The sequence below is a fragment of the Nostoc sp. DedQUE07 genome (assembly GCF_034530975.2).
GTDB lineage: Bacteria > Cyanobacteriota > Cyanobacteriia > Cyanobacteriales > Nostocaceae > Nostoc.
Genome location: NZ_JAVRCC020000016.1, coordinates 1 through 115,343 on the forward strand (window position 1 = coordinate 1; position 115,343 = coordinate 115,343).

At 41.4% G+C, this 115,343-nt stretch carries 96 protein-coding genes, 2 tRNA genes and 2 pseudogenes (1 of these 100 running past the window's edge); 44 read left to right on the forward strand and 56 right to left on the reverse strand.

Annotated elements, in window-relative coordinates; all coding sequences use genetic code 11:
- The first annotated feature begins 372 nt into the window (after positions 1–372).
- Both RMZ95_RS14635 and RMZ95_RS14640 read left to right on the forward strand, forming a co-directional pair.
- Entirely contained in the window at positions 373–4,563 is a 4,191-nt protein-coding gene (locus RMZ95_RS14635; RefSeq protein ID WP_322682606.1) for a filamentous hemagglutinin N-terminal domain-containing protein, read from the forward strand.
- A gap of 93 nt (positions 4,564–4,656) precedes the next feature.
- Positions 4,657–5,466: a prohibitin family protein gene (locus RMZ95_RS14640; RefSeq protein ID WP_322682605.1), complete on the forward strand. Its 810-nt coding sequence runs from the start codon at positions 4,657–4,659 to the stop codon at positions 5,464–5,466.
- A gap of 123 nt (positions 5,467–5,589) precedes the next feature.
- Here the strand turns inward: RMZ95_RS14640 and RMZ95_RS14645 are convergent, their stop codons facing one another.
- Positions 5,590–6,051, reverse strand: a complete 462-nt coding sequence (locus RMZ95_RS14645; protein ID WP_322682604.1) for a hypothetical protein — start codon at positions 6,049–6,051, stop codon at positions 5,590–5,592.
- Between the two features lie 484 nt (positions 6,052–6,535).
- Here RMZ95_RS14645 and RMZ95_RS14650 point away from each other — a divergent pair, with 484 nt between their 5' ends.
- Positions 6,536–6,808 (forward strand): hypothetical protein, encoded by a 273-nt coding sequence (locus RMZ95_RS14650; RefSeq protein WP_322675575.1) that lies wholly within the window; start codon positions 6,536–6,538, stop codon positions 6,806–6,808.
- Between the two features lie 21 nt (positions 6,809–6,829).
- Here RMZ95_RS14650 and RMZ95_RS14655 read toward each other — a convergent pair whose 3' ends face one another.
- The 3 genes from RMZ95_RS14655 to RMZ95_RS14665 all read right to left on the reverse strand — a co-directional run bounded on the left by RMZ95_RS14655 (position 6,830) and on the right by RMZ95_RS14665 (position 9,438).
- Positions 6,830–7,246, reverse strand: coding sequence for a DUF2358 domain-containing protein (locus tag RMZ95_RS14655; RefSeq protein ID WP_322675576.1), 417 nt, complete (start codon positions 7,244–7,246; stop codon positions 6,830–6,832).
- A gap of 12 nt (positions 7,247–7,258) precedes the next feature.
- On the reverse strand, positions 7,259–8,413 hold the full coding sequence (locus RMZ95_RS14660; protein WP_322682609.1) for a glycoside hydrolase family 10 protein: 1,155 nt from the start codon (positions 8,411–8,413) through the stop codon (positions 7,259–7,261).
- A gap of 206 nt (positions 8,414–8,619) precedes the next feature.
- A complete protein-coding gene (locus RMZ95_RS14665) occupies positions 8,620–9,438 on the reverse strand; it encodes a DUF1206 domain-containing protein (protein ID WP_322675577.1) in 819 nt (272 codons plus the stop codon).
- Between the two features lie 205 nt (positions 9,439–9,643).
- Between RMZ95_RS14665 and RMZ95_RS14670 the strand changes: the two genes are divergently transcribed.
- From RMZ95_RS14670 to RMZ95_RS14685, 4 genes are all read left to right on the forward strand, one after another.
- A complete protein-coding gene (locus RMZ95_RS14670; protein WP_322682603.1) occupies positions 9,644–10,507 on the forward strand; it encodes an alpha/beta hydrolase in 864 nt (287 codons plus the stop codon).
- 310 nt (positions 10,508–10,817) lie between these two features.
- The gene (locus RMZ95_RS14675; RefSeq protein WP_322682602.1) at positions 10,818–11,273 is read left to right on the forward strand and encodes a pentapeptide repeat-containing protein; all 456 of its coding nucleotides are present in this window, start codon (positions 10,818–10,820) and stop codon (positions 11,271–11,273) included.
- 492 nt (positions 11,274–11,765) lie between these two features.
- A complete protein-coding gene (locus RMZ95_RS14680; RefSeq protein WP_322682601.1) occupies positions 11,766–13,022 on the forward strand; it encodes an MFS transporter in 1,257 nt (418 codons plus the stop codon).
- Between the two features lie 245 nt (positions 13,023–13,267).
- A complete protein-coding gene (locus RMZ95_RS14685; protein ID WP_322682600.1) occupies positions 13,268–14,452 on the forward strand; it encodes an anion transporter in 1,185 nt (394 codons plus the stop codon).
- A gap of 34 nt (positions 14,453–14,486) precedes the next feature.
- Here RMZ95_RS14685 and RMZ95_RS14690 read toward each other — a convergent pair whose 3' ends face one another.
- From RMZ95_RS14690 to RMZ95_RS14705, 4 genes are all read right to left on the reverse strand, one after another.
- Positions 14,487–14,714 carry a hypothetical protein gene (locus RMZ95_RS14690; RefSeq protein WP_409882682.1) on the reverse strand — a complete coding sequence of 76 codons (228 nt, stop codon included), beginning with the start codon at positions 14,712–14,714 and terminating at the stop codon, positions 14,487–14,489.
- Positions 14,715–14,739: 25 nt separating this feature from the next.
- Positions 14,740–16,134: an RNA polymerase subunit sigma-54 gene (locus RMZ95_RS14695; RefSeq protein ID WP_322682598.1), complete on the reverse strand. Its 1,395-nt coding sequence runs from the start codon at positions 16,132–16,134 to the stop codon at positions 14,740–14,742.
- A gap of 171 nt (positions 16,135–16,305) precedes the next feature.
- Positions 16,306–17,631 carry a sigma-54 dependent transcriptional regulator gene (locus RMZ95_RS14700; protein WP_322682597.1) on the reverse strand — a complete coding sequence of 442 codons (1,326 nt, stop codon included), beginning with the start codon at positions 17,629–17,631 and terminating at the stop codon, positions 16,306–16,308.
- Positions 17,624–19,069 carry a sensor histidine kinase gene (locus tag RMZ95_RS14705; protein ID WP_322682596.1) on the reverse strand — a complete coding sequence of 482 codons (1,446 nt, stop codon included), beginning with the start codon at positions 19,067–19,069 and terminating at the stop codon, positions 17,624–17,626. The genes RMZ95_RS14700 and RMZ95_RS14705 overlap by 8 nt, the downstream gene beginning before the upstream one ends.
- Positions 19,070–19,356: 287 nt before the next feature.
- On the opposite strand from RMZ95_RS14705, the gene RMZ95_RS14710 reads away from it, so the two are divergent.
- Positions 19,357–20,319, forward strand: a complete 963-nt coding sequence (locus RMZ95_RS14710) for a hypothetical protein (protein ID WP_322682595.1) — start codon at positions 19,357–19,359, stop codon at positions 20,317–20,319.
- 426 nt (positions 20,320–20,745) lie between these two features.
- Here the strand turns inward: RMZ95_RS14710 and metK are convergent, their stop codons facing one another.
- Both metK and RMZ95_RS14720 read right to left on the reverse strand, forming a co-directional pair.
- Complete coding sequence (metK, locus tag RMZ95_RS14715; protein ID WP_322682594.1) at positions 20,746–22,020, reverse strand: methionine adenosyltransferase; 1,275 nt, start codon at positions 22,018–22,020, stop codon at positions 20,746–20,748.
- 259 nt (positions 22,021–22,279) lie between these two features.
- A complete protein-coding gene (locus RMZ95_RS14720; RefSeq protein WP_322675356.1) occupies positions 22,280–23,284 on the reverse strand; it encodes a phosphoribulokinase in 1,005 nt (334 codons plus the stop codon).
- 1,220 nt (positions 23,285–24,504) lie between these two features.
- Here RMZ95_RS14720 and petH point away from each other — a divergent pair.
- From petH to RMZ95_RS14745, 5 genes are all read left to right on the forward strand, one after another.
- The gene (gene petH, locus RMZ95_RS14725) at positions 24,505–25,851 is read left to right on the forward strand and encodes a ferredoxin--NADP reductase (protein ID WP_322682608.1); all 1,347 of its coding nucleotides are present in this window, start codon (positions 24,505–24,507) and stop codon (positions 25,849–25,851) included.
- A 128-nt stretch (positions 25,852–25,979) separates the two neighbouring features.
- A complete protein-coding gene (locus RMZ95_RS14730) occupies positions 25,980–27,266 on the forward strand; it encodes a homoserine dehydrogenase (protein ID WP_322682593.1) in 1,287 nt (428 codons plus the stop codon).
- Between the two features lie 297 nt (positions 27,267–27,563).
- A complete protein-coding gene (locus RMZ95_RS14735; RefSeq protein ID WP_322682592.1) occupies positions 27,564–28,706 on the forward strand; it encodes a DUF262 domain-containing protein in 1,143 nt (380 codons plus the stop codon).
- Positions 28,703–29,818, forward strand: coding sequence for an AAA family ATPase (locus RMZ95_RS14740; protein WP_322682591.1), 1,116 nt, complete (start codon positions 28,703–28,705; stop codon positions 29,816–29,818). Before RMZ95_RS14735 ends, RMZ95_RS14740 begins: the two co-directional genes overlap by 4 nt.
- A gap of 3 nt (positions 29,819–29,821) precedes the next feature.
- On the forward strand, positions 29,822–30,775 hold the full coding sequence (locus RMZ95_RS14745) for a hypothetical protein (protein WP_322682590.1): 954 nt from the start codon (positions 29,822–29,824) through the stop codon (positions 30,773–30,775).
- Between the two features lie 220 nt (positions 30,776–30,995).
- On the opposite strand, the gene RMZ95_RS14750 is transcribed toward RMZ95_RS14745, so the two are convergent.
- The 5 genes from RMZ95_RS14750 to glcD all read right to left on the reverse strand — a co-directional run bounded on the left by RMZ95_RS14750 (position 30,996) and on the right by glcD (position 37,233).
- Positions 30,996–31,067 (reverse strand) — tRNA-Lys (locus tag RMZ95_RS14750).
- Between the two features lie 62 nt (positions 31,068–31,129).
- Positions 31,130–33,379 (reverse strand): GAF domain-containing protein, encoded by a 2,250-nt coding sequence (locus RMZ95_RS14755; protein WP_322682589.1) that lies wholly within the window; start codon positions 33,377–33,379, stop codon positions 31,130–31,132.
- A gap of 347 nt (positions 33,380–33,726) precedes the next feature.
- A complete protein-coding gene (locus RMZ95_RS14760; RefSeq protein ID WP_322682588.1) occupies positions 33,727–34,293 on the reverse strand; it encodes a hypothetical protein in 567 nt (188 codons plus the stop codon).
- Positions 34,293–35,531 (reverse strand): glycoside hydrolase family 10 protein, encoded by a 1,239-nt coding sequence (locus RMZ95_RS14765; RefSeq protein WP_322682587.1) that lies wholly within the window; start codon positions 35,529–35,531, stop codon positions 34,293–34,295. The genes RMZ95_RS14760 and RMZ95_RS14765 overlap by 1 nt, the downstream gene beginning before the upstream one ends.
- A 229-nt stretch (positions 35,532–35,760) precedes the next feature.
- Complete coding sequence (gene glcD, locus RMZ95_RS14770) at positions 35,761–37,233, reverse strand: glycolate oxidase subunit GlcD (RefSeq protein ID WP_322682586.1); 1,473 nt, start codon at positions 37,231–37,233, stop codon at positions 35,761–35,763.
- A 224-nt stretch (positions 37,234–37,457) separates the two neighbouring features.
- On the opposite strand from glcD, the gene RMZ95_RS14775 reads away from it, so the two are divergent.
- From RMZ95_RS14775 to RMZ95_RS14785, 3 genes and pseudogenes are all read left to right on the forward strand, one after another.
- Complete coding sequence (locus tag RMZ95_RS14775; protein WP_322682585.1) at positions 37,458–37,694, forward strand: DUF2281 domain-containing protein; 237 nt, start codon at positions 37,458–37,460, stop codon at positions 37,692–37,694.
- The gene (locus RMZ95_RS14780) at positions 37,691–38,080 is read left to right on the forward strand and encodes a type II toxin-antitoxin system VapC family toxin (RefSeq protein ID WP_322682584.1); all 390 of its coding nucleotides are present in this window, start codon (positions 37,691–37,693) and stop codon (positions 38,078–38,080) included. The genes RMZ95_RS14775 and RMZ95_RS14780 overlap by 4 nt, the downstream gene beginning before the upstream one ends.
- 337 nt (positions 38,081–38,417) lie before the next feature.
- Positions 38,418–39,143 (forward strand): annotated as a pseudogene (locus RMZ95_RS14785) (Uma2 family endonuclease).
- A gap of 59 nt (positions 39,144–39,202) precedes the next feature.
- Here RMZ95_RS14785 and miaA read toward each other — a convergent pair.
- Positions 39,203–40,105: a tRNA (adenosine(37)-N6)-dimethylallyltransferase MiaA gene (miaA, locus tag RMZ95_RS14790; protein WP_322682583.1), complete on the reverse strand. Its 903-nt coding sequence runs from the start codon at positions 40,103–40,105 to the stop codon at positions 39,203–39,205.
- Between the two features lie 282 nt (positions 40,106–40,387).
- Here miaA and gyrB point away from each other — a divergent pair, with 282 nt between their 5' ends.
- Both gyrB and RMZ95_RS14800 read left to right on the forward strand, forming a co-directional pair.
- The gene (gene gyrB / locus RMZ95_RS14795; RefSeq protein WP_322682582.1) at positions 40,388–42,325 is read left to right on the forward strand and encodes a DNA topoisomerase (ATP-hydrolyzing) subunit B; all 1,938 of its coding nucleotides are present in this window, start codon (positions 40,388–40,390) and stop codon (positions 42,323–42,325) included.
- Between the two features lie 358 nt (positions 42,326–42,683).
- Complete coding sequence (locus tag RMZ95_RS14800; RefSeq protein WP_322669474.1) at positions 42,684–43,310, forward strand: fasciclin domain-containing protein; 627 nt, start codon at positions 42,684–42,686, stop codon at positions 43,308–43,310.
- 448 nt (positions 43,311–43,758) lie between these two features.
- On the opposite strand, the gene RMZ95_RS14805 is transcribed toward RMZ95_RS14800, so the two are convergent.
- On the reverse strand, positions 43,759–43,941 hold the full coding sequence (locus tag RMZ95_RS14805) for a hypothetical protein (protein ID WP_322682581.1): 183 nt from the start codon (positions 43,939–43,941) through the stop codon (positions 43,759–43,761).
- Between the two features lie 889 nt (positions 43,942–44,830).
- Between RMZ95_RS14805 and rpoD the strand changes: the two genes are divergently transcribed.
- Entirely contained in the window at positions 44,831–46,000 is a 1,170-nt protein-coding gene (gene rpoD / locus RMZ95_RS14810; RefSeq protein ID WP_322669476.1) for an RNA polymerase sigma factor RpoD, read from the forward strand.
- Between the two features lie 151 nt (positions 46,001–46,151).
- Here rpoD and RMZ95_RS14815 read toward each other — a convergent pair whose 3' ends face one another.
- From RMZ95_RS14815 to gyrA, 3 genes are all read right to left on the reverse strand, one after another.
- Positions 46,152–46,337 carry a chlorophyll a/b-binding protein gene (locus tag RMZ95_RS14815; RefSeq protein WP_322669477.1) on the reverse strand — a complete coding sequence of 62 codons (186 nt, stop codon included), beginning with the start codon at positions 46,335–46,337 and terminating at the stop codon, positions 46,152–46,154.
- Between the two features lie 314 nt (positions 46,338–46,651).
- Positions 46,652–47,110, reverse strand: a complete 459-nt coding sequence (locus RMZ95_RS14820) for a GNAT family N-acetyltransferase (RefSeq protein ID WP_322682580.1) — start codon at positions 47,108–47,110, stop codon at positions 46,652–46,654.
- A 9-nt stretch (positions 47,111–47,119) separates the two neighbouring features.
- On the reverse strand, positions 47,120–49,606 hold the full coding sequence (gene gyrA / locus RMZ95_RS14825; RefSeq protein ID WP_322682579.1) for a DNA gyrase subunit A: 2,487 nt from the start codon (positions 49,604–49,606) through the stop codon (positions 47,120–47,122).
- Positions 49,607–49,891: 285 nt separating this feature from the next.
- Between gyrA and RMZ95_RS14830 the strand changes: the two genes are divergently transcribed.
- Complete coding sequence (locus RMZ95_RS14830; protein ID WP_069073372.1) at positions 49,892–50,290, forward strand: response regulator; 399 nt, start codon at positions 49,892–49,894, stop codon at positions 50,288–50,290.
- A gap of 212 nt (positions 50,291–50,502) precedes the next feature.
- Here the strand turns inward: RMZ95_RS14830 and RMZ95_RS14835 are convergent, their stop codons facing one another.
- Positions 50,503–51,396, reverse strand: a complete 894-nt coding sequence (locus RMZ95_RS14835) for a tetratricopeptide repeat protein (RefSeq protein WP_322669480.1) — start codon at positions 51,394–51,396, stop codon at positions 50,503–50,505.
- A gap of 504 nt (positions 51,397–51,900) precedes the next feature.
- Between RMZ95_RS14835 and RMZ95_RS14840 the strand changes: the two genes are divergently transcribed.
- The 5 genes from RMZ95_RS14840 to RMZ95_RS14860 all read left to right on the forward strand — a co-directional run bounded on the left by RMZ95_RS14840 (position 51,901) and on the right by RMZ95_RS14860 (position 57,679).
- Positions 51,901–52,434, forward strand: a complete 534-nt coding sequence (locus RMZ95_RS14840) for a hypothetical protein (RefSeq protein ID WP_322682578.1) — start codon at positions 51,901–51,903, stop codon at positions 52,432–52,434.
- A 101-nt stretch (positions 52,435–52,535) separates the two neighbouring features.
- On the forward strand, positions 52,536–54,152 hold the full coding sequence (locus tag RMZ95_RS14845; protein ID WP_322669482.1) for an efflux RND transporter periplasmic adaptor subunit: 1,617 nt from the start codon (positions 52,536–52,538) through the stop codon (positions 54,150–54,152).
- A gap of 23 nt (positions 54,153–54,175) precedes the next feature.
- Positions 54,176–55,456 carry an ABC transporter permease gene (locus RMZ95_RS14850; protein WP_409882694.1) on the forward strand — a complete coding sequence of 427 codons (1,281 nt, stop codon included), beginning with the start codon at positions 54,176–54,178 and terminating at the stop codon, positions 55,454–55,456.
- Between the two features lie 23 nt (positions 55,457–55,479).
- Positions 55,480–56,151 (forward strand): ABC transporter ATP-binding protein, encoded by a 672-nt coding sequence (locus RMZ95_RS14855; RefSeq protein ID WP_322682577.1) that lies wholly within the window; start codon positions 55,480–55,482, stop codon positions 56,149–56,151.
- Positions 56,152–56,266: 115 nt separating this feature from the next.
- Complete coding sequence (locus tag RMZ95_RS14860) at positions 56,267–57,679, forward strand: TolC family protein (RefSeq protein WP_322682576.1); 1,413 nt, start codon at positions 56,267–56,269, stop codon at positions 57,677–57,679.
- A gap of 322 nt (positions 57,680–58,001) precedes the next feature.
- Here the strand turns inward: RMZ95_RS14860 and RMZ95_RS14865 are convergent, their stop codons facing one another.
- Both RMZ95_RS14865 and RMZ95_RS14870 read right to left on the reverse strand, forming a co-directional pair.
- Positions 58,002–60,266, reverse strand: coding sequence for a cation:proton antiporter (locus RMZ95_RS14865; RefSeq protein WP_322669484.1), 2,265 nt, complete (start codon positions 60,264–60,266; stop codon positions 58,002–58,004).
- Between the two features lie 172 nt (positions 60,267–60,438).
- Positions 60,439–61,248 (reverse strand): class I SAM-dependent methyltransferase, encoded by an 810-nt coding sequence (locus RMZ95_RS14870; protein WP_322682575.1) that lies wholly within the window; start codon positions 61,246–61,248, stop codon positions 60,439–60,441.
- 15 nt (positions 61,249–61,263) lie between these two features.
- Here RMZ95_RS14870 and RMZ95_RS14875 point away from each other — a divergent pair, with 15 nt between their 5' ends.
- The gene (locus tag RMZ95_RS14875; RefSeq protein ID WP_322682574.1) at positions 61,264–62,013 is read left to right on the forward strand and encodes a class I SAM-dependent methyltransferase; all 750 of its coding nucleotides are present in this window, start codon (positions 61,264–61,266) and stop codon (positions 62,011–62,013) included.
- A 184-nt stretch (positions 62,014–62,197) separates the two neighbouring features.
- Here RMZ95_RS14875 and RMZ95_RS14880 read toward each other — a convergent pair whose 3' ends face one another.
- On the reverse strand, positions 62,198–62,494 hold the full coding sequence (locus tag RMZ95_RS14880) for a hypothetical protein (protein ID WP_292820573.1): 297 nt from the start codon (positions 62,492–62,494) through the stop codon (positions 62,198–62,200).
- 28 nt (positions 62,495–62,522) lie between these two features.
- Complete coding sequence (locus tag RMZ95_RS14885) at positions 62,523–62,990, reverse strand: VOC family protein (protein WP_322682573.1); 468 nt, start codon at positions 62,988–62,990, stop codon at positions 62,523–62,525.
- Positions 62,991–63,065: 75 nt separating this feature from the next.
- On the opposite strand from RMZ95_RS14885, the gene RMZ95_RS14890 reads away from it, so the two are divergent.
- Positions 63,066–63,539, forward strand: a complete 474-nt coding sequence (locus RMZ95_RS14890; protein ID WP_322682572.1) for a DUF4385 domain-containing protein — start codon at positions 63,066–63,068, stop codon at positions 63,537–63,539.
- A gap of 562 nt (positions 63,540–64,101) precedes the next feature.
- On the opposite strand, the gene RMZ95_RS14895 is transcribed toward RMZ95_RS14890, so the two are convergent.
- Positions 64,102–64,500 (reverse strand): type II toxin-antitoxin system VapC family toxin, encoded by a 399-nt coding sequence (locus tag RMZ95_RS14895; RefSeq protein ID WP_322682571.1) that lies wholly within the window; start codon positions 64,498–64,500, stop codon positions 64,102–64,104.
- Entirely contained in the window at positions 64,497–64,769 is a 273-nt protein-coding gene (locus tag RMZ95_RS14900; RefSeq protein WP_322682570.1) for a hypothetical protein, read from the reverse strand. Before RMZ95_RS14900 ends, RMZ95_RS14895 begins: the two co-directional genes overlap by 4 nt.
- Before the next feature lie 118 nt (positions 64,770–64,887).
- Here RMZ95_RS14900 and RMZ95_RS14905 point away from each other — a divergent pair, with 118 nt between their 5' ends.
- The gene (locus RMZ95_RS14905) at positions 64,888–65,082 is read left to right on the forward strand and encodes a DUF433 domain-containing protein (protein WP_322682569.1); all 195 of its coding nucleotides are present in this window, start codon (positions 64,888–64,890) and stop codon (positions 65,080–65,082) included.
- Here the strand turns inward: RMZ95_RS14905 and RMZ95_RS14910 are convergent.
- From RMZ95_RS14910 to RMZ95_RS14930, 5 genes are all read right to left on the reverse strand, one after another.
- Positions 65,050–65,259, reverse strand: a complete 210-nt coding sequence (locus RMZ95_RS14910; protein ID WP_322682568.1) for a DUF433 domain-containing protein — start codon at positions 65,257–65,259, stop codon at positions 65,050–65,052. The genes RMZ95_RS14905 and RMZ95_RS14910 overlap by 33 nt on opposite strands.
- Positions 65,260–65,351: 92 nt before the next feature.
- Complete coding sequence (locus RMZ95_RS14915; RefSeq protein WP_322682567.1) at positions 65,352–65,645, reverse strand: hypothetical protein; 294 nt, start codon at positions 65,643–65,645, stop codon at positions 65,352–65,354.
- Between the two features lie 15 nt (positions 65,646–65,660).
- Entirely contained in the window at positions 65,661–66,692 is a 1,032-nt protein-coding gene (locus RMZ95_RS14920) for an aldo/keto reductase (protein ID WP_322682566.1), read from the reverse strand.
- A 111-nt stretch (positions 66,693–66,803) separates the two neighbouring features.
- Complete coding sequence (petJ, locus tag RMZ95_RS14925; RefSeq protein ID WP_322682565.1) at positions 66,804–67,139, reverse strand: cytochrome c6 PetJ; 336 nt, start codon at positions 67,137–67,139, stop codon at positions 66,804–66,806.
- A gap of 55 nt (positions 67,140–67,194) precedes the next feature.
- Positions 67,195–67,419 (reverse strand): hypothetical protein, encoded by a 225-nt coding sequence (locus RMZ95_RS14930; RefSeq protein WP_322669496.1) that lies wholly within the window; start codon positions 67,417–67,419, stop codon positions 67,195–67,197.
- 191 nt (positions 67,420–67,610) lie between these two features.
- On the opposite strand from RMZ95_RS14930, the gene RMZ95_RS14935 reads away from it, so the two are divergent.
- Positions 67,611–68,411, forward strand: coding sequence for a histidine kinase (locus RMZ95_RS14935; protein ID WP_322682564.1), 801 nt, complete (start codon positions 67,611–67,613; stop codon positions 68,409–68,411).
- A gap of 202 nt (positions 68,412–68,613) precedes the next feature.
- Here RMZ95_RS14935 and RMZ95_RS14940 read toward each other — a convergent pair whose 3' ends face one another.
- From RMZ95_RS14940 to RMZ95_RS14955, 4 genes are all read right to left on the reverse strand, one after another.
- Complete coding sequence (locus RMZ95_RS14940; protein WP_322669498.1) at positions 68,614–68,805, reverse strand: YqaE/Pmp3 family membrane protein; 192 nt, start codon at positions 68,803–68,805, stop codon at positions 68,614–68,616.
- A gap of 126 nt (positions 68,806–68,931) precedes the next feature.
- On the reverse strand, positions 68,932–69,333 hold the full coding sequence (locus RMZ95_RS14945; RefSeq protein ID WP_322669499.1) for a phage holin family protein: 402 nt from the start codon (positions 69,331–69,333) through the stop codon (positions 68,932–68,934).
- A 352-nt stretch (positions 69,334–69,685) separates the two neighbouring features.
- Entirely contained in the window at positions 69,686–70,027 is a 342-nt protein-coding gene (locus RMZ95_RS14950; RefSeq protein WP_322669500.1) for a 2Fe-2S iron-sulfur cluster-binding protein, read from the reverse strand.
- Between the two features lie 13 nt (positions 70,028–70,040).
- Entirely contained in the window at positions 70,041–72,200 is a 2,160-nt protein-coding gene (locus RMZ95_RS14955) for a Tex family protein (RefSeq protein WP_322682563.1), read from the reverse strand.
- Between the two features lie 533 nt (positions 72,201–72,733).
- Between RMZ95_RS14955 and RMZ95_RS14960 the strand changes: the two genes are divergently transcribed.
- The gene (locus RMZ95_RS14960) at positions 72,734–72,952 is read left to right on the forward strand and encodes a hypothetical protein (protein WP_322682562.1); all 219 of its coding nucleotides are present in this window, start codon (positions 72,734–72,736) and stop codon (positions 72,950–72,952) included.
- Positions 72,953–74,499: 1,547 nt separating this feature from the next.
- Here RMZ95_RS14960 and RMZ95_RS14965 read toward each other — a convergent pair.
- Positions 74,500–74,766: a hypothetical protein gene (locus RMZ95_RS14965; protein WP_322682561.1), complete on the reverse strand. Its 267-nt coding sequence runs from the start codon at positions 74,764–74,766 to the stop codon at positions 74,500–74,502.
- On the opposite strand from RMZ95_RS14965, the gene RMZ95_RS14970 reads away from it, so the two are divergent.
- The 6 genes from RMZ95_RS14970 (at position 74,765) to RMZ95_RS14995 (ending at position 81,131) form a co-directional block, all read left to right on the forward strand.
- Positions 74,765–75,145, forward strand: coding sequence for an EamA family transporter (locus RMZ95_RS14970; RefSeq protein ID WP_322669850.1), 381 nt, complete (start codon positions 74,765–74,767; stop codon positions 75,143–75,145). The genes RMZ95_RS14965 and RMZ95_RS14970 overlap by 2 nt on opposite strands.
- Before the next feature lie 18 nt (positions 75,146–75,163).
- Positions 75,164–75,520: an EamA family transporter gene (locus RMZ95_RS14975; RefSeq protein WP_322682559.1), complete on the forward strand. Its 357-nt coding sequence runs from the start codon at positions 75,164–75,166 to the stop codon at positions 75,518–75,520.
- 82 nt (positions 75,521–75,602) lie between these two features.
- Complete coding sequence (locus RMZ95_RS14980) at positions 75,603–76,907, forward strand: NAD(P)/FAD-dependent oxidoreductase (protein WP_322682558.1); 1,305 nt, start codon at positions 75,603–75,605, stop codon at positions 76,905–76,907.
- Positions 76,908–76,952: 45 nt separating this feature from the next.
- Complete coding sequence (locus tag RMZ95_RS14985; protein ID WP_322682557.1) at positions 76,953–77,777, forward strand: glycosyltransferase family 2 protein; 825 nt, start codon at positions 76,953–76,955, stop codon at positions 77,775–77,777.
- A 309-nt stretch (positions 77,778–78,086) separates the two neighbouring features.
- On the forward strand, positions 78,087–79,559 hold the full coding sequence (locus RMZ95_RS14990) for a TldD/PmbA family protein (RefSeq protein WP_322682556.1): 1,473 nt from the start codon (positions 78,087–78,089) through the stop codon (positions 79,557–79,559).
- A 231-nt stretch (positions 79,560–79,790) separates the two neighbouring features.
- Positions 79,791–81,131: a TldD/PmbA family protein gene (locus RMZ95_RS14995; protein ID WP_322682555.1), complete on the forward strand. Its 1,341-nt coding sequence runs from the start codon at positions 79,791–79,793 to the stop codon at positions 81,129–81,131.
- 65 nt (positions 81,132–81,196) lie between these two features.
- Here RMZ95_RS14995 and RMZ95_RS15000 read toward each other — a convergent pair whose 3' ends face one another.
- From RMZ95_RS15000 to RMZ95_RS15015, 4 genes are all read right to left on the reverse strand, one after another.
- Positions 81,197–81,637, reverse strand: a complete 441-nt coding sequence (locus RMZ95_RS15000) for a pentapeptide repeat-containing protein (protein ID WP_322682554.1) — start codon at positions 81,635–81,637, stop codon at positions 81,197–81,199.
- Between the two features lie 172 nt (positions 81,638–81,809).
- Positions 81,810–82,823: an aspartate carbamoyltransferase catalytic subunit gene (locus RMZ95_RS15005; RefSeq protein ID WP_322682553.1), complete on the reverse strand. Its 1,014-nt coding sequence runs from the start codon at positions 82,821–82,823 to the stop codon at positions 81,810–81,812.
- 206 nt (positions 82,824–83,029) lie between these two features.
- A complete protein-coding gene (gene mgtE, locus RMZ95_RS15010; protein WP_322669510.1) occupies positions 83,030–84,382 on the reverse strand; it encodes a magnesium transporter in 1,353 nt (450 codons plus the stop codon).
- Between the two features lie 435 nt (positions 84,383–84,817).
- Positions 84,818–85,939 carry a glycosyltransferase gene (locus RMZ95_RS15015; RefSeq protein WP_322669511.1) on the reverse strand — a complete coding sequence of 374 codons (1,122 nt, stop codon included), beginning with the start codon at positions 85,937–85,939 and terminating at the stop codon, positions 84,818–84,820.
- A gap of 975 nt (positions 85,940–86,914) precedes the next feature.
- On the opposite strand from RMZ95_RS15015, the gene RMZ95_RS15020 reads away from it, so the two are divergent.
- Complete coding sequence (locus RMZ95_RS15020) at positions 86,915–90,121, forward strand: glycoside hydrolase family 15 protein (protein WP_322682552.1); 3,207 nt, start codon at positions 86,915–86,917, stop codon at positions 90,119–90,121.
- Between the two features lie 41 nt (positions 90,122–90,162).
- A complete protein-coding gene (locus RMZ95_RS15025; protein WP_322682551.1) occupies positions 90,163–90,540 on the forward strand; it encodes a GxxExxY protein in 378 nt (125 codons plus the stop codon).
- 116 nt (positions 90,541–90,656) lie between these two features.
- Here RMZ95_RS15025 and RMZ95_RS15030 read toward each other — a convergent pair whose 3' ends face one another.
- The 3 genes from RMZ95_RS15030 to RMZ95_RS15040 all read right to left on the reverse strand — a co-directional run bounded on the left by RMZ95_RS15030 (position 90,657) and on the right by RMZ95_RS15040 (position 93,953).
- Positions 90,657–90,971, reverse strand: coding sequence for a YkvA family protein (locus tag RMZ95_RS15030; protein ID WP_322682550.1), 315 nt, complete (start codon positions 90,969–90,971; stop codon positions 90,657–90,659).
- A 193-nt stretch (positions 90,972–91,164) separates the two neighbouring features.
- The gene (locus RMZ95_RS15035) at positions 91,165–92,883 is read right to left on the reverse strand and encodes a serine/threonine-protein kinase (protein ID WP_322682549.1); all 1,719 of its coding nucleotides are present in this window, start codon (positions 92,881–92,883) and stop codon (positions 91,165–91,167) included.
- Positions 92,884–93,116: 233 nt separating this feature from the next.
- Positions 93,117–93,953: an alpha/beta hydrolase gene (locus tag RMZ95_RS15040; protein WP_322682607.1), complete on the reverse strand. Its 837-nt coding sequence runs from the start codon at positions 93,951–93,953 to the stop codon at positions 93,117–93,119.
- Between the two features lie 358 nt (positions 93,954–94,311).
- On the opposite strand from RMZ95_RS15040, the gene RMZ95_RS15045 reads away from it, so the two are divergent.
- The gene (locus RMZ95_RS15045; protein WP_322669852.1) at positions 94,312–95,844 is read left to right on the forward strand and encodes a SagB/ThcOx family dehydrogenase; all 1,533 of its coding nucleotides are present in this window, start codon (positions 94,312–94,314) and stop codon (positions 95,842–95,844) included.
- A gap of 66 nt (positions 95,845–95,910) precedes the next feature.
- Here RMZ95_RS15045 and RMZ95_RS15050 read toward each other — a convergent pair.
- The 8 genes and pseudogenes from RMZ95_RS15050 to RMZ95_RS15085 form a co-directional block, all read right to left on the reverse strand.
- Positions 95,911–96,143, reverse strand: a pseudogene (locus tag RMZ95_RS15050) (IS4 family transposase); the annotation flags it as partial.
- A 668-nt stretch (positions 96,144–96,811) separates the two neighbouring features.
- Positions 96,812–97,540, reverse strand: a complete 729-nt coding sequence (locus RMZ95_RS15055; protein ID WP_322669515.1) for an ABC transporter ATP-binding protein — start codon at positions 97,538–97,540, stop codon at positions 96,812–96,814.
- Between the two features lie 74 nt (positions 97,541–97,614).
- Positions 97,615–97,842: a ferredoxin family protein gene (locus RMZ95_RS15060; RefSeq protein ID WP_322660386.1), complete on the reverse strand. Its 228-nt coding sequence runs from the start codon at positions 97,840–97,842 to the stop codon at positions 97,615–97,617.
- Positions 97,843–98,068: 226 nt separating this feature from the next.
- Positions 98,069–99,283 (reverse strand): ATP phosphoribosyltransferase regulatory subunit, encoded by a 1,215-nt coding sequence (locus tag RMZ95_RS15065; protein ID WP_322682548.1) that lies wholly within the window; start codon positions 99,281–99,283, stop codon positions 98,069–98,071.
- Positions 99,283–100,236, reverse strand: a complete 954-nt coding sequence (locus RMZ95_RS15070) for a J domain-containing protein (RefSeq protein WP_322682547.1) — start codon at positions 100,234–100,236, stop codon at positions 99,283–99,285. The genes RMZ95_RS15065 and RMZ95_RS15070 overlap by 1 nt, the downstream gene beginning before the upstream one ends.
- Positions 100,237–100,310: 74 nt before the next feature.
- Positions 100,311–101,123, reverse strand: a complete 813-nt coding sequence (locus tag RMZ95_RS15075; protein ID WP_322682546.1) for an inositol monophosphatase family protein — start codon at positions 101,121–101,123, stop codon at positions 100,311–100,313.
- A gap of 112 nt (positions 101,124–101,235) precedes the next feature.
- A complete protein-coding gene (locus RMZ95_RS15080; RefSeq protein WP_322682545.1) occupies positions 101,236–101,781 on the reverse strand; it encodes a thermonuclease family protein in 546 nt (181 codons plus the stop codon).
- An 81-nt stretch (positions 101,782–101,862) separates the two neighbouring features.
- Positions 101,863–102,231: a 2Fe-2S iron-sulfur cluster-binding protein gene (locus tag RMZ95_RS15085; protein WP_322682544.1), complete on the reverse strand. Its 369-nt coding sequence runs from the start codon at positions 102,229–102,231 to the stop codon at positions 101,863–101,865.
- A gap of 105 nt (positions 102,232–102,336) precedes the next feature.
- Here RMZ95_RS15085 and RMZ95_RS15090 point away from each other — a divergent pair.
- A tRNA-Ser gene (locus tag RMZ95_RS15090) sits at positions 102,337–102,421 on the forward strand.
- A gap of 177 nt (positions 102,422–102,598) precedes the next feature.
- Here the strand turns inward: RMZ95_RS15090 and RMZ95_RS15095 are convergent.
- The 4 genes from RMZ95_RS15095 to RMZ95_RS15110 all read right to left on the reverse strand — a co-directional run bounded on the left by RMZ95_RS15095 (position 102,599) and on the right by RMZ95_RS15110 (position 107,787).
- Positions 102,599–104,833, reverse strand: coding sequence for a glycoside hydrolase (locus tag RMZ95_RS15095; protein WP_322682543.1), 2,235 nt, complete (start codon positions 104,831–104,833; stop codon positions 102,599–102,601).
- A 77-nt stretch (positions 104,834–104,910) separates the two neighbouring features.
- A complete protein-coding gene (locus RMZ95_RS15100; RefSeq protein ID WP_012408256.1) occupies positions 104,911–105,141 on the reverse strand; it encodes a NifU family protein in 231 nt (76 codons plus the stop codon).
- Positions 105,142–105,595: 454 nt separating this feature from the next.
- On the reverse strand, positions 105,596–107,371 hold the full coding sequence (locus RMZ95_RS15105; protein ID WP_322682542.1) for a sensor histidine kinase: 1,776 nt from the start codon (positions 107,369–107,371) through the stop codon (positions 105,596–105,598).
- A gap of 179 nt (positions 107,372–107,550) precedes the next feature.
- Entirely contained in the window at positions 107,551–107,787 is a 237-nt protein-coding gene (locus RMZ95_RS15110; RefSeq protein ID WP_094353260.1) for a hypothetical protein, read from the reverse strand.
- A 627-nt stretch (positions 107,788–108,414) separates the two neighbouring features.
- Here RMZ95_RS15110 and lepA point away from each other — a divergent pair.
- The 4 genes from lepA to RMZ95_RS15130 all read left to right on the forward strand — a co-directional run.
- Positions 108,415–110,226 (forward strand): translation elongation factor 4, encoded by a 1,812-nt coding sequence (gene lepA / locus RMZ95_RS15115; RefSeq protein WP_322669522.1) that lies wholly within the window; start codon positions 108,415–108,417, stop codon positions 110,224–110,226.
- Between the two features lie 343 nt (positions 110,227–110,569).
- Complete coding sequence (locus RMZ95_RS15120) at positions 110,570–113,245, forward strand: PAS domain S-box protein (protein ID WP_322682541.1); 2,676 nt, start codon at positions 110,570–110,572, stop codon at positions 113,243–113,245.
- 377 nt (positions 113,246–113,622) lie between these two features.
- Positions 113,623–114,810 (forward strand): glycosyltransferase family 4 protein, encoded by a 1,188-nt coding sequence (locus tag RMZ95_RS15125; RefSeq protein ID WP_322682540.1) that lies wholly within the window; start codon positions 113,623–113,625, stop codon positions 114,808–114,810.
- A 425-nt stretch (positions 114,811–115,235) separates the two neighbouring features.
- A protein-coding gene (locus tag RMZ95_RS15130; protein ID WP_322682539.1) for an alpha-amylase family glycosyl hydrolase crosses the window boundary here: on the forward strand, positions 115,236–115,343 show its start. 1,758 nt of this gene lie beyond the right edge of the window; the window shows 108 of its 1,866 coding nt (coding positions 1–108); it begins with the start codon at positions 115,236–115,238; its stop codon lies beyond the right edge, outside the window.

The window sequence follows — 115,343 nt, forward strand, 5'->3', positions numbered from 1 at the left end:
GCGGCAACGATAGTTTAGGGGTTGCCCTACGCAAAAATAGCTCGATGCCAGGTTTTATTTTTATAATAAAAGCCCTAGCTCCACAGCCTGGGGCTTTTTGTTATTTATGGTTCTGTGACAGCAATTAATAACTATATTCAGATTGATTATTGTAGTACTTGCAATCTCCATTTGTAGAGCGATCGCACTAACAATTTATCGTAATTTTGGCGAACTATAAAAACACTAAGCTTAGGACATATTTATTTTATCGCCGTCCAGTCTTTGTCATATCAGACATCGCCCCATTATTGCAGAAAACTGCATACTTAACGAGTATTCGCTTGTTTATAGTCCAAAGGTACAGCTTTATTAGATACTGGAATAATCTATATGAAAGCGCGTCTTATGACGAGAAAATACGGATTACACAAGTGTTTGCAATTGGGATTGGCAGGGTTGCTGGGCTGCTTAAGTGTAAGTCTCCTCACTAACAAAACCCAGGCACAACAAAGTAATATCGTACCTGATAGTACACTTGGTACTGAGTCATCTCAAGTTATAGGCAACTTTCAGGGACAACCAATTGAAGTAATTACAGGTGGTGCAATTCGCCAAATAAATCTGTTTCACAGCTTTGGAGAATTTAATATCAGCGAGGGACGGGCAGCTTATTTCTTCAGTCCTAGCGCAGACATCCAAAATATTTTGGCACGGGTGACAGGTAATAATCCTTCAGAAATTTTGGGAAGACTCGGCACATTTGGTAGTTCTAATCCTAATGTATTTTTGATAAATCCTAATGGGATTGTGTTTGGAAAAGATGCCAGTCTAGATGTGCAGGGTTCCTTTGTGGGGACGACGGCGAACGGAGTACAATTTGGTAATCAGGGTGTTTTTAGTGCCACAAATCCCCAAGCCGCGCCATTATTGACTATTAATCCTTCGGTTTTATTTTTTAATCAGATTAATCAGAATGCAGCAATTCAAAATAACTCAATTGTACCAGCAGGAATATCTCCTTCAGGCATGAATACATCTGGTTTACGAGTGCCAGATAGGAAGAGTTTACTGCTTGTAGGTAGCGACATTAATATGGATGGTGGCAGATTGCGAGCCTATGGTGGTCGAGTTGAGTTAGGAGGATTATCTGCTCCTGGAAATATCAATCTTCAGCTAGATGATAATAATTTCAGTCTAACGTTTCCAGAGAATGTCACGCGGGCAGATGTGTCTCTCAAAAATGCTGCAAATATAAATGTAAGTGCTAGTGATGGTGGAGACATCATAGTCAACGCTCGTAATATAGATATTTTAGAAGAAAGTGTACTGATTGCTGGCATTGGGCAAGGTTTGGGTACACCTGAGACTGTTGCAGGTGATATTACACTTAATGCTACCGGAGAAATCAAAGTTGCTGGAGTTGGGAGCGGAATTTACAATTTTGTGAATTTGGGAGCAAAAGGCAATGGAGGTAATATTACCATAAATTCTAGTTCCCTCACATTAGAGGATAGTGCTCTACTTGCTGCCTCAAATTTAGGACAAGGGAATGCGGGAAATATCATTATAGATGCTCGTGAAAATGTTTTATTTGATGGGGCTAATGCTTATAGCGGAATTGGAAATGAAGCAGTCGGGAATGCTGGCAATATTTCCATTAAAGCTGGGTTAGTATCTTTGAGCAATAATACATACATGTCTGCTAGTACTAGTGGACGAGGAAATGCAGGGATTATTAATATCAATGCACGCGATAGTGTCTCTTTTGATCAAAAGAGCTACGCTTATAGCCTAACGACAACTGAAGGAGTAGGAAAAAGTGGCAATGTCAACATTAATGCCAGGTCGCTGTCTGTGAAAAATGGTTCCGAACTGAGTGCTAGCAGTTTTGGACGGGGAGATGCTGGTAATGTAACCATTAATGCTAGCGATACAGTAAATTTTGATGGAGCAGACAGTGGGGCTTTGAGCATATTAGGAGAGGGAGCGGTAGGTAAAGCTGGTGGCATCAATATCACCACTAAGTCACTTTTTGTCACTAATAACGCAGGATTATCAGCCAGTACTAGTGGACGAGGAGATGCAGGCAATGTGAATATCAACGCCAGTGATATAGCCTTCTTTGATGTGGGAAGCCAAGCCTTTGCTCTTGTAGATGCTAGAGGAGTGGGGAAAGCAGGTACGATAAACATCAACACTAGAAAGCTCTCTGTGAACAACGGGTCACAATTGAGTGCCAGCAGTTTTGGTCAGGGAGATGCTGGTAATGTAACCATTAATGCTAGCGATACAGTAAATTTTGATGGAGCAGCCAGTGCGGCTTTCAGCATATCAGGAGCAGGAGCGGTAGGCAAAGGAGGTGGTGTTAACATCACCACAGGATTGCTGTCTGTTACAAATGGTGCTTTTTTGACTACTAGCACCCTTGGACGAGGAGATGCAGGTAATGTGAGCATCGATGCTCGTGATACAGTTGTTTTTGATGGTATAGGCAGTAATGGATTAAATAGCGCGGCTCGCAGTTTAGTACTAGCAGGAGCGGTAGGTAACGGTGGTAAAATCCTCATTAATACTGGATCAGTATTCATTACTAATGGTGCTGGCTTAGAAGTAAGTACTGCTGGAAAGGGAAATGCAGGTAATGTGATAATTAATGCCAGTGATACAGTCTCTATTGACAGAAGTGATGGCATTTTCAGCATTGTCAAAGCAACAGGTGCGGGTACAGGAGGGGATATTAATATCACTACTGGCTCATTTTTCTTGAACAACGGCGCTCAATTAGCTTCTAGTACTTTTGGACGAGGGGATGCAGGAAATGTGTTTATTAGTGCTTCTGGTTCTGTTTCAATTTCAGGAAATAATACTGGCATCCTCAGTGACGTGGAGTCAAAAAGTGAGGGTAATGGTGCCAATATCAACATTAAGGCCGCTTCACTCTCCATTAGTGATGGCGCTCAACTAGTAACCTCTGTTAAAAATAATGATGACAATTCTGTCGGACAGCCATTCAACCAGGGAAATGCAGGCAATGTTAATATCGATGTCACGGGTGCAGTTGCGATCGCTGGAATCAGAGAAGGAAAGGCAAGTGGAATTAGAAGCAACTTAGGAAGAAGAACAGTTGGTAAAGGAGGAAACATTACTATATCCTCTGGCTCGTTATCTGTAACGGATGATGCCAGAATTTCGACTAGTACCTTTGGAGAAGGAAATGCAGGTAATATCTTCATACAAGCCAAGGATTCTGCGTCTTTTTCAAATGGTTTTATATTTAGTTCTGTAGAAGAAGAGGGATTGGGTAAGGGGGGAGAAATTAATGTTACATCTCACTCTCTCTCCTTAACGAATGGCGCTCAATTTGTTGCCACTAGCCGTGGAGCTTTTGCTGGTGTAGAAATTACTTCTCCTGGAAATCCTTCCATAGATTTTTTTAAATTTAGTACCAATTCTATTAAAGCTGGAAATATCCAAATTAACGCAACTGATGGTGTTAATATTTCTGGTTTTAATCCAATCACTGGCAATTCCAGTGGATTATTTACATATACTGTAACTATAGGTAACAGTGGCAATATCACTGTAAATACTGATGTTTTTCGAATATCTGATAGTGCTTTATTAGACGCAAGAACTTATAATTTTGGTGATGGTGGAAATATTACAGTCAATGCACGAATAGTGGAGGCTAGTAATGGGGGGCAACTTATTACAACTACTACAGGAGGTGGTAATGCAGGTAAGATTATAGTCAATGCTAAAGACCAAGTAATTGTTTCAGATACCTACATAAATCCTGAGAATACAGAAGCTCAACTTCTTAAAAGGTTTCCCGAAGATGATGCTAATAGTGGTTTCTTTGTTCGTTCTTCAGGCTTTGGTGTTGCAGGTGATATTGAAGTTAACTCGCCCAAAGTTACTTTAGATAAACAGGGAAGATTCATCGCTGAATCAGCATCAGGCAATGGGGGTAATATTAAGCTGGGAATTAGGGATTTACTTCTCATGCGACGTGGTGGTCAAATCTCCACCAACGCAGGTACGGCACAAGCTGGTGGCAATGGCGGTAACATCAATATCAATTCAAAATTTATCATCGCCATTCCCAAAGAAAACAGCGACATTAGCGCCAATGCTTTTGAAGGGCGTGGTGGAAATGTCGAAATTAACTCGCAAGGTATCTTCGGTATCGAAGCGCGTCCAAAGCCAACTGAAAAAAGCGATATTACTGCCAGTTCCGAATTAGGTGTTTCAGGTGCGATCAACATTAACGTACCTGATACCAGTTCCATCCAAAACAGCTTCACCGAATTACCTCCAGTCATCGACGCTAACGCACTCATTGCCAATAGTTGCATTTCACGCGGCACAAAGCGACAAGAAAACTCTTTTACCATCACAGGTTCTGGTGCCTTGACTACTAATCGTCCTGGGGTTTTGGTTTCTAACTACATAACTGGTGAAGTGAGAGGTGTCGAAACTACATACCGTCCCTGGAAGAAAGGCGATCCGATTATCGAACCGCAAGGTCTATATCGGCTGAATAATGGGCAGTTGCTATTGAGTCGAGAATGTTCTTAGTTTTGGATCAAGTCGAGCTAAAATCATGACGGGAAGAAGCCCATAACTCCTAAATATGTGTCTCTATGCAAGATGCATACATGGTTCACACAGATGATAAAAATTACAAGTTTTAACAGTGCCGGTAAACTGACCGCTCTTTTGTGTTTGATAACTCTCTTACTCACGCCTTGTGTGATTATAAATGCAGGAGAACGTGGTGTATTAATGAAATTTGGCGAAGTACAAAACCAGATATTAGGAGAAGGACTTCACTTAATTATTCCTGTAGTCAATACTGTGAAAAAGTTGAGTATTAGAGTCCAAAAACAGGAAATTTCTGCTGAGGCTTCTTCCAAAGATTTACAAAATGTTTTTGCCGATGTAGCTCTCAATTGGCATATTATTCCCCAGGAAACAAATGTCATTTTTCAGGAAATTGGAGATGAACAAAATGTAGTTATTCGGATTATTAGCCCAGCCGTTGAAGAAGTACTAAAAGCGGTAATAGCAAAGTATACTGCTGAAGAAATTATTACTAAACGAGGAGAAGTGAAGAGTGGAGTAGATGATGCCTTGTCCACAAGATTGGGTAGCTATCACGTTGCAGTTGATGATATTTCTCTAGTTCATGTCCATTTTTCAGAACGATTTGATGAGGCGGTGGAGGCGAAGCAGATTGCTGAACAAGAAGCAAAACGAGCAGAATTTATCGCATTGAAAGCAACAAAAGAGGCTGAAGCAAAAGTGAATTTAGCCAAAGGAGAGGCTGAGACGCACAGATTATTACGTGATGGTTTAACTCCAGAAATTCTGCAAAGGCAAGCACTAGAAAAATGGAATGGTAAGTTGCCATTAATTGTAAGTAAGGAGGCTCCAAAATTATTGAATTTAAGTGAATTTTTAAAATTTGATGAGAATTGATCTTCTTGTTCGCTGATTTACTCTCCATTAACAGACTCAAAACCCCGATGTTTTGAAATAGTATGGACGTATAGAGGTGCGCCCATACTATCGATTCCTTTGGAGAAAGGATGATCAACTAAATTAACTGTTGGAGAATAAAATGGGAGAATCGAGAATCTTCAACTGGATCAATAGCATAATCAACAGTGTATAAACTGTTGAAGAAATTAGACCTGTGAATAATTCTTTTTTGAGGTTATGCTCTTGAGGTTCTTTTTGAAAAATGTCCTTAGAACCGAATTGCATCAAGAGAATTCCCACAATATTAGAGAGCCAATATCCGATAATTGAACAAGGTAGAAGCAATTTTGGGGAAAGTAAACTACATGCATACCCAAAACCATAAGCTATTGGCAGATTGAATAGTAGGTCATTCCACCAACATAGTGGTGATAGTAAATATCCTAGTACCAGAAAAAATCCACCTCTGAGTTTTTTGAAAATGTCTTTTTTGAATTTTACTGGAGTAGACTGTTGTAATTGCTCTAGTGCTGTGTCTCTTGTTACATTCAACTCTTGACTAACGTTTTGGACGCTTTCCATAAAAACCCACTATTCCTATCGTCTTAGTGCAGTTTAATATATAAACTAAATTAACGTCTAGTACACGAGTGATAACATTTTGGCTTTTTGATGCTGAAGGTTTTACCACAGAATAGTTTCAGCAAAATTGAGGTTTAAATCAGCTGCCACTTAAAAACATCTGATTTATATCTAGAGACATATCAGTTAGGTCGCTGCTTACAAAATATGGGTTTTTGTTTCGGTATCTGAGCAAAACAGAAACAATTTATACACAATTTAGACAATTAAGGCTATTTGTCGCTCAACAAGTCTTAAAGTCTAAATATCCCTTTCTAAATCATAGCATACTATGAATTCCAAGACCGATACTGTAATAGCCAGAGCCTTATTAGTTTGGGGTGGATGTTGAGTTGTAAAATTTTTATGTTTTTGCATTTAGCAGAAGCAGAAATTTTAACTAATAATAGCTACAATAAAAGTGCTGAGGCATCTTAATCGAAAAATGACAGATTTAACTCCAAATAGCACCTTTCTAATAGCAGGAATTGTTTTTATAACGATTGCTGTAATTGGACAATCTAAATTAGCTTTTATTGAAATCAATCCTGGTTGTTTTGGGAGAATTTTGGCTTTATTTATTGGTGTTTCTAGCCTATTATATGCTTTAGGAATACTAAACTTTTCAGCCGAAAATCTGGACTTATTAAGAAATTCTCTGACAGAACAAATAAAACAGAGAATCAGTCAAATTAATGAGATTTTACAAGGCTCGTAAAAAATCCAATTAGCTATTGCTTTACCTTTGCCAAAACTGTCGTAGAATCTCCCCTGGCTTTCTATCCCAGGTGTCGATATGCTTGTATATAAAATTATCTTGATTGAGTTTATATGTCGAATAGCCATTGAAAAGTAACCCTGCTTTCCAGGGAACGCGCAACACCCCCCTCACTGTCCATTTTGCTAAAATCGTATCTTCATCTGACTGATAAATCTCATGTACATCAAAGAAAATTCGGGTAAAAAAGAGCCGAGCGTGAAATCGTAAAGTCCAAAATATAATGCGATAGTTAAATTTGTATTTGAATGTATTCACGGGGTCTTTAAAATAGATATCCTGTGTATAAATGTCATAAGAAATATCTTTTTCAAAAAGTGTCGGTAAATCTTCTTTTAAAGTATTAATTACCTTTTCCACTGACAATTTATATTCCACGCGCCTTTTTCCTTAAAAAATCTTTTTTAACAAATTTTCCATTCCTGACCAAATAGAAGATGTCGTCTTGTGACTCACACCACCTGCACTCAAATCTGACAATGTGGGAAATGATGCAAACTTAGCATAAGGCCCATTTCGCAAAACTTTAGCAAGGGCATTGTTATTCTCGCGCAAACCTTCGTAAAAAAAGAATACCTCTCCTTGAATGCCAAGTTGACGATTGTATTCAATTACCTGCACCAGATATTCTGGACTAATACAGTAAGAGCCAAGCTTCATCAATATTCCTGGTGCTAACTTGGGCAGTGTTGTATCTGTAAACTGTTGGTTTACTAGTTTATCAACGATCGCCTGATAACTCCTAAAGTCACGGCGATAAATCTGCGGCTGAATCATATCAACGATTCCCCGCTTCAGCCATGCGGGTGAGTCTTGCAGATATTCCTGGAATGCCCAATCATAAATATTAGGTGCGATCGCTACTAATAAATTAGGATTCACCGCTTTCACCTTCCAGTAGAGATGCGCCAAAAACTCACTGAGAATATCTGCACGCCACTGTAACCATTGCTTATCCTTGTGGTTCTGTGGTGGATTGCGATCGAATTCCTGGCGATAACGGTTGACAGTTACCCGATCGTAGCCACCTTCAGAGGGTAATGCAGGGAAGCGATCATCTCCTTGAATACCATCCACATCATAATTATTCGCAACTTCCAGCACTAAGTTTAAGAAGAATTCCTGCACCTGTGGATCGAGTGCATTCAACCACTCAAAGCCGTTTTTCTTCAGTAAGTTACCCTTATAATCACGCGCAGCCCATTCCGGTTTTTTTTGTAAAAGTACACTACCATTCAAATTGTAGGAACTGGCAAAACCGTATTCAAACCAAGGAATGACTTTCAATCCGACTCGCCGCGCCTCAACTATCACCTCTTCTAAAGGGTCGCGGTCTACAGACATCGGGTCAATTTCGACTCCAAATGTCTGCTGCATTGTTTGACTGGGATACAGAGTTACTGCTTTGTTCCAAACAACGGGAAACACCACATTAAATCCCGTTTCGGCCAGGAAATCCATCGCCTCAGCAATGCGTTCCTTCGATCTAAGAACTTGACTATCAGTAGTAGTCAACCAAATACCACGAGTTTCTATTATTGCCATTTCTTTGAAGAAGAATTCAGGAGTCACAATGGGCTAAACGCCCCGCTACCGCTAACAGGAGTCAGAAGCAATTAGTGGGTCAAATTTTCTTGTTTTGTAGGGGTTTTAAACCCGATTATTCGTCCGCCAATCGTACAGAATTAATTTTGAATTCTGACTCCTAATTCCTGAATTCTGTTTGATTGAAATTCTCGACACTGCACCATCTAAACACTGACTAGTCGACGATACCGCGCTTGTATTATTGTGTAAATCCCATAGGCAACTAAACCTAGTGCCACAATACCCAAAAGCCATGCTCCGTTAGGCTGTTGTGCTAGCGTCTGTAATACTTCATCCAAACCTTCTGCGGTAGCGGCGTTCGATTGCCTTGCAGCTTCAATTAAAAACCAACCGATAATGCAAAATACGATACCCCGTGCCGCTAAACCAAATCTGGAAATTCTCATTACCCATTGGGCTTGTGTGTTGCTTAATTCAGTTAAATTGAGTTCTTTACGAAATTTGCCACTAAAAGCTTGATAAAACTGATAGAAACCTAGAGCAATTACAAACACCCCCACAGTTCCAACTAACCATTGGCCAAAGGGTTGAGAAAGCAAACGTGCTGTCGAATCTTCAGTAGAATCACTACTATTTTTACCACTGCCTGTACCCATAACGATTTGCACAGCACTTAAGGCTAAACTTGCATAAATCAAGCCATTAACTGCGTAACCAATTCGTATTGCTAAACCTTTGGCATCATTACCTTTATTTTCTGGGTCTTTAATTGCCTGTACAAAACGCCAGATTACGTATCCAATCAAGCCAATTGCAACTAGAGTCAGCAAAAATTGACCAAATGGCTGGTTGACGATTGTTTGGAGAGCGCCTTGCGTATCAGTTGTTTTACCACCCCTGCCAAAAGCTGTCTGTGCTGCCAGTAGTCCAACTATACCGTAAACTACTCCCTTAGAAATATAGCCAAATCGTCCCAGTCGCTCAACCCACAATGAAGGATGGTTTGTCAACTGTTGTGTCATGGTAGTTGGGAAGAATTATATCTACCTTTTACCAAAATTTGCCCACGATTCACATCTACCTCAAGACAAATTGTCTAATATTTGTGCAAAAAATCACTATCGGAATACTGTCTTTCAATAGATGTGAGACCGATCAAAATAATATTAAACTTGCTAAGTACAGTATTAGTATTTAGTATTTTTTAATGCTGAATTTGGATTAATTATGTCTCTAATAGAAAGTTCTTGGAAACACGAATATATAATTACCAATCGGGTAAAACTACACTACGTTACCCAAGGTGAAGGCCCTTTAATGTTGATGTTGCATGGGTTTCCTGAGTTTTGGTATTCTTGGCGGCATCAAATACCAGAATTTGCCCAAAATTTTAAAGTCGTTGCCCTTGACTTGCGTGGCTACAACGATAGTGATAAACCAAATGAGCAATCAGCTTATGTCATGGATGATTTTATCAAAGATGTTGAGGGAGTAATTAAAGGATTAGGATCTCAAAAATGTGTATTAGTTGGACATGATTGGGGTGGTGCGATCGCTTGGAATTTCGCATACACTCACCCCGAAATGTTAGAACAATTAATTATTCTTAACCTGCCTCATCCTGCTAAATTTGCCCAAGGGTTACGCACTCCTCAACAGTTGCTACGTAGCAACTACGTATTTTTCTTTCAACTACCGTGGATACCAGAATTACTTTTACAGTCTTCAGACTATCAAGCTATTGAAACAACTTTTAAAAATTTGGCAGTTAACAAGAGTGCTTTCAGTAAAGCGGATATTGACGCTTATAAAAATGCTGCTGCAAAACGCGGTGCCCTCACAGCAATGTTGAACTACTACCGCAATATTTTTCAACAAAGAATGCTAAATCCAAATTGGGGCGTTCTGGAAGTGCCAACACTGATGATTTGGGGAGAAAATGACCCTGCACTTGGCAAGGAACTAACCTACGACACCGCAGCTTATGTCAGGGATTTTCAAATCAAGTACATTCCTAATTGTGGCCATTGGGTGCAGCAAGAACAGCCGGAATTAGTTAATCAGTATATGCGAGAATTTCTGAGGACTTAAGCTAAACTATCAATTGATAAATAAAGTATAAATACTCATAAAATTAGCTATAGCGGATAGCGCCAGCTTTTAATTTTTAAAGATTTAATAGTAATTTAAGAGGGGACGTTTTTGAGGAATTATTCGGTAAAAATTGCCAAAAAGTCAGAATTAATGGCATTTTTGACATCACTTTTATCTGAGTTTCAGATCGCAACTACCTTGTCAGGAGATAGATTGTCACAAGAGAGATTGACCTCACGAAGTTTAGTGAGATAATAGAGTTGTGAGGGACAGAACGGACGCAAACTTGATTATTAAGGGGGAAATTATGAAACTCCAGCTATTAGCGGCCATGGCCTTAGCAACACCCCTATTTTTCGCTAGCTCGGTTAGAGCCGAGAATCCACAGGATTTACAAAAGCTGCTTTCAACTGGGGAATGTGTTAGGTGCGAACTATCAGGAGCTAACCTCAGTGGCGCTCATTTAATTGGTGCTGACTTGAGAGGCTCGAAGCTCCAAGGAGCTAACCTTGTAGGAGCTAACCTCGAAGGTGCTGACTTAACTGGTGCAAACTTGGCAGGTGCTAACCTAACATCTGCTTATGTAACCAATGTGAATTTAAAGCAAGTCAATCTCAACGGAGTAAATTTTACTGGCGCTACTATTCACGATTCTAATGTGTATCAAGCATCAATGAACAATCTAAATCTTACTGATGCGGAAATATTTAACACTGGAATCGGGATTGGTGGTGAAGACGCTGAAATTCCCGATTGGAAATAGCCCAACTGACTACACAGCTAAAAATCAATACAACATAGGTTTTGGTGGGTTTTAAATCAAATAAACGACTTTTTTGCCAGAATTGTCCTTAAAACCTGCCTCTACAGAAATATTAATAAAAATGAAATTCCCTTTGCGTTGTAATTACTTTACTATGGCAAAAGCAGAGGGGATTTCTTTTTGCGATCGCACTGATATCCACACAAAAAAGTGCAATTAAAATCTAAAAATCTTCACTATTTCCCATTAAAGAAAGGACTTTACTCCTCCCTCTCCTTACGGAGACGCAACGCGTTCGCCTTTTAGGGGAGGGAGAGGTCTGTCGAACTCACGTTAATTGAAAATCAGGGTTTCGGCTATTACTTGTGTAAGTTGTATCTGGCACAAAGAAGGTTTTTTCGCTAGATGCAGCCGGACACTATTGATTTGGCACGATTTTTGCACAAAAGGATTGTGACCGCTCCATAGCTGACAAAATATCACTAAAGACTTATGCAACAACAGCGAAGACCGAGTAAGAAGAGTTTGCGATCGCTTGATTACTTGAATGTGTTTCTCGCAGATGTGCGCGATGGTGTTGGGCCATATCTGAGCATTTACCTGAAAGCCTCAGCAAATTGGAACCCGGCTCAAATTGGATTGGCGATGTCAGCTTCGGCAATTGCCACAGTTATTGCCCAAACACCAGCTGGTGCATTGGTTGACAGGCTACGTCAAAAACGAATGTTGATTGTACTGGCGGCTGTGTTTGTTTCTATCGGCTGTATTGCTATGGGCTTGTTCCCCAATTTGCCTGTTGTCATTGGCTCTCAGATTATGATTGGGATTGCAGCAGCAATTTTCCCACCTGCGATTACTGCTATTACTCTGGGACTCGTAGGACATGAGAGATTAGATAGGCGCGTAGGTCGTAATGAAACATTTAACCATACAGGAAATCTGCTAGCTGCTATTCTCGCTGGTTTAGTAGGTTACTTTATTGCCCGCAAGGCAATATTTTTCTTGGTTGCAGCTATGGCTGTGGGCAGTATTATTTCAGTGAGGATGATTCGCGAAAGAGAGATTGACCACGAACTAGCGCGTGGAGATGGTGAAGAGAGAGAGGAGGAAGATAATCAAAAACATCAGCAGGGCTATGAAGGCATATTGCAATTATTGAGCGATCGCCAAATCTTATTCTTTACTATTGCAGTAGTTCTGTTTCACTTTGCCAATGCTGCTATGTTACCGCTAGTTGGTCAAGAATTAGCACAGGGTAAAGGCACAAGTGACACAGTTTATATGTCTGCTTGTATCATTGTCGCTCAGTTAGTGATGATTCCAGTGTCTAACTTGGCTGGGCGTTTTGCACATACAGCCCGAAAACCCATATTTTTGCTGGGTTTTGCCGTCTTACCGATTCGAGGAGTGCTGTATACGTTTTCGGGCAATCCCTATTTTCTCGTTTCTGTGCAAATTCTGGATGGTATTGCAGGCGGGATTTTTGGTGTGCTTTCCGTGTTAATGGTAGCTGATTTGACTAAAGGCACGGGACGCTTTAATGTTACCCAAGGAATGCTCAATACTGCTATTGGCATTGGTGCGGGTTTGAGCAACGTGCTGGCTGGATTTGTGGTTAAAAGTGCTGGTTACAATGTTGGTTTTTTGATTTTAGCAGCGATCGCAGTTGTGGCTTTAGCAGTTTTTTGGTTCTGTGTACCTGAAACAAAAACAGGAGTTAATAGAAAAGCATCACCTCAAACCGCTTAGGGCAGTCATTAATTATTAATCATTAGTCATTAGTCATTAGTCACTTGTACTGAGCGTAGTCGAAGTATTAGTCGTTAGTTATTAGTCCAAAATAAACCCGTTCACTCCTTAACATGGTTTGAATTAGTCCCATAAAAGACAAAGTTTTTCCACCCACAAGAGGCGAGGTATGCACTAAAATCCAATGACCAATGACAAATGACAAATGACCAATGACTACTTAATCAAAAGCATCTAGCAAAATCATGATTGTTTTCAGATACATCATCATTGGACTGACTTATATCGGTTTGGGTTTAGGATATCTCCCTGGTTTGCGGATGAACCGAGCCAGTATTGCTTTAGTTGGTGCATCTTTGCTGATGGCATTCGGGGTATTAGACCTCAAAGAAGCATGGCAAGCAATAGACTATAAAACGCTGATTTTCCTGTTTGGCATGATGGTAATCAGCACAAACTTAGCTTACGCTGGTTTTTTCCAATTAACCCTTGATACAGTTACACACTTCACCCGCAGCCCTTTAGGTTTGCTAATTGTTTTAACTTTCGGCAGTGGGATTCTCTCCGCTTTTTTTCTGAATGATACCATCGCTCTAATTTTGACTCCTTTGGTTCTCGGTTTAACTCAAACTTTGAACCTCAATCCAATTCCTTACTTACTTGCTTTGGCGGGAGCAACTAATCTAGGCTCAGTAGCTACCTTAAGTGGCAATCCACAAAATATTTTGATTGGTTCCTTCTCTGGGATCAGCTATCTTGATTTTGCGAAAGCATTGACTCCCATCGCATTAGTAAGTTTGTTAATCCAAATTGGGTTATTGTGGTGGCTTTATCCTGATGTTCGTTCTACTAAATCTTGTTTGAGTGTAACCCCCGTGCGTTACCGCATATTTAAACCGTTGCTTACTAAAAGCCTATTGATAACCGGAGGATTATTAATTGCATTTTTAATTGGGATACCTCCAGCCCAAGCAACACTTGTAGCTGCTGGTTTACTGTTCATTACTAGGCGAATCAAACCGCAACGAGTTTTAAATAAAGTTGATTGGGATTTACTGGTGATGTTTTCTGGGCTATTTGTTGTGACTGCTGGAGTAGAAAAATTAGGAATATTGAATTTGTTTAGTGGTTTAGTTTATACTCCCCTGAATATATTAGGAATTACTGCTCTCCTGTCAAATTTAGTTTCTAATGTTCCAGCAGTATTATTACTACAACATTTAATTCCCCATCCAGACACAAGAACCTGGTTATTATTAGCAGCAGGATCTACCTTAGCTGGTAATTTAACTTTGTTAGGTTCAGTTGCTAATTTAATTGTTGCTGAGGCTGTTGCAAAACTTGGTTATCAGTTGTCATTCTGGGAACATCTGCGTTTTGGTCTACCGCTAACTGTCGTGACTCTCATCCTGGCTTATTTTTGGATTTAGTTATTTGTCATTGGTCATTTGTCAACAATCAAACTTAAAATTTCAGGCTCAAAGGTGCAACGTTCAGGTTCAAAGGTGCAACTTCGAGGCTCAAAGGTTCAATGTTCAGGTTCAAAGACGCAACTTCCAGGCTCAAAGGTGCAACGTTCAGGTTCAAAGGTGCAACTTCCAGGCTCAAAGGCTCAATGTTCGCCTTCAAAGGCGCAACTTTCAGGTTCAAAGGCGCAACGTTCAGGCTCAAAGGCGCAACGTTCAGGCTCAAAGGCGCAACGTTCAGGTTCCAAGGCTCAACTTTGATATTTCAAGAGACTTCCTTGCTTCCTGCTCTTGCTTCCCATCTTTTTATCAGTCAACTTGCGCTGATGTGATGACTTTATTCCGGCAATTTTACGGTATTTTGTGACTGTTCTGCGAGTAATTGGCAGAGAAAATTGGATTTTCAAAAGCTGGGCTAATTGCTCATCAGTATAAGGATTGGGGGGTGATTCTTCTGCAATTAACTGTAATAGCATCTGTTGGATTTGTTGAGGAGTACGTCCGCCTACTCCGACAGGAACACATAGTGAATGCAACGGAATTATCCGACTGTGTTGATTGCAAACTAATATATACCGTCCCCGCACAATCCGGCTGACTGTAGAGTTACTAAGTCCCACCGATTGAGCTACTAATTGCTGAGGAGTAGATACTAAGTCTAATTTATCCCGACTCTGCAAAAAAGCTTGCTGTCGCTCAACTAAAAATTTCCCAACTTTGAGCAGATTTTCTTGCCATTGTTGCAAAGCTGTGAGTAAATTTCTAGCTTTTTGTAATAATGCTTCTAGTTGTTGGGTATCTCGCCTTGCTTTTGGTGATTCCTGCAAAAGCTTAATGGCTTCGGAATTCAGACAAAAACGTTGTTTGACTTCATAAGCTAAAGAAATTTGCCAACTTCCAGCTATTAGCTCAACTTTTAAATCGGGGGTGACGATGGGAGCATTACTACCACCGAAGTTTCTGGCAGGACGGGGTTCTAACTCTTGAATCTCATGAATAGCATCAGTTATTTTATCAATGTCAACATTAATATTTTGGTTCAGTTTTTGTAATAGTACTTGATAATTTTGCTTTGACTCGGAAGTATTGCCAATACAATTTGCTATGTCTTCTAAATAATTTTTAACTAGTAAAAAAGCTAGACTTTCAGGCTGGTTTGTGAGTTGTATTAACAGACATTCTTGCAGGGTTCGCGTACCAATTCCAGGTGGATCTAAACTTTGGAGGAGAGGAATAACAGCCTCTAGTTCTTTTGTACTCCAGATACTACCATTTGCCCAAACTTCTGGAGTTTCTTCTAAGTAACCTGAGTTTGATAACCACTGAGTTAGATAGGTTAAGGCTTTACGTTGTCTTGACGGGATTGACAAAACTGATATTTGTCCAAGAAGATGCTCGCTTAAACTTAATTCCTGGGCGATGGGACTATACCAATTAGGTAGAATATCATCTAAAAGTGCTTCGTTGGTATGGAAATCAGAATTTTCTATTATAAATGGATTGTGTTTACATTCTTCTCGAAGATGGTCGAATATTCGTTTACCATCCCACGGCAAAAAGCGAACTAAATACTGTAGAGTTGGGTAAATAACAGTTTGAGTTTCTAGATGTGTTTCTAATGTAGATGCTGAGTTTAAGGAATTCATTAGTTAGGAGTTAAGAGTTAGGAGTTAGAAGTTAGGAGTTAAGAGTTAAGAGTTTGATCTCGTTCCCATGCTCTGCATGGGAATGCTCATCTATAGGCTCTGCCTATAGTCCAAGGAGGCGCTTGGCAGAGCCAAGGAACGAGAAGTTAAACGAGAAGTTGAAAGTTTTTGCTATAAATTCCATTGTTTCTTTTTTTGTTCAAAGCTTTCGACAGAAATTCCTAATGCTTTGTGGGGTTCTTGGGGATAAAGTGCTAAAGCATGGCGGATAAAGTTTATTTCTAATTGAGCGATCGCTTGTTCTAAATTTAAATTCATCTGATATTCTCGATTAAAAATGAGATGCTCTGGAAGAATGGTTCTTCCTCCAGAAAAAACTGCTGCTCTCTCTAAAGTATTTTGTAGTTCTCGCACATTTCCGGGCCAAGCGTAATCTCTAAGTTTTTCTAGGGCGGTAGAGGTAATTGCTAAATTTTTAATTCCGTTTCTGAGAGCAATAGAACTTAAAAAATGTTGAGTAAGTTGTTCTAAATCTTCGGGGCGATCGCGCAAAGGTGGCAGTTCAATTCGTACTACATTAAAACGATAGTAAAGGTCTTCTCGAAACTGATTCAGGCGTACCAATTGTTCTAAATTCCGATTGGTGGCAGCTAAAATGCGGACATCTACAGTTTTGGTTTGGTTACTACCCAAGCGCTCGAAGGATTTATCTTGTAATACTCGCAACAATTTCCCTTGAATGATTTGGCTCAATTCTCCAACTTCATCCAGAAAAATTGTACCGCCATTAGCTTGTTCAAAGCGACCTATTCGCAAGTGATTCGCTCCAGTGAAGGCTCCTTTTTCGTGACCAAATAATTCTGCTTCTAATAAATGTTCTGGGAGGGCTGCACAGTTAACTTTTACTAAAGGGCCGCGACTGCGAGGGCTAGCATTATGTAGTGTGGAAGCGACCAACTCTTTGCCTGTACCTGATTCGCCGACAATCAAAACTGTGGTGTTTCCTTGTGCAAGTCTACCAATGAGTTTAAAAACTTCTGCCATTTTAGGCGATCGCCCCAACAGTTCTTCTGGTTGTCCGAGATTTTGAATATTTGCTTCACCAATTTGCTCGGTGGATGCTTGGGAATGAGCTAAAGCTTTTTGCGCTAAGTTGACTAAATCTTCTAAATCGAAGGGTTTAGTTAAATAATCATAAGCTCCCAACTGCATAGCTTCAATGGCTGTACGACTTGTTCCATAAGCTGTCATCACAATTACTGGCACTTCAAACAACGTTTTGCTACCTAAAGCTTTTAAAACAGCATTACCCTGAGTTTTGGGCATTTTTAAATCTAGAAATACCAAGTCAGGACGAGATGTGATATCTTGTTGAATCATCTTCAGTCCTTGTTCTCCGTCTCCTGCTTCTACTACGTCGTGGCCTTCATCTTTTAAAATCTGCGCCATCGCTTGACGCAAAGCTTTTTCATCATCAATAATCAAAATTTTAGCCATCGTTGTGATTCTTCGGTAAGTAAACGCTAAAAACGGTGCAACCCGGTTGAGATTTGAAATCAATATGCCCTCCGTGGCGGGTGACAATCTCGTGGCTAATCGCTAAACCTAAACCTGTTCCTTGGGGTTTTGTAGAATAAAAAGGATCGAAAATGCGATCGCGTTCTTCTGGTGCTAAACCTGCACCATTATCTTTTACCCAAGTCACTAAGTAGTCTTGCTCTTGGCTGACACCAACCTCAACTTCGCTTTCTGGTGGACTTGCTTGGATGGCATTTAAGATTAAGTTAACCATCACCTGTCCTAACTCTCGGCGGCGTAGTGGTACTTGGGGCAAAGGTTCAGCAGAGCGATAAAAAAGTGTTACTCCCTGTTCTTCGGCTTTGAGACGTAATAGAGAAACTGATTCAAAAGCGATCGCTTCTAGGGAAGTTGTTACCATTTCTTCTTGCTGATTTTGGTCAAAATACAATAGCCGTCGCACCAACATCTCTAAACGGTCTACTTGTTCTAGTAAACTAGCGATCGGTAAAGTCGTAATTCCCTGCTTTTTTAATTGCCGTTCTGTATATTGCAAATTTAGACGCATACTAGCTAAGGGATTGCGGACTTCATGAGCTACCCCCGCTACCAGTTGTCCCAGAGAAGCCAAGCGCTCAACTCGGTGCAAGCGCTGCTCTAACTCTTGGCGATGGTATTGCATACTATTAATTGCAGTTCCCAACAGTCCCATTTCTGCGGGTAGCGGCGGAATTAGCGAAGCTTTATCCTCTTCCATTGCCTTAATACTTTGCTGGAGTCGCTGCACTCCCCACTGAAGTTGTAAGGCAATATAAAAAGTCCAAACTCCTACAACTAAAATTCCTAAAACTACGAAAACACTTAAAACGTTTTGATTCCTATCTTCTAGATGAGGCATACGTTTCATCGTCCACACTGCTCCCCACAGAGGTAGAGGATCAGCACGCAATACCAAAATATCAAGACCAGGGTGCAGTACTAGTTCTTGGGGTAAACCTTGGCTTGTCGCTCTCCGAGTCAATTGCAAAATTGTGTCTCGTTCAGCAGGAGGAATATCTTTTTTGGGGACAGGGCCCCCGTGGGTAGGATAGGCATAGCCTAAAAGCTGGTCTTGTTGCAGCAGATAAAATCCGCCTTCTACCCTTGGGAAAACAGTTAGGGCATCGTTTGAAAGTTCCGCCAACGGCTTACCTGGCTTTGGTGTTTGCCCAATATTTGATTCCCAAAACAGCTTAATTAATCTGGTGTTGGCAAAAGCTAATTCTCTCTGATTTCTGGCAACAACAGCACCTTCTAAACTTTCAAATAGTTGTACCACTAACCATAAAGCAGCTCCACTTAAACCTAAAAAAAGGATGCTGAGGATTGTTAGCTGTCGCCGGAGTGTCCAACGTTGAGATAACACAATAGGTTGCATGGAATAAGGGTTAGAACTTCTAGAAGTGCAAGAACTATAGCGGTTCTCGTTTGGATGCAGTACCCGTTGACCCCACCCCCAACGCCTCCCTGCAAGCGGGGAGGGGAGACAAAGCGTAGCTTTGGCGGGGTGGGGTTCCGAGTGCATTACAACGAAGTGCAAAAACTATGCCAAATTTCAGTTGCTCATTTTTCATCCTGCCTTACTAGCTAACGAGTGTCTTGTATCTATGGCACGAGTTTTGCACTCTTACAGTTCTAGTTAGCAATTAAATTGAATTAAAGCAGATGAATAACTCTAAAGTTCGCATTCCAAAAGAAATTGCTGCCGATGTTTTCGCTCAAGCAGCTCAGTTGTATGCCCAAGAAAATCAGGATTATTCTTTAGAAGAAATTATGCAGGCTGGAGCAGAAGTACAAATTCCTCCAGAGATGATTCAACAAGCAATACAGCAGATTCAAGCCAAGCAAATCCGAGAGCGCGATCGCCAACGCAAGTTAAAGTTAATTTTAACTAGTGGCGGCATTGGAGCCGCGATCGCACTTTTCGGTTTTTGGACGTACAATACTGTTGCTAGTAATGCTACACCAAGCGGGCGATCGCTAGAAGCTAATCTCCCAAGTGCCAATTTAGCCAATGCTAATCCTCTAGATATTCCCCCAGCACCCCCACCAGAATTACCCTCCACAGCCGGAACCACTTTCAATGGAGAGGTAAAACAGTATCTTCTCAACCCTGAAGGTAAGGTGGATGGGCTATTACTTAATAACGGGCTACAGGTGAAATTTCCTCCCCAGATGGCGGACAGTTTGGTGCGGATAATTACCCCAAACACGAAAGTGAGCATTTTTGGCGATCCTGGCTTTTCCACTCGCTTTGGACAGGAAGTAAGAGCCAAAAGCATTACCAATTCTCAAACTGGACAGACTTTAGTCGAACAACCTCCCACAATCGCCCCCCAACCACCCAGCTTGAGCAACTACAGTACCTTATCTGCACAGGGAACTGCTCAGAATTGGTTGGTGGGACATCGAGGAGAAATTAACGGCGTTATTATTTCTAATGGCACTATTGTCAAGTTCCCGCCCCATGTAGGCGAACAGCTAACCAGTATGGCAAACATCAAAAACACAATTCAAGCCAAAGGATTCGGCACTCGCAATCGTTACGGTCAGATTTTAGAAGCTACAGCATTGTCAGTTAATGGGCAATCTGTATCTTTGCAACCAAAAGCCATCATCGATCCGTAATACCATTAACGAAAATCTTTGCAACAGATGAATCTGCTGTCGGGGCATTTAGCTTAACAAAGTAGTAGTTTTATATCATGTCCGCCTAATTAGTTTTGCTTCCCGAATATATGCAGAAAGCCCAAAAGCCCCTCTTTTCTGCACCTGAACCTCCTCTGCTCCCTGCTCCCTGCCCCCTTGCAGTCTTAATGATAAGTCTTTTACCAGACACGATATTATAGCAACAGTCAAGGTGGTTAGGACATCAACAGACGATAAAACTTAGACACAAAAAGGCTTTTCACCCAGTCCCCAGTCCCCAGTCCCCAGTCCCTTGCTATATTTGTGGATATTCAAGTGGCTAGCAAAAAATGAGGGTATTGCTAACTTGTTAAGTTGCCAATACCCTCACGTAGATAAACTAAGTTTTTGTAGTAGCCTATAAGTCTAAGTTACTGCCTGAGCAACTACTGCCGAAAGTGACTCATTTGCTGCTTGCTTCAACAATTCGGCTTTATCGGTCTGTTCCCAAGGCAAGTCTAAATCAGCCCGCCCAAAATGACCGTAAGCCGCGACGTCCTGATAAAAACGTCCGCCTCGTTCACTTGGTAAGTTCCGTAAGTTGAAGGTATGGATAATCCCTGCTGGACGGAGTTCAAAGTGCTTGTTGATTAATTCCAGTAAGGTTTCTTCATCCACTTTGCCAGTACCAAAAGTATCCACTAGAATGCTTGTAGGCCGCGCTACACCTATAGCATAAGATAGCTGGATTTCAACTTTTTCTGCTAACCCAGCAGCGACAATATTTTTCGCTACATAACGAGCCGCATAAGCAGCAGAACGGTCTACCTTCGTGGGGTCTTTGCCAGAAAAAGCGCCACCACCATGTCGTGAATAGCCACCGTAGGTATCAACGATTATTTTTCGTCCTGTCAGACCAGAGTCTCCTTGAGGACCACCAACGACAAATTTGCCAGTGGGGTTGACTAAAAAACGTGTTTCCTGATTGGGTTTAACGTCAATGTCGCCAAAAACAGGTTCAACCACTGCTGACCAGAGGTCTTGTTTAATTTTGGCTTGTACCGCCGCCTCATCCGTAATTTCCCCAATACTAGCTGTATGCTGAGTGGAAATTAGAATCGTATCAATACCTACTGGGCGTCCATCTTCGTAGACTACAGTTACTTGGGTTTTGCCATCAGGACGCAGGTATGACAGTTCACCTGTTTTACGGACTGCTGCCAATCGGCGAGCAATGCGGTGGGCGAGACTGATGGGTAAAGGTGTCAGTTCTGGTGTTTCGTTGCTGGCAAAACCAAACATTATACCTTGATCGCCCGCACCAATTTTATCGAATTGTTCATCACTATCTTGTTCGCGGGTTTCTTGGGCGGTGTTAACGCCTTGGGCAATATCGGGTGATTGTTCGTCTAAAGCCAGCAGAACGCTGGTACTGTTAGCAGAAAAACCATTGTCAGCATTGGTATAACCAATTTCAGCAATTTTTTTTCGGGCGAGATTGACGAAATTTACATTAGCTTTGGTGGTTATTTCACCAGTGATTAGCACCAAACCAGTATTAACTACGACTTCAGCGGCGACACGACTGCTCGGATCTTGTGTCAATAGGGCATCCAGAATAGTATCAGAAATCTGATCGCAGATTTTATCTGGATGACCTTCGGTGACTGACTCAGAGGTAAATAAATATCGACGAGACAAAAGAAATTCCTCCATCAAGAGTTTTTTCGTTGACTAAATGTGAGTATTTAGTTCAACTACTAATTTCTGAAATCATAACAATATTTATACTTCAGTCGTTAGTATCTTCTTGATATTGATAAAAACCAGTAACTATAAGGTAAATATCCGTAAGTAAGATAAATGTATGCTAATTATTTTGTAGCTAAAATGTATTTAATAACACAAAAAAAGGAGCACTCGAAAGCGCCCCACAAGCTTTGACACAAACACTGCTGCTTTAAACCTGAATCGCTAACTTTGCTTCTGTAGCTGTCAACCGCTCATAAGCAGCACGCATCTTCAAACCTGTAAGCACTTGGAAGAAACCAGTTCCATTATTGGAACCTGGATACTCGCGGTGCTGGAGTAACAAGTGAGTCAATTCACCCTGATATTTTGTGGATGTATTGCTGAGATGGGTTTCGATATAAATGACTTCTTCCAAATTGTCAAATTGACCATCCACCTCTAGTACTGAGACATAGCGACCGTAGTAAACATCTGAACCGTAGTACAGTTGCATACCAGGATAAGAACAGGTCAGCTTGCGTCCACAGGGAGTCCAATTGATTGTTGATCCTTCATCAAATAAGTAAGTTGGATCGAAGCCTTCCTTACCTTCCCGCTGGAGCATACGTACCCGTAAGACTCTACGTTCGGTATCATTTTTGATCAAGTTTGTGGGCAATACCTGAAGAACCACATCAGCAAATTCTCTTTGTGGTTCGATAAATTTATCAAAGTCAGGTTTGCGAGAATTAATTTGTGCTAACACATCTTCGTAGCGATGACCGCGTTCAGCCATATCTCGCTGGATTTTCCAGGCAATTTTGACCTCATCGCTAATGTCAAAATAAACACTGAAGTCGATTAGCGATCGCACCCGCTCATCATATAAAGGATGCAGCCCTTCAACAACTATAATATGATTCGGCTCTATCCGCTCTGGCGGATCGATCAAGCCGGTTTCGTGGTTGTAAATCGGCTTATCAATCGCTTGACCACTTTTGAGCGCTTTAATTTGCTCATACATCAGGTCAAAATTGTTTGCTCTGGGGTCTAGTGCCGTTATCCCCGTTTCTTTACGCTGTTTGCGATCTAGGGAATGATAGTCATCCAAGCAGATAACTGTCATTAACTCTTCACCAAACAAATCGATCAAACGACGCAAAAACGTAGATTTACCGCAACCAGAGTCTCCGGCTACTCCAATCAGTACCACGCGTTCCGGCTTACTTGTCATAAATCTCCTCTAAAATACTAAAGTTGTGTCAATAATTTTTCACACAGCAGATTCTGAAGCCAGGAGTTTACCCCTTTGGTTTATCCTGCGTTCTTGCTACCTAGCACATCTATAAGACACCAAGCAAGTAGACAACAAAGTAATTAAGTTGCTACTTGTCGGACTAGCCTGAATGTTGGTGCCGGTAAGTATTTAATCCTAGTGATATATTTGATTTTAACAGAAGGGGGTATCCCATACAAGATTGCTGTCAAGAAGAATTAATGTGGTTCCTCAATCATTTTTTTGTTAATTTAGTTGTTAATTTAAAAATGGGGATCGTTACTGCCCATCAGTGTTGCACCTTTATCTATCTGCTACTTGTGACTCTATAGAATCAAGCGTATAAGGTATAATTTATTATTGCAGCAAAATTGCTGCAAATTTTCTAATCTTCCTAAATTGTAATTTCTGCTCGACAATACTTAATATATTCAAAGCAAAAATCTATCCAACGAATGAGGAAATAACTTGCATTACCCAAATTATTGGCTGTAAATTTATGAATATGCTCGTATAGAAGCGTTGAGGTTATGGCAAAGTACTGATGCAAGGTTGACAGATTTTTCACATCAAGTGAAACTAATTACAGTTGCTGAAATTATGATTGTCTATCTCGTGATATTTGTGGCTGGAGTTGTCCTAGTTATGTAATTGTCCATAGATAGGTAATGAAGATAGCTAATAACATTCCAGAAGAGTAGTAGATTTGGAGAAGTAAAACCAATTGGAAGAAAACCTTCTTTTCTTGACATTCTCCGATTTAAACCCCTGGAGTAAGCAAGCACAAAGGAAGCTTGTGGAGGATAACTTCGAGCGGTAGCTTCCACCGATTGAAGTAACTCTCCGAGAATATCTACTATTGTGAGTCGATCGTAGGGTACTAAGGTAAAAAGCTATCTCCCTGATGGGGGTGGTAGTTAACGAAAAAAAGATTAAATTGATTCATTATTAACATTCTCCACAAGACTTATCCTTTACCTTAGAAGGTAAACAGGTGTGTTTTTGCTATGCCTGCATGTCTTTGGTGAGTGTACTTAGCAAGGCATTAATTTAATGATGCCGTTTTTCCTTCAGGGCCAGTTTTGTGAAACGAAAATCCGGTAAACTAAAGCTGGCAAGGTAGGGGAATAGTTTTTTTTTGAAAAACGGTTAAGTAAATTATCGGAGTGGTAGAACGAATGTACAATCAAGGTGCTGTTGAGGGTGCTGCCAACACAGAATTAGGTAGCCGCATCTTCCTTTATGAAGTAGTGGGTTTGCGTCAGAGTGAAGAAACCGATCAAACTAACTACCCAATTCGGAAAAGTGGCAGTGTGTTCATCAGAGTGCCTTACAACCGCATGAATCAAGAAATGCGACGTATCACTCGTCTAGGCGGCACAATTGTTAGCATCCAACCCGTAACTGCTCTAGAGCCAGTTAATGGTAAAGCCTCACTTGGGAATGCTAATAGCGTTGTCAGCGAGTTAGCGACATCTGGGGAAAATGCTGACAGTGAAGGGAATGGTAAAGCCACACCTGTAAAAGCTGATAGTGAAACCAAAGGTTTTGCTAAACCACCAGCTGAAGAACAGCTCAAGAACAAGGACAAGAAAGGCAACACCATGACTCAAGCGAAAGCCAAAAAAGACCACGGTGACGTTCCTGTTAACACTTACCGTCCCAATGCTCCGTTCATTGGCAAGGTAGTATCTAATGAACCACTAGTCAAAGAAGGTGGTATTGGTATTGTTCAACACCTGAAATTTGACATTTCCGCCGGGGATTTGAAGTATATAGAAGGTCAAAGTATTGGGATTATTCCACCAGGATTAGACAAGAACGGCAAGCCAGAAAAACTTAGACTCTATTCCATCGCCTCAACTCGTCATGGCGATGATGTGGATGATAAGACAGTATCACTGTGCGTCCGCCAATTAGAATATAAGCACCCGGAAACTAGCGAAACAGTCTACGGTGTTTGCTCCACACACCTGTGTTTCCTCAAGCCAGGGGAAGAGGTAAAAATTACAGGGCCCGTGGGTAAGGAAATGTTGTTACCCGACGATCCTGATGCTAATGTCATCATGATGGCAACCGGAACAGGTATTGCCCCCATGCGAGCTTATCTGTGGCGTCAGTTTAAAGATGCGGAAAGAGCAGCTAACCCAGAATACCAATTTAAAGGATTCTCTTGGCTAATATTTGGTGTGCCGACAACTCCAAACCTTTTATATAAGGAAGAACTGGAAGAAATCGAACAAAAATATCCTGATAACTTCCGCCTCACTCCTGCCATTAGCCGCGAACAAAAAAATCCTCAAGGCGGTAGAATGTACATCCAAGACCGCGTAGCAGAACATGCTGATGAATTGTGGCAGTTGATTAAAAACGAAAAAACCCACACCTACATCTGCGGTTTGCGAGGTATGGAAGAAGGTATTGATGCAGCCTTAACTACTGCTGCTGCCAAGGAAGGCGTAACCTGGAGTGATTACCAGAAGCAACTTAAGAAAGCTCATCGCTGGCACGTAGAAACATACTAAATTAGTCATTAGTCATTAGTCATTTGTCATTAGCAAAGGACGAAGGACAAATGACAAAGGAAGCAGGATAATCAGTAGGTAGGGCAAACGCTCTACCTACAATTGTTATTGGTTAAATTGGGTGCAAAATGGGTGTGAAACTAGGAATACTGGGATTAGGCACCGTGGGAACGGGAACAGTGCAGTTGTTGCAAGATAGTGCTGGGCGTCACCCATTGTTGCAAGAGATAGAAATTTATCGGGTGGGAGTCCGATCGCTAGATAAACCCCGTGCGGTAGAATTGTCTACGGAAGTAATAACAACAGATTTAGAATCTATTGTCAACGATCCAGCGGTAGATATAGTTGTCGAGGTGATGGGTGGATTGGAACCGGCGCGATCGCTCATTCTCAAAGCTTTAAGTAATGGTAAGCATGTAGTCACAGCCAATAAAGCAGCGATCGCCCGCTTCGGAGCAGAAATTTTCACAACTGCCAATCAAGCAGGCGTATACGTGATGTTAGAAGCCGCCGTGGGTGGTGGTATTCCAGTGATTCAACCTTTAAAGCAATCTTTAAGTGTTAACCGAATTCATACTGTAACAGGCATCGTTAACGGTACAACAAACTACATCCTGACGCGGATGCAAACAGAAGGCAGCAACTTTAATGATGTCTTAGCTGATGCCCAGCGCTTAGGTTATGCTGAGGCTGATCCCACTGCTGATGTAGATGGCTTAGACGCAGCTGATAAAATTGCCATCCTGGCATCATTAGGCTTTAGTGGACGCATCAACTTACAAGATGTTTATACTGAGGGCATTCGGCAAGTAAGTAAAACAGATATTGCCTACGCCGAAAAATTGGGATTTGTGATTAAATTGTTAGCGATCGCTAAACGTGATACTCCCTCATCTTCCCTCTCTGTCAGAGTTCATCCTACCTTAGTGCCTCAAGCCCACCCTTTGGCTAGCATCAACGGCGTTTACAATGCCATTCTTGTGGAAGGAGAACCTATAGGGCAAGTAATGTTTTTTGGCCCCGGTGCTGGTGCTGGTGCAACTGCTAGTGCTGTCACTTCGGATATTTTGAATTTAGTTGCTGTTCTCAAAACTAATACAGCAGTTACAAATCCATTATTAACTTGTGGGCATCAAGAATACTGCCAAATTGCGCCGATGGCAGAATTGATAACTCGATTTTACGCCCGTTTCCTCACCAATGACCAACCCGGAGTTATCGGTAAATTGGGTACTTGCTTTGGCAACTATGGCGTTAGCTTAGAGTCAGTTGTCCAAACAGGCTTTCAAGGGGAATTAGCAGAGATTGTGGTTGTCACCCATGATGTGCCAGAAGGCAATTTTAGGCAAGCTTTGGCAGAAATTCGGGAGCTGTCAGCGATCGAAAGCATTCCCAGCTTACTGCGCGTACTTTGAGATTAATGTTTTAGCGATCGCTCGGTGTTAAACCAGAAGCATAGGTTTTTAGCTTTAAGGTGCGATCGCTGTGACTTTACCGGAGGCGATCGCGCCAATTTTTGATTTAGCTGGGGAAGGTAAACAAGTAATAGACTAGTTACCTAAAGGCGCGAAATCTTTTTGTCTATCTGTCATTTGGCAAGATAGTAGGATTGAAATACGCCAGTTAAAAAGCCCCATTTGCTCATGTAGTAACACCAAGCATCACTAATAACTGAGTGAACAAACAATTGTTAATACTAAGGAGTAAGCGCTGTGACAGATTTGAGTAACTACAATGCAGAATTAGCTGATGAAGAAACTTTAGAAGAAGAAAATAATGATGAGGAACAATATGATAAAGTTACTTTTCAATATGATCCTGATAAAATTAATATTACTACAAGACAACCAACTATTGAGCAATTATTAAGACGAATTGATGAAGCAGCACTTGATTTAGCACCTGATTTCCAACGTCAAGCAAATATATGGAATCTAGATGCTAAAAGTAAACTAATTGAGTCTCTTCTGATTCGGATTCCATTACCAGCTTTTTATATAGATGCTACTAATGATGATAAATGGGTAGTTGTTGATGGTTTACAACGTCTATCTGCTTTAAAGCACTTTGTTAGTGATAAAAGTAAAGATAGACTTAAGCTAAGTGGACTAGAATACCTCACAAATCTTAATGGTAAAACTTATGATGAACTAGAACTAAGATATCAACGGCGAATCCTAGAAACTCAACCTACAGTCTATTTAATTGAAAAAGGGACTCCTACAGAAGTCAAATATAATATCTTCAAAAGGATTAATACTGGAGGTGTAGGGCTTTCAAATCAAGAACTGCGTCATGCTCTAAACCCAGGTAAAGCCAATAAATTCTTGCGAGAACTTGCAAATTCTTCAGAATTTATAAAAGTAATTACACTTAGTGAATCTAAAAAAAAGCGTATGGATGACCGAGAGTTTATAGTTGGTTATCTTGCATTTATGCTTACTTCATATAAAGATTATAAAGAAAACACTAGGGATGTATTTTTAAGTGAAGCTTTATCTAAAATAAATAATTTAACTGATTCTGAATTAATAAATATCAAGGAAAAATTTAAAAAAGCAATGCTGGCTGCTTATGATATTTTTGAAGAAAAGGCTTTTCGGAAAATCTCTTATAAAAATAATAGGAAGTTTCCATTAAATAAATCTTTATTTGAAACTTGGTCAATATATTTTAGTCAACTAAACGATAAAGAAATACAAATTTTAAAGCAATACAAACAGAAAATAATTGAGATTTTTATTCAATATATAGATAATGATAAAGAATTTCTTGCATCTATATCCCAAGCTGCTAAAAAAGTTGAGTATAGATTTGAGATTATTGGTAAAATAATTCAGGAAGTACTTTTATGATTCGTTATCTTCGTCTAATTAACTTCAAAAAATTTGAAGATCAGTTGCTTGAATTTAGACCTTTAACACTAATCTCTGGACTTAACAGCACTGGAAAATCTTCTGTGCTTCAATCACTACTATTACTACGCCAATCTTATCAACAGGATTTATTGCCAAAAACTGGCTTGGCGCTAAATGGTGAATTAGTCAGTATTGGTACAGCACAAGATGCCCTTTATGAGGGTGCAAAAGATAACCATATAAGCTTTGAGATTATCTGGGAAAAGTATGAAGGTATATGGGATTTTAATTACAACCCAGATAAGAAAGAAGAAGATGTTTTAAATGTAATTTCAGAACCAAATGAATCTGAAATCCGTCAATCATATATTTTTAGCAAATATTTTCACTACCTTCAAGCGGAACGAATAGGCCCACGTTCATTTAATGAAATATCTGATTATCAAGTCCGAAGACTTAGACAAATTGGTACTAGAGGAGAATATACAGCGCATTTCCTCTATATTTATGGACGTGAAGCAATACCCATACCAAATCTCAGCTATCCACAAGCAAAGTCAATGAATCTGATAGATCAAGTGGAAGCATGGATGAGAGAGGTAAGTCCTGGTATACGTATCGAAATAGAAGCTAACTCAGCGATGGGTTTGGTAACTATTAAATATTTTTATGGAGATAGTAATCGTTACCGTGCAACCAACGTTGGTTTTGGAATTACCTACACTTTATCAATTATTGTAGCTATACTTTCATCTCCTCAGAATACACTAATCCTAGTTGAAAACCCAGAGGCTCATCTTCACCCTAGAGGACAAGCCAAAATGGGAGAACTATTAGCACTAGCAGCTAGTTGTGATATTCAGGTTGTGATAGAAACTCATAGCGATCATGTTTTAAACGGGATTCGTCTTGCGGTTCATGGTGGCATTATTCCCCCGCATTATGTCCAGTTGCATTACTTTCAGCAACAAGAAAAACAAGGACAATCTTTGACAAAAGTAGTTTCACCACGCATTGATCGGAATGGCAGAATTGATCGATGGCCTGATGGATTCTTTGATGAGTGGGAAAAAAGTTTGGATGTTTTGTTAGAACCTGCTGGAGAGTAGATCGTGGAGATTGACCTAGTATTAAATGAACTTTCTCTGCAAAATCCTACCTCTGATAAGCAAACAGCGCGACAATGGATGTCGAACTTCATTAACACTATAAAGGCTGTCAAAGCTCAGGGTGTGAAAGTCTATCTTCGCACTAAAGATAACTTTCATACAACTATACTTGCACCTGACTATCCTTTACGTCGTTGGCTTAATGATCCGGAAGTAGATCAAGTTGAACGAGGTTTTATTAGAACTCTAGCAACAGGAAGTCCTTTCTCAACTAATATTGCAAATTCAGATATTCAAGAGATTGAAAATAATGCTGGCTTGTCTGAATTTTGGCATCAGGGAGAAACTGCAATTGGACTTGGTATTGCTTATATGCTTGATGCGATCGCAGTTAGCTTGCTTTTTGAAGAATGCTGGGATTTAAGCCACCTAGAACTCGCAGCCAGACGAATTGATGAAGATGGAGAGGTAATTGATTACATTGTAGAGATTATTCATGTTAGTCGTAGCAACCATGTGCAGGAACACGCGCAGTGGATACAAAAACGTATTCGTACCGGAGTTATTGACGGTGAGGATCTTTGGAATCGGAGAAAGGAATTATTTCCCAATCTGGAGTTTTGCGAAAATGTCAGCAAACAGATCCAAAACCTTTATTGTAGAACTCCAATGCTCAGGCAGGTTGTAAACAAGTTGTTTGAACTAGAAAACTACTGTAAAACTTGGACAGATGGAGCTTGTGATTTAGACCTGATTCCTAGCAAAGCAACTCCAGAAAGTGACTCTAGACTTCAAAAATTAAAGCTGAAACTAACATTTAAGTGTCCTGATGATGTACATCGTATCTTCAGTTTGCACTTAAGAATGACTGGTGCAGGGGCTTGGCGGCTTCATTTTTCTGAAGAATTAGGGCCAGATAAAATTATCATTGGGTACATCGGGCCAAAAATCCAATAATCTTAAAGCCTAATTATAAAAAGCGATCGCCTACGCGTGCTAAACTCTCACATTTTAAGCGTCCAGTAGGCAAAGTGAGCGTGTCCACTGGAATGCTAGGAGGCAAGAGGGTTTTTATTTAAATTAGTCAAAGCCTTAATTTATCCTCAAAAATAGGGGATTTCAGAGATTGACGCAAGATTCATTTAGGCAAGGGTAAATTTTCAAAGGCTGAAGAGAGTGGGTGACGAGGGATTTGAACCCGCAACCAATAGATTAAGAGTCTACTGCTCTACCGTTGAGCTAGTCACCCGCACGAAAAACCATGATAGCAAACTTCTAACAGATTTGCCAGTGCTATGTCCAAAAAACGAATTAAAGGGGAAATTTGACGGTGAAGGTGGTTTGACCTGCTGCACTCTCTACATAAATTGAGCCGCCTAAATGTCTGACCATTTTCTGCACTAATGCCAATTCCAGCCCCGTGCCGCTATGTTTCCAAGGATCGTGTTTGGAAAGGTGATAAAAAGGTTCAAAAATCCGCGAGAGTTCGTTGCTGGTAAGCTCTATTCCCGAATTGGTAATATTAAGCTCGACTGCATCCCCGATCAACTGAGCAGAGACTGCGATCGCTTCCCCGGCAGGGGTGTATTTGCAGGCATGGTTGAGCAGTTCGGTGACAATCCGCTCCAAATCAGTGATATCTGTCTCTAAAGGCGGCAGCGCCCGATCGACAGTCAGGTTTAACTGCTGTCGCTGGCAGTTGGTGAGGTCTCGAAAAGACTCGATAATGGGATGAAGCCAGCTTTGAAAGTCAATGGCAATCAAGGTTGGGGGATCGGGTTCGGCTTCGAGATATGTGAGTGTGAGTAAGTCGTTAATTAACTTGCTTTCTCGCCCACACTCGTTATGCAGAATCTGCAAGAGTTGCGGCACTATTTCTATCTCTGATATTTCTGCTGGTGTGAGGACACTTTCGAGAGTTTGGACTGCAAGGCTGATGCTGGTTATTGGTGTGCGCAGTTCTTGGGATAAGGTTCTGAGAAATTGGTTTTTGAGCCGATCGCATTTTTCTAGTTCTTTTACCTGTGCCTGGTTTTGTTGGTAAAGCTGGGCTTGACGAATGGCGATCGCACATTCATTTGCTACCTGTTGCATTAGCTCAATTTCAAATTCGTCAAAAGCCTCTTGCGATCGTCTTGTCAGCCAAATATTTCCTAAAATCCCTTGAGTATCGAAAATTGGGCAAGCCATCTGGGACATAACTAGCAACTTTGGTTGCCATTCCGACACAATTTCCAAAAATTGCAATGGTTGTTTTTGCAACAGCGGCTGATAAACTTCAAGATAATCTGCAATCTGTTTAGTTAATCCTTGACATTGGGGCAAATTAATACTGTATTCGTAAGCAATAGTAACTAGAGTTTGACAGGTACTGTAGAGTTCAATTTGGCAACGCTCAAGGTTTAGTAACTTTGCTAATTCCTGGGTAAGTGTCTGCAATACCTGAGTTTGATCCAGACTGTCGCGGATTTGTTCTGTCATCCGTCGCACCAAGGCTTCAAAGTTTCGCACCTGCTGCAACTGACTGATGTGCTTTTGCTTTTGTAACTCCATCTTGGCTTTGAGATCCTGGAGTTGCTGATGAAGTTGTGCCTGTTGGACTGCAACGCCGATTTGAGTTGCCAACTGAAGAGTCAAGTCAGTTTCCGTTTGCTGCCATTGACGCGATTGGTGGCAATGCTGGGCAATCAATAGCCCCCACATATCTTGCTCTTGGAAAATTGGCACGACGAGATTGGCTCTGATCTGCAAAGATGTCAGGAAATCTATATGGCAAGGATGCAAGCCGGCTGCATAAATATCTTCGACAACTTGAATGCAACCTTGTCTGTAGTGTTCTGGATGTTTGCCACTGAAGCAGGGATCGGTGATGTTTTTGCCCAATAGGGGATCGCTGGTAGCTACAGTTGATTCGGCAATGATTACTCCACTACCATCAGTCTCGAAGCAATAAATCAACACGCGATCGCAATTCAAAAATTGCCGCAGTTCAATTGTAGTCTGATGCAGAATTGTCTCTAATTCTACAGATTGGTGAATCCGTCCAGCGATCGCTTCTAGCAGTTGCTCTCGTTCACCCTGAAGTCCAACTGCTTGTTCTGCTTGCTTTACAGAAGTAATATTGCTACTAGTACCAATCAATCGATAAACCTTGGAGTTAGCATCTTTTAGTGGCGTGAGAGTCGTACTCCACCAAGTGGGAACTCCCTGAAATTGCAAACATTGTTCGTAAGAAATAGTTGTGCCGAATTGCACGCAGTCAGCATAATGTTGACGCACCTTTGCAGCATCAATAGCAGAGAGAATATCCTCTGGTTTTTTGCCGCGAAGATCGTCTGAGCGAATCCCTATCCACCGTTCATGAGTGGGATTAAGTGCCACATATCGGAAATCTCCATCCTCCAAAACATCAACTACAAATATTGATGCCTGTACAGAATCGTACATGCTTAGTAGAAACTGCTCGCTACTACTTTTTTCATCTACTTCTGTGCCGAAAAGAATTTGAGGTGGTGATAATTTTGTCAACTCCATAGTTGATTCCACTGGATTTATATTCATGCGAGAGTCCCACTCTTGTATTACTGACTCTTCTAGGCGCTCTCTTGTCGTTAAGCTTGCAGTAGATGCACTTTAGCGCCTATAGCAAAGTATTGTCAGCCGTTGCTCATCGAAATTTTGATCTTTCTCTACTTCTTATCAGAAATCTAGGAAAGCTAATAGGAGTCAGCTTAACAAAATCCTGCTTTTTGAAGGTGAAAATACATTTGCAGGTGAGGGCAAATTTACTGCAATTTATTTTTAACAGTTTTTTAAGATTGTTGCATATATCTAAGTGCAAACCTAAATATATATCAATTAAGTTTATAATTCTTAATAAAAATGCGATCGCTCGCGTCTGTGGCAACTTATAATAATCGCAATTTGTGAGCATTGATTCCTGTGAGGATACCAACTAGCAGCCAAGTAATGCCTAATCCGATGACTTCACCTAAAAATAACTGGGTTAAGTGACGCCAGATCGTCCCGACAGCAGAACCCACGGGGACAGCAACCGCCCAACTTGCCGCAGAGACGAATATCCATCGCCAAGCTAAAGGCTGGGGAATTGCTAACCATTGTGCTAATCCAATCCCCAAGCCGCCAAATGCCCCATAAACCGCCCCTGACAAAATTCTCAGGGGAAGAATCTGAGTGCTAGGTACAATCCAACCCACAGCACCAATACCGATCGCAGTAATAATACTCCAACCCAAAAGACTTGACAAAATCCACCTGACACAATAGACAGGTTCTTTGAGAAGACAACCTTGAGGAAGTGCGATCGCAAATCCGCCAATAGCCGCCTCTACCACCCCAATATCTGGCTTTTCGCCGACTTCAATAAAGAGTAAACTCAATAAAAATCCGCCAAAAGTAGCTAAAGTCCACAGCAACGTAAAGCCAAATCTAGTATTATTAGGCGCGAATGGCATCAAAGTTTCTTTGTTTGTAATAGTCTGACAGTTTTTGCATTAAACATCTCAAAAAAACCTTTGCGTCGCTGTTGGGGTGATTCCGGTACGATGTAACCCCACAGACTCTCCCAGTAGAAAAAGGAGATACCATCAAAATTGCGATCGCGCACTACCTGAACCTGTTCTCTAACTTGTGCCATTTTCACCGGATTACCTACCGTTCCTGTTGATATCCCAATACCTACAGGAATTAGACTTTGAGCCAATTTTATAGATGGAAGTTCTAGTTGAGCGATAAAAGACTTTTTATCATTTCGATACACCTGCAAAATCAACTCATGAACTAAACCTTTTTTTATCCAATTTTCCCAATCTTGCAAATAGTATTTATAAGCAAAAGCTTGATAGTTGGGAGACAGAGATATTTTGATTTTGGGCTTAACTGCTTTGACAGCTTGATAGATTTCTGCCATGAAATCGGTAATTTTGTCTGCCCGCCACCGCATCCATTCTGGGTTAAAAGGGTCGGTAGGGGGACTTTTACCTTGATGTTCTTGCTGGTAGAGTTCAATAGTGAAGCGATCGTAACCGAACTGTACAGGCATCCCAAAATGGTCGTCAAGCTGAATACCATCCACATCATAATCCCTGACTACTTCTAAAATTAACCCTTGGATAAACTCTTGTACTTGTGGATGTAAGGGATTCAACCAAGCTTGTTTAGTTATTAAAAGATTATCGATTTCTTCTGGTGGGGCATCTCGAATAGAATTTATACCTTCTTGCCCAATTGTCAACCAGTCAGGATAACGCCTTGCTAATTGTGAATAATGCGGCGTCATGAACCCGTATTCAAACCAGGGAATGACTCTCAAATCTTTATTTTTGGCAAGTGTAACTATCTTTGCTAAAACATCCTGTCCACCGTGCATGAAGTTAAGCAAAGGTTGAGTTTCTGAACCTGTAGTTATTTTGGCTACAGTACTCTTATAAAAAGTATGTCCTCGGTTCCAAACTACAGGATAAATCGTATTAAAGTTGAGAGTCGATAATTGATTTATGGCACGGTTAATACCCCAAGGGACAAATAGTACACCACTAGCAACATTAGTCAGCCAAACGCCGCGAATTTCTGTAGTTAAAGGACTGGTTTTTTGGGAATAAACTGGCAGTGAAGAGGGTAAAAAACCTGTTAAAGCGACTACTAATCCCAAACACAGCAAGTAAGCAACACAACGGCGAACAACCCGATTCATTTGTAAGCGTGACCTAGTGCGATCGGAATATATATAACTACAAAATAAAGTTGTAATCCTCCGGATGATGTAAAGAAATGATGATTCAGAATTCAGAAGTAAGGAGTCACAATAGTTGAAATAATACGGAACCAGTTTTGGTTATGAATATACTTAACGATACCCAAACCTAATAACTTATGACTCCAAACTCCAAACTCCTGAATTCTGACTCCTGAATTCTTTCTTCTTAAAATCTTTCCACACCTTCAAATTGCTTGAGTGCCGATGCATTTGCTGCTTCTCCACAAGTTCGTGGTGTGGGGAATATCTTTTCAGGATTTGCTAAACCTTTAGGATTAAAAACTTGTCGCACCCATTGCATAGTTTCTAAATCAACTTGGCTAAACATCTTTGGCATATAGCACCTTTTCTCTGCACCGATGCCATGTTCACCAGAAATACTACCACCGACTTGAACACAAAGGGTAAGAATTTTCCCACCCATTTCTTCTACTTGCTCTAATGCACCAGACACAGAATTATCATAAAGAATTAGCGGATGAAGATTGCCATCCCCAGCATGAAATACATTAGCAACCCGATAACCATATTGTTTACTTAATGCCTCAATTTCATGCAAAACATAAGGCAACTGAGTCCTGGGAATTACACCATCTTGTACATAATAATCTGGACTTAAATGCCCCGCCGCAGCAAAAGCTGCTTTACGTCCTTTCCATAATTTCAATCGGGTTTCTGGGTCAGTAGCAGAAGTGACATTCCGTGCCCCATTTTTTTTACAAATTTCGGTAACTCGCTGCTTATTCCCTGCGACTTCCACTTCTAAACCGTCAATTTCTATTAGCAAAATAGCAGTAGCATCGCGGGGATAACAATTAGTTGCGACAACATCTTCAACTGCATTGATGCTGAAGTTATCCATCATTTCCATACCACCAGGAATAATCCCGGCACTGATGATGTCAGAAACAGTTGCCCCGGCAGCTTCAATACTGGTAAAATCTGCCAAAAGCACACAAATTGATTCTGCACTTTTAAGAATTCGCAAAGTAATTTCTGTAGCAATTCCTAAAGTGCCTTCGGAACCAACAAACACACCTGTTAAATCATAACCAGGCATTTCTGGAATTTGTCCGCCTAAATCGATAATTTCCCCTTCTGGTGTGACAATTTTTAATCCTAAAACGTGGTTAGTAGTAACACCGTATTTGAGACAATGTACGCCACCAGAATTTTCGGCAATATTGCCCCCAATAGAGCAGATAATTTGACTAGAAGGGTCAGGAGCGTAGTAAAATCCAGCACCACTAACAGCTTGTGTTACCCAACTATTAATCACTCCTGGTTGTACAACTGTCCGTTGATTTTCTAAATCAATGCTGAGGATTTGCCGCATTAATGAGGTAACAATTAAAATAGAATCTTCTACTGGTAAAGCGCCGCCAGATAGACCAGTGCCAGAACCGCGTGCGATGAAGGGTATAGAATATTGGTTGCATATCTTCACCACTTGGGCAACTTGTTCTGTAGTTCTGGGTAAAACCACCACAGCCGGACGTTGGCGATAACCAGTTAAACCATCGCATTCATAGGTAATGAGTTCTTCGCGGCGTTGCACCACACCATTTTTGCCAAGGACAGCCTCAAATGCTTTGAGAATGGGTTTCCAGTTGCGTTGTTTTTTATCTTGGGTAAGCATAGTTTTTTAAAGTTCAAGGTAGATGTTGCAGGCTGGTTAGTATAGCTGTAATTACTATTGTTGCAAGAATAGCAGTCAAAAGTGCGTAAGTGCGATCGCATAATTTGAGTACGGAAGGTGCCATGTCTCTTAAGGAATGCATTGAATGATGGTAGAATTTAGATATTCTGTTAATTGTGGAGCTACAGTAACATAGAGTCAGACATTTAACAGGAAAGTGTGAAATGACTTACCAAGTTTTAGATTCCACCTCAAAATTAATTGCAAAGGTGCAAACCCTAGCACCCGAACAGCAACAACAGGTGTTAGATTTTGTTGACTTTTTAGCACAAAAATATGCTCAACCCCAACAACCACCACAGAAACGGGTACTAGGTTTAAACCAAGGTAAGATTTGGATAAGTGATGATTTTAATGATCCTTTACCTGATGAATTTTGGTTAGGTGAAAGTAAGGGATGAAACTGTTATTAGACACTCATGTAATTATTTGGTCAGCAGGAAATCCAGAAAAACTATCTGAAAGAGTTAAAAACTTATTAATAGATACTAACAATTTTTGGGTAGTTAGCATAGCTACTGTTTGGGAATTACAAATAAAATCTCAGCTTGGTAAGCTAAATTTAAGCTCGTCGCTTCCTAATTTTATCGAAACTCAACAGCGAGTGAATAATTTACAAATATTACCTATTGAATTGACTCATATCTATGCTTTAAAAGCTTTACTAAGCCATCACCGCGACCCTTTCGACCGAATTTTAATTGCTCAGGCAATAGCTCAAAAGATGCCTTTGTTAAGTATAGATACAGTCTTTGATGCATATCCAGTTCAAAGGTTATGGGAGTAAAAACACAGATTCTATAGGCTGAGATTGCGATTGCATTTGATTAAAAGTAAGTGCGGTCGCATGATTGAACTATAGATACAATATGGGTTCTCCATTTTATTCAGGAACACCAATTTGTCTGTCTTATTTATCTCTCCAATATCCTTTTACTTCAGTCCCATCCTTACGACGATAACCTTCGACATATATTTTGCCATGAAAGTTATTTAATGTCTTACTAAACAAACAAGTACGGCAAGGAAACCTCTATATTGCCACAACCTCTATCTTTCATTAATCAACTAACCTAAAAAATCAATTAACCTAGAAATAACGCTCTCAAATACTGGATAAAATCATGGTTCAGCAAGTTTTAATCAATGATGATGATTACTATGTGCCAGATGCCAACCAGCTAGTCACTGAAGATGAAACTTTAGATAATTTTGCTACTTCCAAACAGAAACGCCTTTTAATTAGTTCTCTTTACAGTTCTTTACAGCAGTAAAGTTTTTTAGCAGCAGCTAATGTCGGTATTTACCATACAGATGAACAACCCGCAATTGTCCCCGATGTTTTTCTTAGCTTTGATGTGCAATTATATCAAGATTGGTGGGAAAAACAAAATCGCTGTTATATGGTTTGGCGTTTTGGCAAACCTCCAGAAGTCGTGATTGAAATTGTCTCTAATAAAGAAGGTGATGAACTTGGGAAAAAGCTGAAAATTTATGAACAAATGCGGGCTAGCTACTACATCGTATATGACCAAAATCAGCAATTAGGAGAAAAAATCCTGCGTGTTTATGAACTTAGAGGAAGGCGCTACTTTGAAACTTCAGAAAATTGGTTAGAACAAGTTGGTTTAGGTGTAACTTTGTGGGAAGGTAAATTTGAAGATAGACAAGATACTTGGTTACGCTGGTGCTACCAAGATGGTAATGTTTTATCGACTGGAGATGAACGGGCCGAACAGGAACAACAACGTGCCGAACAAGAACGACAACGCGCCGAACAAGCAGAACAACGCACCCAATTGCTAGCAGATAGGCTACGGGCTATGGGCGTAGATCCCGACAATCTGTAGAACACTCACTGTAAAGACGCAAATATTTTTGCGTCTTTGCATGGGCCAAAAAATTCTCACTAACTTGTGCGAATTATAAACTCATTAATACGATGCCAAACGTTCTCTAATAAATCAGGAGCATTTGAATCAAACCATTGAATTTGTGGATAAGCTCGAAACCAAGTGCGTTGTCGCTTGGCAAATTGTCGTGTATGCAAAATTGTTAATTCTTTCGCTTCATCTAAAGAAATATCCCCAGCCAAATATTGCTTGATTTCTTGATAGCCCAAAGTATTCAACAAAGACAAATCAGCGCCATATTTTTGACAAAGATACTCCACCTCAGCAACCAAACCATTTGCTATCATTTGCTCAGTACGCTGTTGAATACGAGCAAGCAACTTTTCAACATCGCAATCTAAACCAATTTGCAAAATCGGATAATTGGGCGGATTCTCCCCTTGCTGTTCTGAAATTGGATATCCAGTAACATAATATACCTCTAATGCTCTTAAAGTTCGCACTAAATCATTACCATGAATCTTTTGTGCTGCAACGGGGTCAACTTGTTGTAACATGGCGTAGAGTTGTGGTTGACCGAGAGATTCAAGCTGCGATCGCAATTCCATTTGTGGTGCAACTCTCGGAATTTTCATCCCTTGGACAATCGAACGTATATATAAACCAGTGCCACCAACTAGGAACAGTGGTGTAACACCAACAGAAGCAATTAAAGCTTGTGCTTGCTGCTGATAGTCTGATACTGTCATCATACCTGCTGGATTGCAGATATCTATTAAATAGTGCGGCACCAATTTTTGTTCAGCTACAGTTGGTTTAGCTGTCCCAATATCAAACTCACGGTAAACTTGACGAGAATCAGCACTCAGAATTACAGAACCCAAACGCATCGCCAAAGCCAAGGCTAAACTCGATTTACCTGTTGCCGTCGCTCCACAAATCACAATTAATTTAGTCATTTGTCATTTGTCATTTGTCATTTTTTATGGGGCATTGGGCATTGGGCATTGGGCATTGGGCATTGGGCATTGGGCATTAGACAATAATTAATAGTTCTTCTCCCCCTGCTCCCCCAGCCCCTCTGCCTCCCTTGCCCTATTGCACGGTACTGCAACCCCAGTATAAACTTCTCTTGAAAATGCCCTACAGACGCCAGCAAGGCTTTTGTGTTACAATTTTGGAGTGTTTTTACTTTTATTTGCCTTTCGGCGATTTTAAACCCACGCATCAGGAGAGTTTACATGACGAGCAGTTACAGTGCCGATCAGATTCAAGTTCTGGAAGGTCTGGAAGCCGTCCGCAAAAGACCAGGAATGTACATCGGTACCACTGGGCCGCGAGGACTCCACCATTTAGTTTACGAGGTGGTGGACAATTCAATCGATGAGGCTTTGGCGGGTCATTGCACTCATATAGAAGTGGATATCAACGCTGATGGTTCGGTGACTGTAACAGATGATGGTCGCGGTATTCCCGTAGATACTCACTCGCGTACCGGGAAATCGGCTTTGGAAACCGTAATGACGGTACTGCACGCTGGTGGTAAGTTTGGCGGTGGTGGTTACAAAGTTTCGGGAGGATTGCACGGGGTTGGTATTTCTGTTGTTAATGCCTTATCTGAAGTTGTAGAAGTTACGGTTTGGCGAGATAAAAAGGTTCATCTTCAGCGCTATGAACGTGGTGTCCCAGTTAGTGAACTGCAAGTCAAGCCTTACAAAGAAGCTAGAACTGGAACTTCTGTTACTTTTAAGCCGGATGTCCAAATATTCACTACTAGCATTGAGTTTGATTACATCACTTTATCAGGTCGCCTACGGGAATTGGCGTATCTGAATGCAGGTGTCAAAATTACTTTTACTGACCACCGTTTAGAACTACTAAAAAGCGATACAGCCAAGGTAGAAACCTACGAGTACAAGGGTGGGATCAAAGAGTATATTGCGTACATGAACCGCGAGAAGCAACCGCTGCATGAAGAAATTATCTATGTGCAGGGAGAACGCAACAACGTACAAGTAGAAGTTTCTTTGCAATGGTGTACTGATGCTTACACAGATAATGTACTAGGTTTTGCTAACAATATTCGCACGGTGGATGGTGGTACGCACTTAGAAGGGTTAAAAGCAGTTCTGACTCGGACATTAAATGCGATCGCCCGCAAGCGCAATAAAATTAAAGAGAATGAACCTAACCTCAGTGGCGAACACGTCCGCGAAGGTTTGACTGCGGTAATTTCCGTGAAAGTCCCCGATCCCGAATTTGAAGGACAAACCAAGACTAAACTCGGTAACACCGAAGTACGGGGAATTGTCGATTCTTTGGTAGGAGAAGTCCTTACCGAGTATCTAGAATTTCATCCCAGCATTGCTGATGCTATTTTAGATAAAGCTATCCAAGCTTTCAAAGCCGCAGAAGCCGCGCGTCATGCACGGGAATTAGTTCGGCGCAAATCGGTGCTGGAATCTTCACCATTACCTGGTAAATTGGCAGATTGTAGTTCTCGCGACCCTAGCGAATCTGAGATATTCATCGTGGAAGGGGACTCAGCCGGTGGGAGTGCAAAACAAGGACGCGATCGCCGTACTCAAGCTATCTTGCCTCTACGTGGTAAAATTCTCAACATTGAAAAAACCGACGACGCTAAAATTTATAAAAATAACGAAGTTCAAGCGTTAATTACAGCCCTCGGTTTAGGTGTCAAAGGTGATGAATTCGATTCCACCCAACTGCGCTATCACCGGATAGTCATCATGACTGATGCTGACGTAGATGGAGCGCACATTCGGACTTTGTTGTTAACATTCTTCTATCGATATCAACGATCGCTGATCGAACAAGGCTTTATTTATATTGCTTGTCCCCCATTGTATAAAGTAGAACGGGGACGTAATCATGAGTACTGCTATAGCGATCGCGAAAAAAATCAAGCGATCGCCAAATTTCCGGCTAACGCCAACTATACCATCCAACGCTTCAAAGGTTTGGGTGAAATGATGCCACAACAACTCTGGGACACCACCATGAACCCAGAAACTCGTAAAATGAAGCAAGTCGAAATTGAAGATGCCGCCGAAGCCGATCGCATCTTCACAATTTTAATGGGCGATCGGGTCGCACCCAGACGAGAATTTATCGAAACCTATGGCTCTAAACTCAACTTCACCGATCTAGATATCTAAATACCAGCAGTCCGAAATCATTCGTAAAAAACAAGATCCCCGATTTCTCAAAGAAATCGGGGATTTTTAGCTTTCAAGTATTGCTTGACATTGCTGCAACACAGCGCAAGGGACGTAGGAGAGGGACTGGGGGAGAGATCAAAATAGCACTCGTCGAACTCACGTATTTTAGTAAAGACTTTATATCCAAAATCTTATAAAAACTACCTCTTTTGGTTGATGACAAATTATGTATTTTAGAGAAAATTCGGATTAATATTTTTCCCACTACAAATTATGTCGTTAGATGAGTGACTATATTTACAAATTCATTAACTATTGTTAATAATTCCTTATTAACTGGATTCTACACAAAGCTATGAAAGTGAGCAAAAGCATAGTAGGAACATTGTTCAATATTATTGGCATCGGTAGCTTAGTTGCTCTGTCTGCCTGCGCTCAACCTGTTGTAGAAACTCCTACAGCAACTGTCCCTTCAACAACTGTCTTGCCCGTCACGCCAACTCCTACTCCTACTATTGCCACCCAAAATTTAGCAGAATTGGCAAAGTCAGCAGCTAGTCAAGGACAGTTTAAAACTCTTATCCAAGCAGTGCAAGCTGCCGGATTAACTGAACAATTGGCGACACCAGGCCCTTATACAGTATTTGCACCTACTGACGCTGCTTTCTCTGCTTTACCAAAAGCTACTCTAGACCAACTCTTACAACCAGCAAACAAACAACAATTAGTCAAGCTTCTGTCCTACCACCTCATACCTGGAGGAATTACCTCGCAGCAATTGACATCTGGAGAAGTTAAAACAGTTGAGGGTAGTCCAGTTAAAATCGCAGTCGATCGTGCCAGCAACTCAATCACAGTCAACAACGCTAAGGTGACTCAGCCAGACATCCCAGCTAGCAACGGCATCGTTCATGTAGTCGATCGGGTACTTGTGCCACCTAATTTTCCTGCAAGTCTAAACACCACCCCAACACCACGCTAATTCTGCAAAGTTCATAGTCTCCAGTTTTCAACTTTGAAAGCCATTGTGATTTTGAATTAATCTCTAATAATCAATAAAAAAAATTAAGTTGACTTGTCATACAAGTGATAGGGTTTACTACAAAAACTACATAAGTTTCATTTTTTTGCTTGCGAAATCATATAATTTACCAATTGTCAATATTGTCAAAACAATCAATGCTCGATTGTTAGCAAAACTACCAACTTTATTGAAAAGTTAGTCCAGATAATACTCTTTGCTCTGACTCGCTGATTAATTTGAACCACTAGCTAGAAACACATTTGTTATGCTTTAAGGAAATAACTAAATATCATCTATCCAACAGCAATTGATAAGTATTTTGAGGATTTCTCATCATCAGATGACAGAAAATTACTGAAATAAAAGTATTTAAATTTACAATCATTTACGTAAAAATTTTTTGTAACTAAATCATCAGGTAATCTGCTGGGTTCTCTGTGTTCGAGGTAATAGCTGTTGGAAGTACACAACATAAGGCTGAAAACTTGTTAATATCTTCATGTAGTGCTGTGGCGATCGCGATCGTCTTGTATGTATCTAATGTACTTTTGCCTAAGAGTAAGACAAGATTGGCAAGTTCGCAGGACAAATTGTTTTTGAATTGATTAAAATATCCTTGTATACAATAAAAAAAGTTTGTCAAGTTTCATAGGGCTGAAATCACCACAGTGCGCTAACGTGTGAATAAGACCAAATTAGTAAACCTAAATCGATCTGCGATCGCATCGATTCTGCCACCGCCTCAACTCCTCAGTTAAGGTAGTTAGTACGCAAAAGGTTAACTGCTTTCAGGCAAACACCACCGTTGTTGTATTTACCCAAGGACAATACCCGTTTTAGTCTAAGGGATGCTTAATTTATGAAGGAAATGTAAAAATGGTTAGGTTAAGAGGAATAGTCTGAGTTAACATATAATTCACTCTTTCTCAGTAATTAATGTTGTGTAAAATACATGAAATTCGGCATAAGCAAGCGTACTTACTTCGTAATGTAATAAGAGCGTCACTGCAATTCCGAAAAGTAGAGAAAAAATTTCCGGGTATAAATCCCGTTTTCAATGTCTTTTTGGTGAAAGTAGCTAAAAGTTGCTTAATGAATTCATGATTAATACACAAAAAGAGTGCAATTTCTGTGAAACAGGCTACAATCGGAAGAGTCTTTATACAAAAATCTGCCAACAGTATGAACTCATTTGTATAGAGTGGTAAATTTTTTGATAAAGGCGAGTCTTTCTTTTGACCAGTTAGTTTAAAGCAATATGTGATAGCAACACATATAACATTTACTAAAGTGAGCAAGTCACCTTTAGTAGTTGCTTAAACTAAAGTAAAAACCCTCCTACCGGAGGTCTAAAACTTCCGAAAATATCTCTGGCAAATCTGCCAAAAAGCTTATTTTCGGTTGGCAATTGGCTCGTTTAAAAGAGCAGTAAACACATCTTGAGTAATTGATTCTGCAAGGAGCATGAGGAACGCGGCATGAACCAGGCTAACAACGTACTCGAAAGCATATATCAGCCTGACCTAGAAATAATGAATCAGCCTGAGCTCGAGTTAGAAGAACTCTTAATAGACGATGAAGAGGACTTGCTGATCGTAGATGAAGGTGACGAGGAATTTTTAGAGCCTCAGTCTGATGAGGACGACGCAAAGTCTGGAAAAGCCGCTAAATCGCGTCGTCGGACACAAAGCAAGAAAAAGCACTATACAGAAGATTCAATTCGGCTTTACTTGCAAGAAATTGGTAGAATTCGTCTGTTGCGGGCAGACGAAGAAATTGAATTGGCGCGGAAAATAGCCGATTTGCTGGAATTAGAGAGAGTACGCGAAAGACTCTCGGAGCAATTAGATCGCGATCCTCGAGATAGTGAATGGGCAGAAGCAGTACAACTGCCACTACCAGCCTTTCGTTATCGCCTCCATGTTGGTCGTCGGGCGAAAGACAAGATGGTGCAATCTAACCTCCGTCTTGTAGTTTCAATTGCTAAGAAATACATGAATCGTGGTTTGTCGTTCCAGGACTTAATTCAGGAAGGCAGTCTCGGTTTGATTCGTGCCGCTGAAAAGTTTGACCACGAAAAAGGTTATAAGTTTTCTACATACGCTACATGGTGGATTCGTCAAGCAATTACCCGCGCGATCGCAGATCAATCCCGCACAATTCGGCTTCCAGTTCACCTTTACGAAACCATTTCTCGGATTAAGAAAACTACCAAGTTACTATCTCAAGAAATGGGTCGCAAACCCACCGAAGAAGAAATCGCCACTCGTATGGAAATGACCATTGAGAAGTTGCGGTTTATTGCGAAATCTGCCCAGTTACCAATTTCATTAGAAACGCCAATTGGTAAAGAAGAAGATTCTCGGTTGGGCGATTTTATTGAATCCGATGGTGAGACACCAGAAGACCAAGTTTCCAAAAATCTTCTGCGCGAAGACCTTGAAAAAGTCCTCGACAGTCTCAGCCCACGCGAACGCGACGTTCTCAGACTGCGTTACGGTTTGGATGATGGTCGGATGAAGACCCTTGAGGAAATCGGACAGATTTTCAACGTCACCCGCGAACGGATTCGTCAAATTGAGGCGAAAGCACTCCGCAAGTTACGCCATCCAAATCGTAACAGCGTTCTCAAAGAGTATATTCGGTAGTAATTAGTCATTAGTCATTGGTCATTGGTCATTAGTGAATAAACAAATGACAAATGACAACTAACAAATGACAAAACAAATAAAAAACCTGGTAGTGAATTAAGCACTCCAGGTTTTTTTATTTATAGGTCATCTTAAATATTAAAACTTATTATAGGATGCCCCAAAAATGTAGAAATCCTTGACCAGAAAAAAGCTCAACCAAAACGGCTGCTAAAAAGCCAATCATTGCCAAGCGACCGTTCCAAATTTCTGCTTGTGGGGTAAAGCCCCAACGCCAAGCGTTGCGATCTTCAATTATGGGAGTAGTGACTTTTGTTGTAGTTGCATTTGTCATGGTTAGAACTCCAAATCCAATTTTTAAGCTTTATTGCCTTATGTAAACTAATATAACAAATATTTTCATAAAGGCAACATTTTTTATATTTTTGTTTCCAGTACTTGACATAAATATAAATAGCTATTTGTACGTATTAAAACATCAGCCTTCAGTGAGATTTACTGATGTAAAAGATATGTCATTTAAACTTTTGGCTCGATCGACAATATCATCTATTGACAATAATTATCAACTATTTTAGTTAAATTGCTTATTTTTTTAACATATTTTGCCTTTTAAAATAAAAAAATTCTTGATAATTTAAGTTAGTATCAGACAATTTCCATTTCTTTTGCAGTCGAGACAAAACCAAGCTTCTCGTAGATATGTTTACCATCCTCAGTGGCGTGAAGCCAGAGGCGTTTTGCCTCAGTTGCTCTCACAAAGCTGATAATTTCCTTTAATAATGCTGTTGCAATTCCCTGTCCTCGCCACATCGGAATTGTATAAACGTTCATAATGTAGCCTTCTAAGCCTGAGAAATTGCCGTTGTAAGGGGGTCGTTGAAAAAAAACCAAGCCGCTAGTGGCAACAATTTGGTTATTCACTTCAGCTACCCAAGCTAAAAACTCACCCGTCGGTATTTTTTCGCCAAGATATTTTCGAGTTGCTTCTGCTAGGTTTGTGGTGTCAGAGTCACCTTTAATATCGCCAGCTTCCCGCAGGAGTTCGAGACGCAGTTGGATTAGCGCCTCTAAATCCTGCAAGTTGGCTTGTCGCAAGTTGAACATCACCTTAATTTACGATCGCACTTCCGCCACGGTGATGATTTTTTCATCGCGGTTGAGTTGGAGGATGCTTTCACCTTTGACATCCCTACCTAAAAGCGGCACTGTTTCCACAGGTATGCGTACTACCCGCTCCTTATTCGTTACTAAAGCTATCTCGCCAGATGCGATTGCCATCACCATACCAGCTAAGTTGTCAGTTTTGCTAGCAAATTTCAGCGCTTGCGTGCCTAAATCACCGCGATTAGCCGCTCTTAACTGACTCGCAGCCATCCGCTTGGCATATCCTTCTTGAGTAACTAGCAGCAGTTGGTCGTCTTTACCGACAGTGACACAGCCAACCATTTGCTGATTTCTCAATAGTCGAAATGCTTGTAAACCCATTGCTGTGCGTCCCATGACCGGCAATTGTTCATCATTAACTGCAAAGCGCAACATTCGCCCACCGGAACTAGCTAAAATCAGATGCTCCCCTGGAGCGGTGAACTGGGTGAATGACAATTCATCATCATCTTTGAGCTTCAAAATTGTGATTCCGCGCCGAGTCAGGTTAGTGAATTCTCCCAAAGACAGACGCTTAATTCTTCCCTGTTTTGTTAGGAGAATCATCTGCCTAGTTTCGAGGTTTTCCGGCAGTAAAAAGCGGCTGACCACAGCTTCTTGAGTGCCTTGAGCAGTACTACTGAGCATAGCGATCAAAGGTTTTCCCCGTGGAGAACGCCCAGTCGTTGGGGGAATTTCTCCCACATTCACCGGATACACTTTGCCACCACCAGTTAGTATTAGCAAGTCTTTCCCTGTGTCGGTCAACACAGTTTGGATAATGAAGTCATGATCGTGTAGACCATTTTCAGCTTTTGACTTTCTCCCAGATGGCTGGGTGCGGCGAACATAACCTCGTTGAGTAAATTCTAAAATAGCTTCCTCTACTGGTTCAGAAGATTTAAGTTCCTCCTCCTCTGCGCCTCTGCCCCTCTGCTCCTCTGCCCTAGACTTTTGCTCCTCTGCAATTTTCGTGCGTCGGGGATCGCTGTACTTGCGCTTGAGCGATCGCAAATCTTTTTTCAGCGCCTTCAATAATTCGCGGCGATCGTTGAGTAATTGCTCCAATAAACTAATTTGTTCGCTGATCTGCTCAAATTCCTGCTGCAAATTTTGCTGTTCTAAACTAGTGAGGCGACGCAACGGCATAGCTAGAATTGCATCTCCTTGTACCTCACTCAAATCCAGTCGGCTACAAAGGTTAATTTTTGCCGTACTCCCATCGGGAGCTTGGCGCAAAATTTGAATTACCTCATCCAAATTAGACAGCGCTTTCAGCAAACCTTCTACCAAATGCACGCGACTTTGGGCCTTACCCAACTCGTAATTGTAGCGACGGTTCAGCGTTTCTTCTCGGAATCTCAAAAACTCCTGCAACAGTTGACGCAAACTTAACTGGCGGGGTTGTCCATCCACTATTGCCAGCAGAATCGCCCCAAAAGTCATTTGTAAAGCAGTTTGGTGATATAAATTCTGGAGAACTTCTTGGGGATTGGTATCGCGTTTGAGTTCAATTACCACCCGCATACCTTCGCGATCGCTCTCATCTCGAAGATCGGAAATTCCTTGCAAGCGTCCTTGATTTACTAAGTCCGCTACCTTCTCAATCCAGGCAGCCTTATTCACTTGATAAGGCAATTCTGTAATGATAATTGCCGTCCGGCGCTTGTTTCCCCTAGCGGCTGGAATTTCTTCTAGAGTTGCGACTCCCCGTAGCAGAATTCCACCTTTACCAGTGGTATACGCTTCCCGAATTCCCGCTTCACCAACTATTTCCCCACCAGTGGGAAAATCTGGCCCTGGAATTAGCTCAAATAATTTTTCATCTGGCAAATCTGGGTTGTCGATTAAAGCAATTAACCCATCGACAACTTCCCCCAAATTGTGGGGTGGTACATTTGTCGCCATTCCCACGGCAATACCAGAACAGCCATTGAGTAACAGAAACGGCAACTGAGCAGGTAACACCGTTGGTTCTTGCTGGGAATTATCGAAGTTACCGACAAATTCCACAGTTTCTTCACCAATTTCTGTGAGCATTCCCTCATGGCTGATGGGTGCGAGGCGCGTTTCTGTGTAACGCATCGCCGCTGGCGGGTCATTATCGACGCTGCCAAAGTTACCGTGTCCTGCCAGCAAGGGATAGCGGCTAGAAAAATCCTGCACCAGCCTAACTAAAGCATCGTAAACTGATTGGTCGCCGTGGGGATGGTATTTACCCAACACATCACCCACTACACGGGCACATTTTCGATAGGGTCTATCTGGTACTAAACCGAGTTCGTGCATTGCATACAAAATGCGCCGATGCACTGGTTTTAAGCCATCACGCACGTCTGGTAGCGCTCGCCCGACAATCACGCTCATGGCATATTCTAGATAAGACCGTTGCATCTCGGTGTGCAGGGCTGTTGGAATTACCTGTCCCGTTGAGAGAAGGTTTAACTGTTTTGCCATGAGTTTTTTCCCTGAAATTTAACTACACAAAAGCCGATGGAACTCAACACTGCGGCAACCACAGCATAACGGATGAAATGAGATTCATAACAAAATTTTGATAGTCACAGAAGAAAAAGCAGTAGTATCATCCTTGATGACGAAGATGCACATTGACTATTAAAAAGGATGCACACGAGTATAATCTACATAAACTTAGTAGCCATGATACTTACCATGATTGCAAATCTTTAATTTTGTATTCTGGAATTCTTGAATCTCCTCACCTCTATAACTAAAATTCTCATGAAAACTGTTTTAATTGTCGAAGACGATCTAATTAATGCTCGTGTTTTTTCCAAAATTTTGTCCAAGCGTGGTGGCTTGGGTGTAAAACACACTGAAAATGTCGAAGAAGTCATCAAAATTGCCCAATCAGGAGAAGCCGACCTGATTTTGATGGATGTTTCTTTGTCCAGAAGTGTTTACCAAGGCAAGTCTGTTGATGGAATTAAGATTACACAAATGTTAAAATCCGATCCAAAAACAGCAAACTTACCTGTGATTCTGGTGACAGCCCATGCTATGGAAGGCGATCGCGAGAACTTTCTCAAGCAAAGCGGTGCTGATGGCTACATTTCTAAGCCAGTTGTTGACCATCAACAGTTCGTTGACCAAATCATCGCACTTCTACCCACAGACTAACACTGAAAATTAACGACTTATTTTCAGGAATACTTGCCCGCAAATGTTTTTAGGCAACTAATTCCTGTATTTATCTAGTATAGATGTACTACGAAAAGGTACTATTAGGCAAGTGGCAATAGGACAGTTAGGAGTTATGAGTGAGGAGTTGAAATATTTAACTTTTAACTCCTAACTTTTAACTTCTAACTCCTAACTCCTAACTTAGACTTTTATTGAGTCGGCTGTTTTCTAGGCGTAGGCGCTGATGATGAGTTTTCTCGTTGCTGTATGGCTGCTTGAATACGTGGTAATTCTAGGAATTTTTTCGTATCAGACAGTAGACGATCGCCCCAGAGATTTTCTTTGAGGAAATTTAAATTAGCATAGCGCGAATCGATACGGAGTGCAGTTTCTCCCAAGGTTAGTCCTTGTTGGCGATCGCCTTTAGTATAGAGTGCCACGGCTAAGGCCAATAAAGGTTCTGCCGCTTGTTTTTCAAGGGTTACAGCAGATTGCCATCGCTTAATTGCTTCAGGGATATTACCCTGTTCGTAGTTGATTAAGCCAATGTTGTTGAGTGCGGGCCAGAACTTTTTATCTTGAGAGACAGCTTTATCGTACTGTGCGATCGCATCTGGCAATTTACCCAGCAAATAATAAGCATTACCCAAATCAAATAATCCCTCTGGATCGTTGGGTTTTAACTTCAAACCATCTTGATAATTGACAACAGCAGCCTGGTAATTTTTCTGCTGAAAATTTGCTGAACCCAAAGCAAACAAAATATCACCATTTTTGGGGTTAAGAGATTGCGCTTTTTTCAGACTAGCGATCGCGCCATCAAACTCTTTGGATTGCAACTGCAATCCACCCAACAGCAACCACACTTTATCATTCCCAGGAGCCAGTTGACTAGCCAGCCGCGCTCGTGGCAAAGCTAAGTCAACCTGTTGAAACTGAGCTAGTTGAGCCGCCTCTTGTGCCAAGCTCAACCCCTGCTTTTCTAACTTTGTCGCATCTAGTTGCAATGTATGGGGTATTAATGCCTGCGCGTTAGCGGCTTTTGGCATACTCCATAAACTACAGACCATTAAAAGAGAAATCAAACGAATATGTTTAGGCACACTACCGCCTTTAAGCCACTAATCAAAGAATCTTTCAGCTAGCTTAAACGATCTGCGCTGTTGGCGGTAGCAAAATCTTATAAAGAAAGGCAGGAGGCAGGAGCAGGAAGCAGGGGGAGCAGGGGAGCAGGGGGAGCAGGGGGAGCAGGGAGATGAGGGAGTGAGCGAGTGAGCAAGTGAGGGAGTTAGGGGACAAGGGGACAAGGAGATAAACAAAACTCCTAACTCCTAACTCCTAACTCCTAACTCAGCACTCAGCACTCCTAACGCCCAATGCCCCATACCCATTAGACAATTGATGACTTTGGTCATACATCAGTCTGGAATTACTAGTGACTTTGGTCATACATCAGTTTGGATGTTTTGAATGATAATTATTATGTATGAATTTATACGATGAGGTAAATATTAAACACTTTGATATCAAAAAAAAGCAACTGTCTAAAATTGCTTAATCCATACATCAGCAGAATAGAACTTTAATGTAAATAAGGAGTTGATTTCATGTTGAAACCAAACCGTATATCGATTGTATTAGCTGCTGCTACCCTGATTCTTGTTCCCACTCTCTTGACTGCGCCTGCAAGTGCCCAGACGAAAGTCTACGTTGGTGGCGATCGCGATCGAGATTGGGATCGTGACGGCAGATCCAATTCTAGAGCCAGAGATAATTGGGATCGCGACGGCAGATCCAATTCTAGAGAAGTCAGAAACTCTAGAGACAGGGATAATTGGAACCGCGATGGTAGACCCTATCCTGTAGAAGTCAGAAACCCTAGAGATCGGGATAATTGGAATCGTGACAACCAATTTAATAGCAGAGTAGTCAGACTTGGTAATGGTGATATCAGATATCCCAATGGGCAAATTATTCCTGCTAGATCCGTAGTCAGACTGCGCGATCGAGGTTATTTCAGACTTCCTAACGGGGATATTCTTCTTCCCAATCAGGAAATTGTTCCTGCTGGGAGATTGGTGAGAGTGCATGATGATTACTTCAGACTTCCTAGTGGATTAGTACTGCAAATCAACCTTTAAAATACTAAAAACTCAAAATCATTGTCAGTATTAGGCTACCAGGCTATAGTTTTAGCCGTGAATAAATAGCTCGGTAGCCGTTCCTTATAGACAAAATGGATATGAAAATTGATACACCAAATACCGTAGATTCCCCAGTTTTGGTTCCAGAGGTAAAGAAAAAAAAGAGCAGACGTAATTGGCTCTCTTGGCTAATAGCTCTTTGCCTTTTGGGTGGAATTGGCTATGCCGTTTATTACCAAGTAACGGTTGCTCCTCGTCAAGAAGCCAGACGCAGAGTGCTGACAAGGCCTGTAGAAAGGCAGAGTTTAACAATTACAGTTTCAGCGAACGGAACGGTGAAACCTGAGCGGTCAATCAACCTCAGCCCGAAAAATTCTGGCATCTTGAAAACACTGCTGGTGAAGGAAGGAGATATCGTCAAACAAGGACAGATTGTCGCTTACATGGATGATTCCAACCTCCGAGGGCAACTTACCTCCGCTCAAGGGCAATTGGCACAAGCCGAGGCGAATTTGCAAAAAGCGATCGCAGGTAATCGTCCTCAAGATATTGCCCAATCACAAGGAGCATTAGACGAAGCCGAAGCGAATTTGCAAAAAGCGATCGCAGGTAATCGTTCTCAAGATGTTGCCCAAGCACAGGCACGCTTGCAAAGCGCTCAAGCCGCCCTTCGCCAAGCAGAAGATGATTTTGCTCGCAATCAGCAACTTTACAATGCAGGTGGTATTTCCCTTCAGACTCTCAACCAAAACCGTTCTAATCGTGACAGCGCCCAAGCGAATGTAAATGAAGCACAGCAAGCACTGGCTCTGCAAAAAGCCGGGTCACGTCCAGAAGATATCGAGCAAGCACGAGCTGTGGTGAAGCAGAGACAGCAAGCTTTGGCACTCCTGAAAGCCGGAACGCGCCAAGAAGATATTAATGCCGCTCGTGCCCAAGTAACATCAGCTCGTGGTTCGCTGCAAAACATCCAAGCTGAAATCAACGACACGATCATTCGCGCACCCTTTGATGGTGTGGTGACAAAGAAGTTTGCCGATCCAGGCGCTTTCGTGACACCGACAACTGCTAGTAGTGAAGTAGCTTCTTCTTCTTCTTCTTCAATCTTGTCTTTAGCTTCCACAAATGAAGTTGTCGCCAATTTAGCGGAAACAAATATTTCCAAAATCAGCCTTGGTCAAAAAGTCTCGATTAAAGCAGATGCCTACCCAGGAAAAACCTTTGAAGGTAAAGTCAGCCAAATTGCTGCCCAAGCAATAGTAGAGCAAAACGTCACCAGTTTTGAAGTAAGAGTATCACTTTTAGACCCTCAAAGACTATTGCGGTCTGGGATGAATGCAGAAGTGGATTTTCAAGTCGGTCAAGTTCAAAATGTTTTAGTAGTGCCAACAGCTTCCGTGGTTCGTCAAGAAAATGCCACAGGCGTGTTTGTGCAAGGAAAAAATAACAGACCTGTATTCACTCGCATCGAGACTGGTGTCACCGCGAATAACTTTACTGAAGTTAAGTCTGGATTGACAGGAGACGAAAGAGTATTACTCAGTTTCCCACCAGGATCGCGTCCGCAATCAACACCAAGAGGAGGAGTTTTCCCTGGTTTAGGTGGAGGCGGAGGAGCCGGCGGAGGCGGAGGAAGAGGAGCAGGTGGGGGCGGAGGTCGTTCCGGCGGCAGTTCTGGCGGTGGTGGTCGTTCTCAAGGCAGTGGTTCCCCTTAAAGTTAGTTTTAAATAGAAACATTATGTTTAAGATATTTAAGGGCTTTTACAAAGCGAAGAATACCCGCACAGTACCATTGCTGGAAATCTTGACAATGGCGGCGGAAACTCTGTGGAGTAACAAATTACGCACAGGTCTAACTATGTTAGGCGTGATTATTGGGATTTCTTCAGTTATTGCCATTACTTCTGTCGGTCAAGGAGTACAAAAAGGGGTTGAGCAACAGATCCAAGCATTGGGTACAGATGTCATCCAAATTTTAGCTGGTGCGGCAAGAAGCGGAAATGTCCGTCAAGGAGTAGGTTCTAGCAGTACCTTGACCTGGGAAGATGCGAAAGCGATCGCTACACAAGCGCCATCAGCACAGCTGGTTTCTGCTTATCTCCAACGGACTGCCCAAGTTGTCTATGCAGGACAGAACACCTCAACAACCATTTATGGCACTGATTTGAACTACCCAGAAGTCAGAAATACTCACCCCCAACAAGGGAGATATTTTACTCAGGAAGAACTAGATACTGCTGCACAGCTTGCCATTCTTGGCCCCACAGTTCAAAAAACACTCTTTGCACAAGGTGTAAATCCGATCGGTGAGAGAATTCGGATTCAAGGAGAGGCTTATGAAGTAATTGGGGTGATGGAACCTAAAGGCGCTCAGGGGCCAATGGATCGAGATGACCAGATTTTTATTCCTCTAACTAGTATGTCGAAGAGACTAGTTGGAAATAATGCCCTGGTAGGCGTTTCTGTAAGTGGAATTTTAGTCAAAGGCGCGAATCAGGAGCAGTTAGAAGCCGCTCAGTTTCAAGTTACCAATCTCTTACGGCTGCGTCATAACATTTATCCGCCACAAGCTGATGATTTTCGGCTGACTAATCAAGCTGATATTGTTAGTACCTTTACTAGTATTGTGGGTTTATTTACAGTCATGGTGGTAGCGATCGCTGGAATTTCTCTGGTTGTTGGTGGCATTGGTATTGCTAACATTATGCTAGTTTCTGTGGTCGAGCGGACGCGGGAAATCGGGATTCGCAAAGCCGTAGGAGCTACTAATTCTGCCATACTTAATCAATTTTTAGCGGAAGCGATCGTCATTTCCATTGTCGGCGGAGGTATTGGGATGGTGACTGGCGTTTTATTAGCCTTTGTGGCTGCAAACGTTTTCAAATTCCCGTTTGTAATTTCTTTGTTGTCGATCGTTGCTGGCTTTGTACTCTCGTTAACCGTTGGCTTAATCGCTGGGGTAATTCCAGCACGGAACGCATCTAAATTAGATCCGATCAACGCTTTAAGAAGCGACTAAATAATTCGTAATTCGTAATTCTTATGCCAACAATGATTTGGATGGAATCTATTACTAAAACATACCACTTGGGAGAAGTTAGTGTTCCCATACTCAAGGGAATTGAACTCTCTATTGAGGAAGGGGAATATGTCTCAATCATGGGTGCGTCAGGTTCGGGTAAATCCACGCTGATGAATATTTTGGGATGCCTGGATCGTCCCACAACTGGAGACTATATTTTTGAAGGCAGAAACCTGACGACTTTTGATGATGATGAATTAGCCTATATCCGCAACCAAAGGATCGGTTTTGTTTTCCAACAATTTAACCTATTGGCGCGGGCAACAGCGTTGGAAAACGTGATGTTGCCAATGGTTTACGCCAATTTACCCAAGCCAAAACGTCGGGAAAGGGCATTAGAAGCCTTAGAAAAAGTAGGACTAGGGGGACGCATCGCTAACCGTCCTAGTCAACTCTCTGGCGGACAACAGCAACGAGTAGCGATCGCTCGTGCTTTGGTTAACCGACCTGCATTAGTTTTGGCAGATGAGCCAACAGGAGCTTTAGATACTGAAACTTCCCATGAGGTGATGAATTTACTGACTGAACTTAATGACCAAGGGATCACAATTGTGATTGTCACTCATGAACCTGATATCGCTGCTCAAACCCAAAGGATTATTCGAGTTCAAGATGGTTTGATTGTCGGCTAATTTGTTAAGATTAACCTTCTAAGGAGGAATTTAAGATTTAAACCTCTTAGGTCAATCAGGATGAAAACTTTTAATTATATCCTCAAAAAACCTAATTAATGACTATATCTAGATTATGAATTTCAGCTTATTCTTCGTGCATTCTGCCTGGGTTACTGTCGCGTTGGCGATTCTTCTTCCAAATGCAGTAAGTGCAGCAACTCCACCAAAAGCACAGAATTCTTCAAGCTCTGTACAAGTTCCCGATCGCCTCAACCCCAATCCCAACCCTCTGCAATTTCCAACTAAACCGGAGGAAGTAAGGATTCAGGGAACTGTGCCAATCAGTTTGGCACAAGCTTTGGAACTAGCAAAACGCAACAATCGAGACTTACAGGTAGCTATATTACAGCTAGAACGCAGTCGCTCGGCACTACGCGAGTCTCAAGCTGCCTTATTTCCGACTCTGGGAATAAACAGTAGTGTGACTAATAGTGGTAATGGTTTTAGTAACAATTCATCTCAAGCCAGCACCTCTTTTAATGGTTCAGCGCAACTAAATTATAATCTTTATAGTTCTGGGAACACACTAGCGGCTATCCGAGCCGCAGAAGAACAGCTACGGGTAGATGAGTTAAATGTTGAAAGTCAGTCTTTGACAATTAGCTTGAATGCGACCACTCAATACTACAATTTGCAACAAGCAGATCAACTAGTAAGAATTAATCAGTCTGCTGTGATTAATGCCCAGGCTAGTTTACGGGATACTCAAGCAAGAGAACAGGCTGGAGTGGGTACGCGGTTCGATGTGCTGCAAGCTCAGGTGAATTTAGCAAACTCCCAACAACAACTGACTAATGCGATCTCACAGCAGCAAATTGCCCGTCGTCAGCTTGCTACGTTGTTAAGTTTGTCGCAGTCAGTTGATATCGCTGCCTCAGATCCCGTACAATTAGCGGGTCTTTGGTCGCAGACGGTAGAACAAAGTATTGTCCAAGCGTTTCAAAATCGTCCAGAGTTGCAACAGCAATTAGCACAACGTAATATTTCTGAGCAACAGCGACGACAGGCACTTTCACAGCTAGGGCCGCAAGTTAGTTTGGTAGGCAACTACAATCTGCTAGATCGGTATAATGATGGCGCGAGCATTACTGATGGCTATTCAGTAGGACTTCAAGGCAATCTAACTTTATTTGAAGGAGGAGCAGCAAGAGCAAGAGCGGCTCAATCGAGAGCTAATATTGCGATCGCAGAGACTCAATTTGCTAGCCAGCGCGACCAAATTCGCTTTGATGTAGAACAGTATTATGCTCAATTGCAATCCAATTTAAATAACGTGCAGACTTCTAGTGTGGCTTTAAATCAAGCCAGGGAAGCTCTGAATTTAGCAAGGTTGAGGTTCCAAGCTGGTGTGGGTACTCAAACAGAGGTAATTGATGCTGAAAATGACCTGACAAGAGCAGAAGGTAATCGAGTCGCAGCTATTTTGGATTACAATCGCGCTCTAGCTAATTTACAAAGATCGGTAACATCCAGAGCTTCGCGCTAAGATCAAATTATTAGACATCTGGTGAAATTAAATATGCGTTATCCAGAACCCTTGTAGAGACATAGCACTGCTACGTCTCTACATTCTTTTTTGCAATGTTTATGAAATAAATGTATAGCTGTAGTCAGATATGCTATACCAATTCAATTAATGATTGGAACATATTCTGGGATAAAGACGCGATAAATCGCGTCTCTACAAATGGTTTATTTGTCGCATTCTTTTTTCCAATTGGTATTAGGACAGTGTTGATTGCTCAAAGCTTTAGAGCAACTGGGTTTATACTTAGTACTCAGCACTCAGCACTCAGCACTCAGCACTCTTAAGGTACAGTAATTACTGCTACTGGGCAATGGGCTTTACTCAGAATTGCATCGACTCTATGACCAAAGAAAACGCGACCCGTAACCATTCGGATACTACTCCCTAGAAGAATTAAGTCAACTTCCTGAGTTTTGGCAAACTTGAGGATTTCCTTTTCTGGGCTGGTTCCTTGAAGAATATAGGTTTTGACATCAGCACCCAGATTGCGGGCAATTTCTGCTTGCTGTTCGAGCATATCGTGAGCAATTTCCTTGACTGGAGCTAGCGATCGCTGTTCGTAAAGAATATACTCAACCTGTGGCAAATTAATTACGTTAACGATCGTAACTAATGCCCCGGTTTGAGCTGCGATCGTACTTGCCATCTCTACAGCATTTTTACTATATTCTGTCCCCACCGTTGGCACCAAAATCTTGTTGATCTGTTGTTGAGGAATTTTGCATATCTCGCCTTTCGGTTGGGGTAGATGCGACTTTACCACCATCGTTGCACAAGGTGCTTCTTGGACAACCCGATCGACAAGCAAATTGAACAATGCTTTCTGGGGGCGGATCTGTTCTGAAGCTCCCAATACAATCAAGTCATAGTTTTTGTTTGCTTCATTCAAAATTACCTCCGCTTTATTACGCCCCGACTCCGTTTTTGTTTGCAGGGTGGTATCAGCAGGTAGCTGCATTTCCTCAGTTACAGCAGCTAAAGCAAGGTCTGCGGCAGTATCTTTAACCTGGGTTGCCTCCATCCGGCGGGCTTTGCTTTGAGGTTGCTTATCACTCAGAGCATATAGAGATGTAACTTCTATCGAGTTTTGGTGAGCCATGTAACCGACTAGTTGCGCCGCCAGTTGGATGTTGGGCCCACCACTAGTGGGTATTAAGACACGCTGGATTTGCTTGATAAAACTGCGGCTATCCTGTTCTTCTTGTTCCAAACGTCGAGCTTCCTCTTCACCCATAACCACCTTCGACAAACACCAGCGCAGCAGGGGTGGAGCCATTAGGGAAGTGACGATCGCTACCATGACAATAATCGAGTACATCTGGGGATTTAGCACTCCCAAAGATAAACCAATGGTGGCAACGACAATTTCCATCGCCCCGCGAGCATTCATCCCGGAACCCATCGCCAAACCTTCCCAATGACTCAAGCCGCCCGCACGAGAACCAAGGTAAGCACCTGTAAATTTGCCAACACAGGCGACAGCCAGAACAATCAAGCCAAATATCAATGTTTGAGGGACTAACAGAGCGAGTAAATTAACTTTCAAGCCTGCTGAAGCAAAGAAAATTGGCGCTAGAAAGCTTGCTGTAAAAACTTCTAACATGTGCCCAGCTTCATTGCTAAAGCGGCGGGATTGGCCTGCTAGAATCCCCAGCACGAAAGCACCTAATGCTGCTTCTAGACCTAATGCGTGGGTGAGTGCTGCTGCCGAGAGCGAAAGAATTAGCACAACCGACATACTCGCGGCGATTCCACCAACATAGTCATCAACCCACCGTAATATCTGGTCTACGATGGTACGCCCAATTGTAAAGGCGATCGCTAAAAATAATATCGCCGCGCTCACAGAATGGAAAATTGTCCCAAAGTCAAATTTGCCGCTACTAGCTAAACCTGAAACCACAGAAAGTAAAATCCAGCCGATGGTGTCGTCAGTCATCCCAGCAGCTAAGGTAACTTGACCAATGTCACGGCGAATCAGGTTTAAGTCCATCAGCACTTTCGCAATCACTGGGACTGCCGAAATACTCATTGCTGTGGCGATAAATAGACTAAATACCAATCGCTTTTCTGGGTCGGCTAAGAAACTATCTGGTAATAGCCAGCCCAGTCCAAATCCGGTGATAAACGGGATAATAATTCCGCCCAGTGAAATCAAAAGAGCTGTTTTACCTTTACGAAGAATCAGCTTTAGATCCGTCTCCAACCCAGTCACAATCAGCAAAAATAACACGCCTAACCAAGAAATCACCGAAAGTAAATTAGACTGTTCTTGACTTTTGGGAAAGATGTGCGCCTGTAAATCTGGAAGAAGCAAACCAAATAAAGAAGGGCCAAGCAGCACACCCGCCAGTAATTCTCCAACAACAGGCGGTAGGTTAATTCGGCGCATCAACTCACCTAATCCCCGCGCTACCAAAAGCAATAGTGACAGTTGCACTAGCACCAACAGCAGCTCGTGATGACCAAGAGGTTTAATTAAACCGTCACCTGCTGCTTTCTGCGCAGCGAGTACAGGCACTAACATTAGGGACAGGTTTTGCATATAAGCGTCCACAGGTTGGATTACAAATTTTTCAAGGGGCTGTTCAAGTAAATCCTGAAAATGTTTACTTCCACATCGGTCTAGGAGATTAAACTGTGATTGTGATTATTAACGGCAAGATTATCATGTGCGATCGCCCAAAGCTGTCAGTTCAGGAACAAAGCTCATCAACTTATTTTCGAGCGCGAACAAAGAACTTTGTAGTGTCTATCCAAAGACCTCGATCGGTTGCTAATTTCTCAATTTCTGCTTTGTACTCAACTTGCAATTGATTTAATTGTTCTGGTGATAATTTTGACAACAGAGGATTGCTTTTAAAATTTATATTAATTACTGTCATCGATAATCTGTTATCACTAAGAGAGTGATAACGTCCTGATGGTTCAATCTTAATTTCGATATCTCTAAAACCTGCCCGCTCAAGCAATTTACGACATTTTTCTGGAGTTCCCAGTGGTTCAAGAATGTGTGGTAGCGATACACCCAAAACTCTAGCGCAGACCCTCTGCTGAAGAGATGCCATAATAGCAGTTTCGGGAGGACAGGTAAATGCCACATACCCTCCTATTTTCAAGTAGACGTACCACTTTTGCAAAGTAGCAAGGATATCAGGAAAAAGTACAATTGCCTCACAGCAAAAGACGACATCAAAACTACTGTCACTAAAGTTGAAATATTCTGCATCTGCCTCAATCAACTCGATATTTTGTAATTTTGCTGCGGCAATCTTAAGTCTTGCTTGCTGCAACATTCCAGGGGTCATGTCAATTCCAATCACATGGCCCTCTGAACCAACTTTTTCAGCTGCGGGTATCGCAACTAAACCTGTTCCAGTCGCCACATCAAGGATTTTCTGCCCCGAATGTAGCCCAACAAATTCAACTAAAAGCTTGGCTTCTAAAGGATGGCGAGTATCTTTTTCATAGTCATAAGTCGTTCTACTACCATAAAATTCTTTTAGTTGCTGCTTATAAATATCCATATCGGTGATAACCAAATGTCAAATTTTCTCCACTTTATAGTACCTCTTGTTGCGATCTTGAGTTGTTCGTTGCTGAACCCAACCCTAACAGTACAAGCCGCGTCTTCATCCACCACTGTTTACGAACAACGGATAATCCACAGTCCAGATGGTATCGGCAAATACTACATGGGGCGCGAAATTGCCAAAGTTATGGGGTACACTGGCGCTGGCTGGCTAGAACGTCCAAGTCGAGAGGGGGAAGAACAGCCAAGTAAGGTAGTCAGCCTCCTCTATCTGAAACCTAACGATGTAGTAGCGGATATCGGCGCTGGTACAGGTTACTTAAGCTTTCGCATCGCGCCGTTATTAACAACAGGTAAAGTGTTAGCTGTAGATGTTCAGCCAGAAATGTTGGAAATTATTGAGTTATTCAAAAAAGAGAAAAATATCACTAATGTTGAGCCTGTTTTGGCAACTCTTAGTAACCCCAACTTACCACCTGAAAGTATCGATTTGGCATTGATGGTGGATGCTTATCATGAACTTGAGTATCCTCAAGAAGTGATGCAAGGAATTGTGAAAGCGCTGAAACCTGGTGGCCGGGTAGTGCTGGTTGAGTATCGGGGTGAAAATCCTTTTATTATGATTAAACGTCTGCACAAAATGACTCAAAAACAAGTCCGCAAAGAAATGCAAGCTGTTGGTTTGGTTTGGCGGGAAACTAAAAATTTGTTACCTCAACAGCATTTAATGGTGTTTGAGAAACCCAACACTAATTCGTAATTCGTAATTCGTAATTCGTAATTAAAATGTCAAGTCATAATAAAGTAAAACTTCTTGCTATCTAGGAAAATCATGGTTAACCTCAAATATTTGTGCAGCAGTTGTCTAGTCATAATTCAGGAGTCATAATTCAGGAATCAGAATAGTTAAAAAATCAGAGAAATATTTGATGACTATTTTGGTATCAGTCTATTTTTTGGGGAATGAGACTAGCGCTTTTGGTGACACTATCCCAAACAATCCAGTTAAAAGAATTATCTAAATCATCGGGGCTGTTTGAAACTTTGAAATATAGCTTTTCTTCACGTTTTCTTTCAATGGCAAAGTCGGCATTTTGAGCATAAGCGACTATAAAACCTTTGTCTCGCAAACAATACATCGCCCAGGCTTTCAATGATTGCTTGTATGGTTCGTGGGGTATTGGTGGTTTTGTGATTGTGTCTTCAATGACTTTAAATAGTTGCGTGAGTTTCGCGGTCATAGTAGATACTTTTGTTATTACCCTTAAGTTAACTAGCTTCTGGATCGCAACGAATTTCAATCATAAAGCCATCTGGATCGTAAAAATATACTCCTCTACCAGTAGGACGAGTGACTGGGCCATGTGCGATCGCTATTTTATTTTCCCCGATTACTGTCACCGCGCGATCGAATAACTGCGGATCGATGTCAAAGGCTAGATGGTAAGCTCTAGTGAAGGTCTTTTCTGGATTGGCATCTGGTGGTGATAATTCTGGTTCCCCAAATAAATCTAGAATTGTACCATCGGGAGTGATGAAGTTGGCTACTTTCCCAGATGCGACTAGTTCCACCAGGGTTGCGGGTACTTCGTCGCCTGTGAGTTCGTGTAAACCCAGGATTGTGCCATAAAAATAGCGCGAGGCTTGCATATCCTTGACGTTGAGGGCAATGTGATGTACTCTACGCAGACTTCCTGGCGCAATCACACTGTTCAGAGATTGGGTGCTAGATAGCATAATCAACAAAATCTCAATATTTAGATAGAAGTTGAACTTTTTTTTAAAGTTTACTATTGCTAATAAAAATTTATCATGGGTTTTGATTATTCTTTAGACTTTAAAAAGATTGATTTTCGCCAACATCCTGAACTCTATCGTGTTGGGAAGGGTGAGCAGGGTGTACTTTTAGTAGAACCATACAAATCAGAAATTCTTCCTTACTGGCGGTTCAAAACTCCTGAGATTGCTAGAGAGTCGAGTGAGAAAATTTACGAGCTTTTTCTTGATTATTTAGAGAAAGATGATTTTGTCGGCGCAGATATGGCACGGAAATTTATCCAAATGGGCTATACTCGCTCTCGCCGTTATGCTAATCATAAAAGCGGCAGGAAGTATAAACAGAATTCGGAAGATTCAGGTTCCAAAAAAGAGATTCTTCCTTATGAAGTAGACCCAGTTAAAGCGGAATCAGCAGCAATATTTAAAGCTAAGTGGGTAGAAGCAAAGACAAACGAGAAATATCAAGAGCTTTTAGCCAAACATAAACAGATGTATGAAGTAGATTAGTAACTTTCGTAGGGTGCGTTACCTTGCTAACGCACCCTCCAAGATATTTTTGGTACGTTAGCAACAGCTAACGCACCTTACCAAACAGCTAATGAGTCTTTTATACTCGTGAACGAGTCTTTTATACTCGCTGACGAGTCTTTTATGCTCGTGAATGAGTATTTTATACTCGCCGACGAGTCTTTGATACTCGCTGACGAGTCTTTTATACTCGTGAATGAGTCTTTGATACTCGCTGACGAGTCTTTTATACTCGTGAATGAGTATTTTATACTCGCCGACGAGTCTTTTATACTCGTGAACGAGTCTTTGATACTCGCTGACGAGTCTTTTATACTCGTGAACGAATCTAGAGGACTGATTTCAGAAACTTTTTACATTGTCGGTGATTAATTAAGAGTAATGCGATCGCATTTCCCCACTCAGCAATCCGACAATAATCATAGTTGCCTTAGCGATCGCATCTGGCAAAGTGATATTGAAGGACTGCATAAGCTGGTTAGATTGTGAGCGATTAATTTAAGATTAACGCGATCGCATCCTTTCTCTGGGCAATAATTGTTTATCGCCATACCTGAATCAGCATTAAATCGAAATGATAGTCATACGTCCACACGGGTAACTTCATTTCCTCTGACAAAATGGCAGTGACAGCATCGCAGAGGGTAATTCGTTGATCTGGAAAATTTGCAGCCTTTTCTACTGCTGCTGTATATTGCTCCTCTGAAGGATTAACGAAATGAACTGCTTCTCTACACTGTCTAGCAAAGCTAATCGCTTGCTCAGTTCCGAGACGATATAGCAAAAGATTATATGTTTCCAGGTAAACAGGAAAGGGAACTAGGATTGTTAAATTCTCTGTATTGATCCGTTTTAGTTCAGCTTGTGAACGCTCATGATATTGGTCGTCTACATCTACAGCAGCGTACAAAGGCCCAGTGTCAGCAAATACGGCTCTCAAGGTGTGTTTGGTGGGAATGACTGTAAAAATGCTTGTTCAGCTAGAATTTTATCGTGATTTACCGATGCATCTTTAAATCCGCTTCCCTTTGGTGCAGGAGTAAGAGATAGACCTTGCTTTCGTGAAACCAAATAGCCGCGTTGACAAAGAAAATCTTCTAAAGCAATTTCTGCAACGACATTCGCGGGTATGGAAACTTCCTGATCTTTGATATAGGCATTGAGAGCATTAGCGATCGCATCTGGCAGGGTAATATTGAAGGACTGCATAAGCTAGTTATCATTGTGAGCGATTAATTTAAGATTAACGCGATCGCATTTCCCCCTCACCAAGCCAACAAAAATCATACTGTGCAACAATAGCTGTAGCTAAGTCGGAGTAAAAACTATGGACTGGCGACAGTACATTCATTCAGACCCCAAAATTCTGCTGGGTAAGCCGACTGTGAAAGGAACTCGTTTATCTGTAGAGTTCTTGTTGGGTTTGTTTGCGGCGGGATGGACAGAACAACAAGTGCTAGAAAACTATCCTACTCTTACCTCAGAAGCACTAAAGGCAGTATTCGTTTTTACGGCAGAGTGATTTGAGAAACGCTGTTGCCTGTGCGCGGCTCACAGTGGGAAAATCTTCTAGAAAGTCATCAAGGCGATCGCCTGCTTCGAGATAATCAATCAATGTTTGTACTGGTACGCGAGTTCTATAGAAAACGGGTGTACCAGAAAGGATGTCGGGAGAAGTTTGTATTAGTTCAGATTCCATATCGCATCTGGCAGTGTGATATTGAAGGATTGCATAAGCTGGTTACATTGTCGCCAATTAATTTCAGAGTAACGCGGCGATCGCATTTCCCCTTATTCCTCCACCTCAAATTGACTACAGTCAAACAACCACCCATCGCCGACAATCTCCTCTAGGCGTTGATTGAGTCGCGGGAGGAAATATTCTGGATCGTTGAGCCGTTGCTGGACATACCAATTATCAAATGCTTCCTGCGTCTCAATTCCTTGGGCATTTGCCGCACCTAATATAATTTTGAAACTATCCTCCTGAAGTTCCTCTAACTGGGGATGACTTTCACCTCGGTAGCTGCAAAAGAACATTGCCGTTGCTCCTAACACAGCTTCTAGTTCATCTCCTTGAGGCAAACCTTCACCGTATTATCACCTTTTTCCCGAAATTCGATATTCGTCGCCGCAATCGCCGATAAGCTGGTATAAATCGCGTGATTGGCGAGATACTGCATTGATGCGATCGCGATCGTCTTCATCTAAACTAAAACTAAATACTTTGGCGTTATCTTCTATATGTTCAGATACTCCAAGTCTGGCACCAACTATCACACCGCCCACAGTTGGCCGATCTAAAATGTAACGTACTGCCACATTTGAAATGCTGACGCCATGCTTATTAGCAATTTCCTTCAGGATAGCCAGCAACTCTTGAAATAATCGCCAACCACCCCAAGCATCGATCATATTTTTATATTTTTTCAAACTAGCAGTGGACAAATCAAATCCTCGCGGTTCTGGTTTACCCAAATAGTTTTCTGATAACAAACCGCCGCACAGCGTACCATAAGTAAAAAGCTTTATGTCATGCTGTTGACAAAACTCTACCATATTAACTTCGGGGCGGCGGTCAACCAGGGAAAATTGCACTTGGTTAGAAACAATTTTGATACCTGCTTCAGTAATAATCTTCAAGTTTTCCGTGTCAAAATTAGTTAAACCTAGATGCTTAATTTTACCCTCAGTCTGAAGTTCTGCCATATATTTTAGGGCATCTAGGTAATTTTTATCTTGATATTCCCACCAGTGGAATTGCATCAAATCTAACGATTGCACATTCATCCTTCTCAAGGAAATATCAATATTTTCCTCAACAAGTTTCTTGGTCATTTTGCCTGGACGAGGCACCCATTTTGTAAAAGCTTGCACCTGAGATAAAGCATCTTTCCCACGAGTATCAATTAGTTGACAGCGAAACTCACCAATAAAATCTTCTGCGGGGCCATAATGATCAGCTAAATCCCAAGTGGTAAAACCTGCATCTAAATATTTGAACATAGTCTCAATAGCGGCTTGGGGATTGATCTGCCCGTGTGCGCCGGAGACTTGCCACATCCCATTTAATATGCGGCAGATGTTCAAATCGGGGGTAAATTGGAGACGACTAGCTGCGGGTAAGTTCATTTTCAATTTATGAGTGAAAAGTTAGGAATGGGAATACTTAACAATTACTAATAAATAAATCATAACTGATAATTCTTAATTCCTAACTCCCCACTCCCAACTCCTAACTTTCTAATGCCAATCTTTTTCAGCTTGTTCGAGAACGTAAGCAGCAACGTCTTGAATTTGCTGTTCGCTAAGACGCTCTTTGTAGGCTGACATATTATTTTTACCATTGGTAACTATAGATGTAATTGCCTCTATTGAATCCATACCATACTTTTTCAGGGCTGACTTTTTGAGATTTTTACCTCGCCTGATGATATTGCTACCGTTGATATGACAACCAGCACAATGAACGCTAAATATTTGTTCGCCGTTAACTGTGTCTGCTGCACTAACAGGCAAAGTAAAAGTACTGATTAATAACAAAAACGTTACTAATACTAATGTAAGTAGTTTCTTCAATTAATTTCTCCAGATTTGAACATACTAGTTGTAGGCATAAGTATTAAAACCAATATTAGAGGGATTCAAAGTCAGTTGTAAATCCAGCAAAATTTGCACAATCTTCTTGAAAGGCTTCTGCATCGCTCACATCTTCAATTTTATAAGACATGATGCGCGTACCATTTGGCATTTTTTTGGAACTAATTAATTCACCTTGATATTTCGCTGCGATCGCTTTAAAATCAACACCATAGATTTTCCAGGCATCATCCGAACAAGTAATATTTACTTGCCACATATTTCACTTCCAATTACTACCACTAAATATTCATCATCTCACAAAGGGGCAACATCTTACACATCACCTCTTTGGGACTGCAATTTTATATCTAAAGGAAGTACCAAGTCAGTTTGGGCTACGCCATAATATGGATGTAGGAACATTAAGAGAAAATATTATCCCAATTAGTTAAATTCTCCGAGTTGAAAATGCCTAACAATATCAAACAACAAATTCAAGCAGACCTGCAACAAGCTAAAGAAACCGGACAATTAAGAACTGAGCGAATTCGAGAAATTGTGAAATCCGCAGTTTCTCAAGTAGCTTCTGAGTTTAAACAAGGTTCAAGTGAAGTTCGTGGCATTGTGAAAGATGCTGTTTCTGCTGTAATTGAAAACTTCCAAGAAAAAGGTAGCGAACTCAAAGATGAAGTGACAGCTTCCATTGAAGGAGCGCTGGAAGGGATTAATAGCAAAAGACACGAAAGTATTGCTCAAACTCAGACAGATATCAAGCGCCTACAGGCTCAACTTGACGGTGAAGAAGAACAACTCCAACAAGAGGTTGATGTAATTCTGGCAGAAATTGAAGAGACGGGTAAGGAAAAACCTGCAAGTACCAAAACTGCGATTGATTCTGCTGTCAATGCTATTAAAGATAGTGAAGAAGTCGGATTGTTAAAGAAACGTTACGCGCAACTGCAAGCGCAGCTAGCCATTGTCCGAGCTAATATGGCTGCACGCTATGGTGGGCGGAATATGGAAGTTCAAGATTATCTAGACGAGGCGAAACACTGGTATGATAAAGCTCGTCCCCAAGCAGAATCAATGGCTGTACAGGTAGAACAGAAGCGATCGCAGTTAGAAGAGCAATTAGGTGAAGCTGGTACATCTTTAGCAAGAAAAGAGCGCCAAATAAAACAAACGTTGAGGCAGTTACTCTTAACGGCGGCTGACTTGTTCAAAGATAAGCAACCTGCTGATAAAGAACGCGAGACTATTCATAAATAGATTGCTTTGGTATTTAATTGACTTAGAAAAAATAGGGTGGTAAATTCTCACCCTATTTTTTTGTTGAAATAGCATTTTTTATTAGACTTATCACATGAATTAAAGTCCCTCTCCCAAGCTTGGAAGAGGGACTTTAAAATTGACTCCCCCTTCTCCCAATTTGGGAGAAGGTGTTAGGGGATGCTCCCTTTAATATTGCGTATTAGTAAATACGCCCTTCTTGATTAAGTTGTTCGTCATGCTTGGCTATAACCCAAATTGCATGAATACTACCAGGAAGCCAACCTAAAACTGTGAGCAAAATATTAATAATCAGCGTCGGGCCAACTCCAACTGTCAAGAAAACACCTAAAGGAGGAACTAACAAACCTAGAAGAAAACGAACTAATTTCATGATTTTACAACTTTGTGATTTTGTTTAATTACATTCATTTGAGGATGCCGAATTAGGAAATCCACCTTCGGAGATTTTATGTAGGTGAGAAACGTGATTTAACTGGCGTTTCTATTCGTTCTAAACTTATCTAGAAGAAGGTAATTCAGCTTGATTCTTTACATCACCACTGCTGGTTAAAAGGTTTCTTTCAACAAAGTAGTTGTTAATAAAGGTGTTCGCAAAAGTTAAAATTACTGGCCCAAGCAGGAAACCAATAATTCCGCGAACTGCGAATCCAGGAACTAGCACTGCTGCTAACCAAAAACATAAACCGTTGACGACGAGCGAAAATGCTCCAAATGAGAGAAAGTTAAGTGGTAGAGAAAGAGCAGACAGAACTGGTTTAACCGAACCGTTAATTAGACCAATTACTAAAGCAGCAATTATAGCGGCGGGGAAATTAGCAATATTAACGCCTGGAACAACGATATCAACAATCAACAAGCTCAAAGCTGTAGCTAGCGCAGTTAAAAATGGAGTCAACATTGTTTTTACCTAATAACTAGAGATTTTTTTTGCGACTTCTTATATCATCTTTAACTATTTGCTAGGGTTTCACCTCCCTTGCAAGATAGAATTTCTTTCTACCATTAGGCCTATCGTTGAGAAAAATATAGCGGTTTTAAATATATTTAATGGGTTTTAATGGGCGCATCTGTACGCCTATACATTAGACATAGGAGTAAAGACATAGCAGTACTACCTCTCTATAAGGATTGTGGATAACCCATATTAATTTCTGAAGATGTCTAACATATTGCAATGTTTTGAAGGGTGCGTTAAACAAACTTAACACACCCTAGAAATTTAAGATTAATTTAATGTCACAAGGCAAAAATCACTCAGGTTTTCCCGACTCAGGCTTATAGTAAAGGGCTGATTTATATAAGACTTGTTCTTGATGGGTTTCTAAAGTGCAATCAGACAAAGGGTAAGTTACACAAGTAACAACATAACCAGCCTGTATTTCACTTGGACGCAGAAATTTTTGCTCGCTTTGATCGATTTCACCACTAATAAGTTTAGCAATACACGCAGAACATTCGCCTTGTTTACACCCAGATGGTAAGCGGATACCAGCTTCTTCCGCCATATCTAGAATATATTGATCGTCTGGTACTGGAATGGTGCGATCTAATCCAAGTGTAGGATTGATAAATCGAACTTGATAAACTGCCATCTGCTGTTTCTAATTATTGTTTAACTGCTTTCATCGACAAACTAATCCGTTTGAGTTTCTCGTTGATTTCTAACACCTGCACTTTCACTACTTGTCCAACTTTGACAACTTTGTTGGGATCGTCTACAAATCTATCAGCAAGTTGGGATATATGCACCAAGCCATCTTGATGTACGCCGATATCGACAAAAGCACCGAAATTGGCGACGTTCGTCACGATTCCCTCTAGTTCCATTCCCACCTTTAAGTCCCTGATTTCGTTAATTCCTTCTTTGAAGGTGGCATACTTAAACTCAGCCCGAGGATCTCTACCTGGTTTTTCGAGTTCGTTGAGAATGTCGCGCAGTGTGGGTTCGCCGACGCTATCGGTAACGTATTTCTTCAAATTGGTCTTTTTAAGTTTTTCGGCAATTTGTGTTACCTGATTTAATGGCACATTTAGATCGGATGCGATCGCTTCTACTACAGAATAACTCTCTGGATGCACTGCTGTATTATCCAAAGGGTTGTCACCGCCGCGAATCCGCAGAAAACCTGCTGCTTGTTCATAGGCTTTTGGCCCCAACTTGGGAACTTTCAACAATTGTCGGCGATTTTTAAAGGCTCCATTCTGGTTGCGATGAGCGACAATATTATTAGCAACTGTTGCCGTAATCCCAGAGACGGAAGTTAAAAGTTCTTTGGATGCGGTGTTTAAGTCTACGCCGACGTAGTTAACGCAGCTTTCTACAGTGTCATCCAATTTCTTTTTCAACAATTTCTGATCGACATCGTGCTGATATTGTCCCACACCAATAGATTTGGGATCGATTTTCACCAGTTCTGCTAAGGGGTCTTGCAAACGGCGGCCAATACTAATTGCACCGCGCACGGTAACATCTAAATCGGGAAACTCTTCTAGCGCTACAGTACTTGCAGAATATATAGATGCGCCAGATTCATTCACCATCACCTTAACTGGTTTGCGTTCTATATTTTGCAATACTTGCGTGACAAACTCCTCTGTCTCGCGGGACGCTGTACCGTTACCAATGGCGATTAACTCAATCTTGTATTTTTCAATTAAATTTTTGACAGTTTGTGCAGCTTTGAGTCGCTGTTCAGCCGCTTGATGGGGAAAAACCGCTTGGTATTCCAAAAATTTTCCCGTTTGGTCGAGGACAGCAACTTTACACCCAGTTCTAAATCCGGGGTCTATCGCCAGGGTTGGTTTCATCCCTGCTGGTGCAGATAGCAGTAACTCCCGCAGATTAGTTTCAAATGTCTTAATTGATTCTATGTCTGCATAAACTTTTTTCTCAGCAATAACCTCTCCCATAAGAGAGACTTTCATCAAACGATTGAATGCATCCTTCAGCATCGCCTGATAAAAATCTCGAATTGTCCGTACTTTGGTTTTGATTTCTTTCGACTCAAGATAGTAAAGTACCGTATCTTCATCGAAAGCAATTTCAAAGCTTAATACTTTCTCAGTTTCACCCCGACACAACGCCAGCATATTGTGTGGTGCAATATTTTTTACCTTAATTTGATAGTTACGGTACATCTCAAATTTGGTTGTACCTTCGGGATAATCATCTTTGATACGGGAGACAAATACCCCTTCCTCTAAAAGATAATCGCGGATATATGCGCGTAACTCAGCTTTTTCAGCTACTTCTTCCGCCAAAATATCAGCAGCACCTTTGAGTGCTTCTTCTGCTGTTTTTACTCCCTGCGCCTCCGAAATATACTTAGCCGCTTCTGACTCCAAGGATGCAATTGCAGCATTTTTGATATTTAACGACTTGATGAACTCTGCTAGTGGTTCGAGTCCTTTTTCTCTGGCGATAGTGGCGCGGGTGCGGCGTTTTGGGCGATAGGGTAGATATAAATCCTCAAGTTCGGTTTTTTGTAAGCAGGATGAGATTTTGGCTTTGAGTTCATCTGTAAGTTTACCTTGTTGGGCGATCGCACTTAAAATCACCGATTTTCGTTCTTCCAGTTCTGTTAAATAAGTATAGCGATCGGCCAGTTCGCGTAGTTGCACTTCATTCATCTCATCGGTGCGTTCTTTGCGGTAACGTGCAATAAAGGGAATTGTTGCACCCTCCGCCAAAAGTTCCAGCGCGTTTTGCACCTGATGGGATTTGAGGTTGATTTCAGTTGCCAGTATTTGAGGAATGTTCAGCATTAGGTGTCTAAAATGAAAATGCTACTTCTAAAGGTAATATGCTAGATCCTTATCCTGGCGCAAGTCCAAAGTTTTAAGCTAATTTACCAGATGATTGTTCGCAAGAGTGTAATTGGCCAAATAGACAAAACCCAGCTACGCAAGTTTTATAACCCTTCCAATTTGCGTAGATGAATGAGAATTTGTCTAACACAACCCAGCTTGGCTAAGTAACGAGAAGGACAAAAGTAGCATCACCCACAGGAATTGTCTGTTACTAAACACCACGCAATCTCGCGTAGCATCTCGTACCAAATTTTAAATCTTGCTACGCACACTCGAACACAGAATAAGAGTTGTCAAGCTTTTGGCGCTTCATCTATTGCAATAATTATTCCAATTGGCATAAAATACAACCTTGCATAATCTTGATTTTCTATAATATTTATTTCGCTCGACTGTTGTAGCCAAAACCTTATTGGATGTAAGATTAACCACACTTCCAAAAAATTTGTTCTAAAAACACTACAACCTTTAGTTCAGAGGTTAGTAAAATGCTTTTGTTTTTCTTGATACCACTATGTACTGCTTTAGCTACAGGCTACTTGTTCAAAAAGAGTACTGATGAAATAGCATATCTTGCAGGTGTATTCGCAGCGATTAGCTTGATCTTAAGTTTAATATTAGCACCTTGGCAGATTCAGTTTGGACTATTAATCATTGTCTTCGTCATTACCAACAGACTTTTGGAAAATAATGAGTCCAAACAATAGGAAAACAACCTAGAGAAACCTCTATCCAACCAAGGAAACTTAGCGTTGTTTCTCTTTATACCATTATGTACTGTTTGAGCTACTGCCTACTTGTTCAAAAAGAGTACCAATGAAATTGCCTACTTTGGAGCTATTAGCTTGATTTTACCTCAAGCATTAATATCTTGGCACCAGTTTCGATTGTTAATCATTATTACCAACAGACTTTGATGAAAATAACCAGTCCAAATAATAAAAAAACCTCTACCCAGCGAAGGAAAATTGGCAGACTACTAACTCTATGTGAAATATGTGAATTTAGATGAATATTTTGTAAATAGATAAAAAATAATTCCAACCTCAATTGTCATCTAAAAATTCAGGTTGTAATTTAGTGTAACGTTGTGCGATCCGGTCACCGCAAGTAGTCTTGTTCAAGTTTGAATTTTCCTTGGGTCAACTTTTGGCTTTTTAGCTTTGCATTTATCGAGTCTAATACTAACTCTTTAGTTATAGAACTTTAGTACCATAAATTACTTCATAAATGTACAAATTTCCTAGGCAATAATTCCTAATAGAGGAAGATTTTTATTTTATGAAGTTTTTGTTTAAGTGTATTTGTCAGTAGATAAATTTTTGATAAAGTACAGCGATAAATTTGCAACATGCTTTTCTCATGGTATTCTAGTAAGTAATTACATGTAACAATAAATTTGGAGGAAAAAGCCTATTTAAATAAAATCACGTGGAAAAGTCAAGCAAACCTAATATTAGATGGTGTAGAAATATCTCAAATTCAATGCAATCTCAATTGAAAGTTGATTAGCCAACCTCAGTTTGCATTAGTTGTTTTGTAAAAAAGCTCCGTTTGGACATCCAGTAAAATTCCCGATAAATCTGTAAAGCGTATTACTGTAGTGTAGGTTGATTTATCTCTCTATTATTTACGCAGCTAGTCAGACTTGTATTAATTCTTGTGTTCCCATGCCCAAAAAGAGCACGTATACATACTCCATTTGAGTAAAAACCATTACTTTTATAAATCGGCTTAATTGCCAGCCAAGATTACAGATATGTCTGTGAGCCGGGATAAATTTTATCATATGTCAGTACATTAATCCACTTTTTTGGAGCAAATAGAGAATATTTCTCAATCCAGCTAGGTTTTATAGCTTGAGAATATCAATAGTATCTTCAAAAGATTTCTACAGCAGGATACCACTGATAGAAAGTTAATGAATGGATTAATCAAAAATTCTGGTAATCGATTTTGATTTAGGTGCATCTGTTGAATATGTGGGTGGAATCAGAGTTCAACATCAGCGATGTCTAAGACTGGCTACACCTACGCACACTGCAAACTTTGTGTATGTATAGAGAATTTGTGACAAACTTCTCAAATTTCTCTATGTCTGCATCCACTATTAGATTATCGCGATCGCGCTAAAAATAGTGTTAAGCAAACCTGGGTAGCACAGAAAATATCTGTAATTCACAGTTAGGCAAACTCTAAATTGATTGTGCTAATTGCCAAGCAATAAACTGGTTTGGTTGGCAGTATAATCCAGTCAAGCAATTAAGCGTGTTTTACTAGCAATCATATCGAACGCCGCCATGATACAGCAACCATCCTGGAATATTGCATAGTATTTAGTTTTTAACTCTAAGGCATGAGCTTCAAAGATCATTTTGATATCAATCACTTCAACATAGCCTTTTAATTTTGTTGTCTTTACTGAAGTGTTGCCGAGATATGAAACGTTTAAAACAACTGGTTGTTTACTATCCGGTTCATACCTACTATCTTGATTAAGGCAAAGTACTATGAAATCCATGTCGCAAGGTTCAAACTTTAAAATAATCCCTTATATTATTTTATTTGTAAGTATTTTACTTAGTATCTGTGGACAACTGCTAATGAAAAATGCCATGATTTATACAAATGAAGGAGTATTTACTTGGGATTTTCTTCAAAAATTATCATTAGCTATTACTGTCTATTGTTTAGGTATAGTAAATTGGATATTGGCTCTGCGATCTGTAAAATTGAGTATTGCTTATCCACTGACAAGTTTAAATTATGTCGGGATACTTTTCGGCTCATACTACTTTTTTAATGAGGTGATTACGTTAACTCGAATAGTAGGAGTCATCACTATATTCTTGGGTGTTCTTTTAGTAGTTAACCCCATAAAAAAGCTCAAATTTAGATAATTACTTGAAAAGTTAAAAATGAGTATTTTTACTTGGCTAAATTTAATGCTTGTTGTTTTATTTGGAACAACTGCTCAACTCTCACTCAAGTATGGACTTTACATCTCTAACTCTAATAAAGGAGAAAGCGGCTCTCTCAAAAATCTCTTATTATCTCGTTATTTTTTAATTTGGTTTATCTGCTATACATTTATGACTATATTGTGGCTTTATGTATTGCGGACAATTCCTTTAAGTCAAGCCTTTCCAGTTTTAGGATTAATGTATGCATTTGTACCCATTGCTTCTCACTATCTTTTAAAAGAAGAAGTTGTTTTTAGCCAATGGTTAGGGATTTCCGTTATTATAACTGGCGTAATTCTAGTCGTACATTAATCTTTTATGATTCAGATTATTAATATTAACAGTTTCCGAACATCATCCTCTAAAACATTTTCACAAAATCTCAATTTAATTTATGAATATAGGTATCGTTGGCGGAGGCATCACTGGGCTAGTATTAGCTCAACGTCTTTCACATCAAGGACATAAAGTCACTGTCTTTGATAGTAATAAGCAGCTTGGTGGACTTACTACCTATCATGATTACGGACTATTTACCTGGGATCGCTTTTATCACGTTATCCTACCTTCTGATACTCACTTAATAAATTTTCTTAGAGATATTGGTCTTGGAGATAAACTACGTTGGCATCGAAGTTTAACAGGCTTTTATGACAATAAAAAGTTTTATTCTATTAGTAATAGTATAGAATTTCTGCGTTTTCCTCTATTTGGACTTATAGGTAAAATCAGATTAGCCTTTACTCTTCTATATGGTTCGCGCCTTAATAACTGGCGGCGCTTAGAGAAGATTTTAGTTGAAGATTGGCTATTGAAACTTGGTGGTAAAAACACATACGAAAAGCTTTGGAAACCTTTGCTTTTATCCAAATTAGGAGAAAACTATAAGCGAATATCAGCAGTTTTTATTTGGGCTTATATCAAAAGACTATTTTCAGCCCGCGATTCTTCATTAAATAAAGAACAACTCGGTTATATCTCAGGCGGTTATAAAACTGTTTTTGACCATATAGAAAAATTAATTTATGCGGCTGGAGGTCATATCCACAAAGGTGTTGCGGTTGAATATATCGCACCTCATCCAGGAGGTGGAATGTGGGTAGAATATCAGGGTAAAAAAGAGCATTTTGATAAAGTCATCTTTACTGGGCCAGTTAATATCTTACAACAGGTTGCTGCGAGGGAACTAGTGAAAGTTGCAGACACTATTGAAACAGTAGAATACCTGGGTGTAATCTGCATGGTACTGATTACTCGTAAGCCTCTAGTTCCTTATTACGTAGTGAACATTGCCGATAAAAATATTCCTTTTACCGGAGTTATCGGTATGAGTAACTTAGTTTCTTTACAAGAGACAGCAGGGTATCACATTACATTTCTACCAAAATATATCCTTTCCACTGACCCGTTGTTAAAACAACCAGATGACGAATTACGTCCAATATTTTTCCAAGGTATACGTTTAATGTTCCCCGAACTCAAAGCCGATGACATTGTAGCGGCACATATTAATCGAGCGATTAAAGTACAGCCACTACAAGTTTTAAATTATTCCAGCCTTGTTCCCAAAGTGAGTACTGAAAACGATGATTTTTTCGTCGTCAATACCTCACAGTTGGTTAATGATAGCGTTAACAACAACGCAGTAGTTCGACAAGTCGATGAATTTCTCAAAAAATCAGCATTCCTGAATTCTTGAAATTTGAGTAATCACACTTTATTTTAAAAATCACACGAGGTCTTTATGAGTCTTTTTGTTCTTTTACCCGCATATAACGAGCAAGAATCAATTCGACCCTTGTTCAAAAAGTTTCAAACATTGCAGCAAATCTTTAATATAGAGATAGAACTGATTCTTGTTGATGATGGCAGTAGCGATAGAACTGCTCAGACTGCAATAGATGAATCTCAATCACTAGGTATATTACTAAAATTAGTCCAACATCCCAAAAATGCTGGTTTAGGTCAAGCAATTAAAACAGGTTTTACGACTTTCTTGGAAATTTCTAAAGAAGGTGATTTCTTAGCTGCGATGGATTGCGATAATACTCAACCACCAGAGCTACTAATAAAAATGTATGACACTATGATAGCTGGTAGCTATGATATTGCGATCGCGTCTAGATATCGCAAAGGTTCTAAAGTCATAGGCTTATCAAAATTTAGAGAGCTGCTGAGTTACGGAGCTAGCTGGCTTTTCAGAATTGCCGCTCGTGTACCAGGCGTAAAAGACTACACTTGTGGTTACAGACTGTATAACCGTACTTTCCTCAGTAAACTGGATATGTATTATGGGGACAATCTATTCACTGAAAGTGGATTTGCTTGCATGATAGATTTACTGCTGAAAGCCAAAGCCCTCAAACCAAAAATCGTAGAAATTCCAATGGTTTTGAGATACGATGAAAAACCGACTGCTAGCAAAATGAAAATTCTTAAAACTATTACTCGAACACTAAAACTCTTGTTTAAGAATCTAGCCTCAACACAGCCAACTTCTAATTTAGGTCAGACTTTCAAACAGCAAGAAACAGTTAGAATTCCACTAAGAATGGCAAACCGTAAATAAACCTGAGAAGAAAAGTCTGGATTCTTTAGTTGAGAAGAGTGTCAGTAAATATATAAATAGAATTGTATTTTATTCTACACTGATACAAAAGCGGAGCAAGCAAAGCTCCGCTTTTGTATTCTGACTTCTGAATTTTTCGTCAAATAGCTCTAAATTTCTAGTCTGTGGGCGGATTTGCCAAGGCGTTGTTAAAGGGGAGGGAAATCCACACGTTTTTCTAGCAACTGTGGCTTTTACTCATTTGTTAGACTGAACACACTAGGATTTTTCAGTCAAATCTCTGAACTACGCCAGCAGACGAGGCTACCCATGCTTACAAGTACGCTACTTCTCTCGAATCAACTTCCTACTCTTCAATATTCCTCCACACCAGAGCGTTTCGATGAAACCTGGGAAGCCCCCCTGGCTACCCTTCTGGGACTAGGACGCGCCGCTGGTGCTGACTTCATCGAATTATTTTTAGAGCGTCGCAACTATATTAGTTCTCTTGCAGAAGATGACGCTATCACGAGTATTTCACCCAGTCTGTCTACAGGCGCAGGAGTCAGGGTATTTCGTGGCAAAGCTGACTGCTACGTTAGCACTAATGACCTTTCGTTTTCCGGTTTGAAAGCAGCCTTAGAAAAAGGTCTTTCTATCTTAGGATTACAACTACCCACTGCTAAAGCTTTTATCCCCGAAATCAACCTAGAATTACTTAGAGATTACGCTACCAAAAGAGGTAAAGATGCATGGCTACCAGTGTGTAGCTCCATCCGAGAAATGGGAGAAATCCTCCTAGATGGTACAGCCCACCTGAAGCAAAAAGCTAGCCACGTCCAATCGCGCCGTGCTAGCTATTTCCGGGATTGGCAAGAAGTTTTAATCGCTGCCAGTGACGGGACTTTTGCCCGTGATATTCGTCTCACGCAGTCAGTAGGATTTAACCTATTGTGTGCTGATGGTGCTAATCGTAGCTCAATTGGCGATCGCGCGGGTAATACTAGCGATGCCAACTTCTTGAGAACTTGGGATTCTCAACAAGCCGCCGAGAAAATAGCAGAATCGGCTGGAAAAATGCTCTACGCAGATTACGTGGAGTCGGGTACTTATCCCATCATTATGGCCAATCACTTTGGCGGCGTAATTTTCCACGAAGCTTGCGGACACCTGCTAGAAACCACTCAAATTGAACGTAATACCACACCCTTTGCTGACAAAAAAGGCGAAAAAATTGCCCACGAAAGTTTGACAGCCTGGGATGAAGGGCGCTCTGAAAATGCCTTCGGAACAATTGACATGGATGACGAAGGTATGCCTGCTCAAAGAACCCTTTTAATTGAAAAAGGCGTTCTGAAAAACTTTTTAGCAGATAGAACAGGTTCCTCACGCACCGGACACCCCAGAACTGGAAGTGGACGCCGCCAAAATTATACCTATGCCGCTGCTAGCCGGATGCGTAATACTTATATTGATTCTGGCGAATATAGCAATGATGAATTATTTGCCTCTGTTGATAAAGGTATTTACTGTAAAAAGATGGGTGGTGGTAGCGTTGGTGCTACAGGTCAATTTAACTTTAGTGTTGATGAAGCTTATTTAATTGAAAATGGCAAAATCACCAAACCACTGAAGGGAGCAATTCTCATCGGTGAAGCTAAGGAAATTATGAATAAAATTTCCATGTGTTCCCAAGATTTGGAAATTGCACCAGGCTTTTGTGGCTCTGTCAGTGGCAGTATTTACACCACAGTCGGACAACCCCACATCAAGGTTGATTCTATTACCGTTGGTGGAAGATAAGAATTTTAGATTTAGATTTTGGATTTTGAATATTGTAATTCAAAATCCAAAATGCTCAAGTTACCTGATTGTTCCGTTAGTTCAATCTAAAATCTAAAATCCAAAATTGCTTGGGTCTTCCTTCAGTCAGAACTCTATGAGAGAAGTACAAGCAATAACATCCAAAATCTAATTATTCAAAATAGAATCGCTTCCAATCCAAAATCTAAAATCCAAAATCCAAAATTGACTATGCCGAATATCAATGAAATTGCAAATTCTGCTAAGGATAATGCTGATAAGCTTGGTATTAAGAAATTCGACATTTACGGCTCAACAGTAGATGACACTAACGTGCAAGTAGACCAAGGTGAGCCAAAACAAGTCAAAGCTTCAAACCGCTCTGGTGTTACTGTTCGTGTGTGGAATGAAGATAATACGATGGGTGTCACCAGCACCACAGATGTAGACCCCAAGGGACTGGAATTAGCTTTGAAAACTGCCTACGAAGCCAGTTTCTTTGGTGTTAAAGAGAATGTTCCTGATTTTAGTCCAGAGGCTACTGTTCCGATTCCAAGTAAACCTCTGCATAAAGCACCTCAAGCACCTGTTGCTGAACTTATAGAAAAATTGTTGGTAGCTGAAAAAGAATTATTGGCAGCTCACCCAGCAATTAAAGGTGTACCTTATAATGGTTTGTCTCAAAGAGATATTGACAGATTTTATCTCAATAGCGACGGTGCAGTAAGAACTGAATCTCACTCTTTGTCATCAGTTTATCTTTACAGTAAAACTGAGGAAGATGGGAAGAAACCTCGCAGTGCAGGCGCTTATAGAATCAACCAGAGTTTAGATAATCTAGATATTCATGGTTGCATCAAAGAAACCGCCGATAAAACTATCAGTCACTTGAATTATGAAAAAATCAAAACTGGTAAATATCGAGTTGTTTTCTCACCGGAAGCTTTCTTAAGTCTGTTGGGTGCTTTTTCTAACTTATTCAATGCCCAAAGTATTTTAGACAATCAAAGTCTATCTACACCTGATGATTTAGGTAAGGAAATTGCTTCTCCTCTGCTTTCAGTTTATGATGATGCACTGCACCCAGCTAACGTAGGTGCCGAAAGTTTTGATGGCGAAGGAACTCCTACTCGTCAAATTTCGCTGATTGAAAATGGCGTTTTAACAGGATTTCTCCATAGTGCTGGCACCGCTAAAAGGTTAAATGCCCAGCCAACGGGTAATGCTAGTATTGGTGCAAAAGTCAGCGTCAGCCCCAATTTTTATCACGTATTTTCAACAGCAACTCCTGAGCAAGAATTGAGCTTAGAAACTGTTGAAAATGTGATTTTTATCGATGATTTACAAGCTCTCCATGCTGGAGTTAAATCCTTGCAAGGTTCCTTTTCTTTGCCGTTTGATGGTTGGCTAGTTAATAAGGGAGTGAGGACGAGTATTGAGTCAGCAACTGTTGCTGGTGATTTCTTAGAACTCTTGAAGTCAATTATTTATGTAGAAAAAGAGCCAGAGTTAACGCCAGGTGGGGTTTGCCCGAAAATCTGGGTTAATGAACTATCAATTACCGGCGAATAAAGCTTAAAAACTCCAGAGTTAAGAGTTTAACTCTTAACTCTTAACTTGGAAACCATGACCGAGCATTAGTATTCACCACCAATGCTAATGGCAGTATTAAATACATCAGCACCACTTAAGTCAACACCAGCTAAAACAGCGCCATCTACGTCACTATTATATAAACGGGAATTACTCAAATTCACGTTGGTAAGATTGGCATTATTTAACATGGTATCGCTGACGAATGCTTCTGTGAGATTAGCAGACTTTAAATTAGCTCCAGTTAAATCTGCACCTTCTAAGTTAGCACCTTCGAGATTAGCTCCTTTTAAATTTGCATTTCTCAAGTCAACACCGATTAGATGAGCGCCTTTGAGGTTAGCTCCTACTAGATTGCATCCCGAACATTCTCTAGTTTCTAACAAGCGGCGGACAGGGGCAGAATTTTCTGCTTTGACGGGAATGGGAGCAGCTAAGGATAGCGTGCTGAGTAAGGCTGCTGCCGTCAAAAAAATTCGTTTCATAATTTACCTCGGACACTTCTAGAAGTCATTGAATTCTGAACTTCTACGACACCAGTGTGCCAAGATTAGAGAATTCTGTCCTCATGCGATCGGAGGAATATATAAGTTCGATGAGACTAGGTATTCTTCCGTTAGATAGTCCGATGGGAGTAAATTTCAAACTGAAATTATATTAAGCCTTGCCGCTACCTAATAGGTACAACAGTGCCATCCGAACAGCAACACCACTGGTAACTTGTGATTGAATGAGACTAAATTCTGGGTCATCCATCAATTCAGAACTAATTTCAACACCACGGTTGACTGGGCCTGGATGCAAAACTTTGACATTCGGTTTACAAAGTTGCAGTTTTGTGCTTGTAATGCCAAACAGTTGATGATATTCTCGCAAACTTGGCAGTAAATGAGCTGTCATCCGTTCCTTTTGCAGACGTAAAGTCATGACAAAATCTGCATTCTGCAAAGCTGGTTCTAGCTGCCAATGTAGAAATAGTTGGGGATGGGGGGAATAATTTCTGCCTTCTACTTCCTCCGAGATAAACTCGGCAAAGAATTTAGGTAAGAGGGTTGGCGGTGCTGCCAGATGCACTTCGGCACCACTAGCAATTAAACTCCAAATATTCGATCGCGCCACACGAGAATGGAGAATATCGCCAATAATGGCAATCTTTTTCCCCTTTAAAAGTTCCAGTCGCGGATGATCTGGGTCAATTAGAGTAGTTATGGTAAATAAATCTAGCAGTGCTTGGGAAGGATGTTCATGTTGACCATCACCAGCATTGAGGACGCTAACTCGTACACCGAGGCGATCCATTTCAGATGCGATCGCATTTGGTACTCCTGCCTCTCGATGGCGGACTACCATAATATCAGTTCCCATCGCCAAATAGGTTTTCGCCGTGTCGAGAATTGTTTCTCCCTTAGTCATAGAAGATGTGGCGGCGGCGAAGTTCAGCGTATCCGCACTTAAACGTTTGGCTGCTAGTTCAAAACTGCTGCGAGTTCGGGTAGACGATTCAAAAAATAAATTCGCTACCACTTGTCCCTGCAAGGTTGGCACTTTCTTTGTCCGCCGTGATAGCACCTCTTGAAAACTGGCCGCAGTTTGCAAAACTGTATCGTATTCGGTAGTAGTAAAGTCAGCCAGGGAAAGAATGTGATGACGATTCCAGGTAGTAGTAGGCATATTTGGGGACTGGGGGCTGGGGACTGGGGACTGGGGGAGATGATGGAGACAAGGGGACAAGGGGGACAAGGAGGACAAGAGGACAAGGGGACAAGGGGACAAGGGGGAATTATTGAACAAGTCTCCCCCCTCTTCCTTGTCTACCTTGTCTCTTCTCCATGCCCCATGCCCAATCCCCAGTCCCCAATCCCCAATCCCCAATCCCTTCAAGTTGGTAAATGGAAAACGTTTAAAGCTAGAGAAATTAGGCTGAGGAATGTTAAAAACCCAATTGTATCTAGCATTGTAGTCACTAACGGGCCACTAACCAAGGCAGGGTCGAGCTTTAGTCGTTTCAAAGCCATTGGTAGTAAAGTGCCGAGTGTAACAGCCACAATTGTATTAGTTGCCATTACCATTCCGGCAATTAAAGCCACCCATCGCTCTTGAGGTCGCGCCCAAATCAAGGAAAGCAGGATCATCGTTGTGGCTAAAGCCAGAGCTGTACCTAAACCAGCTAGAAGTTCCTTGCGAAGAATTTTTAAGGTATCTTTGGGTGTTACCTCTCCCACTCCCAAGCCACGAATTGTTACCGTTAATGATTGAATACCGACAGTACCACCAGTGTTAGAAAAAATCGGCATGATGACTGCTAGAACTGGCACTGCGGCAATTACAGATTGAAAAGGCGCGATCGCACTGGCTGCACCAATATACATGGCCATGATCCCCAATAGCCAAGGTAAGCGATTGCGAATGGTGAGTAAGGGAGAGGATAAAGCTGCTTCATCACCACTGACACCCCCCAGTTTTTGGATATCTTCTGTGGCTTCCTCTTCCAAAATATCCATGACATCATCAATGGTGACAATGCCCACCAATCGGTCTTCTCGGTCAACTACGGGGATCGCGATTAAGTCGTAGCGCTGCATAATTCGCGCCACTTCTTCTTGAGGGGTTTCAGTTTTAACTTTAATGACGCGATCGCTAGCAATATCTTTAATGAAAACATCGGGAAAAGTAAACAGCAATTGCCGCAGTGAAACTACTCTCACCAGCGTCCGGTTGTCATCTGTGACGTAGGCGTAGTAAATCGTCTCCTTGTCTTCATCCTGACGGCGGATTTTACTCAGAGCTTCACCTACAGTTAATCCTTGGCGCAAGCGGACATATTCGGTTGTCATCACCCGCCCAGCCGTACCTTCTGGATAGCCGAGAATTGTTGCTGTTGCTTGCCTTTCTTCTAGACTGAGTTGTTGTAATAACCGTTTGATTACTCCAGCCGGTAGTTCATCAAACAATTCTGCCCGTTCATCGGGACTCATCGCTTCTACAAGTTGCACTACCTGGACATCATGCAGAGAATTAATTAGTTCTTCCTGCACCTCTGTCGGCAGATATTCAAATACATCAATTGCCTGAGCTTTGTTGAGTAAACGGAATGCGATCGCCCGTTGTTGTTCGGGCAATTGTGTAATGTAGTCTCCCACATCCACAGGTTGCAAGCGATTTAAATCCCATTTCAACTGGTTTAAATCGGTAGTATCAGTCAACAAATCACGAATATCTTCTGTGAGCATGATATATATCTCCTAAGTCTCCCCCGCGCTGGGAGACTTCCTCACCACAGCTCAGAGGAGGTTGATACTGCCATCTTGTGGACTATGGTCCATAAAATTTCAACAAATCAATATCAATAGCTAAATTAAAGCATTGCTAGTCATCATCCTAACCCGGAACAGCGCTCTCCGGTAGATACAGAGAAAATTTTATATCTTTAGTAGTTTTATCTGCATTTTTGAGCTTGCTGCCCTGATTTTTGAGGAATTATTCTCTAATCAGAGTAAGTTTTTCCACCGATATAATCTGTGAAAACTGGCGATCGCGAATAAATAAGTATACGGATGGCTAAAAAAAGGGGAGTTGTCTCTAAACAAGTCATTAGAAAACTTCTGCTCATTAACAAATGCTTGAGGTTCAGTAATCTAAATTGAGATACTCTTATTTGAGTGTCGTTAACTAATTACTAAATCATAAATAGCTTCTAGCTTGGCAGTTTGCTTGCGAATATCAAAATTTTCGCAAATAAACTCTCGTCCTTTTTTACCCATACTTTTAGCTAAAGCCCGATCTGATAAAAGAATATCTAATTTTTCCGCGAGAGAGCGATCGTCTTTTTCATCAACTAAAAAGCCAGTTTCTCCATCTAAAATAGCATCAGGGATAGCGCTATGCCAGGTAGAAGCTATTGGTAAACCAGAAGCGGCGGCTTCCAATATTGAAAGCGGTAAACCTTCGCTATCACCGTTTTTTGCTGTTTGACTGGGTAGAGAAAATATTTCTGCATTTCTCATAGTTTTTTGAATCACTTCATAAGGTTTTGCCCCCATAAAGTTGACTCTATTACTAATACCAAGCTCATTTGCTAGACTTTTAAAGTTTTCAGTCATTGTGCCATTTCCAATTTGGATAACTGACACATCTGGATGTTTATTGGCAATCCGGGCAAAGGCTTTTAATAGGGTATCAATTCCTTTTTTTTCAGTATGTCTGCCTACACATAAAATATATCTTTCATCTTTTGATTCACTGGCTGGGGCAAATTTCTCTAAATCTATACCACTATTTAGTTTAATAATTTTATCTTCAGGATAACCATATTCAATCATCTTTTTATACAAAAAACTAGAAAAAGCGATAAATTTAGATGCTTTTTGTTTTAATTCTTCTTCATGCAAAAGAAATTGATAAAATGCTGGATTACCTGACAGCCACATAGATTGACGTGAAACTGTGATATCAAAACCGTAAAATGTAACGAGGAAAGGAATATTTAATTTCTCTGCCAATCGCATTGCATAAATACCATCTGGCCCAAAATGTCCGTGAATTAATTTTAGATTTTTTAGTTCAGCTTCTTTTCCAAACATATTTGGTGAAGCAGAAATTATATGAAATAATTGTTTAATCTTCCATTGATCGTTATTACTAATAGCAATACTGTCAAAAGGAATTTCTGCCAATAGTTTACAAGTCAGAAATAACGGTTTGTATGTTTGTAAATTATGGGCTTGTTCTCCGATAAAAGTTTCTGATACTCTTGGATAAGCTCGACGATACATTCCAACTGTTTTCATTGTGTTACTCCTATTTATTTAAGATTAATATTTCTTTTTCCAAAAAATGAACAAAATGTTGGGTAAAAAGCTTTTAAGTTCTTTATATATTTACGCCCTTGATTTTATCTGCTGCTATTTTGGATAAAATAGTAATTACCTGATTTATTCAAAACAGCAATAACAATTGTTAGTTTTTTAAAGCTATACTAGTCTAAATCAGGGCTTCAATTATTTATGTTAGTCAGTGAAATAATAAGTTTTTCTGAAACTATTATTTAGTAAATATCTTAGGGTCTAATAAAGCAAACTAGGATATTTATTTATGTCAACAAACTGATTAATTTTTTATGACTTAAGCATTGACAGGAAAGGCAAAATAGCAACTATGCTTTTCAAGGCTTCTAGGTAGATTTTTGCGATGTCTGGGTTTTTGCTAGTCTACGCAAATAATAAAATATACTTTGTAAAAAACTGAAGTCTTGATGTAAATGCACAAAATGATTTATTTGTAAAGTGCATAAACCCTATTTTTATCAAACTTGATTGGGTTGAGGATAGCCTCCCTGTGTTGACTGCAATTATTTGCTGAATGAATATTTAACACAAACACATCAATCTTAAAACAGATTTACATTAAAATTATATTTATTTAATAAAGATTTTTGTTCAAAAATGATTTAGTTTAGATCGGCATAAGCATAACCTCAAAGTAGTGATTTAGTTTAGACTACCATAAGCTCATCCTTCGGAGTTAGGCACTCTTGATTTTTTAATCTCATCCCAGCACTGAATAACTCTTGAGAGTTCCTCTTTCTAAGACTTATTTGGAGGAATTTTTTCACCCACGCAGAGATCGAGATTTCTAAAGAAGATTTACGTTTCCCTATGCTCTAAGGTACATAATCCCATCTCAATGTCCCATTCTCCATAGCCCAAGTGCAAGAAACCCACTCCTTTAAAGGGTGAAATTTTGCAAGTATTTCAAACCCAACCATGAAAACATCTACCGAATTGCTAACTCGTCTGGACTATTATTACCAGCAAATCAAAACGATTATCCTGACTCGCCAAAATCCGATTACTGGTTTACTACCTGCAAGCACAGCGATTACAGCCCACGGCGATTATACAGATGCCTGGGTGCGAGACAACGTTTACAGCATTTTGGCAGTTTGGGGTTTAGGACTTGCATACCGCAAGATTGACGACGACAAAGGACGCACTTATGAACTAGAACACAGTGTCATCAAACTGATGCGTGGGTTGTTATTTGCGATGATGCGACAGGCTCATAAAGTAGAGACATTTAAACATACTCAGTCGCTACTAGATGGACTGCACGCCAAATATAATACCGCGACTGGTGACATTGTTGTGGGGGATAACGAATGGGGACATTTGCAACTTGATGCCACATCTATATTTTTGTTGATGTTAGGGCAAATGACGGCTGCGGGATTGCCAATAATTTATACAATTGATGAAGTTAATTTTGTCCAAAATTTAGTTTACTACATTGGACGAGCTTACCGCACGCCAGATTACGGCATTTGGGAACGCGGTAATAAAATTAATCGTGGAAATGCTGAATTAAATGCTAGTTCCGTAGGCATGGCAAAAGCTGCTTTAGAAGCTATCAACGGACTGGATTTGTTTGGTGTGCGTGGTAGTCAAGCATCGGTAATTCATGTGTTACCAGATGAAATTGCCCGCGCTCGGATTACCCTAGAATCCTTATTACCGAGAGAATCTGGTTCCAAAGAAATTGATGCGGCGCTGTTGAGTATTATTAGTTATCCTGCCTTTGCAGTGGAAGATTTGGAGTTACGCGATCGCACCTTAAACGATATTATCAATAAACTCGCAGGTAAATACGGCTGTAAACGCTTTCTGCGTGATGGACACCAAACGGTTTTAGAAGATAATCAACGTTTACACTACGAACCGTGGGAACTCAAGCAATTTGAGCATATTGAATGCGAATGGCCGTTATTTTTCACTTATTTAGTTCTAGATGGATTATTTCGCGGCGATCGAGAACAAGTTAAAAAATACCAAAATCTTTTAGAATCATTACTTATAGAACAAAATGGTTTGCGTTTACTGCCAGAACTTTATTATATTTCCGCAGAAAACATAGAGACAGAAAAATTAGCACCTCAAACGCAACCACGTTTGCCCAATGAAAATATTCCCTTAGTATGGGCGCAGAGTTTATACTTCCTCAGTCAAATGTTGAGTGAAGGTTTAATCGCAGTTGGTGATATCGACCCTTTGGGAAGACATTTGTGTGTAGGAAAACAGCGCGATGCATTGGTACAAATTGCCTTGTTAGCAGAAGATGAAGATTTACAAACAAAACTAGAAGTTCACGGAATTGAAGCGCAAACGCCTACTCAAGTAGAACCGATTCAAGTGAGAAAAGCTGGAGAATTTTCAGCTATTTATACCCAAATTGGACGTAACGATAAACTTGGTTTAACTGGGCGGCCAGTGCGACGGTTGCGGAGTTTGACAACATCGAGAATCTTTCGGATTAGCGGTGAAACAATTGTATTTTTGCCTTCATTTTCAGACTCCCAGCAGTTTTACTTAACTCTTGATTACCATTTTTTACTGGATCAAATTAGAAGCGAACTAGCTTACATTCAAAAATATTGGAGCGATTTAGGTCGTCCTACCTTAACTTTAATGTTGACGCACACCATGTTAGAAAGTGGTTCTGAAGCATTACTAGAACTGATGCAAGAACTCAAAGATGGTGTTTGTAACGGCGTGCAGGTGAAATTAGGGCGGCTAAATCAGCTAATGTTAACAGCCGGAATCCAAAGAATTGATTTTCTACCAAATGCAGAATTCGCGCGATCGCCAGTGAAAAATGCTAGCCCACGTTGCTATTATTTAGCTTATCATCCTGAGAAAAACTGGCGCTTAGGACATACCCAAGAATTTCAAATGGAGTACGAAACTAACTTGGGGTTATTGCTTTCTTACTTGCGTTCATCAGAGAATATTTACGAGCAAATCGAGTTATTGCAAACATTAACTCGCTTGCAGGGAATGAAATTTGATACAGGGTATGGCGGCCCAGGATATCCTGTCACCGTAGGCGATTTACTAGATGAAGTTTACACCAAAGCTGGAGATTTAGGCATTTGGGCAGTGGTGCGTCGGGCTGCGGGGTTGCGCCAAATGGTTGATATCAGCCTATCAGATGCAGTCACGAGTATTTTAGTGCGGGGTAAGCAAATTGCTGTGGGTAAAGCTTACAGTGAAGCGTCCTTGATTAGCGTACCCATGTCTCACGATGAAATTGCCGATAAAATTAATCATTTTTGTCGTGAGGATATCCGCGATCGCGTCCTTACTCAAGAGATTTTAATCTATGTTGGCATTTTAATTCGCTCAGAACCCGAACTATTTCAGGGACTACTAACGCTGAGAGTCGGCTATCTGATCTTATTAATCACCAGCGAACTAGCGCGGGAATTGCATGTCACTCAAGATGAAGCTTACGATCGCTTAATGCAACTTTCACCCTTTGAAGTTAAAGTACGCTTGCGTCAGGTATTAACTGGATATACTGGTATGAGTAACCTATTGCGCCAGCAAGAATCACTCCACGTCAAACAAAAAGAAAGTGATATTGCTTGGGTGGTATTACCAGGAATCGCCGAAGGGATAGAAGTTCCGCCGGGAGGTTGGCGGCGGTTTCGCCAAGCCGAGGGTGCGACGGGGCGCGTACCAAAAGAATTTTTTAAACAAGTTTGGCTATTAATGCAACATTGCAAGGGTCTAGTAATTGGCGATAAACTAGAGCGGCGCAATCGTTTAGATAGTGAGATAATGTTGTCGGAAATGACAGCCGGGGAAAGAAATTTTGCTCTCTTGGTTGAGCATTTGCTGAATAAAATCGAAGCCCCAGAATATCGCCAAGTTAATATTGAAGCATTAATTGAATTAGGAGCGATCGCTGCCAATAATCCTAAGCTGCAAATTGAAGAATATATCGTGTTGGATGTGTTAATTGGCCATGCAGTGCGGTTAGCGTGGTTAGAGAATCATAGTCAACGTAGCGATCGCTATGATGAGGATAAGGCGAGTGCGTGGCGATCGTTTTACAATACCTCTCCTAGAGATTGCGCTAGTTATATTTTGAAGGCATTCAGGTTCTTAACGGAATTTGTGAAAGATTTTTAAACGCAAAGGATCGCAAAGGGAAGCGCAGAGGTACGCAGAGGATGAGAGAGAATGAGTTGAGTGGGGTGATTATTGCGTGTGCGATGAGGGTGCATACTGCTTTGGGGCCTGGTTTATTGGAGTCGGCTTATGAGGAGTGCTTGGATTATGAGTTGAAAAAAGCCGGATTGAATGTTGGTAAGCAAATTCCATTGCCTTTAGTTTATCAAGATGTGCAATTGGAATGTGTTTATCGATTAGATTTGATTGTCGAAAACCAAGTAATTGTAAAGATTAAATCTGTAGAGTCCTTCCACCCAATTCACTCCGTTCAACTCCTAACCTATCTCAAACTAGCAAACTGCAAACTAGGTCTTCTCCTTAACTTTAACGTCCTCCACCTCAAAGAAGGTATTAAACGCGTAGCCAACAACCTCTAACTCTCCCTCTGACTCTATCTCATCCTCTGCGAACCTCTGCGCTTCCCTCCGCGTCCCTTTGCGTTGAAAAAAAATATCCCCTACCTCCGATTCCAAAAGCAGGGGTTTTATTAAAACTACTTAACAGAAACAGCATCAACATCAATAGTGCTTCCACTAGAGGTAGAACCCTCAGTAGTATTAGGTACTTCAGCACCCACCTCACCCTTACGAGCTTTCCAGCCCTCAATAACTAGCCCAGACACTTCACTAACTAGCAGAGTCAAAAGGAAAACATCATCAATCTGTCCCGCAACTGGTATAAAATCTGGGAGAACATCAAATGGGCTGACCAAATAAACCAACGTTCCTAAAATTACCCACCAACGGTATTTGGGGTTACGAAGTACACTGCGATACCAGGTATAAAGTGATTGGATCGAAAATTTCATATTTTGAACCTCCAGTTATCATTTATTTTGACAAATTATTCTAAAAATTCACGGTGCGAATAACCGTCCTAGTTAGTTGGGAAGATGCTACTAGTAATCTGTCAACAAAGACAAATACAGTATTTGGTGCTGATATCTGCTTCTCTAGCCATAAGAGATATGCCTATATACTGATTTTACTTTATTAAAGATTTTATAAATTGCTCGGTATAGTCTTAAACTTCTGTGCAGATCCCAAGGAATAATCTTCTAATTTAAAATCAGCAAAAGGCTTCTTTTCTAACCTATTCCGTAGAGCCTCGTCAAGAATGACACCTGATGATTCTCTTTGAACACCAATAATTATCACACTTGTTTGATATGTCGTTAAATCCCGATTTGCCTGACAATCACTTCGTTGGAATTGACCCAAATTCAATAAGCGATAAATTTTCACACTTGGTGTATTAATAAATAATTTTTTTACCAAAAGTTGTATTTGTTTAGAACGTTCTAAAGCCACACGTTCTTGAATTAATTTATCACCTTTACAAGAAGCCGTGCCGACAGAGATAATCTCATTGGGAGCTTCCATTATATTCTCTATACCTTCTTGTTCTAAATTCAACTTTAAAAGGTCAACGCTAATAATTTCATCATTGGATTTAAGTTGAAAGTTGCTACCTAAAAGCCATTTATATTTTAGTGATAAAACCGCTATATTAAATTCCGCTATCCTTCCCTGACTATCCTTCCCTTCTTGATAAGAAAAGTAATCGATATTACCTTTTTTTTCTGGATATTGTCTGTAATAAGATGTGTCAAGTAAATTTGATTTGCGTGTGGCTAAAGTTACTATACTGAGTAATCCTAATATTACTAATAAAACTGCAAAAAATGTCAATAGCGGCACTTTTTGCGACTGCTGATTTTGAGGTAATGAATTGCTATTAATATCTACAGTTAAATGCTCAAGTTTAGAAGATTCTAAGATATTATTATTTGTCGGAGTCGTGTCTGTTAATTGAGTTTCTATTTCTTCTAAGGAATGCAAAATTTCTTGAGTACTGGCAGGACGTTTTTCTATATCTGATGCTGTTAGCCAATCAATTAAATTCAATAGTAAGGGTGAAATATGGGTCGCATGATTTTGCCAGTGCAACAAATTTTGCTGGACATCATACATCTCCAAAGGATGATATCCTGTCAGCAAAAATACAAAAGTGCGTCCCAAAGCAAAGAAATCTGACTGCGGTACTGCTTGACCATTCATTTGTTCTCGGGCGCTGTAGCCAGATGACATAAGTGCTGTCATCTTGTCGCCATTGCTTAGTTGGTCTTGGTAGGTTTTATTAATTTCATTGGCGGTACCAAAATCAATCAGTACTAGATTCCCCCAACCCTCCTCAAGGGGGGATCTAATCATAATGTTAGATGGCTTAATATCTCGATGTAGGTACTGTTTGCTATGTACTACATCTAAAATTTCTATCAACTGTCTTAACCAGTCTGTGGCTTGTTCTTGAGATATGGGGCTATTTTGCTGTAGCCACTGTTCTAAGTTGTAGCCATCGATTTTTTCCATTGCAATGCAATGCAACACTAAACCATTTCGGGTTTGATACTGAAAGTAACTATCTTCTTTGGGAATTCCGGGATGCTTGAATTGCCCCAACACCGTTATTTCTTGCTGAAATAGTTCTACTGCTTTGGCGTCGCCTGATAAATCCTCTTTGAGTATTTTGATAATTTTGGGGGTATCTTGCTCGTATGCCTCATAAACTTTACTAAAACCTGTTTTGTCATTTAACAAGCACGTCACCCGATAACGCCCTAGCAATTCTAGATGGGAACCACAACTTTGACAAAAGCGATTTTGATGATTATTCGGGTGATTTGGTTTAGGGCAAACGGGATTGATACAAAGGCTCATGACAGGAGAGTGGGGAGTGGAGGAGCAGGGGAGCAGGGGAGCAGGGGAGCAGGGGGGCAGGGGGGCAGGGGAGTGGGGAGCAGGGGAGAAATTGCAGTAAGTTTTTTCGCCCCTTTGCACCTCTGCCTCTTATGCCCAATGCCCAATTCCCCATGCCCAATCCTCCTAAACATCGCTCCTATTAATTCTTCTGTTGCTGTATGACTAATCCCGTCTAATAATCATGAGATTTTTTATTTGTGTTCAGCCAAGAAAGCTGCCACAGTTTGGTTAAATGCTTCTGGTTGTGTCAAAAACGGCCAATGATTGCCGGGAACTTGGCAGATACGTAAGTTTTGAAGATAAGTTTTGTAAGGTTGAATTTGCCAATTTTGGCGGTTCAGTCCTTGTTGTGGCTGGACGAATAAAGCAGGAATGTTAAGGGGAATTGTAAAACCTGGCACTTGCATTACTGCCTCAAAAATTCCGTCGCGGGCGGCTATGGTAAATTTGCTGCCCCAACTCCCATCGGGTTTTTGTTCTATTCCTGCTTGGAAGACTTGCTCTTGTAAAGAAGTCCATCCTTGATATTGCTTTAATTGCCGTGCTTGTTGTTCGGCTTCTTCTTGACTGGTAAAGGGCCCCATGCTTTTAAGAAAAGGCAAGAAGCGATATAACATTGGGAAAGTTACCCTGAAAAAACTGGGCATTTTCCAGATAAAAATCGGATCGACGAGAATTATACTCCGTACACGCTTTGGGTTTTGTCTTGCCCAGATGACGGCTAATTTACCTGTCCACGAGTGACTTACAATATGGGCAAAAGTCCATCCAAGACTATCCATGAGTGCTTCAAGGTCTGCGATCGCACTCTCAAAGCTATAATCTATCTCTGGTTTACTACTTTGGCCATGTCCGCGCATATCTGGCGCAACTATGTGGTAATCCGCCGCCAAGTAATCTCCTAAACTAGACCACACTAGAGCATGATCGCCTAAGCCATGTAACAGCAGTAAAGGTTCTTGACCTTGATTCCATTCTAAATAAGAAAGTTGGATATCAGGCTTTGATAAAGTTTGACGTACAGCCATCATTGCACATCCAGGCTTAGATAGTTTTGCGTTTATATGGTACTGCGAAAGATGGGGAGCAGCACTTCGGCTACGCTCAGTGACCGAGGAGCAGGGGAGCAGGGGAGACAAGGGGACAAGGGGACAAGGGGGAATTATTGAACAAGTCTTTTCCTTTTTTCTTGTCTACCTTGTCTCTTCCCCATGCCCCATGCCCCATGCCCAATGCCCAATGCCCAATGCCCAATACCCAATGCCCAATTCAATTGTTATCATTTACCACTTTATGACTCTGAGGATTGTACCAATTGACACGAAATAATGAGGCTAATGAATGCCAAGATCAATAAAAGGATGCCCCAAGGATATTAAAAGTACTATGCCAGAATTACACCAATCAATTGCCCAGCATTATCACGAACGAACTAAATACAACCCTGATACTCTCGCCTCTAAAAACCAGCGATTAGACTGGACTAAACAGCCAGTACCCTTTAAAGAGTACAAAATTGGCTCTACTTTTGATCTCAAACCCTATATCCAAGAAAAAACAGAGGCATTTGCTAATAACCCAGATACTCAGTGGTGGCAAAGACTTTCACGGCTATTGTTTCGTAGTTATGGATTGACAGCAAGAATGCCTTCTATGGGTAGTGCAGTGTATTTACGCGCTGCTCCCAGTGCAGGCGGACTATACCCTGCCGAGGTGTATGTGGTTTCGCGTGGTACATCGTTATTGCCGCCTGGTCTATATAACTACCAGTGTCGAACTCATTCTCTCATGCATTATTGGGAAAGTGATGTTTGGCAAACTTTGCAAGCAGCTTGTTTCTGGCATCCTTCTTTAGAAAATACCCAATTGGCAATTATTGTAACCGCGGTATTCTATCGTTCTGCGTGGCGCTATGAAGATCGGGCTTACCGTCGGATTTTTCTGGATACGGGACATCTGTTGGGTAATATCGAGTTAGCTGGTGCGGTTACTGATTATCGCCCCCATTTAATCGGCGGCTTTGTCGATGAATCGGTTAACGATCTGCTTTATATCGATCCGCAACAAGAAGGTGCGATCGCTGTCTTACCTCTGGCAGACTTATTAGATGTTAATCAAAATTTACCATTGGGATGTACTGCTTTACCTTCGGCTACTGAAACCAGTTATCCTCAAATCCCTGATGGCGAACTACTAACATATTTCCATCAACATACCCAGATCCAATCAGGTGTAACTGGTAATCTTAATCTACCAACTATTAAACAAGAAAAATCTTTAGAGGATAAATACAATTTTCCTTTCTGTTTAAAAATTCCCACCACCACTGCACCTATAAATTGGGGACAAAAACTATCAGAACTGGAAACCACTATGTATAAGCGACGCTCTACCCGCGCTTACAATGGTGATGATTTAAGCTTCGATGAATTGAAAAGTTTACTCGATTTCACTTACCAACCGCAAAATTACATCGACCAAAGTTTAGATATTTCTCCAGACTACTTCGATCTAAATTTAATCGAAACATTCATTGCTGTTTGCGGAGTCAAAGGACTGGAGGCGGGTTGTTACTATTACGCCCCCAAAGCCCAAGAATTACGCCAAATCCGGTTTAAAAACTTTCGGCGAGAGTTACATTTTCTCTGTTTGGGACAAGAATTAGGACGGGATGCGGCAGCGGTATTATTTCACACAGCCGATTTGAAAGCTGCGATCGCACAATATGGCGATCGCGTTTACCGTTACTTACACATGGATGCCGGTCATTTGGGACAACGCCTGAATTTAGCAGCAATGCACCTGAATGTCGGCGTCAGTGGTATCGGTGGATTCTTTGACGACCAAGTAAATGAAGTTTTAGGCATTCCTGCTGATGAAGCTGTTCTATATATCACTACATTGGGACGCCCAAGATAACAATAATCCCAGAGACGCTGAGAATCTAGAAAGTTTATTTTCTGTCCTTTACGTCTCTGTGCAAGCTTACGGGGCTACAACTTGGGCTAGGATGCAAGATAAAAGAAGCCTCATCGCCCTTTGTCCTTGTTGGTAGTACTGGTGATTTTTAGTACTTAGTATAAATAATTCGGCAACTAATTCGTAGGAATCTTTTATATCCATCCATATAATCCAATATAAAAACTGCTATGACGGCGAATAGTCCGTCCAGATTCTTTAATTCCACCGATATATTTTTGGATACCTATACATTTAATTTATAGCAAGGGACTGGGGACTGGTGACTGGGGATTGGGTGAAAAGTCTTGTTGTGTCTAAGTTTTATCATCTGTTAATGTCCTAACCACCAAGGCTTGTGCTATAACGTGAGTTCGACGGCTCTAAAAACCCCACTTCCATTCCTCTCCCCCACAGGGAGAGAGGCTTTGAAACCCTAATTTTTTCGTTGTCAACTAAAAATATTTCTGCCCCTCTGTGCCTCGGAGAGGGGTTGGGGAGAGGTTCATCGAACTCACGTTAATTTATGGTTGGGGTCTAAATACCCATCCATGACGTAATTCAGAATTGCGTTAGCGAGTCTGCGTACTCTGTAAGAGTTGCAAGCTACGCTTTTAGCGTCTCGTAGAGAGCGTCATTGCGAATGGGATTTTGGTAAATCCGGGTAATTTAGATTTTAGTCAGTTTTTCCTGAATGAATGTCCTGTTTTGCCTCTCGACTAGCTGTAGATGTGATCAGAAACGGATTATTAGGGAGAATTCTTTGAGCATCGAAAACGACGGTCGCGGCAGTGGCAGGTAATGTTATGGCTTTTGTATTAGTTATAGATAGCGTCGGCGCAGCCCAACCTAGTCATCGCTATAGACTGGTGAAGCTCCGATATTAAGCTGGTGTTATGTTGAATGGGGCAAGAGTGATAAAAAAGGGTTAATGTCTCTTACCTGCTCCCAGATATAGCTCACCCACTTTCGGGTCATTCAACAATTCTTCACCAGGGCCGGAGATCGCATCACGTCCCGATTCTAATACATATCCACGATTAGCCATCTCTAAAGCTTTACGGGCATTTTGTTCAACTAATACGATTGCAGTACCTGCCTGATTAATTTGTTTAATCTGCTCGAACACTTGTGTCACCAAAATCGGCGACAAAGCAGCAGATGGCTCATCTAAAATCAGCAAACCAGGTTCCAACATCAAAGCTTTGCCCATCGCTAGCATCTGGCGTTCTCCTCCAGAGAGAGTACCAGCGCGTTGACGACGGCGATCGCTTAATCTCGGAAACATAGTAAATATTTTATCTTTAATTGGTTTCAGGGGAGTGTTAAGCACAAAAGCACCCATCTCCAAATTCTCTTCAACACTTAGAGAAGGGAAAACATTGGCGATTTGCGGTACGTAGCACATTCCTCGTTGGACAATTTGATTGGACTTTAGCCCCACGATATTTTCACCTTTGAAAGTAATTGTGCCTGTGTGGGGGATCAAAAGCCCAAAAATTGCTTTTGCCAAAGTAGATTTACCTGCACCGTTGGGGCCAATCACTGTCACCAATTCTCCTGGTGCAACCTGAAAATTCACACCTTGCAGGATATCTACATCTTTGATGTATCCGGCGCGAACATTTTGAACTTCTAATAAATAGTCATTAGTCATTGGTCATTTGTCATTGGTCATTGGTCAACAGTCAAGTCAAACATAACTATTGACTATTGACTGTTGACTATGGACTATTGTGGGGTTTTTTGCAACTCTGGTCGTTCTTCTGGAAGAATCGCCCCTTCTACAGGGCAAACTTGGAGACAGATGCCACAGTCGATGCAAGTGGCAAAGTCAATCCAGTACCAATCAGTTCCCTTGGTGTTTTTGCCTGGGCCATCATGAATACAAGCTACTGGACAAGCATCTACGCAGTCAGCTACGCCTTCACAGACTTCTGTAACAATTGTATGCGGCATGTTCTCGATTCCCTCTTTTCTGTATCGGCTATTTCTAGCCTAGCAGGGGAGGGGAGGGCAGGGGAGCAGGGGGGCAGGGGAGACAAGGGGACAAGGAGATAAACAAAACTCCTAACTCCTAACTCTTAACTCTTTAACTCCTAACTCCTAACTCCTAACTCAGCACTCAGCACTCAGCACTCAGCACTCAGCACTCCTAATGCCCCATGCCCAATCCCCCACTCACTTAATGCAATGGTTCTATTTTTGGTGAACCATCAGCTTTGATCCAGGCAATTTGGGCAATGCGGCGATCGCTTGCATATTGGCGAATTGCCTCTGCATCTCTTCCCCCTAAGTCAATTTCTACTCGCACCAAATCAGTAGAATCTCGGAGTTTTTGTGCGTAGACAAAGGCGGCAGCGTTAGCACTAGCTGTCTCTGGTGCTACCAACCAGTCAGTCGCTGGAGTTTCTTGTGGTAATTGCTGGGTAGACAACAGAACTTGGTATAAATCTTCGATACTTAGTCCAAAACCAATTCCGGGAATGTTTTCTCCTTGAGGATGATATAGCCCCAAAAGCTGGTCATAGCGACCACCACGCCCTAAAACTCTGGTTTGGGATTCAGTATCGTTGACAACTTCAAAGACGATACCAGTATAGTAATCTATGGTTTGGATCAGGCTGAGGTCGAGGATTAACGGAAGTTTTTTCTCTGATTCTAGTAATTCTACTAGGGATTTGAGGTTATTCACTGCCTCTCGCTGTTCTTCATCTAAATCCAGACTACTAACTTTTTGCAACACGTCTGCACTTGATCCACGCAAATCCATGATGATTTGGGCGCGATCGCGCAGTTTGTCACTTAGAGGTAAATTATCTATGGTGATGCGGTCAAGATGAGCGATCGCACTGCGAACTCGATCCTGTAAATTAGCAGGAAAGGCACTCAGGAGCGATCGGGTAATTCCCGCCTCACCCAAAATTAAATGCCATCCCTGCAAACCCAGTGCTGCTAAACAATCTGCGACTAATAGCAGCACTTCCGCATTCGCCAGCAATCCACCAGCACCTAACAACTCCACCCCAGCTTGATAAAACTCTTGCTGGCGATTATGCCTACTTTCCCAAGTGCGACGAAACACATTGGCGTTGTAATACAACCGTTGGGGATAAGTAACACCAGCCATCCGAGTCACAACAGTACGAGCAATAGATGCTGTTAATTCTGGACGTAGCCCCAATTCATCATCTTCACCGTTTTGTTGTAGTTGAATCACCATTTGACGCTGGATTGCTTCCCCCGCCATCAGGGTATCCATCCGCTCCAAAGTCGAGGTGATAATCCTGTGATATCCCCAGCGATGAAACACCTGCTGTAACCGATCTTCAATCCAGCGTTTTTTCTCCACATCCAAGGGCAATAAATCCCTGGCTCCCGCTGCTGGTTGATACACCATTATTTTTTCTTCCCACCAAACAAACCACCGAACAAACCACTACCAGATTTATCTGGTTGCTTATCTCCATTATTGGGGGATGAAGTCACCTTCTGATCGCTAGGTTGTTGTCCTAAAGCCTTATCTATTTTAGGTTTCCATTGCAGAGCCGTTTCGTCAGTGGGGTCTAATTTGAGAGCGTTGTCAAAGTGGATTTTGGCCATTTTTAGCTGATTTTGCTTCAAATACACCATTGCAATTAAGCTATGACAGCGACTATTCTTTGGTTCTAGCTTCAGGGCCTCTTGCAACTCTACTTTGGCTGGGGCAAATTGGTTTTTGTCAATCAAAGATTGAGCGCGACGAATATACTGTTCTACAATCAAGTCTTCTTTTGGTGGCGCTGGTGCTGCTGCTGGTGTATTTTTTGGTGTGTTTGGCTGAGGTGTACTTGATTGGACTTTGGGTTGAGCAGGTAGCGGCGCGGCGGATGCTTTACCCGCACTCCGCATTAAATACACTAAATTCAACTCACTAGCTTGGGCAATAACTTGCAGTGCTTGTTCTAAAGAATCATATTGAGTTTGGGCTAGTTTTGCGATCGCAGTTTTATAAAAATGATCGATATTAGCTGCCTCAACTAACTGTTTAGCCAAGTCAGTATTGAGAGTTACCGAAGTCGATTCTTGTACCAGACGCTTGCCAATTTGCGACAAAATTAGAATATATTCAGTGCGAGTGCGATCGCCAGAGAGTTTTTCGTAAGCCGGGTTAACCAGCTTTGATAACAATTCGTTACCGAGATGTTTTTGAGCAGCAGTTTCAGTAAGACTACTGTCTGGGTGCAAACGGCGGGCGACTTGGAGATAGCGTTTGCGAATCTCTTTAACATCGGCATCAACTGCAACGCACAGCACTGCGTGATGATCTATGAAATCATATTTAAATAGTCCACGATCTATTTTGAAAGACATATAGAGTTTTTGCACCAAAGGAGCAGTTAGATTGCTTTTAGTGTACCCAAAGTCGTAGAGAAAGCCCCCATCTGCTACACCCAAGCTGACAGTGGTGGAACCCGTAAAAGTTCGTGACTGAGAGAGTCGTGAATATAACTATTTGTGGCAAGAATTCTACCAGACTCAATTTTGACAGCAGTACCATCGTAGGCTGTGATTCTGCCCCCGGCTTCTTGTACCAAAATTATCCCGGCAGCAATATCCCAAGGAGAAAGTCCCCGTTCCCAGTAACCATCGACACGTCCACAGGCAACATACGCCAAATCTAGCGATGCCGAACCGCTACGTCTAACTCCTTGGGTAAGATGGGTAAGATGAGTAAATTCTGCGTAGTTGTTATCAGAGGTTTCGCGGCGATCGTAGGCAAATCCTGTTACTAGTAGGCTTTTATTCAGTTCAGATGTTACTGAAACCTCGATCCGCTGACGGTTACGCGTTGCCCCTAAGCCAGCAGCAGCCCGGAATAGCTCATTGTGAAATGGGTCATAAATTACACCAACTTGGGGAACGCCATTAATTAACAGCCCGATGGAAACGGCGAAGAATGGGTATTGATGAGCGTAGTTGGTTGTGCCATCAAGAGGATCTATTGCCCAAAGGTACTCATTCTGTTGATTACCTAATTTCCCTGATTCTTCAGCGAGGATCGAGTGCTGGGGAAAGTGGCCACGCAAAATTTCTAAAATCAACTCTTCTGAAGCTTTATCAGCAGCCGTGACTAAATCACCAGGGCGTCCTTTTTCAATAATTGCATCTTCTAACTTACCCAAGTAACCTTGCAAAATAGCACCAGCAGCCAAGGCCGCTTCTGTAGCAATATCTAGAAAAATTTGTAAATTTGTCATTTGTCATTTGTCATTTGTCATTGGGCATTTATTATTGGGCATGGGGCATTGGTTTATTTCCCTTTAGTTCCTAGTTCCTAGTCCCCAATCCCCAGTCCCCAGTCCCCAGTCCTCAAAGATTTTGGCGGCGAAACTCGGCGGGAGTGAGGCGCATGGGTTTTTCTGGGTTCCAGATTCCTTGCCCCATGAGTCTAGCCCATTGTTGGGCACGTTCTAAACGCAGGTCATATTTGTGGTTAGGCGATCGCCCTACAAACATTGCATTCCCTTGTTTGACTAATTCTTCATTCAATAACACCTTATTTTTCCACACATAAGCTAGAGTTCGCCCGATTTTGTCTTTTGCTTCTAAATCAAACTCCAGCGTTACCGATTCTTCTACACCACCAATTAGATTCTCTAACTGTTCTTTTGCTGCTTCCCCCCAAGGGCGCTGTCGCAAATCTGGTGCATCAACTCCCACTAACCGCACTTGGGAAATCAAATTTGGTTGTTCAGCCATGCCCAAAACTTCCAAACTTTGCCCACTAACTACCCGCGCTACTTTCACTTGGGCTTCATTGTTTGGCAGCTGGTTCTTGCCTTGGCAACTCACCAAGAGCAATAAACAAGCCAAAATAGCTATTTTTTGCACCCACTCACCAAGACGCACAACCATCAAAAATTCTCCTATGGTCGCTGCATATACCGAGCAGAACCTCTTTCCCCCTGCCTCCTGCCCCCTGCCTTATTCAATTGTTTATTCCTCATCTAAGGGTAAACCCGCTTTAACTCTTCCCCTAGCAAAATAGCGTCCAAACTGAAGTTCGTAGACTTCATCTTCATCTTGCGTCTCCACTTCCAAGTCAGAACGGGGGTAACTCACACACAACAAGGCATAACCTTGCTGACGTAAATCTGGCGACAAGCCGATCGCTTCTGGTTGGTAAATTTCTCCTGATAACACTCTCACAGCACAAGCAGTGCAAGCCCCGTTGCGACAGGAAAACGGTAGTTCTACCCCTTGTTTTTCGCCAGTGTGCAGGATGTAGCGGTCTTCTGGCACTTGTAGGGTGTGTGTTTTGCCAGTGGCGCGATCGCGAACTTTTATTGTGTATGTACGGGACATCTGGATTTGCGTTTTCGGATTAGGACTATCAGATTTAATCTAAAATATCTTTCTTATCTTTGCATTTTCTGGGATTTTATAGTACGATCGTAACTTGTGACACCTGGAGAGGTGGCCGAGTGGTTTAAGGCGCAGACCTGGAAAGTCTGTTTAGGGAAACTTAACGGGGGTTCGAATCCCCCCCTCTCCGTTCTCAAAGCTTAGTCTAAATATATAGTTTGAATATAGCCAAATATATTTAAAACTAAAAAAATTAAATATGATTTTCAAAAATCTTTGCAACACAATGAATCATCTGTAGAGGCATACAGATGTACGCCCCTAATAGGTATTTCGTGAAATGGTATAACACCAAAAATATTAAATGTTAAGGCACCTCAATGGGAATCAAAGCATTTTCTGGCAAATAGTTGGAAAAACGCCCTTCATCTGCAAGCACCAAAATCAGACGCAGAGGATAATCTGGCGGAACTTGCAAGTCTGCCCACGGTACTGCCAACTCTAAACAACTATTTATTGCTACTTGAGCGCGACTGAAACGGGGATGCCATTGATGATTGTCTCCCGCTTCCCGAAACTGAATCGATTGCGTCAGCAAGTTAACTTCTAAAAGATGGTGGAAATGGTAATTAAGTGGGGCTGCATCTGGTACATCTGCCAAGGGAATTGGGCTGTTAACCATTGTTTTTTCTGGATAGAACCACAACAAATTCAATTCTGTTGGCAAATCCCGTCCTGGTGCAGCGCCACTTTTAAAGTCCAACCGTAAATAGAAATTTAAGTGATCGACCCCGTACCAAAGTCGCTGGATAACACTGCTGTTATGCATCGTCCCCCGCGCCCCGCCGATTTCTATGCGTCCAGCTTTGTCCCAATCTTGTTCGTCACCCTTACCATCAATGACGGGGTGAATAAACCCTTGTGGGGTGTGGTTTGCTTGTGCTGCATGGATTTCCACTGGTTGCTTGAGATAGGGCGGTATAGGTTCATTTAATGCCTTGTAAATGCCAAACAGATGTTCTCGAAACAACCGATCAAAAATGGCATCCTGATTTGAGGAGTGTCCTGCACCAAACCACCAAAACCAGTCGGAACCCTCTGCGGCATACAATGCTTCCCATGCTTCGGGGTTATTTTCTTCCGTCGCTTCGGGATGACTTGCAAGCATTTTCCTTGCTTCTGTCAAGTAATCCCAAGCACGATTTTTGGCGGGATCGCCGATCCAGGTGGTGAAACTGCCATCTACCCAAGAACCGCTATGTAGTTGCCCTCCGGGAATAGTGGCTGTGGCTGGAAATTCTTCCAGAAATTCGGAGACAGTAACGAGTTTGAGGTGGGGTTCATCGCTCAAACTTTGATATAAAGCTTCTAAGAATGGTTTGCCATCTTGGGAATAAAATTCCCAGCAATTTTCTCCATCTAAGGCGATGGTAACTAGCCAAGGTTGTTCGCTATGACTATCTCTTTGCTTTTTAGCGATCGCTTGCAAATGTCCCACTAAATCTGCTGCTGCCTTTTTTGCAGGCATTGCACCATAAGTAAAACCAATCAAGTCTGATAATCTGTGGTCGCGAAACACAATTGACAAGTCACCCTCGGCGGTTTGCAGGCGATAGGGTCGATACAACAATTCTGGTTGCTCCACATTCCCCGCCCCATCCCGATGAAAAAGGTGTTTCAGCGTCCACCCTAAGACGGCTTCATCTGAGCATATCCACTTATATCCTTGGTTAATAATATCTGGAAGTATTGCTGGACTTACTGATTGTTCTGAAGGCCATAAACCACGAGGTATCTGCCCAAAGCGGTCTTTATATAAGTCCCAAGCTTTCCGCAAGTGGCGGGGGATATCTTCTGCCCATTGAAAGCGTTGCTTCGGTAGTGTCATATTGGGCACAGCTACCCGACCGGAGTTAGTATCAGCTAGCAACGGTAAAATCGGGTGAGTATAAGGCGTGGTGGTAACTTCTAGCTGCCCCGCTTCCTGCATTTTCCGATGTTGGGGGATAATCCGGCTCAAGATTTCTCGCTGTTTGGAATAAATGCGCTGGCGATCGCTTAAAGTAAAATTCCGTCCCTGTTTTAACCAAGCAGCAATTTCCGGGTCATCCCAAAACAGCGGATCGATCCAAGCCAAATTGTGCCAAGCTAGCAAATCACCATAATCTGGCAATTCCCAATTTGCTAAACACCAAGCTTGCCCCTTATCCTGCCTTTGCTGGTACAACTCGGCATAGCGGGGATGCGGATCGATCAGGGTATGGTGATTAGCATCAAAAAAGTGTTGGATAATAAATTCGCGCTGTTGCTGGGTAAGTTGCTCATCCGGTGTCAAACTGGCTGTGAGATAAGGGTCAAAAGCAGTGCCAGCAATATAATCTTCGAGTTGCAATATCAGCGATGGAACTAAATTTACCGTTTGGTGTAACTTAGGATACCGCTCTAAAAGCAATACTAAATCCAGATAATCTTTAGTTCCATGCAAACGTACCCAGGGAAGACGGTACTGCTGACTCGAAGATAGCGAAACGCCGCTGCCAGGAGATTTGTACAGCGGCTGATGTTGATGCCAGATAAAAGCGATGTAGAGAGGATGGGACATAGAAATAGTTAGGAGTTAAGAATAAGGAGTTAGGAGTTGATTCAAACTCATAACTCCTAACTTCTAACTCCTAACTTTTACACCACTTGCTCAATTTCTGCAATTTCGGGAATCATTTCCTTGAGGCGGCGCTCAATACCCATTCTCAGGGTCATTGCAGAACTGGGGCAAGAACCACACGCACCTTGCAGGCGCAGTTTTACAACAGGCCCATCGAGTTCTACTAGTTCCACATTGCCGCCATCAGACATGAGATAAGGGCGCATTTCATCTAAGACTGTTTCAACGTTGTCAATTGTGAGTTCCATAGTTTAGACCTGCTAAGTTAATGATGGACATTGGGGATGGGGGATTGGGCATGGGGCATGGGGCATTAATGATCTCTGTGCCAGATGCGCGGTTACTCATTAACCATTATCCAAAATTTTATTTTTCAGCTTTGTTAAATCGATCCTAAATCTAATTGCCGCTAGATTGTCAGGTGTCAGTTTTTAATAACTTTTGACTAAACCACTGATGATTTTAGCAACTTGATATTAGATTAGCTGAACAATTTGTCGTGCAAGCCCTCCTACTCTACTTTAGCGGTTAAAGTCCTGAAGAGAACGCCAGGAGGTGACGGATAAGGAAGGTTTTTTCCCAATCCCCATGCCCAATATGGTTATTAAATAATAATTACTAAAAAACTTTCAAGTTTAAAACTCAAAACCCAGTACTGGTAATCTTCCAAATGACTAATGACCAATGACTAATGACTAATGACTAACATTCAGCACTACTTGTTGAGTCGCTATCATTAGACGAAACCATGACTGGTTGTTGATATAGTGGCACGGTGAATGTGACTGTTGAACCAAGTCCTTCGCCCAAACTATAAAAATGTACCTCACCGCCCATTGCCTCCACTAGCTTTTGGGATATTGCCAGTCCCAAACCTGTGCCGCCGTACTGGCGAGTCCGGGAACCATCCACCTGAGAGAATAATTGAAACAATTTATCTTGTTTATCTAAGGAAACACCAATACCAGTGTCTGCCACACGTACTCTCACCATGCCAGGAAATTGCTGCTCTTGAAAGTTCACCTGAAAATTCGCCTTTTTGAGTACTAAATCAGCGCTGACAGTGACGCCACCCTCATGAGTAAATTTAATGGCATTACCTACCAAATTGAGCATCACTTGTAGCAACCGTTGGTAGTTGCTTTGGACAATGATTTCATCAGAGGTAGCAGGCATTTGCATCTGAAAGCTGAGGTTTCTCATTTCTGCTTGGGGACGCATGAAACCTTCTACATGACTGAATAGCTCATCTAGCTTGACTGGAGCGTAAGCTAGCTCCATTTTACCAGCTTCGATTTTGGCAATGTCCAAAATATCGTTGATGATATTCAGCAGATGTATCGATAAGTGGTGAGCTTCTGCTAAAAACTGATTTTGTTCTTCTGGATCGTCTGCCATCCCTTCCAAAATCAGCTTCAAAAAGCCAATCATACCGTTAAGGGGGGTACGAATTTCATGGGATACATTAGCTAGAAACTCACTTTTGAGGCGGGAAGCTTCTTCGGCTTTTTGACGCGCTATTTCTAATTCTTCATATAAAGTAGCATGAGCGATCGCAGTTCCCAATTGATCTGCTGCTTCTTTTGCCAGTTCTAATTCCGATTCTGTTAATGTATAGCATTCATCCTGCCAATTCAAGGCAACCAATCCATTGGCTTGGTCTTGATAGCAAGTCGCAACTACTAAAGTTTTCTGCCGCCCAGACTCTTTGTATCCAGGCACTTCCATCGTAACTGGTTCTAGGGTTGCCAAGGCTTGAGCAAAGGCAGGCTCAGAAGCTATATCTATGTCCAAGCCAAGCATTGATTTGAGTTCTGGCTGGCGATACTCAGCCTTCACCTGCACTTTTGAGCTTGAGGGCTGATAAGGACAAATAATGCAGCGTTCTAGCCGCAGTGCTTTCCCCAAACTGTCAACTGTTTGCTGCCAAATAATATCTAAATCTAATGTCCGGCGAATATTTCTGGTAATGCGATTTACCAATTTTTGGTGTTGCTGCGATCGCAAAGCCAACTCTATTTGTGTGGGCGTTTTTGATGCCACGCGCGCTTGTTTTTTGTTGAGTGTCGCTTGTATTAAGCGTCCCATCACTAAAACGGTAGTGGCAGTGGTTCCCAAACTCGGCATAATCGGACTGATCGCTAAGTCCAACTCAAATAATTCTTTCTGATAGCTAAACCAACATTGAAACCTTTCTGGCACCAAACTTGTCAAAATTCGGTGCAATCGTTCCAAATAACTAACCTTATCCACTGGGGCAAAGGTTTGAGTCTGGTTCAGCTCGTCAACTATTTTTTCAGTATTTAACCCCAGGAGTTCGCTGTACTGCCAACAAAAGGTCAGATAGCGCCCTGCCCCATCTTGCGTATAAACTAACTCGGCTCCTAGAGTTGGTAATGAGCCATCAGTCTTACTGGTAATAGATTCCAGATTTTGGGAAAATACATTTGACAATTGGGAATTGGCAGTAATAGTCATTAATTGAGTTGGATAGACAAAGGGTATCCGACCGTAATTTTACTAAAGCCGCTGAAATTTATACATAAATTTTTACAGCTTTTTTGTGTTTGATGGGGTATTTTTTATTGTTCTGAAAACCAGATTGGCAAACTTTACTTTTTTTAACTTGCATTGACAGTTAAATAATGGCAATGGCGTTAATCGTTCCATTCACCGCGAGGAGGAACAGGAGTACGCACAGGCGTACGCGTTAGTTCGTCATCTCTGAGGAGTTCACCCCGTAACCACTGGCGAATCGCCACCTCAATTACTTTACTTGGGTCATTGGTGAGATGCTGAATTTGCTCTAGTAACTCGGAGTCTAGGCGGACAGCAATTTCTACCTTATCGGCTGGTGTATTTTCCGCTTTGGTAGTTTTCTCTCTCATATTCATAGGTTTATATACTCTGAATTCTTTGAATTGGTTTTGTCTAAAGCTTTGTAAAGTAGTTATATTCATTATTTGGGCTAATTCGCTGAAAAATTTTCAAGGGCACAGTTCAATAATTCCCTGAAATAGCACCAAAGTAACAGCTTTAAGTTTTAAATCGCATTTTTCATATAACTGACTAGACAATGGCTTTATAAATTTTGCTGATAAATCAGCGATTACGGGCAATTAGCAGTCGCAATTGCCCACGATCTCGACACGATCCCTAGATGTACTTATTTACATTTATTGTACGCTCCTAACTGTTGAATACTAGCAGCGACAAATAGACCTTCATAATATTCTTAAATGTCCACCTATTTAGATCGAAAGTTCAAGATGGGGTGAAGAGGGGACTGGGGATTGGGGACTGGGAACTGGGGACTGGGAACTGGGAAATAATTTTTCTACTATCCAATCCCCAGTCCCCAAAACCCAAAACCCAATACCCAAAACCCAATACCCAATACCCAATACCCAGTCCCCAGTCCCCAGTCCCCAGTAAAAGCAGCGTCTTGGCAAAGAAAGCATTAAAATACATTAAGTAAATTGCCCTTTTAACTTTGGTTGCTGCTAAGGCAAAGATAGTATATGACTGACGTTCCCGCAGTTCGCATTCGCAATTTTTGTATTATTGCTCACATCGACCACGGGAAATCAACCCTCGCCGATCGCTTACTACAAGCTACTGGCACTGTTGAAGACCGACAGATGAAGGAACAGTTTCTCGACAATATGGATTTGGAACGGGAGCGCGGCATTACGATTAAGCTGCAAGCTGCCCGGATGAACTACACAGCTAAGGATGGTCAGCAGTATGTGCTGAACTTGATTGATACTCCGGGGCATGTGGATTTCTCTTATGAAGTCTCCCGCTCTCTTGTTGCTTGTGAAGGAGCGCTATTGGTAGTAGATGCGTCCCAAGGTGTGGAAGCGCAAACTTTGGCTAATGTATATTTAGCGTTAGAGAATAACCTGGAAATTATCCCGGTTTTGAATAAAATTGATTTGCCGGGGGCTGAACCAGAACGGGTAATTGGCGAAATTGAAGAAATTATCGGTCTAGATTGCAGTGGGGCAATTCTAGCCTCTGCTAAAGAAGGAATTGGGATTGATGAGATTTTAGAAGCAGTTGTCGAGCGGATACCGCCACCGCCAAATACGATAAATGAACGCTTACGAGCGTTAATTTTTGATAGCTATTACGACAGTTACCGGGGAGTAATTGTGTATTTCCGGGTGATGGATGGCACCGTGAAAAAAGGCGATCGCATCCATTTAATGGCATCGGGTAAAGAATTTGAAATTGATGAGTTAGGCGTTCTTTCTCCGACTCAAAAGCAAGTTGATGAACTGCACGCTGGGGAAGTAGGCTATTTGGGAGCGGCAATTAAAGCTGTAGCTGATGCACGGGTAGGAGACACAATTACCCTTAGTAAGGCGAAAGCGGAAGCACCCTTACCAGGTTACGCAGAAGCGAACCCGATGGTTTTTTGTGGGATGTTCCCCATTGATGCCGATCAATTTGAAGATTTGCGGGAAGCCTTGGAAAAGCTGGAACTCAACGATGCAGCGCTGCATTACGAACCAGAAACTTCGAGCGCGATGGGGTTTGGTTTCCGTTGCGGGTTCTTGGGTTTGCTGCACATGGAAATTGTCCAAGAACGTCTAGAGCGGGAGTATAACCTGGATTTAATCATTACAGCCCCCTCGGTGGTTTATAAGGTGATTACCATCAAAGGTGAGGAACTGTACATCGATAATCCTAGCCGTTTACCTTCTCCCAACGATCGCGAAAGAATTGAAGAACCCTACGTCCAAGTAGAGATGATTACCCCGGAAACTTATGTTGGCACCTTGATGGAGTTGTCACAAAATCGTCGGGGCATCTTCAAAGATATGAAATATCTTGCCCAAGGACGAACCACCCTCACTTATGAGCTACCCTTGGCGGAAGTTGTAACTGACTTTTTTGACCAGATGAAATCGCGATCGCGCGGTTACGCCAGTATGGAATATCACATCATTGGCTACCGTGAAAATCCTTTGGTGAAGCTGGATATCATGATTAACGGCGATCCCGTCGATTCCTTGGCGATGATTGTGCATCGAGATAAAGCTTACAACGTCGGGCGGGCAATGGCCGAAAAACTCAAGGAACTAATTCCCCGCCATCAATTCAAAGTGCCAATTCAGGCATCTATTGGCAGTAAAGTTATTGCCAGCGAACACATCCCTGCTTTGCGTAAAGATGTGTTAGCCAAATGCTACGGTGGTGACATCAGTCGCAAGAAAAAACTTTTGCAGAAGCAAGCAAAAGGTAAAAAGCGGATGAAATCTGTAGGTACTGTAGATGTACCCCAGGAAGCCTTTATGGCAGTACTGCGCTTGGATCAAAGCTAATTTAAGAGTGTTTATCCAAAAACAATTGGCTACTTGCGCCTACATCTCAACCGGAAAAAACATACAGCAGAATTCAGGAGAAAAATACCCTCAATACGCTTCGGTTAAAGGGGAAAGGGTAAAGGGGAAAGGTTTTGAATACATCCTTTACCCGCAAACCCATTCCCCAGACCACAAGGAAAGTGAAAAATTCCAGCATCTTTTCAGAAATAGTGGTAACTTGCTGTTGGTATATTTTCTAAGGTAGTGGTAAATATATAGTGATAGCAAAGACTGTAAACCCTTACTATATAAGGACTGACAAGATAAAAATCACTACTTTTATACCACTACCCAAAATATCATGAGTCGCAAGCAGGCCCAAGAAAAGCTCTCTGAGGTAGAGCGAAAATATCGCACTCTCGTAGAACAAATTCCGGGCGTTGTATATATCTCACCGATTAATACCACTGCAAATGAAGCTTATATTAGTCCGCAACTGCAACAATTATTGGGCATTGCTCCCGAAGATTGGAATCCTGGTTTATTCAATAGTTGGTTAGATTACACTCATCCAAACGATCGCGATCGCCTTTGGCAAGCTGTAAACACTACAATCGCTACCGGAGAGCCTTTGAGGATTGAGTATCGGATGATTAGGCGCGATGGCAGAACAATTTGGGTACGAAACCAAGCCAATCTCGTTTTTTGTGCCGATGGACAAACTCAGCTTCTTCAGGGTTTAGTATTGGATATTAGCGATGTCTATGACGAATTTTGTTTACGCAAACAAGCACAAGAGAGCGAAGAACTTTATCGTACCATCCTCGAAGACCAAACAGAATTGATTGCTAGAGGCTTACCAGATGGCACTTTTACCTTTATCAATGAAGCTTACCGTCGATTTTTTGGACTGGAGCGAGACAAAATTATCGGTCAGCACTACAAACCTGTTGTGTTTGAGGAAGACCAAGAACGTGTTTTTAGTCTGGTAAATTCCATTAGCTTAGAAAATCCGGTTATCACAATTGAAAATCGCGTTGTAGCTTGCCAAGGAGTGCGGTGGGCGCAGTGGATTGTTCGAGGGATATTTGATGACCAAGGTGCGATTGTAGAACTTCAATCTGTTGGACGAGATATTACCGATCGCAAACTGGTAGAACAAGCTTTAAGTGAAAATGAACAAAAATTCCGGGCGATTTTCAATCAAACCATTCAGTTTATCGGATTGCTTCAGCCGAATGGAATTGTATTAGAAGCCAACCAAACAGCACTAGACTTTGCTGGGATTAATCGAGAAGAAGTAGTTGGCAAGCCTTTTTGGGAAGCAAAGTGGTGGACAATTTCTCTAAATACTCAAGAGCAATTAAAAACTGCGATCGCAGCTGCTGCTAAGGGTGAATCTATTCGCTATGAAGTTGAGATTTTAGGTCGAGATGGTCAAGCGATCGCGATTGATTTCTCACTGCGTCCTATACTCGATCGAACCGGGCATATCACCCTACTGCTCTCAGAAGGACGAGATATTACTGAATATAAAGTCGCGCTTCAGGAACGCCACAAAGCTGAAGAGGCATTGCGCTCCAGTCAAGACTTTCTGCAAAAGGTTGCTAATACTATACCGCATATTTTGTATTTGTTTGACCTTTTACAAGGAACAAGTATCTATCTTAATCAGAAAAGTGTGGCTATTTTAGGCTACTCTCCAGAGGAATTTTGTAACGCAGATCCGCAGTGGCTAATGAATTGCTTTCATCCAGACGATCGATACCTCTGCTATGACATACCGAATCGCTTTGTCAACCTGAACGACAATGAAGTACTTTCCACTGAATACCGATTCCGACACAAAAATGGAGAGTGGCGTTGGCTAAATACACGAGAAGTCGTATTTGCCAGAGATGCTAACGGCACTCCAACGCAGATTCTTGGCTCGGTAGAAGACATTAGCACTCGTAAAGAAGCTGAAGTGATGTTGCGACAGCAAGCAGAGGGAGAACGGTTAATTACTGAAGTCACTCAACAGATTCGGCAATCACTGAATTTGGAGGAGGTTCTGAATACAACAGTAAATAGTATTCGCCAGTGTTTAGGTTCAGATTCCGTAGCTATCTACCAGTTACAATCTGACGGAAGTGGGAATTTTGCGGCAAAATCAGTGGGTGATAACTATCCTCAGAGATTAGAACTGACAATGCACCCATTTTCGCTCAAACAAGATTTTAGCGACTATTACCAGGGATTACCTAAAGTCTTCCATAATATTCAGGAATCTGATTTTTCAGCCGAGGTTTTTGAGTTATTACAACTCTATCGAGTTAAAGCGGCTATAATAGTGCCGATTTTGAATGAAGAGCATCTCTGGGGTTTACTCATTGTTCACCAGTGTACCGCACCTCGTTATTGGCAAGCGTTTGAAGTGAATTTGTTGCAGCAATTGGCTAGTCAAGTAGCGATCGCTATTCATCAATCAGTACTTTACCAGCAAGTGCAAGCTGCCAATGAAGAATTACAAAGATTAGCTACTTTAGATGGTTTGACTCAAATAGCCAATCGCCGCCGATTCGATCAATATCTGGAATCTGAGTGGCAACGACTCAAACGCGAGCAACTTTCACTATCTTTAATTTTGTTAGATGTCGATTTTTTTAAACTCTACAATGACACTTATGGTCATTTAGGAGGGGATGATTGTTTGCGACAATTAGCAAGTGCCCTCAAAAATATTGTTAAGCGTCCAGCCGATTTAGTCGCTCGTTACGGTGGAGAAGAATTTGCTATCATTTTGCCTAATACAGAGATTCAAGGAGCAATCTATGTAGCTCAAACTATTCGACAAGCAGTGCGCGACTTAGCCATTCCCCATGCTCAGTCTCGCGTGTGCGATCGTGTTACCGTTAGTCTAGGTGTTGTTAGCATTGTGCCAAATTCCGAAATTTCGCCGCCAGACTTGATTAATGCAGCAGACAAAGCACTTTATGTAGCCAAACAGCAAGGACGCGATCGAGTTCATGCCGTTTCCGTCGTTATCCCTTCTTGATACCTGACTTGGGAAACGGGTACTCAATTAAGAAAAGGCAGGAGGCAGTAGGCAGAAGGCAGGAGGAAAGAAGTATGAATGAAAACTTTAGTTCTGGATCTAGAGCCGCAGTTTAAAAATAAGATTTGTATTAAGACCTACTCTTCCGTAATCAAAAGCGTCCATACCCTAAGTGATGTATTTGCGCGTAGGTTTCTCCTACCCTCTGCCCCCTGTCTTACTTCCTATCCTTAGCCTACACAATTGATAACCTTTAACAAAATCACTGTTAAAAAATCTAAAAATTTTAGTAAAAGTACTCACTGCATTCGCCAGACTTGTATTTTTAGGTAAATGTAGTTTGTTAGATATTTATAAAGTGTTGGGGAGTCTAGTAGATGAAGATACTGGTACTGAGTTGGGAGTTTCCACCAAGGATTATTGGAGGAATTGCACGACATGTGGCGGAGTTGTACCCGGAGCTGGTAAAGCTAGGACATGAAATTCACCTGATTACAGCTGAGTTTGGTCACGCATCGATGTATGAGGTTGTTGAAGGAGTAAAGATACATCGAGTGCCAGTGGCATACAGTAACGACTTTTTCCACTGGGTAGTGAATCTCAACTTGAGTATGGGAGATCACGGTGGTAAATTGATTTTAGAAGAAGGGCCCTTTGATTTAATTCATGCCCATGATTGGTTAGTCGGAGATGCGGCGATCGCTCTCAAGCATAATTTTAAAATACCACTAATTGCCACAATTCATGCTACTGAATACGGACGCTATAACGGGATTCACACAGATATCCAAGGTTATATAAATGGCAAAGAAACCTTGCTAGCTTACAATGCTTGGCGGATTATTGTTTGTAGCGACTATATGCGCCAAGAAGTAGAACGAGCGCTCTACAGTCCTTGGGACAAAATTGATGTCATTTATAACGGTATCCGAGCCGAAAAGAAACAGCATCACATCGATTTTCATGCTCTGGATTTTCGCCGCCAATTTGCCGCAGACGAAGAGAAAATAGTTTATTACCTCGGTCGGATGACCTACGAAAAAGGTGTGCCGATATTACTTAATGCTGCACCCAAAATCCTTTCAGAAATGGGAGGTAACGTGAAATTTGTAATCGTTGGTGGCGGCAATACTGACCATCTCAAGCGCCAAGCCTGGGATTTAGGCATTTGGCATCATTGCTATTTTACCGGTTTTCTCTCCGATGAATACTTAGATAAATTTCAAACTGTCGCAGACTGTGCAGTTTTTCCGAGTCTTTACGAACCCTTTGGGATCGTAGCTTTAGAAAGCTTTGCTTCTCGTGTACCCGTAGTAGTTTCTGATACTGGTGGTTTTCCTGAAGTGGTGCAACATACCAAAACAGGCATTGTCACTTGGGTGAACAATCCCGATTCTTTAGCTTGGGGAATTTTGGAAGTGTTGAAAAATCCAGATTATCGCCAATGGCTGGTGGATAACGCTTATGAGGATTTAGAGCGCCGCTTTAGCTGGCCGAAATTAGCCAAGCAAACCGAGCAAGTATATCAGCAAGTCGTACAAGAGCGATCGCAAATACCGTGGTAATATAGCTCCCCGATTTCTTCAAGAAGTTGGGGATCTAAAATTTTATTTGAACTTGCATAAATCCTTAATCAACCTTTGATAAGTTTATAGCTGGTACTGCTGCAATTTCTGGAGTAGTGCAAATTTAATCTGGTTTTAGATATTACAGCATAGTTCAAGTTGGTAAGGTACACAAGCTAAATCTGTTACTCAGGTATAAAGCATGTTTTACTCCTGAATTATGCTGTATTTTTAGAATTCCGAAATCAGTAATATCATGTCCGCTTGATTGCTTATTAAACTCGAAGAACCCCACCCCGCCAAAGCTGTGCTTTGTCTCCCCTCCCCGCAGGCGGGGAGGGGTTGGGGGTGGGGTTCTTTTATTATGGGTAATTTGGCGGACATGATATAACACGAGAAAAAGCTAATTCATCAAGGATGACTATATGAAACTGCTTCCTTTGGATAAACTAGGAGCTAGAGAAGCCAACGGTATTGTTGATTTTGGACTATTTCTACCTTGGGTTTCTCAAAAGGATGGAAATCGGCTAATA

Bases quoted from the DNA above. Each gene is read 5' to 3' on its own strand.
- RMZ95_RS14845 (WP_322669482.1), top strand. From the start codon at position 52,536: ATGAAAATTGATACACCAAATACCGTAGATTCCCCAGTTTTGGTTCCA.
- RMZ95_RS14900 (WP_322682570.1), bottom strand. From the start codon at position 64,769: ATGCAGTCCTTCAATATTACCCTGCCAGATGCGATCGCTAATGCTCTC.
- RMZ95_RS14720 (WP_322675356.1), bottom strand. From the start codon at position 23,284: ATGACAAGTAAGCCGGAACGCGTGGTACTGATTGGAGTAGCCGGAGAC.
- RMZ95_RS14755 (WP_322682589.1), bottom strand. From the start codon at position 33,379: ATGAATATAAATCCAGTGGAATCAACTATGGAGTTGACAAAATTATCA.
- RMZ95_RS14995 (WP_322682555.1), top strand. From the start codon at position 79,791: ATGCCGAATATCAATGAAATTGCAAATTCTGCTAAGGATAATGCTGAT.
- RMZ95_RS14905 (WP_322682569.1), top strand. From the start codon at position 64,888: ATGGACTGGCGACAGTACATTCATTCAGACCCCAAAATTCTGCTGGGT.
- RMZ95_RS14650 (WP_322675575.1), top strand. From the start codon at position 6,536: ATGACAGATTTAACTCCAAATAGCACCTTTCTAATAGCAGGAATTGTT.
- RMZ95_RS14730 (WP_322682593.1), top strand. From the start codon at position 25,980: ATGGGTGTGAAACTAGGAATACTGGGATTAGGCACCGTGGGAACGGGA.
- RMZ95_RS14955 (WP_322682563.1), bottom strand. From the start codon at position 72,200: ATGCTGAACATTCCTCAAATACTGGCAACTGAAATCAACCTCAAATCC.
- RMZ95_RS14965 (WP_322682561.1), bottom strand. From the start codon at position 74,766: ATGGATTTCATAGTACTTTGCCTTAATCAAGATAGTAGGTATGAACCG.
- RMZ95_RS15030 (WP_322682550.1), bottom strand. From the start codon at position 90,971: ATGAAATTTTCGATCCAATCACTTTATACCTGGTATCGCAGTGTACTT.
- RMZ95_RS14680 (WP_322682601.1), top strand. From the start codon at position 11,766: ATGCAACAACAGCGAAGACCGAGTAAGAAGAGTTTGCGATCGCTTGAT.
- RMZ95_RS14700 (WP_322682597.1), bottom strand. From the start codon at position 17,631: ATGGCTAAAATTTTGATTATTGATGATGAAAAAGCTTTGCGTCAAGCG.
- RMZ95_RS14665 (WP_322675577.1), bottom strand. From the start codon at position 9,438: ATGACACAACAGTTGACAAACCATCCTTCATTGTGGGTTGAGCGACTG.
- RMZ95_RS14760 (WP_322682588.1), bottom strand. From the start codon at position 34,293: ATGCCATTCGCGCCTAATAATACTAGATTTGGCTTTACGTTGCTGTGG.
- RMZ95_RS15000 (WP_322682554.1), bottom strand. From the start codon at position 81,637: ATGAAACGAATTTTTTTGACGGCAGCAGCCTTACTCAGCACGCTATCC.
- RMZ95_RS14910 (WP_322682568.1), bottom strand. From the start codon at position 65,259: ATGGAATCTGAACTAATACAAACTTCTCCCGACATCCTTTCTGGTACA.
- miaA (WP_322682583.1), bottom strand. From the start codon at position 40,105: ATGACTAAATTAATTGTGATTTGTGGAGCGACGGCAACAGGTAAATCG.
- RMZ95_RS14685 (WP_322682600.1), top strand. From the start codon at position 13,268: ATGATTGTTTTCAGATACATCATCATTGGACTGACTTATATCGGTTTG.
- RMZ95_RS15110 (WP_094353260.1), bottom strand. From the start codon at position 107,787: ATGAATATGAGAGAGAAAACTACCAAAGCGGAAAATACACCAGCCGAT.
- RMZ95_RS14695 (WP_322682598.1), bottom strand. From the start codon at position 16,134: ATGAATTCCTTAAACTCAGCATCTACATTAGAAACACATCTAGAAACT.
- RMZ95_RS15100 (WP_012408256.1), bottom strand. From the start codon at position 105,141: ATGGAACTCACAATTGACAACGTTGAAACAGTCTTAGATGAAATGCGC.
- RMZ95_RS14920 (WP_322682566.1), bottom strand. From the start codon at position 66,692: ATGAACTTACCCGCAGCTAGTCGTCTCCAATTTACCCCCGATTTGAAC.
- RMZ95_RS14800 (WP_322669474.1), top strand. From the start codon at position 42,684: ATGAAAGTGAGCAAAAGCATAGTAGGAACATTGTTCAATATTATTGGC.
- RMZ95_RS14645 (WP_322682604.1), bottom strand. From the start codon at position 6,051: ATGGAAAGCGTCCAAAACGTTAGTCAAGAGTTGAATGTAACAAGAGAC.
- RMZ95_RS14855 (WP_322682577.1), top strand. From the start codon at position 55,480: ATGCCAACAATGATTTGGATGGAATCTATTACTAAAACATACCACTTG.
- RMZ95_RS14840 (WP_322682578.1), top strand. From the start codon at position 51,901: ATGTTGAAACCAAACCGTATATCGATTGTATTAGCTGCTGCTACCCTG.
- RMZ95_RS14670 (WP_322682603.1), top strand. From the start codon at position 9,644: ATGTCTCTAATAGAAAGTTCTTGGAAACACGAATATATAATTACCAAT.
- RMZ95_RS14740 (WP_322682591.1), top strand. From the start codon at position 28,703: ATGATTCGTTATCTTCGTCTAATTAACTTCAAAAAATTTGAAGATCAG.
- RMZ95_RS15040 (WP_322682607.1), bottom strand. From the start codon at position 93,953: ATGGCTGTACGTCAAACTTTATCAAAGCCTGATATCCAACTTTCTTAT.
- RMZ95_RS14960 (WP_322682562.1), top strand. From the start codon at position 72,734: ATGCTTTTGTTTTTCTTGATACCACTATGTACTGCTTTAGCTACAGGC.
- RMZ95_RS15120 (WP_322682541.1), top strand. From the start codon at position 110,570: ATGAGTCGCAAGCAGGCCCAAGAAAAGCTCTCTGAGGTAGAGCGAAAA.
- RMZ95_RS14940 (WP_322669498.1), bottom strand. From the start codon at position 68,805: ATGAAATTAGTTCGTTTTCTTCTAGGTTTGTTAGTTCCTCCTTTAGGT.
- RMZ95_RS14875 (WP_322682574.1), top strand. From the start codon at position 61,264: ATGTCAAATTTTCTCCACTTTATAGTACCTCTTGTTGCGATCTTGAGT.
- RMZ95_RS14975 (WP_322682559.1), top strand. From the start codon at position 75,164: ATGAGTATTTTTACTTGGCTAAATTTAATGCTTGTTGTTTTATTTGGA.
- RMZ95_RS14850 (WP_409882694.1), top strand. From the start codon at position 54,176: ATGTTTAAGATATTTAAGGGCTTTTACAAAGCGAAGAATACCCGCACA.
- RMZ95_RS15085 (WP_322682544.1), bottom strand. From the start codon at position 102,231: ATGTCCCGTACATACACAATAAAAGTTCGCGATCGCGCCACTGGCAAA.
- gyrA (WP_322682579.1), bottom strand. From the start codon at position 49,606: ATGGCAAAACAGTTAAACCTTCTCTCAACGGGACAGGTAATTCCAACA.
- RMZ95_RS15020 (WP_322682552.1), top strand. From the start codon at position 86,915: ATGAAAACATCTACCGAATTGCTAACTCGTCTGGACTATTATTACCAG.
- RMZ95_RS15045 (WP_322669852.1), top strand. From the start codon at position 94,312: ATGCCAGAATTACACCAATCAATTGCCCAGCATTATCACGAACGAACT.
- RMZ95_RS15080 (WP_322682545.1), bottom strand. From the start codon at position 101,781: ATGGTTGTGCGTCTTGGTGAGTGGGTGCAAAAAATAGCTATTTTGGCT.
- RMZ95_RS14985 (WP_322682557.1), top strand. From the start codon at position 76,953: ATGAGTCTTTTTGTTCTTTTACCCGCATATAACGAGCAAGAATCAATT.
- RMZ95_RS14870 (WP_322682575.1), bottom strand. From the start codon at position 61,248: ATGGATATTTATAAGCAGCAACTAAAAGAATTTTATGGTAGTAGAACG.
- RMZ95_RS15005 (WP_322682553.1), bottom strand. From the start codon at position 82,823: ATGCCTACTACTACCTGGAATCGTCATCACATTCTTTCCCTGGCTGAC.
- RMZ95_RS14675 (WP_322682602.1), top strand. From the start codon at position 10,818: ATGAAACTCCAGCTATTAGCGGCCATGGCCTTAGCAACACCCCTATTT.
- RMZ95_RS15075 (WP_322682546.1), bottom strand. From the start codon at position 101,123: ATGACAAATTTACAAATTTTTCTAGATATTGCTACAGAAGCGGCCTTG.
- RMZ95_RS14830 (WP_069073372.1), top strand. From the start codon at position 49,892: ATGAAAACTGTTTTAATTGTCGAAGACGATCTAATTAATGCTCGTGTT.
- RMZ95_RS15105 (WP_322682542.1), bottom strand. From the start codon at position 107,371: ATGACTATTACTGCCAATTCCCAATTGTCAAATGTATTTTCCCAAAAT.
- RMZ95_RS14820 (WP_322682580.1), bottom strand. From the start codon at position 47,110: ATGTTCAACTTGCGACAAGCCAACTTGCAGGATTTAGAGGCGCTAATC.
- RMZ95_RS15025 (WP_322682551.1), top strand. From the start codon at position 90,163: ATGAGAGAGAATGAGTTGAGTGGGGTGATTATTGCGTGTGCGATGAGG.
- lepA (WP_322669522.1), top strand. From the start codon at position 108,415: ATGACTGACGTTCCCGCAGTTCGCATTCGCAATTTTTGTATTATTGCT.
- RMZ95_RS14980 (WP_322682558.1), top strand. From the start codon at position 75,603: ATGAATATAGGTATCGTTGGCGGAGGCATCACTGGGCTAGTATTAGCT.
- RMZ95_RS15015 (WP_322669511.1), bottom strand. From the start codon at position 85,939: ATGAAAACAGTTGGAATGTATCGTCGAGCTTATCCAAGAGTATCAGAA.
- RMZ95_RS14635 (WP_322682606.1), top strand. From the start codon at position 373: ATGAAAGCGCGTCTTATGACGAGAAAATACGGATTACACAAGTGTTTG.
- RMZ95_RS14935 (WP_322682564.1), top strand. From the start codon at position 67,611: ATGCCTAACAATATCAAACAACAAATTCAAGCAGACCTGCAACAAGCT.
- RMZ95_RS14815 (WP_322669477.1), bottom strand. From the start codon at position 46,337: ATGACAAATGCAACTACAACAAAAGTCACTACTCCCATAATTGAAGAT.
- glcD (WP_322682586.1), bottom strand. From the start codon at position 37,233: ATGCTTACCCAAGATAAAAAACAACGCAACTGGAAACCCATTCTCAAA.
- RMZ95_RS14865 (WP_322669484.1), bottom strand. From the start codon at position 60,266: ATGCAAAACCTGTCCCTAATGTTAGTGCCTGTACTCGCTGCGCAGAAA.
- gyrB (WP_322682582.1), top strand. From the start codon at position 40,388: ATGACGAGCAGTTACAGTGCCGATCAGATTCAAGTTCTGGAAGGTCTG.
- RMZ95_RS14885 (WP_322682573.1), bottom strand. From the start codon at position 62,990: ATGCTATCTAGCACCCAATCTCTGAACAGTGTGATTGCGCCAGGAAGT.
- RMZ95_RS15035 (WP_322682549.1), bottom strand. From the start codon at position 92,883: ATGAGCCTTTGTATCAATCCCGTTTGCCCTAAACCAAATCACCCGAAT.
- RMZ95_RS14710 (WP_322682595.1), top strand. From the start codon at position 19,357: ATGAATAACTCTAAAGTTCGCATTCCAAAAGAAATTGCTGCCGATGTT.
- RMZ95_RS14890 (WP_322682572.1), top strand. From the start codon at position 63,066: ATGGGTTTTGATTATTCTTTAGACTTTAAAAAGATTGATTTTCGCCAA.
- RMZ95_RS15095 (WP_322682543.1), bottom strand. From the start codon at position 104,833: ATGTCCCATCCTCTCTACATCGCTTTTATCTGGCATCAACATCAGCCG.
- petH (WP_322682608.1), top strand. From the start codon at position 24,505: ATGTACAATCAAGGTGCTGTTGAGGGTGCTGCCAACACAGAATTAGGT.
- RMZ95_RS14880 (WP_292820573.1), bottom strand. From the start codon at position 62,494: ATGACCGCGAAACTCACGCAACTATTTAAAGTCATTGAAGACACAATC.
- RMZ95_RS14945 (WP_322669499.1), bottom strand. From the start codon at position 69,333: ATGTTGACTCCATTTTTAACTGCGCTAGCTACAGCTTTGAGCTTGTTG.
- RMZ95_RS15055 (WP_322669515.1), bottom strand. From the start codon at position 97,540: ATGACTAATGACTATTTATTAGAAGTTCAAAATGTTCGCGCCGGATAC.
- RMZ95_RS14705 (WP_322682596.1), bottom strand. From the start codon at position 19,069: ATGCAACCTATTGTGTTATCTCAACGTTGGACACTCCGGCGACAGCTA.
- RMZ95_RS14930 (WP_322669496.1), bottom strand. From the start codon at position 67,419: ATGTGGCAAGTAAATATTACTTGTTCGGATGATGCCTGGAAAATCTAT.
- rpoD (WP_322669476.1), top strand. From the start codon at position 44,831: ATGAACCAGGCTAACAACGTACTCGAAAGCATATATCAGCCTGACCTA.
- RMZ95_RS14660 (WP_322682609.1), bottom strand. From the start codon at position 8,413: ATGGCAATAATAGAAACTCGTGGTATTTGGTTGACTACTACTGATAGT.
- RMZ95_RS14860 (WP_322682576.1), top strand. From the start codon at position 56,267: ATGAATTTCAGCTTATTCTTCGTGCATTCTGCCTGGGTTACTGTCGCG.
- mgtE (WP_322669510.1), bottom strand. From the start codon at position 84,382: ATGCTCACAGAAGATATTCGTGATTTGTTGACTGATACTACCGATTTA.
- RMZ95_RS14775 (WP_322682585.1), top strand. From the start codon at position 37,458: ATGACTTACCAAGTTTTAGATTCCACCTCAAAATTAATTGCAAAGGTG.
- RMZ95_RS14780 (WP_322682584.1), top strand. From the start codon at position 37,691: ATGAAACTGTTATTAGACACTCATGTAATTATTTGGTCAGCAGGAAAT.
- RMZ95_RS14950 (WP_322669500.1), bottom strand. From the start codon at position 70,027: ATGGCAGTTTATCAAGTTCGATTTATCAATCCTACACTTGGATTAGAT.
- RMZ95_RS14990 (WP_322682556.1), top strand. From the start codon at position 78,087: ATGCTTACAAGTACGCTACTTCTCTCGAATCAACTTCCTACTCTTCAA.
- RMZ95_RS14640 (WP_322682605.1), top strand. From the start codon at position 4,657: ATGATAAAAATTACAAGTTTTAACAGTGCCGGTAAACTGACCGCTCTT.
- RMZ95_RS14970 (WP_322669850.1), top strand. From the start codon at position 74,765: ATGTCGCAAGGTTCAAACTTTAAAATAATCCCTTATATTATTTTATTT.
- RMZ95_RS15070 (WP_322682547.1), bottom strand. From the start codon at position 100,236: ATGTCTTTCAAAATAGATCGTGGACTATTTAAATATGATTTCATAGAT.
- RMZ95_RS14765 (WP_322682587.1), bottom strand. From the start codon at position 35,531: ATGAATCGGGTTGTTCGCCGTTGTGTTGCTTACTTGCTGTGTTTGGGA.
- RMZ95_RS15065 (WP_322682548.1), bottom strand. From the start codon at position 99,283: ATGGTGTATCAACCAGCAGCGGGAGCCAGGGATTTATTGCCCTTGGAT.
- RMZ95_RS15125 (WP_322682540.1), top strand. From the start codon at position 113,623: ATGAAGATACTGGTACTGAGTTGGGAGTTTCCACCAAGGATTATTGGA.
- RMZ95_RS15060 (WP_322660386.1), bottom strand. From the start codon at position 97,842: ATGCCGCATACAATTGTTACAGAAGTCTGTGAAGGCGTAGCTGACTGC.